This window comes from Bradyrhizobium sp. WSM3983 (genome assembly GCF_000473045.1).
Classification (GTDB): Bacteria; Pseudomonadota; Alphaproteobacteria; order Rhizobiales; family Xanthobacteraceae; genus Bradyrhizobium.
On sequence record NZ_AXAY01000015.1, the window covers coordinates 1 to 113,477 of the forward strand.

Genomic DNA, 113,477 nt, shown 5'->3' on the forward strand with positions numbered 1-113,477 from the left:
CATCCGACCAAGCTCGTGCAGTCCGCGGCGATGGCGTCCGTTGCGCCACCGAAGCCGTCCTACCGCCCACATTTGCCTTCGCATATCGCGGCAGATGGAGTTCTGTCGGACGCCCAGATCGAGAGCATCATCTATGCCGGCGAAGCGCATTCCGAGTTTCTCGCAGGCGCCTGGACGGTGGATGCGACCTTCGACCTCGTGGCCGCTGCGCGCGACGACGCTGAGAACGCCGTCCGTTTTCGTCGCGGCTGGTTCTTGGGCGATGGCACCGGTGCGGGCAAGGGGCGGCAGGTCGCCGGTATCCTGCTCGACAACTGGCTCAAGGGCCGCCGCCGCGCAGTCTGGGTCAGCAAATCCGACAAGCTGATCGAGGACGCGCAGCGCGACTGGTCGGCGCTCGGCATGGAGCGGCTGCTTGTCACGCCGCTATCACGGTTCCGGCAGGGCACACCAGTTCGGCTCGCGGAAGGCGTCCTATTTACCACCTATGCCACGCTGCGCACCGACGAGCGTGGCGAAAAGCTTTCGCGCGTCAGGCAGATCGTCGAATGGCTGGGCTCCGATTTCGACGGAGTGATCGTCTTCGACGAGAGCCACGCCATGCAGAACGCGGTCGGGGGAAAGAGCGAGCGCGGCGACCAGGCGGCCTCACAGCAGGGGCGTGCGGGTCTTCGGCTCCAGCATGCCTTGCCGAATGCTCGCGTGGTCTATGTGTCGGCGACCGGCGCCACCACGGTCCACAACCTCGCTTACGCGCAACGCCTCGGTCTTTGGGGCGGCTCCGACTTCCCGTTCGCCACGCGTGCCGAGTTCGTCGAAGCGATCGAGGAGGGTGGGGTCGCGGCCATGGAGGTGCTGGCGCGTGACCTCAAGACGCTCGGCCTCTACGCCGCTCGCTCGCTCTCGTACGAGGGCGTCGCGTATGAACTCGTCGAGCACCAGCTTACGCCGGAGCAGGTTCGCATCTACGACGCCTATGCAGATGCGTTCGGCATCATTCACAACAATCTCGACGCCGCGATGCGGGCGGCCAACATTACTGGTGAAACAGGAACGCTGAACGGTCAGGCAAAATCAGCGGCGAGATCCGCCTTCGAAAGCGCAAAACAGCGGTTCTTCGGTCATCTCCTGACTTCGATGAAGACGCCCTCGCTGATCCGCTCGATCGAGCGCGATATCGAGGCCGGCCATGCCGCCGTGATCCAGATCGTATCGACGGGCGAAGCGCTGATGGAGCGCCGGCTCGCCGAGATCCCGACCGAGGAGTGGGGCGACGTCCAGGTCGACATCACCCCGCGCGAATATGTGCTCGATTATCTCGCCCACTCCTTTCCGGTCCAGCTCTACGAGCCCTTTACTGACTCGGAGGGTAATCTCTGCTCTCGGCCCGTTTATCGCGATGGCCAGCCGGTCGAGAGCCGGGAAGCCGTCGCGCGCCGCGACCGCTTGATCGAAAAGCTTGCCTCGCTGCCGCCCGTGCCTGGGGCGTTGGACCAAGTCATCCAGCGTTTCGGCACTGACATCGTCGCCGAAGTAACTGGTCGCTCGCGCCGCATCGTTCGCAAGGACGACCGGTTGGTGGTCGAAAATCGCGCGGGCTCGGCCAACCTCGCGGAGACCTCGGCCTTCATGGATGACGTCAAGCGCATCCTCGTGTTCTCCGACGCGGGCGGCACCGGAAGGAGCTACCACGCCGAACTATCGGCTCGGAATCGAAGGTTGCGGGTTCATTACCTGCTCGAGCCCGGCTGGAAGGCCGATGCCGCGATTCAGGGCCTTGGCCGGACCAACCGGACCAACCAGGCGCAGCCACCGCTATTCCGGCCGATCGCGACCGATGTGAAGGCCGAAAAGCGCTTTCTCAGCACCATTGCACGCCGGCTCGATACGCTGGGAGCCATCACGCGTGGCCAGCGCCAGACCGGAGGGCAGGGCCTGTTCCGGCCCGAGGACAATCTTGAAAGCCAGTATGGGCGTGATGCCTTGCGTCAGCTCTACACGTTGCTCGTGCGCGGCAAGGTCGAAGGCTGCTCGCTTGGGAGGTTCGAGGATGCGACGGGCCTGAAGCTGACCGATGCCAATGGGCTCAGGGATGACCTGCCGCCGATCACGACCTTCCTGAACAGGTTGTTAGCACTCACCATCGACCTGCAGAATATCCTGTTCACCGCTTTCGAGCAGCTCTTGACCGCTCGGATCGAGGGAGCGGTCGCGTCGGGCACGTACGACGTCGGGCTGGAAACGCTCCGCGCGGAGAGCTTTGTCGTCACTGACCGGCGAACGATTCATGTCCATCCGGGTACTGGCGCCGAGACCAAGCTGCTCACCATCGTCCAACGCCAGCGTAACCACCCTGTTGGTTTGGATGACGCTCTTGCTCGTCTTTCCGATCATGCTGTCCTGCTGATCAATGAGCGCTCGGGACGAGCTGCCGTGCAGCTCGCAGCACCGAGCATCATGCTCGACGACGGCGAGATCGAGCGCCGCGTCCGACTGATCCGGCCTATGGAGCAGCACCAGGTCCCCTTGAACATGATGGCGGAGAGCCATTGGGTTGAAGCGGATCGCGAACGTTTTGCCGCGGCCTGGCTGGTGGAGCTTGGCGAGGTCCCCGAGTTCACGGAAAGCGAGATCCACGTCGTGGCCGGCTTGCTGTTACCCATCTGGAAACGCCTGCCGAACGAATCGACCCGCGTCTATCGGCTCCAGACCGATGCGGGCGAACGCATCATCGGCCGTAAGGTTTCTGCCGCTTGGGTCGCAAACGCCATTTCGGCGGACGCGCCCACGCTGTCACCGGACGCTGCCTTTGCCGCGGTGATGGAGGGACGGACCGTCCTCGACCTCGCGGAGGGGCTCCAGCTTCGCCGCGTCCGGGTGATGGGCGCATGTCGCATCGAGCTGTCGGGATTCAACGACACGATGCGCGATCGCCTGCGCGCTTACGGCCTCTTCGGGGAGATCATCTCCTGGAAGCTGCGGATGTTCGTGCCCACGGACGCAAGCGGCGTCGGCATCCTGACAAAGGTACTCGACACCTATCCGGTAGCGCGCGTCAATGAGCGGGAGGCTGCGTGATGTCCCGTGACGCCTCCGAACTGGCACGTCGCCTCGCGCGCGAGGCCGAGGCAGTGTGCCGATACTATCTCTCCAATGGCAAGCGGGCGGGGCGGTACTGGGTGGTCGGCGACGTCCACAACACGCCCGGCCGCTCGATGTTCGTGCGGCTCCAGGAATCGCCGAAGGGCCTCGCCGGCAAGTGGACTGATGCTGCGACCGGCGAGCATGGTGACCTCCTCGACATCATCCGCGGATGCCGGGGTTTGCGCGACTTCAGCGAGGCCGCCGAGGAAGCGAGGCGGTTTCTGAAGCTGCCTCGTCCTGAGCCGCAGTTGCCCTCGAAACCCATTCGTTCGGTGGCGCCGGCTGGATCGCAGGAAGCCGCCCGTCGGCTCTTTGCGATCTCCGGCCCGATCGAAAGAACGGTAGTCGAAAAATATTTGCAGCGACGCGGAATAGCCCTTGTCAACCATGGTGGCAGCCTGCGCTTCCACCCTCGTTGCTATTATCGTTCGGATGAGCATTCTGCGACCGAAACCTGGCCGGCGATGATTGCCTGCGTCACGGACCTGGAGGGGCGGATCACCGGAGCGCACCGAACCTGGCTCGATCCAGACGGCTTTGATCGCATTCGTCTCGGGAAGGCTCCGGTCGACACGCCACGACGGGCCATGGGCGACCTGCTCGGCAACGCCGTTCGCTTCGGCGTGGTGGACGACGTGCTCGCTGCCGGCGAGGGAATCGAGACCATGCTTTCGTTGCGTTGCGTGCTGCCGACGTTGCCCATGGCCGCTGCACTTTCGGCCAATCACCTGTCAGCCATGTTGCTGCCATCTGGCCTGCGGCGGCTCTATATCGCCCGCGACGCAGATGCCGCCGGAGATGCCGTGCAGGCTACTCTCACCCAGCGAGCGGAAGACGCCGGCGTTGAAGCGATTGCGTTGTCGCCCCGGCTGGGCGATTTCAACGAAGACCTGCGCATCTTCGGCCTTGAGACCCTCCGAGCAGCGTTGCGGCTTCAACTCGTACCAAAGGACGTCGTCCGCTTCCTGCATTCGGCAACGCTAGCCGCAGAATAGGCCAGTGCTTCGATCGACGTTGGTAGGTCGGTCATAACGAGGCCATTGCCGGAGGAGGACGCGACCTCGGCCTTCTAGAGGGCGATCGGACGGCAATCGGACCGGGCCGGCAATGGCTACGGCCGGCTATTTTCCGCCGCGCGCCGGCGATGAGAAGACACATCGGCTATCAAACCAGCGCGCTTTGCATCGCGAAACAAAATAGCCGGCCTCCGCCATCCTCCGCTGCCGCTTCGGCCCTTCCGGGTTCTGGCCCGTTCCGCCCGCCGTCTGAGTGATCGCCACGAAGGCCGCGATGGGCGCGGCCGATCCGGCAAAGGATCCTCCAATGACCGACCACGACGACATCGAACCGCGGCACGCCTCTTCTCCAACGGATCACGTCCTCACCGAATTGCAACTCTACGGTTATCGCCCGTTTAACGACGAGCCCGATCCACGACCGCTTCCCGAGGGCAGGATCGTCACCGGCGCCGTCGCCGATATCTTCGACGCCCTGGTCGCGACATTGAGCGATACGCGGCTCGAACCCGACCTTGACGATCTGCTCTGGTCGACCGTCAACCTGTTCCATCGTGCCGTTGACCGCATTGAGCGCCAACTCGACGACAACGAACAAGCCCAGCACAAGAGCCAGCGCGAGCAGAACGGCTCCGAGGTGCGATCAGTCGAGCTCGAGCGCTTGACGGTCGAGGGCATCACTTTGATCGAGCGCCGCAACTGCCTGGAGCTCTTCCGCGACCAAGCCATTGAACGCTTTGAAACGCACGCCGGATCGTCCTGGCGCCCCCGATCGGGATCGCTCGTGAACCATCGCACGCTGACCGCAGCAATGATCGACTCCCGGGACTTCATCGCAGCCAAGCGTCGTGCTGAAATCGAGGTCTTGTTGCCGCCAGGACCGAAGATCGCACTCACCGGTGGGCTCGACTTCAATGACCACCACCTCATCTGGGACCGCCTCGACAAGGCTCACGCCAAGCATCCCGACATGGTTCTGCTCCACGGCGGATCCCCGAAAGGAGCCGAATTGATCGCCTCCAAATGGGCGACGACCCGCAAGGTGCCTCAGATCGCTTTCAAGCCCGACTGGACGAAACATGCCAAGGCTGCGCCCTTCAAGCGCAACGACGCCATGCTCGAACTCCTGCCGATCGGGGTCATGCACTTCCCAGGCACCGGAATTCAGGACAACCTCGCTGACAAGGCGAAGCGCCTCGGCATCCCCGTCTGGAAATTCGGCAACGGCGGCGCGTAGGCGCCGCCTCGCTACGTCGTACATGTGATGTACGCATAAACCCGTTTGCGCAGCTAGCGGCAATTTCTCCGATCCTAAAGGACTGGCCGCCCTTGTCGTCTTGCGAAGGGACGCGGAAATCGGGTGGCAGACCGAACGTCTCTGCTCCAAAGTCCATCGCAGCGATCCATCCGATCGTTGGTTGAGACGACGCAGCAAAGAGGAAATCACATGTCGAGAGAAGATGAAAACAAGGCCATTGTCGGCCGCTGGTTCACCAAATTCTGGGGCGAGACCTGCGATCTCGGAATCGTCGACGAACTCGCCGCGCCGGATATGCTCCTTCAGTATTCGCTGCACGAGCCACGTCGGGGACGGAAAGACATCAAGGCTTTCATGACAGATTTCCGTAAGGCCTTTCCCGATCTCAATTTCTGGGGCGCGGCCGATCTAATCGCGGAGGGCGACTACGTGGTCGGCCGCTGGGAAGGTGGTGGGACGCACACTGGCCCCGCGTTCCGCGATTTCCTGGCCGGCTCCTTGCCCGCGAACACCGGTCGAAAAATGCGATTTACCGGTACAACTGTTCTAAAGCTGAAGGACGGCAAGATCACCGAGGAAATCGGGCTCGACGACGGCGTGACGGCGCTGCAACAACTCGGGCTGATCAAGCTCGCCGCTTAGTTGATTACAATCGAAAAGCCGGCCTTCCTGATTGCCGTCTCGAAGGCCGGCAACGGCAACGGCGACGCGGTCAGCCCACCGTTCAATGTCGGCTTCCATCGCAACTGCGACCGGGCTGCTCTCCTGCATTGATTGTTCATGCCTGAAACTTGACCGTAACGGATTCCAAACAAGGGCGGGATCGGTTATTCCTTGGACGCGCCGTGGTGGTGGTGGAAGGCGCGACCCTTGCAACCCTTGCCACGGGAACCATCACCATGCTCATCACAGGCGTTCTTCTCAATATCGTCGGGCTTGGCATCTTCTGCTGGGCAGTATTCGCGCTCGCAACCCACGCATTGCCGTTCTTCGTCGGCATGACCGTGGGGATCTATTCATTTCAAGCGGGAGCAGGGCCGATCGGTGCTGCCGTTGTAGGCCTTGTTACGGCCAGTTTCACGTTCATGGTTGGGCGCTACGCCTTCTCCGCCGCGCGCTCTCCGATCGTGCGCCTGGTCATTGGACTATTATTCGCGGTTCCGGCAGCGCGTGCCGGTTATAGTGTGACCCTTTCCCTTGCACACTTCGGCATTCCCTCGGAATGGTGGCGGGAGTCGTTCGCCGCGATAGGCGCCATCGCTGTCGGGGGCATCGCTTGGGCGAATGTGTCGATGCAGACCGACCCCGCTCTTAGGCCGGGCGCTGCACTCGGTCCTGTTCGGCCACCGAATGGGGCGGCGACCACGGGCCGGTGACCGTGCGCGTCTGTTATTTCTTGGTTGGCATGGCGCTGACACCAGGGCTTTGTTGCTGATCGCGACATCGCGCTCCTGTCTCGTGCTTCGATTGAGCCAGGTGATGTCGTCGGCAGACTGCTCCCGCGGTTGCTGGCGGGTACGCTGGCTTCTGTCGGTTCGGAAACAACGGGCCGCCCTTCTGTACGCCAGGTTTCCTTTTTCTTCGCCGGGAATGCGGGGCTTCTTGTTTGAGCCGATCGTTCGCTGGCACGTCTCCTGAATGCTGTTCAGCGCACGCGAGCACCTGGCCTCTCATTGGCTTGATCTGGCCGAAGGCCGGCTGCGCCTCGATCGCCTGAACCGCAATGGCGGCGGTGAGACTTTCTTCCCCTGGGCTTCGCCCATTCCTCGCGAGGCAAGAAAGTCTCACCACCGCCATCCTCCGCTGCGCTGCGGCCCAATCGGGTGCGGCGTCGATCGCCTTCGGCCTTCAGATCGCCATCGAGGCCGCGGTGGTCGCGGGCTCGGAAACAGCAAGGAGAAGTGACATGGCTAACATCGGCTCATTCAAGAAGTCCGGCGAGGAATTCCACGGCGAGATCGTCACCCTGAGCCTCCAGACCAAGGGCGTCCGGATCGTCCCCGAGACTGACCGGACCAACGACAACGCCCCGAGCCACCGGGTCTACGTCGGTCGCGCCGAAATCGGGGCCGCCTGGCCGAAGCGCTCCAATGAGGGCCGCGACTATCTCTCGGTCAAGCTCGACGATCCGAGCTTCAACGCTCCGATCTACGCCAACCTCTTCGACGACGAAGACGCCGAGACTTACACCCTGATCTGGTCCCGCAGCCGCAAGCCCAACGGCGACTGAACCGAGTCAAGTGCAGCGCCCCGCCCATCGGCGGGGCGCTTCCTATCGCCATTGTCATCTGAACCCACGCGGACCAAGACCCGTCGGGGTGCCTAGCTCGAATTTGAAGCAAGGCAAACCGCCTGATGGAGCGTGCCAGTTGAACAGCCGGCCGCGCGATTTGGCTGCGCGGCCATTCGCCCAAAATGAGCCGGCAGCTTCGGCACGCCAGATCGGCGGTGACGCATGGCGGCGTTCGGCGCTCGCGGGGCGTTCGGCATCAGGGTCGACTCTTAGACACCTTTTCCTCAAGCAGATCTGCAGGCCGCACCTCCAACGCTTGGGCGGTCTGCCAGAGCGTGAGTAGGGTCGCGTTTTGCAACCCTCTTTCCATGCTGCTGATGAAGGCTCTGTCGACGCCCATGCGTTCCGCAACTGCCTCCTGGCTCAAGCCAAGGGCCAGCCGGAATCGGCGCGCATTTCCTCCAAAGACCTTGCGGATATCCATCCGCAGGATAGGAGGCAATCGCGTATTTTGACGCTACGTGTTATAATACGCGGACGCGCCGCCCCGGTTGTGAGCGCGAGCGGAGATTCGATTGCCGAAATTTCGAGAAATGAGTTCCAGGCCGGTTCTTGGTGGCATGCCATATGCTACACTCGCAAGCCATACGAGGTCGCAAGATGCGACCGGTTATTTCTTAATTCGATTGCATGTGCAGCGTAGGACCAATGTCAAAACCACCTCTTGATCCTGACGTAGCGGATGTCGCGCCAAACGATTCGGCGCTGACGGTCTATGACGAACAACACGTCGTGACGTACACGCGGCTTTTGCAGGCAGAAAGCGAGGGGGCCGACTGGCAAGAGGTCGCGCGGATAGTGTTGCATATCGATCCAGAGCGAGAACCCGATCGCGCACGCAATGCATACCTGACTCATCTTGAGCGTGCTAAGTGGGTTACGGAACAGGGACGACTCTTGCGCGGTGCTGGCTCGAAATAGAAGAAATTCACCAACGCTATCCTAGTCGAGAGCACAATATTCCTCGACCGATCGGTGGTCATCCAGGAGCACCACGTGGTGCCAAAGTAGGGACTTCCTACAACCAAATCGATCAGAATTATTGCGCCGCAATCCTCGTTAGCTGCGTGAAATGGGGCGGAAGCAATGCCTGAATTCGACTGGCGGTCGCCGGAGTCGTACAAGAGCCTACAAGAAGCTGACATCACCGACATCGCCTGGGAATGCCTGCGCCGCAATGTCGACTATCAACGCGACTACGAGGCGATCACCGCAAACGGTCGCGACGCAGAAGTCACGCCGGAATTCAGGAGGAGATGGGGCATCTGCTTTCGCGCATGACCCGCAAGGGTCTTTTGGCGAGCAGGCCATCTTTTGGGCGCCCGAGGTTCTGCCGACTGTCGTTCCAGTCGCAGCGACCACGTCGCCCTTCAACGGTGACACGCCCCAGCCATTGCTGGACCTCGCAGCCGGCCAGGTGCGGCGCGCCTCGGATGGATGGCATGCCATCCTTCGTGTCGGCGCAGTGGAGCACCGTGTCTGGTTGAAAGAGCCGCCAGCGATCGGCGCCAACTATGCGGCGGAATTGCCGTTTGATGGCAATTTCGATGCACGTGCCTATGCTGCCCGGCGGCTGTGGCGCGCGATGCATGGGCGCAGGCAGGGACCAGCTTTTCATGAGCTGTCCAGACAGAGACGCGAGCGGTTAAGCGCGGCCATCCGTGCGCTCGACGCGCACGCGGCCGGCAGCACTTACCGTGCGATCGCCGAAGCATTGTTCGGCAAGGCACGCATCCCAGATCGCGCCTGGAAAACGCACGACCTGCGCAATCGCACAATTCGTCTCGTGCAAAGCGGTCTCGCATTGATGCGCGGCGGTTATCGCCAATTGCTGCGTCCCAAGCACAAGGACAAATAGCGCTTCCAGCCCGAGGTATCGAAACCATACCCCACGATCTTCGGCATCCCCCTTCGCGGGCCTTCTCCGCGATCGTGGCCGTCGATGCGCCGCCGTTCGCGCCGGCGCTCCAGATGGTCACGGAGCCGCTCAAATGCCCGATCCGAACGCCGGCTTGCCGCCGCGATACTTGCGTACGCCCGAAGCCGCGCGATTCCTCGGTCTCTCCGGCCGAACGCTGGAAAAGCACCGCACATACGGCACAGGACCAACCTACCGGAAGATCGGTGGTCGCGTCGTCTACGCGCTCGACGATCTGAAGGCCTGGGCCGATCTTGGCGCCAAGACTTCGACATCCGATCCCGGCAAGGGCACCGTGCTGCCCGCCAAGAAGCAGCCCGTCCTGCGCCCGTATGCGGGCCAGGAACGTCGCTGATCGCCGCGCGAGTGCAGTGATCATGCGGCGCAAACAGCGTTCCGAGCGCGACCAGCTTGAGCTCTTTCGGGCGCTGCCCGGCGATCTCGCGCCGCGCGACGCGCAGGATCTGATGGCCTACCCATTCTTTTCGCTTGCGAAGACCAAGCGGGTTGTGCCGATCGATTTCCGTGCGGGTGCGATTGCAATTCGTGTCGAAGCCGTGCCGGAACACGGCATGGCGACCATCTGGGATGCAGATGTCCTGATCTGGGCCGCCTCGCAGATCGTCGAAGCCCGTGACGCCGGCTTGAAGACGTCGCGTCTGATGGCCGCAACACCCTATGAGATTCTGACGTTTGTCGGCCGCGGCACCAGCGCGCGCGACTATGATCGGCTGAAGGCGGGTCTCGACAGACTTCAGTCAACGACCGTGCTGACATCGATCCGCCAGCCGGCAGAGCGACGACGGCATCGCTTCTCCTGGATCAACGAATGGAAGGAGACGGCCGATGCAAACGGACGTCCATTCGGGCTCGAACTGATCTTGCCGGATTGGTTCTATGCCGGCGTGATCGATGACGCGCTCGTGCTCACGATCGACCGCGCCTATTTCGATCTGACGGGCGGCCTTGAGCGGTGGCTCTACCGGCTCGTGCGCAAGCACGGTGGACGCCAGGATGGCGGCTGGAGTTTTGATCTTGTGCACCTCCATGCCAAGTCCGGCATCCTCTCGCCGCTCAAGCACTTCGCTTACGACGTACGCCGGATCGTCCAGCGCCAGACATTGCCTGGGTATCAGCTCGTGCTCACGCGCGATCCGAACGGCACCGAGCGACTGAACTTCGCGCCTACTCCCGTTGATCCCTTAACGGCACGCCTGCGCCGGCGCGGCTTCATTCCAAGTTCGGAGGACAACCTGTGAATCAGCTCGTGCTATCGGGGACCGCAACCCTCGTGCTATCGAGGACCCGATCCTCGTGCTATCGGGGACCGGAATCGAGCTTAAGAGCTTGTTTCTTCGCGCTTTCCGGCCGCTCTAACTTTACTAACCAGAAATCCTTCGGATTTCTTCTAACGGACCAAGCTGGAAACCGCATCGCAGGCGACAGGCAACCGCGGGCCGTCAACCCTTCTTGTCGGCACAAGCCGCACAGGTGCTTCACCGCCGCCAATGCTTACGGCTCTCCATTCCCGTCTGCGGGAGCGGCGGCATGAGCGATCTCACCGAAGTGGAAGTGCTGTGGCTCGAGAAGCGTATCGAAAACCGCATTCGGTTCGGCCGCATCGTCGAGGAACGGAAGGTTGATCGTCACCGGCGCGTCCTGTCATTTGCACCGGGCAGCATCTTTGCCTTCGTCCGATGGACCTCCAACGACTTTGGCACGGTCATTTCGCGGATCGATATTCTGCGGGCGGTCGCGCCGGGACAGCGCTGCTCGACCGTCCCTTATGTGACACCCGGCGGAGAGATTCTGCTGCGCCTGTCCGGCTGGCCGAAGGTGGAGCGAGTGCTGCAGATGACCGATGCCGTTGAGGCAATCGGCATCGATCCCGCTGATGTCGCGCCTGATCATTGGCATCATGTTCATAACCGTCTGTCCGTGAACGAAAACCCACGTGCCTATACGAAAGCGCGCCACCAGGCCTGGCTTCACCGTCAGAGGGTAATGCGATGACGGGATGCTTGAAGACGCTGGCCCTGACGTTTGGTGCCGCTGCTACGCTCGTCGCGACACTCGTCCTGGAGCCGCTACCGCTCTACATCTGGAATGCATCGGCAAGCGTGCCTATTGGTCTCTATCGCCTGCGACCGGCTGAGCGCTTCCACGTTACCGAACTGGTCGCCGTACAGCCGCCGGAGCCGCTCGCGACGTTCCTTGACCTTAACGGCTATCTGCCCATCGGCGTCCCCATGCTCAAGCGGGTCCTTGCGCTGCCCGGGCAGACGGTCTGCAGAAGTGGGCTCACGATTTCGGTGGACGACATTGCAATGAGCGAGGCGCGGGATCGCGACGGGCGCGGCCGGCCGCTGCCGAAATGGCAGGGCTGCCGCGTTGTCGGCGACGGCGAGCTTTTTCTCATGAATTGGCAGTCGGACGACTCTCTTGATGGCCGGTATTTTGGATTTCTTCCAGCGTCGGCCGTGATCGGCCGTGCGATCCCGGTGTGGACGTGGGAGGAGTGATCGTGCGCATTCGACGTGTTCACCCCGCCATTCCTCTGTTCGATCGATTGCGGGATCATTCCTCCGTCTCGATCGATGTCTGCAAGGCTGGCGCGAGCCCTACCGTGTGGTTGAGACGGCCGGGCACGCGCGTTTGTGCTGTCGTTTCCTTGATGCTTCTTCTCACCGCGTTCGACAGCGCTGCTTTGGCCCAGAGCGGATCAGCCGCCCAGCCAGCGATCGGTCAGACCGCTCACGCATTTGCCGGCTTCATCAATGAAGCCTCACACCGCTTTACAATGCCGCCGAACTGGATCCGGTCAGTCCAAAACGTCGAGAGTGCTGGTGACCTGCACGCCAGATCGCCGAAAGGCGCAATGGGCCTGATGCAAATCATGCCGGCGACTTGGGCGGAACTTCGCGAGCGCTACAATCTCGGGAACGACCCCTATGACCCGCACGACAACATTCTGGCCGGCACGGCCTATCTGCGCGAACTGCTCGATCGGTATGGCTCGCCTGGCGTGTTTGCCGCCTACAACGCGGGACCATCTCGTTATGAAGAGCATCTCGCAGGCGGCTCTCTGCCAGACGAGACGCGAGCATACGTCGCAAAGCTTGCAAATCTGCTTGCCATCGAACTGCCGCCGACGTGGACGTCCAGCGGACAGTCATCAGTGGCTGCGACGCTATTCGTCACGCGATCCGATCTCATGAAAACGCACGATGGGTTGCGGGTGCTCATGCCGTCGAGCGGTGCCATGACCGCAATCTCGGCGCCTCATGTTTCGCCCATGGTCCCCCGGTCTATTGGCGTGTTCGTTCCTCGATCGGATTCGGGAGTATCGCAATGACCAAGTGTGTGGGTTCGCAAGCCATGGCGTGCTTCACCGAGCAAGTGGCACGTCCTGATGGCGTATGGGCGATGCCTTCGGCCCGCGCTCTACTCGTCGCTTCGCTCCTCACCGAGCCACCCTTCGGGTGTCTCGGCCCTTCGGGTAACGATCGCTATCGCAAGCGCTCGGAAGCAGTGGGGGCTTCGCGAGTTGGCTGCCAAGTCGCGGCGGCTCTTTCGGGAACCGGCGACCGGGAGACAACGACGGCAGGACGGCGAGATAAAAGGGGCTCGCCGGTCGAACCGCAAGCCATTGGCATGGCTTGGGTTCTGGCGTGCCGGTCGGTCGGGTCGCGTGCCGCGCCTTGCGTTTTGACCAATGCAATCAACGATATTTTCGGCGCTGTAGGCGCCTTTGCGCTCTTCGAGGCCTGGCCATGACCGTGGGCGACAGCGATCTGCGTATTCGGCCCGGGCGCATCCGCAGCACCCGCGCGCCGAAGCCAAAGAGTTTTATCAACCAGGTGCTACGCGCCGCGAAGAAGGCCGGGCACACCTCGGGCCAGGCTGCGGCTGGCAGGCGTTCGGCAGCCTATGGGGGCTCGACGTTTGGCCGCGGCCGCCTCGCCTTTGGCCGCGCCCGATTGTTCGGCCCGACACGGCGCGTCGTTGTGAAGGCGCGTGTTGTCCGCCACAAGGGACGAGCCTTCCGCTCGGCGCCGCTGACGGCCCATCTTTCATACCTGAAGCGCGATGGGGTGACCCGGAGCGGCGAAAGGGCCGAGATGTTCGATGCCGGCAGCGACCGTGCTGATGCCGCGGCGTTCGCGGAACGGTGCCAAGACGATCGCCATCATTTTCGATTCATCGTCTCACCCGAAGACGCTGGCGACATGACCGACCTCAGGGCTTTTACCCGCGATATTGCCAAACAGATGGAGACCGATCTCGGCACGCGGCTGGATTGGGTGGCTGTCGATCATTGGAATACGGACAACCCCCATGTCCATCTTCTGGTCCGCGGCGTCGACCAGCAGGGCGCTGACCTCGTGATCTCCCGCGACTACATCAGCCGGGGTCTGCGCTCACGCGCCGAGGAACTGGTCGGCATCGAACTAGGTCCAAAACCGGAGCATGAGATCCGCAATGCGCTGGAGAGGGAAGTCACGGCAGAGCGATGGACGCGGCTAGATCGGGAGATCCGGCTGGCCGGCGACGAAACCGGCTACATCGATCTCCGTCCCGAGAACCCTGGCAGCTCCGATCCCGAGATCCGGCGCCTGATGATTGGCCGCCTTCAGCACCTGGAGAAGATGGGCCTTGCTGCTTCCGCCGCGCCAGGGGAATGGATGGTCGGGCTCGAGGCCGAGCGTAGCTTGCGCGACCTCGGCATGCGCGGCGACATCATCAAGACAATGCACCGCGTCTTTACCGAGCGTGGAGAGGCGCGCGGCGTCTCTGACTACGTGATCGAAGGTGGACAGTCGGTTTCCCAGATCATCGGACGACTGGTCGATCGGGGTTTGCATGACGAACTGACTGGTGAGGCCTACGCCCTGATCGACGGAACAGACGGACGGGCGCACCACGTCCGCTTCCGTGGAATCGAGGCCTTCGAACATGCGCCGCCGGTCGGCGGCATCGTCGAAGTCCGGCGCATCGGTCAAGCTGGCGATCCGCGCCCCACATTGGTGCTCGCGACCCGTTCCGATCTCGATCTTGGTGAGCAGGCTACCGCAAACGGCGCGACCTGGCTCGACCACCGGCTGGTCGAACGCGATCCGATGCCGCTCGCCATGGGCGGATTTGGTCGTGAGGCGCGCGAGGCCATCGATGCTCGCGCCGAGCATTTGGTTCAGGAAGGTCTGGCACGGCGGCAGGGCCAATGCATCATCCTGCAGCGTGACCTTCTGGACACGCTGCGCCGACGCGAGCTGGACGAGGTGGGGGCAAAAGTCTCGGCCGACACCGGCCTGCCTCACGTGAAGGCCGCGTCCGGAGAGCATGTGGCGGGCACGTATCGCCAGCGGCTGACGCTTGCGTCGGGACGCTTCGCCATGATCGACAACGGGCTCGGCTTCCAGCTCGTGCCCTGGTCGCGCGAGCTCGAAAAGCGGCTCGGCCAGCACGTCACCGGCGTCGTGAAGGACGGCGGTGGTATCGAATGGGGTTTTGGTCGGAAGCGCGACCTGGGCCTCTAGTCATCTCGCCACATTAGTTGTGGAGGCGTTCGGCATGTCCGGAACCAAAATCCTCTGGGGACAGGTGATCGTTGTCGGCCTGATCGTTTTGCTCGCCATCTGGGGAGCAACCGAATGGACGGCGTGGCGGCTCGCCTATCAACCCGAGCTTGGGCGCCCTTGGTTCGAGTTGTCGGGTTTCAAGATTTATTACCCGCCGGTCTTCTTCTGGTGGTGGTTCGTCTACGACGCCTATGCACCTCAGGTCTTTGTCGAGGGAGCCTTCATCGCGGCGTCGGGGACCTTCGTTTCGATTGCGGTGGCGATCGCCATGTCTGTCTGGCGAGCGCGCGAAGCCAAGAATGTCGAGACCTATGGCTCAGCGCGCTGGGCCGATCCGCGGGAGGTTCGAGCGGCCGGACTTCTCGGTCCCGATGGCGTGGTGCTCGGCAAGCTCGACCGCGACTACCTTCGCCATGATGGACCGGAGCACGTGTTGTGTTTCGCTCCTACTCGGTCTGGCAAGGGCGTTGGTCTTGTCGTGCCCTCGCTGCTGGCCTGGCCGGGTTCGGCCATCGTTCATGACATCAAGGGCGAGAACTGGCAACTGACCGCCGGCTTCCGCTCGCGGCATGGCCGCGTCCTGTTGTTCGACCCGACCAACCCAAAGTCCTCATCCTACAATCCGCTCCTAGAGGTGCGGCGAGGGGAGTGGGAGGTCCGCGATGTCCAGAACGTCGCCGACGTCCTCGTCGATCCGGAAGGCTCGCTCGACAAGCGGAACCATTGGGAGAAGACCAGTCATTCGCTCCTGGTCGGGGCCATCCTCCACGTCCTCTATGCCGAGGCGGACAAGACCCTGGCGGGTGTGGCCGCGTTCCTGTCCGACCCGAAGCGGCCGATCGAGGCGACGCTAAAGGCTATGATGACCACGCCGCACCTTGGCGCGCTGGGCGCCCATCCCGTCGTTGCCTCGACCGCGCGCGAGCTCCTCAACAAATCGGAGAATGAGCGCTCCGGTGTCTTGTCCACTGCCATGTCGTTCCTCGGGCTCTACCGAGATCCGGTGGTGGCCCAAGTGACCTGTCGTTGCGACTGGCGGATCGCTGACCTGATCGCCGATCTCCGTCCGACGACGCTTTACCTCGTGGTGCCGCCCTCCGATATATCGAGGACCAAACCGTTGATCCGCCTGGTGCTGAACCAGATCGGCCGGCGCCTGACGGAGGATTTGCATGCCAAGGATCGCCGGCATCGAGTCCTGATGCTGCTCGACGAATTCCCGGCACTCGGGCGGCTCGATTTCTTCGAGTCCGCGCTCGCCTTCATGGCGGGATACGGCATCAAGAGCTTTCTGATCGCGCAGTCGCTTAACCAGATCGAGAAAGCCTATGGGCCTAACAATGCCATCCTCGATAACTGCCACGTCCGCGTCAGCTTCGCGACCAATGACGAGCGGACTGCCAAGCGAGTATCGGACGCGCTGGGTACAGCGACCGAGATGAGGGCGATGAAGAACTATGCCGGGCACAGGTTGAACCCGTGGCTCGGGCACCTCATGGTCTCACGCCAGGAGACGGCAAGGCCTCTGCTGACCCCCGGGGAGGTCATGCAGCTTCCGCCGATGGACGAGATCGTCATGGTGGCGGGCACGGCGCCGATCAGAGCTAAGAAAGCCCGGTACTACGAGGATCGGCGGTTTACCGAGCGGGTCTTGCCACCGCCTGATCCGGCGTCGTCGGGTCAATCATCGCGAACGGACGGATGGTCAACGCTGGGAACGCTGACACCGGCGACGGGGCCGACCGACAAAGCCGCGCAAGCAGGGGAGGACGCGGCAAACAGTGGTCTTCGTCGAGAGCCGGAACTGCCCGATCACGTTGCGATCGTCAAGGAGACGACCGAGCCGACGCCGGCAGAGGAATTTGCCGCCGTTCTTGACGATGACGAGGACGCGGTCCGTCAGTCCCGGCTCATACGACAACAGATGCGAGGTATCGCCCGCCAAGTCGCGCTCGACCCGAATGACGGAATGGAGCTCTGAGGCATCATGCGCGACCGGATGAATGTGTATTTCCCGCCAGAGCTTCTGAAGCAGATCTCGGATCTCGCCGACCGTAAGAAGCTCTCACGATCCGCGGTTGTGGAAGCTGCCGTCGCTTCATTTCTATCGCCGGACGGCGCGGACAAGCGGGAGGCGGCGTTTACTCGGCGCCTGGACCGTTTATCGCGGCAGATGCAAAGGCTGGAGCGTGACGTCAATCTGACGGCCGAGACTTTGGCCCTGTTCATCCGCTTCTGGCTCACGATCACGCCGCCATTGCCGAACGACGCGCAGGCTGCTGCCCAGGCAAAAGGCCGGGAACGCTTTGAGGGATTTGTCGAGGCGCTCGGGCGCCGTTTACAAAAGGGGCAGAGCTTCCTGCGTGAAATCCCAGAAGATACCGTTCATCACGAAACGACAGCCAAACTTGATTGATGGACAAGCTATTTCGCCGGTGCTTCCTTTTTTCACGCCAGTCTACGACCGCAGCAATGTAGCTGGGTCGACAAAATGCTGGACGCGCTATCGGCTCGAATGAGCTGAGTGAGCAAGAAGGGCCAGCATGCAAATCTCAATAGCATGGCGTCTCATCGCGCGCGTCTTTCTCCCATTTGCTGCCGGATACTATCTTTCATATTTGTTCCGAACGATCAACGCGCTGATCTCGGATCATCTTATCTCCGATATCGGACTTGGTGCTGCCGACCTGGGGTTACTCACGTCCGTCTATTTCCTGGTCTTTGCAGCGGCGCAGATTCCGGTCGGAATATTGTTGGACCGCTTCGGTCCCCGTCGCGTCCAGAGCGCTCTGCTTCTGATCGCCGCCGCAGGCGCTGGACTATTCGCGATGTCGAACGGATTTCTGTCACTCCTGATCGCGCGCGCAATGATCGGGCTTGGTGTAGCGGCAGCGCTGACGGCTGGATTGAAGTCGATCGTCCTATGGTTTCCGAGAGAACGAGTGGCCTTGCTTAATGGCTACATGGTCATGTTGGGATCGCTCGGGGCGGTTACCGCTACGGCGCCCGCCGAGCACCTGCTCGCATGGATGGGATGGCGACAGCTGTTCGATATCCTGGCAGCCGCGACCGGCGTCACGGCCGTGCTTATCTATGTCGCGGTTCCTGATCGGATCGTCCCATCAACGGCATCAATTCCCGCCACCCTCAGCTCTGTTTTTGGCGACCGGCGTTTCTGGCGAATTGCCCCCTTGTCGGCGACGTGCGTAGGCTCGGCCTGGTCGCTGCAGGGATTGTGGGCGTCGACGTGGCTAACTGACGTGGAGGGCTTTGATCGAGGAAGTCTCGTCAGACAGCTGTTCACGATGTCGATCGTGTTGAGCGGCGGTGCCTGGTTGTTCGGTACGACGGTCCACTACATCAGACGAAGAGAAATCGGAGCGGAATCAATATTGACGACCGTTGCGGTGCTGTTCATCGCTGCCCAATTTGCTTTGATATTTCGCGTGCCTTTGCCGTCCTTCTTGCCCTGGTCCGTTGTCGCGTTTGTCGGAGCCGCGTCCGTCGTCAGTTTCGGGGTGATAGCCGATTACTTTCCGCCCGAGCTTGCAGGTCGTGCCAACGGCGCCTTGAATGTGCTGCACTTCGGATGGGCATTTTTGGCCCAATCCGCGACGGGCCTGATCCTGGAACAATGGTCGCCCGGGGCTAGCCATAAGCCCATCTTGGCCTATCAGGTCGCGTTTGGTCTCAACGTAATACTGCAGATCGCGGCATTGGCTTGGTTCGCACTGCCATGGCTCAACTACTTCGGCCGGTGGATTGGCTCATTTGACGCTTCCGATGAAATCGAACCGGTCTGCTTGTACGAACAAGCGATCCTACAAGTGTTCGCGGACGACGATGCGGAGTGGTGAGTGGCGACCCACGTGTTAAATTGCCCTTTCTCATCTTTCTTTTCCTACGCTGTTCCACGATTGCCGGAAGTGCTTGTTGCGCCAGATCGAATGGTGGCTTTTCTAATCATCCCATCTGAGGGCGCTCTTTAGAAGTCCTCATTCGGTGGGGGCGGCGGTGGCAATCCAATCCAATCTGTCGGAGTCGACATCACGCGGCGCGCGAATGCTGCGTAGCGCACTTGGGATTGCGATCGCAGGCTACCTCGAAGATGAGTCAATCGTTGAGGTCATGCTCAATCCAGATGGGCGGTTGTGGATCGATCGGCTGTCGAGCGGACTGATCGACACCGGCGAAACTCTATCGGCGGCGGACGGTGAGCGCATTGTTCGCCTGGTGGCGCACCACGTCGGTGCGGAGGTGCATGCCGGATCGCCGCGCGTCTCTGCGGAATTGCCTCTGACCGGCGAGCGTTTCGAAGGCCTCCTGCCTCCGGTCGTTGCGGCGCCGGCGTTTGCGATCCGCAAGCCAGCGGTCGCTGTGTTCACGCTCGACGACTATGTCGTCAAGGGGATCATGACCTCGGGGCAGGCCACGGCCCTAAGAGGCGCCGTCTCCACTCGCAAAAACATCCTTGTCGCCGGGGGCACATCGAGCGGCAAGACAACACTGACCAATGCGCTGTTGGCCGAAGTCGCGAAAACCTCCGATCGCGTCGTTCTGATCGAGGATACGCGCGAATTGCAGTGCAAAGCGCCCAACCTTGTCGCGCTGCGTACCAAGGACGGCGTTGCGACGCTGTCGGACCTCGTCCGCTCCTCGCTCCGACTGCGCCCGGATCGAATTCCGATCGGCGAGGTGCGGGGCGCCGAAGCGCTCGACCTGCTTAAGGCCTGGGGCACCGGCCATCCCGGCGGCATCGGCACTATCCATGCCGGTACCGCGCTTGGCGCGTTGCGCCGGCTCGAGCAGCTCATCCAGGAGGCCGTCATCACGGTTCCGCGCGCTCTGATCGCCGAGACCATCAACCTCGTCGCCGTGCTTACAGGTCGTGGCGGCGATCGTCGCCTCGCTGAGCTCGCCCTTGTCACCGGGCTTGGAGCAGCGGGCGACTACACCCTTTCACCAACAGGAGACTGACATGCGTTTGCAATTTGGCTTTCGTCGGGGAGCCGCGCCGCTGGCTGCGACCGGCGCGTTTCTTCTGACAACTGCGTCGGCTTGGGCGGCCGGCTCGAATATGCCGTGGGAGCAGCCACTCAATCAGATCCTGCAATCGGTCGAAGGTCCGGTCGCCAAGATCATCGCCGTCATCATCATCGTTGTCACGGGTTTGACGCTCGCGTTCGGCGATTCGTCCGGCGGGTTCCGCAGGCTGATCCAGATCGTGTTCGGTCTGTCGATCGCGTTTGCGGCTTCGAGTTTCTTCCTGTCGTTCTTCTCGTTCGGCGGCGGCGTGGTGATCTGATGGATGACCCGGTCGCAGGTTTTGTTGTGCCCGTTCACCGTGCACTCACCGAGCCGATCCTGATGGGCGGCGCGCCGCGGTCGGTCGCAATCGTCAACGGCACGCTTGCGGCGGCTCTTGGGCTCGGATTGCGGCTGTGGATCGCCGGGCTCGTGCTCTGGTTCATCGGCCACATGGCCGCCGTCTGGGCCGCCAAGCGCGATCCCGCCTTCGTCGATGTCGTGCGCCGGCATCTGCGCATTCCCGGTCATCTCAACGTCTGAGCTCTCGGTCATGATGAATCTTGCCGAATATCGCCATTCGAACGCGCGCCTTGCCGACTTCCTGCCTTGGGCAGCGCTCGTCGACGAGGGAATTATCCTGAACAAGGACGGCTCGTTTCAGCGGACGGCGAAATTCCGGGGACCCGACCTCGATAGCGCAGTGCCGGCTGAGCTTGTCGGCGTCGCCAGTCGTCTGAACAACGCCCTGCGTCGCCTCGGATCTGGCTGGGCCGTCTTCGTCGAGGCGCAGCGTCATTTCGCAGGGTCTTACCCGCCGAACAGCTTTCCAGACGTCGTGTCGGCGTTGGTGGATGCGGAGCGCAAAGCTCAATTTGAAGAGGCGGGCGCCCATTACGAATCCAGTTATTTCCTAACGTTCCTCTACCTACCGCCGGAGGAGGGGGCCGCCAGGGCAGAGCGGCTGCTCTATGAGGGCCGTGACCGTACGGTTGGTGCAGATGCGCGCGAGGTGCTCCGCGGATTTATCGATCAAACCAACCGCGTGCTGCAACTCGTTGAAGGCTTCATGCCGGAATGCGCCTGGCTGGACGATCCGGACACGCTGACCTACCTGCACTCAACGGTTTCGACCAGGCGTCATCGCGTGCGCGTGCCCGAAATTCCCATGTACATCGATGCGCTCCTGGCGGATCAGCCGCTGACTGGCGGGCTCGAGCCGATGCTGGGATCAGCCAATGTGCGAGTTCTGACGATTGTCGGCTTTCCCGGTGCGACGACGCCAGGAATCCTGGACGACCTGAACCGCCTGGCCTTTTCGTATCGCTGGTCGACCCGGGCGATCATGCTCGACAAGACCGATGCGACCAAGCTGCTGACCAAAATCCGCCGTCAGTGGTTCGCCAAGAGAAAGTCCATCGGCGCCATCCTGAAGGAGGTCATGACCAACGAGGCGTCGGCGCTTCTCGATACTGACGCCCACAACAAGGCGATGGACGCCGACGCGGCGCTACAGGAGCTGGGTTCGGACCAGATCGGACAAGCCTTTGTCACGGCGACCATCACCGTCTGGGACGGCGATCCCGGTGCCGCCGATGAAAAGCTGCGGCTGGTCGAGAAGGTGATTCAGGGCCGCGATTTCACCTGCATGATCGAGACGGTGAACGCCGTCGAAGGCTGGCTCGGCAGCTTGCCGGGACATGTGTATGCCAACGTGCGGCAGCCGCCGGTCTCGACCCTCAACCTTGCTCATATGATTCCGATGTCGGCCGTGTGGGCGGGCGAGGCGCGAGATCTACACTTCAAGGGTCCGCCTCTGCTGTTCGGCAAGACCGAGGGATCAACCCCCTTCCGGTTCTCGCTCCACGTCGGTGACGTCGGCCATACTCTCGTGGTGGGACCGACCGGTGCCGGCAAGTCTGTCCTGCTGGCGCTGATGGCGTTGCAGTTCCGCCGCTATCCGAATTCCCAGGTCTTTGCGTTCGATTTCGGCGGTTCGATCCGGGCGGCCGCGCTTGCCATGGACGGCGACTGGCATGATCTCGGCGGCGCATCGTCTGGTGGGGACGAAAGTCCCGTCGCATTGCAGCCGCTGGCCTGGATCGACGATTCCATGGAGCGGGGGTGGGCCACGGAGTGGCTCGGCGCGATCCTGGCCCGAGAAAAGATCGAGATCACCCCGGAGGTCAAGGACCATCTTTGGTCGGCGCTGACATCTCTTGCTTCCGCGCCAATGCAGGAACGCACCCTGACCGGCCTGTCCGTGCTTCTGCAATCGAACTCCCTGAAACGTGCCCTTCAACCTTATTGCCTGGGCGGTCCGTCTGGGCGGCTGCTTGACGCCGAGTTCGAGCGGCTCGGTGAAGCCTCGGTCCAGGCATTTGAGACCGAAGGTCTGATCGGAACGAGCGCAGCCCCGGCCGTGCTGGCCTACCTCTTTCATCGGATCGGACATCGCCTCGACGGCCGGCCCACACTCCTAATTGTCGATGAGGGTTGGTTGGCTCTCGACGACGAAGATTTCGCCGGCCAGCTTCGCGAATGGCTCAAGACGCTTCGGAAGAAGAATGCGTCTGTCATCTTCGCCACCCAGTCGCTCTCGGACATCGACGGCTCCGCAATTGCGCCGGCGATCATCGAAAGCTGCCCAACGCGTCTGTTGTTGCCGAACGAACGCGCGATCGAGCCGCAGATATCAGCGATCTACCGGCGCTTTGGCCTCAACGATCGCCAGATCGAGCTTCTGAGCCGGGCTACGCCGAAGCGGGACTATTACTGCCAGTCTCGGCGCGGCAACCGAATGTTCGAGCTCGGCCTAGGTGAGGTCGCGCTCGCCTTCACCGCAGCTTCTTCCAAGACCGACCAGGCCGCCATCGAGCGACTCCTCGCCGAACACGGACGTGACGGCTTCTTGCCTGCCTGGCTCCAGCACCGCGGCGTCGCCTGGGCCGCAGACCTGATCCCCAATCTCCGCAATCTGGAGAGATCACCATGAGCCGTCTTAGCTCTTTGTTGGCCGCTGGTGCCATCGCCCTGTCGCTCAGCACCACGGCGCCCGCCCAGGCGCAATGGATCGTCTTCGATCCCAACAATTACGTCCAGAACGTCCTGACTGCTGCGCGGGAGCTGCAGCAGATCAGCAACCAGATCACCTCGTTGCAGAACGAAGCGCAGATGCTGATCAATCAGGCGAAGAATTTGGCAAACCTGCCGTATTCGTCGCTGCAGCAACTGCAATCGTCGATCCAGCGGACCCAGCAATTGCTGGCCCAGGCCCAGCGGATCGCTTACGACGTCCAGCAGATCGATCGGGCGTTTTCAACCAGCTACGCGCCGGTCACCGGCAGCCAGTCCAACCAGGTGCTGATCACCAACGCTCAGGCGCGCTGGCAGAATGCTGTCGCAGCATTGCAGGATGCGCTCCGGGTCCAGGCAGGCGTCGTCGGCAACCTCGATACCAACCGCATCCAGACGTCGGCGCTCGTAACATCGAGCCAGAGTGCCAGTGGTGCCCTCCAGGCAACCCAGGCCGGCAATCAGATCCTCGCTCTTCAGGCGCAACAACTCGCCGATCTCACCGCCACGGTAGCAGCACAGGGCAGAGCGCAGAGCCTTGAAGCGGCCCAGCGCACAGCAGCTCAAGACCAGGGCCGGGAGCAACTCAGGCGGTTTCTGACGCCGGGACAGGGGTATCAATCTCAAGACGTGCGGATGTTCCACTAATGACGGATGTAAGAGCGTTCAAAGCGCTGTCGCTGGCTGTGTCCGCCGGTGTGCTAGTCGTCGCAGCCTGCACGATCCAGCTTCGTGGTGGAGACAATGCTTCGTCGCCGCCAAAGGCGGAGCAGAGCACAGGTGTCGATCATTCTGACCTCGCCCGCTGCCGCACCGTCGCTCCGGAAGAAACGGAAAGCTATCAGCGCTGCCAGCACGTCTGGTCTGAAAACCGACGTCGCTTCTTTGACAGTAAGGACGGTGCTGCTGCGTCGCGCCGCCTGGATCCCGTCGCCGGTCTGACATCCGCGCCAAAGGACCAGAGTCGGCTGCCACAGGGGTATCCATCCGAGACGTCACCCGAAGCGAGCAAGCCATGACCGGCACCGGGATCATCGATCAGTTCCTGGAGACGTTCACGCGTTACATCGATAACGGCTTCGGGCTTTTGGGAGGCGATGTCGGATATCTCGCAACGACCCTGGCAACGATTGACATCACGCTCGCTGCGCTGTTTTGGAGCTGGGGACCGGACGAGGACATCATCGCGCGTCTCGTGAAGAAGACGCTGTTCGTTGGCGTCTTCGCTTACCTCATAAGCAACTGGAACAGTCTGGCGCGCATCGTCTTCGAGAGCTTTGCTGGTCTTGGGCTCAAGGCATCCGGCGCGAGCCTGTCTGCGTCAGACTTCCTGCGACCGGGAAAGATTGCTCAAGTCGGCCTCGACGCTGGCCGGCCGCTGCTCGACTCGATCTCGAATCTGATGGGCTACATCAGTTTCTTCGAGAATTTCGTTCAGATCGTCGTTCTCCTGTTTGCCTGGGTCGTGGTGCTGCTTGCCTTCTTCATTCTGGCGATCCAGCTCTTCGTTACTCTGATCGAGTTCAAGCTGACGACGCTGGCCGGCTTTGTGCTCATTCCCTTTGGCTTGTTTGGCAAAACCGCCTTCGCAGCCGAACGGGTGTTGGGCAACGTCATATCATCCGGAATCAAGGTTCTGGTCCTGGCCGTCATCGTCGGCATCGGCTCGACTCTGTTCTCGCAGTTCACCTCTGGATTCGCTGGCGGCCAGCCGACCATCGAAGACGCGATGACGCTGGTGCTCGCCGCGCTCTCGTTGTTGGGCCTCGGCATCTTCGGACCGGGAATCGCAAATGGCCTCGTCTCTGGCGGACCGCAACTCGGCGCCGGCGCGGCAATCGGGACTGGACTTGCCGCGGGCGGTGTTGTTGCGGCCGGCGCGGGCCTTGCCGCGGGCGGTGCTGGTCTGGCCGGTGGAGCGATTGCGGGCGCCGCGCGCGGTGGTGGCGCCGTCTTAAGCGGCGCATCCGCGGCCTATCGAAGTGGCGGCCTTGCTGGCGTCGCAGAAGCTGGGGGAACGGCAGTCGTGAGCCCGTTCCGTCGCTCAGCGGCCGCATCGGGCGGAGGCGGGGAGGCCGCGAGCACTTCGGCCGAAGGGCAGCCCGATTGGGCGCGGCGCATGAAGCGTTCCCAGACTATCCGGCACGGTGCCTCGGCTGCTGGCCACGCGGTCCGCTCCGGCGACCACGGAGGGAGCGGCTCCTCCGTCGACTTGTCGGAAGGAGAGCGCTGACACAGCTGAGCTTCCGCTTTCACCACCATTGCCGGCTACGTCAAACCGGCCATCTCACGACTGCAAATCGACCGTGATCCAAGGGGCAATCATCGATGTTTAAACGACCTTCGGTCCACTACGGGCGCATGCCCGAGCCGATTACGCCTTACCAAAAGGCAGCGCAGATTTGGGACGAACGCATTGGATCAGCACGCGTCCAAGCCAAGAATTGGCGCTTGATGGCGTTCGGCTGCCTCATGCTGTCGGGCGGCCTCGCCGGCGGCCTTATCTGGCAATCGAGCCAGGGATCGATCACACCCTGGGTGGTCGAAGTCGATCACCTCGGCCAAGCCCAAAGGGTTGCGCCTGCCAACATCGACTATCAACCCACCGACGCCCAGATCGCCTACCACCTGGCGCGCTTTATCGAGGATGTCAGGGGACTGCCGGCCGACGGCATTGTACTGCGCCAAAACTGGCTCAGGGCCTACGACTTTACGACCGATCGCGGAGCTGCCGCGCTCAACGATTTCGCGCGTAACAATGACCCCTTTGCCAAACTCGGGAAGGCACAAATCTCCGTGGACGTCTCGAGCGTCATCCGCGCGTCCCCGGACAGCTTTCGGATCGCATGGATCCAACGCACGTACGACAACGGCTCGTTGAGTTCGACAGAACGTTGGACGGCAATTCTCACGATCGCGATCGAGACGCCGCGCGATGCCGAACACCTGCGCAAGAACCCGCTTGGCGTCTATGTCCGCGCCATTAACTGGTCAAAGGAGTTGAGTCAGTGACCAAGACGACGCTTGACGCTCATGCAAGGCGTCCCATTCCGCTTAGCACGCTCCCTACGACTTGGTCAGAATTCGTGACTTCAAAGCGAGCGTTCCTGTCCGCTCTTCTGCTTTGTTCGTCGGCGCTTGGCGGGTGCGCAACCTACATTCCGCCGGAGATCAGCTATGACGCCGAAGTCCCGCCATTGCCGGCGCCTCCGGTGGCTCTCGACGACAGAGCACGGCCGCTTCATGTTCCACCGCTCTGGAAACCAAGTCTCGGTGGCAAGTCGGGAGGAAAGGAAGAGCCCGAGCCAGTGAGCCGGGTAGAGACGGCAAACAGCGCGGCGCGAGTCGAGCCGCGCAAGCGGGGGTATTTCAACGCGGCGCAGATCTACGCATACAGCCCCGGGGCGCTCTATCAAGTTTACGCCGCGCCTAGTCAGATCACCGATATTGCACTCGAGGAAGGCGAGCAATTGACGGGATCGGGACCCGTCGCGGCCGGTGATACCGTGCGCTGGGTCGTGGGAGATACCGAGAGCGGCAACGGCGATACGCGGCGCGTCCACATCTTGGTGAAGCCGACCCGCGCATCAATCGAGACAAACCTTGTCGTCAATACCGACCGGCGTACTTACCTGATCGAGCTCCGTTCCCGCGAGCGGCCCTATATGCCTTCCGTCGCCTGGTACTATCCCGAGACGGTGCGCGAAAAATCGCGTTCTGTTTCCCTGAGACCAGTTATTCCGGACCCATCGCAGCGCGTCTTCCGCTACGCGATTGAGGGTGACAGCCCGCCTTGGCGGCCGCTTAACGCATATGACGACGGCCGAAAGGTCTATGTCGAATTCCCGCAAGGGATTGTTCAAGGCGAAATGCCGCCGCTCTTCGTTATCGGTCCCGACGGCGAGCCCGAACTCGTGAACTATCGCGCTTACGGCAATGTGTTGATTGTGGATCGGCTATTTGCTGCCGCAGAACTCAGGCTCGGCGGTGAACACCAGCAGAAGGTCAGGATCATCAGGACCGACGGGAGGCCGTCGTCATGAATGCCGAGAATGGAAGCGATCGCGAGCAGGCGATTCCGCCGCAAAGTCAGGATGAACAGTCCAGGAGTTTCCGGCTGAGGGCGGAGCAACCGCGTGTGACACGGTTGTCACGGAAGGTGTTGGCCGGAGGGAGCGCGGTTGCGTTGCTGGTGATAGGCGGAGCCGTATTGTGGTCGCTGCAAACCAACCCTTCCCGAACCCAGGCGGCCGATGAGCTTTACAGCACTGACCATCACAATATTGCTGACGGCATCACGGCACTTCCGAAAGATTACACAGACGTTCCACGCCAAGGCATTCCGCAGCTCGGTCCGCCACTGCCTGGAGACCTCGGTCGGCCGATCCTTGCCGCTCAGGGCCAGTCGCCTACGTTTGGTGCCAAGGCTCCTGATCCGGAACAGCAGCGTCGAGATCAGGAAACCGAGGCAGCCCGCGTCAGCCATTTATTCGCTTCAGCCAGCGGAGGAGAAATGCGGCCGCCGAATGCGGCGTCGCAGGTCAGCGAGCGCAGTGCTCCAGCTTCGATGACGAATAACGACGAAGGATACGTGCAGAACGCTCAGGATCGGAAGCTTGCCTTCGTCAATGCGTCTGTGGATCGCCGCACTGTAAGCTCTGACCGCGTCACCAGGCCGGCTTCCCCTTATATCGTGCAGGCTGGGACTGTTATTCCGGGAGCCCTGATTACCGGTATCCGATCGGACCTTCCGGGTCAGATCACCGCGCAGGTAACGGAGAACGTGTTTGATACGCCGACCGGTCGTCTGCTCTTAATTCCGCAGGGGGCACGCTTGATCGGCGTCTACGACAGCCAGATCGCGTTTGGTCAGTCCCGCGTGCTTCTGGTCTGGACCCGCCTGCTTATGCCGAACGGCCGGTCGATCGTGCTAGAACGGCAGCAGGGTGCCGACACGGCGGGCTATTCAGGACTGGAGGACGGGGTCGACAGTCATTGGGGCGAACTGTTCAAGGCTGCTGCCCTGTCGACATTTCTGGCCGTTGGTACTGAACTTGGAGCGGGTTCCGACACGAACAGCAACGATAGTGCAATCATCCAGGCACTGCGACACGGCGCAAGTGATTCTCTAAATCAAGTCGGGCAACAGGTCGTTCGTCGCAGTTTGAATATTCAGCCGACTCTCACCGTAAGACCCGGCTTCCCTGTCCGCGTCATTGTTAACCGAGATCTCGTTCTTGCGTCGTACAGGGGGTGACATGCCAAAACTCAGAATTGGAACGCTTCCAGACGACAAGCCGGTCAAAGTAACCGCGGAACTGCCAGCGCAAGTGCACCGGGATCTCGTCGCCTATGCGGAAGCCTTAGCGCGTGAAGCGGGCCAGCGGATTGACCCGACCAAGTTGATTGCACCTATGTTGGCGCGCTTCATGGCAACGGATCGTGGATTCGCAAAGCTCCGGCGAACTATTCAATCACCAAGCGCTGGAGGAGGCGAGGGATAGCGCTCCGCAAGGATGCTCAGGAAGCGCTTCAGCGTCGGATTGTCGTTGTCGCCGCGCCAATGCGCATAGAAACCTATTCGGCTTGGTCCTGCTCCGTCCTGCAACTCCCGGTACACTAGTCCAGCGAAGCTTACTCCAATATCTGATTCCATCACGAGGCTGACTCCCAGGCCCATGCTGATCAGGCTCTTGATTATGCCTCGGCTGACGTCATGGCGTTCGATCTTGGGGCGGTCCTCAGGCAGTATGAGCTTCGATATCAAGAGATCCTCAAGCTCCCGTCCAGGATCGTACTGACTTAGGAGAACAGTTTGGTCGCGGAGATCCGTCCAGTAGACGATTTCGCGTGCTGCCAAGCCATGATCCTGAGGCAGCGAAATCAAGATACGCTCGCTCCAGAGTGGTAGTGCTTTCGTATCCTTCGAGAGCAAACGTCCCGGGGTGACGACCACATCGACTGTCCCACTACGAAGGGCGGTCATTAGCCGTAGGCGAGAGCGTTCTACTGTTGCCAATTCGACGAGGGGAAACCGCTTCTTGAACTCTCCTAACGTCGCTCGCAAACTCCCGGTGGAAATGGATGTGCAAAAACCGATTGCAAGATGACCAGCCTCGCCGCGACCGCTGGACTTGCCGGTGTCCACGAGCGCGTCGACCTGTTCCAAAATCAATCGTGCAATTCGTAGGACGGCGCGGCCAGCGAGAGTCGGCTTGATCCCACCGCTTGAGCGCTCAAATAGTGAAGTCCCGACCAGATGCTCGAGCTGACCAATAGAACGGCTAAGCACGGTGTGCTTGATCGAAAGCACTTCAGCGGCTCGTCGAAAGCTTCCGTAGTCACAGGCGACCACGGCTAATCGAAGTTGTTGCAATTCAATGGCACTTGTTGAATTCCGTCGTTCGTTTCTATTGTCGACTTCGGTCATGTTCGTAGCTCGGTGGCAACCGCAAAACACGGCGACCTCGCTCAGGCGAGGACATGTGTGTCGTTTCAGGCGTGCGTCGTTTTAGGCAGCCGCGAGCATTACTGGCGTCCAAAGAACCGGCGTCGAAAGACCGCCAGCCTTCCGAAGACAGGCGAGTATCTCAGTCGAGATTGCAAGGTAACCCGCGACGGCCAAGGTGTTGCCAATTTTGGAAGGACCGCCGATGCGGCGCAGGGGCCAGCCGGCTCGTCGTAGTATCCTTTCCATTCGGACGTCTGTGACGGTAACGATATCAGTGAGCTGTCGCGAAAGCCCGAACTCGACCATTCCGGCAAACAGCTCGTAAGTGGCACGAGCTATCCCGTGGTCTCCTTTGGGCGCGTCGACAGCCACGTCGATCGCAAACCTGCTGCTTTCCCAAACCAACGGAGTTGAGGGCGCAGGTTGGCCCTCAAGCAGTGCTGGGAAGGTGTCGCGAAGCATAGTCGGGCCAACAGTGGGGAGGAGGCGAACAGCACTTTGCACTTGGCCGGTATCAGACACCCGCGCCAGGTAGGCGGGATGCAGTGCGTCGAAATCATCTATTTCCATGTCGCCGCTGGTTTGAACGTCCCACTCCATGCGGAGCTTGAAAACACGATGCCGCAACCGATGTATTTCAACTAGAGTGTTGGAAAATTGCCCATACGAAGTTGGTGTGATCAACTGAATCATAGTCCCTCCAAGAGTTGTCATCACCTCCTTTGAAGCGGGATTGTTATCCTGATTCACTTCCTGTAGCTGTAGGGGGTATTTGTCCTAATTTTGCTTTTGTTTCTTAGCAGCGGCCAGGCGCGTCGCCGCCTGCACGACCGTCCGAACACCCAGCTTTTTCTTCGCGCTCTCAAGGTACGACGCGACGGTGTTGCGCGAAATATCGAGTATTTGTCCAATTTCCCAAGCGCTCTTGCCCTGGGATGCCCATTCCAGGCATTCGAACTCCCGGGGCGACAAAAGTATCCCCGCGATCTTATGCTCGCTTGCGAGTTTGCGGCGAACGTGTGCATGGAAATACATTGCCATGAGTTGAAGCACTCGTGCCTGTGACTCGACGCGATGTTCGAAGATCGAGCTACGCTGGTAGTTTGCGAAGGTCAGGGCGGCGATCGGGCCGTGACCATCATGAATGGGTACTGTGAAGCCAAACCGAATCCCGAACTGTGCTGCTTCATCAAGCAACTGGTGTTGGACGGGCGTCGGTCGGCTCGACCGCGTATCAATTCCCCACTGAAATGGTTCTGCGGTCTGAATAGCTTGAGCAATCACCGGGTCAATGAGCTCATAGCGGCTCTGCAGGTAGTGGGAGATCCACTCCTTTGGATATGTTGAAATCAGGCGCGGTTTGCCTTTCGGCCTGCCAGGAAGTGCAAGGTAGGCGAAGCATGATAGTTCAAGGCCTCTAGCAGCTGCAGCCATTGCCTCTGAAAAATCGGCTGCATCGTCCGCACAGGCTAAGCGGTCGATAAAATTTTGAAAGATGCGATGCATTGGATATCCGGTTTGCGCTGTTGGCAACAGTACAACTCTTGGACCGCCAAAATCCTGAGTACGTGCAGAAATCGTGACCTCGCGCTTGCACGCCGCCTTACAAGCGCAATTTCACATCGAACAGGACTGATAGCCACTCTGAAAACTTGGTTCGAAGCGGTCGAAGAGCGCCGGGGCGATGGCAGCAGTACAACCTTCATTCGCCAACCGATGGCAGATCGGACGTATGTGGTGATTGACGCCAAAGATCTCCCTAATAACGACGATCGCTCCCGTGGGCACACCCGGAGTGTCCGCACGGTAGCGGTCTGAGGCGAGGGCTTGTGGATGGGGCTTGGCAACCTAGCGCTGTTCGTAGCGCGGCAGAAGCAGTGTCGAAAGCGCTAGCAGCCCGGTAAGGGCACTCAGGACAAGAAAGGCCGGTTGATAGCTGCCGAACACGGATGTTAGCCAAGCAACAAGGGAGGCGCCAAATCCCGCGCCCAGCGTATGAATGGCGAACAAGACCGCGAACAGCGTAGCGAATGCCGCTTTGGGGTAGTAGCGGCTAACGAGAAAGCCAAGGAAGTCGATTTCCGCACCGACAGCAAGACCGACGCCCGCAGCCGAGAGCGCGTAAGCTGCCGGAGAGTTTGCGTAATACAAGGAAACGAAACCGACGATCGTAATGCAAAGGACTGCCATCATCACGCGAGGAGCGAAAAATCGGTCGATCAACCCTCCGATGATGAAGCGCCCCGCAATCAATGCAATTCCAAGAATTGACTGGTATCCGGCAGCCTGAGTTCGCGTCATACCTTGTGCTTGAAGCATAGGAACGAAGCTGATGACCGTCCCGATCAGGACGACACCCATCAAGAACGCAAAAAACACTAGGACCCATGTCGTGGGGACTTGTGTGGCTGACCTCACCACTTCCAAACGCGGCAGCTCTTTCGATGGTCCTCGTTCTAGCGCGACCGAGGGATTAGGCTTCAAGAAAACCATCAAGATCGGTACGCAGACCAATGCAATCACGAGGCCGTAAAAGACGTAAGTGCTGCGCCAGCCGAAATGGGCAAGGAGAAACGCGGACAATGGCGGCACAACGGCCGCGCCTGCGCCGATTCCCATCATGGTGACACCTAATGCCAGCCCACGTCGCTTGTCGAACCAGCCGACGACAACGGTCGCGTACGACGCCGGCAAAGTGCCGCTTGAAAGAAGTCCGATGGCGACGAAAGCCGCATAAACGGATGCGGCATTGCTGGGCAAAATGGTCAACGTGCAGAATAGGATGGCCATCAACATTGACGAGATCATCGTGATCGGTCGTGCGCCGAAGCGATCGGTCAACGCGCCCCAAACAGGGCCGCCCACGACGCACGAAAGGCTGAAAACCAAGAAGATCGAGGGAATTTGTGCGGGGCTAAAGCCAAGGTCCTCGGCCATCGCCGGCGCGAGGACTCCAAATGAATAGGCGACCAACACACCCATGCTGAGGAACATGCCGAGGAATGCGGCAGCGACGACGCCCCATCCCCGTTGAGAATCCATGAGGTCGCCTACCGACGCTTTCGAAGAGTCGAGTGTGGGCTGAACCTCCCTCGCGGGTATGTATAGTTCTGTATTCGCCATTGGCTTTCCCCGTCACTAGCTGATGGTACGGGCCGGTTGCACTCTCGCCGGCCTCTCGAAGCTGATTAGTTGAAGATCCGTATCAAACGCGGAGCGCCTCGCACGGTCCAATTGCCATAGGCGCGAGCGTATTTCGCTTTATGAGCGCAAGAAGGAAGCAATGCGTCGTCTTAACGCGCACCCAAAATAGAAGAACCTTCTCGGAGTTAGGCGCGTCAACGCACCGATGCATGCACAAATCCCTCCCTGCTAAGACCCTAGAAAATGGAGCATTCTTCGCGCTCAGCGGGTCGTCCTTTGCGCGCAATTGAGTTGAAAGCGGAGAGGGCAGTCAAGCCTCGAACGCGAACTTTTCTGGTACCAGCCGACGCCATTGATTCAATGGAGCATTTGCGTCCACTCGGTGCGGGTGATATCAAAATGATATCGTCACGGAGGTCTTCATGAAACTCGATCAGCTTCGGGAGGTGGTCGCGATCGCCGAGTTTGGGGGGCTACGGCCGGCGGCGCGTCAACTCGGAATCGCTCAACCGGTGCTCACGCGCAACCTCGCAAATCTGGAGCGTGAACTCAGGAGCAAGATATTCGAGCGGCATACCCAAGGCATGTTGCCCACGTTGTTTGGAGGAGTCGTCATCGACGGTGCGCGACGAATTCTGAGCGAGGTGGATCAGCTTTCGGAGGCCATTCTCGAGCATCGAGGGGAGGGTCGACGTAGGCGCGCGACGACCAAGGCGAAACGCGGATCGGTCGTCCCGATCCAGCGCGAGGAAGACCGCGCTGACCATGTCTTCATCGACGTTATGTTCGAAATTTTCCGCGTATACGGGCGCATTATGCGGGCAGGCGACCGAATGGGAAAGCCGGTAGGTATAACCGGTTCGCGCTGGCAAATACTCGGTCCATTACAACACAAAAAGGCGACCGTTTCAGAGATCGCTCGTCACATGGGTCTCCAGCGACAGAGCGTCCAGCGGACGATCGATGTGCTGCGACGCGAAGGCTTGGTCGAGATGATCGATAATCCGAGCCACCGGCGTGCGAGGCACGCCGTGCTCACGGCGAGCGGCTGGAGCGCTATCCGGGAGGCGAACAAGGTGCGAGACGGGTGGATCCGGCGAACCACGCTGGGCATTGCGGACGCCGAATTCGAGGCGGCTTACCTGTTCTTGCGGCGTCTGCGAAAGCGGCTCGGAGATCGTTTGATGCCTTAAATCCAACTTGACAGCATGCTGACAACTCGCTTAAATGACATCAACGCGGCGGGATAAGGCGCGGTCGATTGCGCGCATCCGGCGACAATCTGTCTAGGGAGATGGGAGAGATGACTTATGCGGATCTATACGTTGACGAGCCTCTCGAGAAGATCGCTGAAGATTGGGACTATCTGAACGACCGGGTGGTAAAGCGTTTCTTCGGCTTCAAACCAGTTGGTGACAACGTTGTTGGTATTCGTCCAATCGTCGTCCAGTCCGTCGGCGACTTAAGCGAGCGCGAAGCGCCGCCGGTGGGGGTCGTCGAGAAGCGCACGAACTTCGAGATTGGTCCCCAGGGCGTTGTCGTTGTGCCTCGGATACCATTTTCGGCGCACATTACCCGTGCTGGGACTCCGCATCGTGTGCAGCATTTGTTCGGCTATTGGCACGTCAACGACAAGGATGAGATCTGCGTCGTGTTGCCTCCGGATGGCAATGAGCCAGGCCGGCTGATCATCGTGATGGGCAAGCCGACTGGCGATGAAACCGACCGCTTCGCCTGGTATTGCGAGAAGTGCACGACGCTGCTGTTCATGCGCGAACTGAACAGCGGAAGGGACTTCAGCAAGTTCTGGGCCGGTGAGCTGGCAGCGGTCCGAGAATACAACGCAAATCCGAGACATCAGATTTGCCCGAGTTGCGGCCACAAGAACCCGCTGGCGTATTCTGGCATGCGCCCTTCCGACAACGAGCAGGAGCATGCAGCGAGGCTGGTGTGGTGACGCTCGGCTACGTTCCGCCTCAGGGGCGCATTCCTAGCCCCGATATGTCGCACGCGCGGATCTTCGCCGAGCATCGCAGCAAGTGGGAGGTTCGCGGTCAGTACGCAATCTGGACAGGATCGCGAGCGCCTGGTGAGGCGCGATACCGACTGCTGGAGCGTGTCGGCCGGAAGGTGGCTCCTATCGAATGGCCAAATGGCGGGGCCGTGATGCACAGAATTGCTGCCGATAGGGAGTTCATGGTCGAGAACCTTGCCGGATATTGGCTGCGTCTCGACGTGGACTCGATCTGGATCGAGGCGCCTTCGTCTGGCGGGCAGTATTGCATGCTGATCATCGGCGGCTCCACGGGCAAGCCGGATGCGGCGAACGTCGGCTGGGTGTGTCCGAAATGCGGCTCCTCGCTTGCTTTCAAGGCATTCGGCAGGCCGTTGCGCGACTTCCCGACTTTTTTAACCTCTGCCGACAAATGGGTAGATGAGTTCAATAGCAAGCCGGAGGCAAGAACGTGCCAGGAGTGCGGCACCGTTCACCCTGAGAGCCAAAAACTCGCGCACGATAATGCCCTCGAGTCGACGTGATCGTTCGGCGGAGTTAGTCAGTGTCACAAGCTGAAGAGACTAGATTGGACCTCACGTTGATCTGTGCGGAAAAAGACATCCCGGAGGAAGGGGCGCTCCTGACTCGGACCGTGAAGGGCAAGCGTGTCGTTTTGTGCCGCAGCAAGCGATCTGAGACGGGCATTGTCGCATTTAACAGCCGTTGCCCGCATATGAACGGGCCGTTGGCCTACGGGCGTGTCGTCGATGGCCAGGTTATTTGCCCATGGCACTTCTTTAGGTTCGACATCGTAACCGGTGAGACGATCGCGTGCGAAAGCATGATGAGGCTCGAAGTTTACGGCGTGAAGGTCGACGGCGGGAATGTCTATGTAGAGCTCTGAACAAGAGCTGGCTCAAGGAGAAAGGAATGTCCGTCACTCCGGTGGGGCCGCGCGTCAACTTCAAGATTCGCTGCCGACTGGGACGGGCTCGCGGTGGACTGGCAGGTCGATTGAGATTTCTCTAGCGCAGAGTGGGAACATAGACGTGAGCGCGTTCTACCGAGAGAAGGTCCTTTCCGTTCGGCACTGGACCGATACGTTGTTCAGCTTCCGCGCTACTCGCGATTCTGGCTTTCGCTTCCAGAACGGCCAGTTCGCGATGATTGGCCTCGAGGTCGACGGTCGGCCGCTACTGCGTGCCTACAGCATGGCGAGCGCCAATCACGAGGAAGAGCTCGAGTTCTTCTCGATCAAGGTCCAGGAGGGCCCGCTGACCTCGCGCCTGCAGAAGATCAAGGAAGGCGACATCATCCTGGTCGGCCGCAAAGCGACTGGCACGCTGATCACCGACAATCTGATTCCGGGCGAGCGGCTCCTGCTGCTGTCGACAGGCACAGGCCTTGCGCCCTTCGCGAGCTTGATTAAGGACCCGGATGTCTATGATAGGTTCGAGAGCATCGTGCTGGTGCACGGCTGCCGCCAGGTCTCGGAGCTCGCCTATGGCGAACAACTCGTCGCCACCTTGCGCGATGATGAACTATTCGGCCCGGTCCTGTCGGAGAAACTCATCTATTACCCGACCGTCACGCGCGAGCCGTTTCGCAACCGCGGTCGCATTACCGACCTAATCAGCTCCAATCAGCTCTTCAGCGACATCGGCCAAGCTGCGCTCGATATCGAAACTGATCGCATCATGATGTGCGGGAGTCCCGGGATGCTCGAAGAGCTCAAGCAGATGTTCGAGGCGCATGCCTTCCTGGAAGGCTCGCACAGCGAACCGGGCCACTTCGTCATCGAGAAGGCGTTCGTGGAGCGTTGACGCGGGACTTCTTTCGTTTGTGCTGTTCTGGAGGTTTCAAGCCATCGGAGCCGGGTGTTCGCTTTGACTTGATCAGCTTTTCGATCTCGCCACTGTCGACTTCGGCTTCGATCCGATCGAGGTTCTCATAAAGTGAACTCAGCGCCGTCTTCAGAGCCGCGGCCTCCTTTTGCGAGAGCGCACCGGTGGCGATGTCTTCGTAGTAGGCCGCGAGCGGGACATAGCGGTCGTACAATTCTCGACCGGCGGGTGTCAGCTGCACCTGAAGGCTACGCTGATCGTTTTCGGGGCGTTCGCGCGATACGAGCCCGGCCTTATGCATTTCCGAGACCAGACGGGAGAGCGTCGACAGATCGCCAGACGTCAGCGAGCTCAGTTCGTTCAGGCGGAGGGGGCGCTGTTGTTCGGCCAGGGCCGCAACCACCCGGTACATCGGGAGGGTCAGTCCCTCCTTTCTTGCCACACGCACAAAGAGGTCGCCCATTCGGATGCCCACCCGAGCGAGCAGGTAAGGCAGGGAGTTCGACAGCCGATACATGGATTCGTTCCCGCAACGTTGCTGGCATGACGGATACCGGGGAGTCCACGCATCTGCAACACTGGGGAATGAAATAGTTGCAAATGGAATAATTCCGTTGACAATAATTTGAAAGCGAGGTGATCTGTCTCGCGACCAGTTGAGGCGGGAAATTTATGCAAGGGAAGATCGCTCTAGAGGAGCACTTCGCGATCGAGCAGACGGTCCAGGAGAGCGCTGGCTTTTGTCCGCCGGAGGATTGGATTGAACTCAAGGCGCGGCTGCTTGACATCCAGGACCGTCGATTGAGGGAAATGGATGCGAACGGCATCGAATTGATGCTCCTGTCGCTGAACGCCCCCGCGGTCCAGGCCGTCCCCGACAGGAGCGCGGCGTCGACCCTATCCCGACGTGCAAACGATTTTCTCGCCGAGCAGGTTGCGAAGCGGCCGTCGCGATTTCGGGGGCTCGCGGCGCTACCGATGCAGGACCCCGACGGAGCAGCGCGCGAATTAGACTATTGCGTCAACTCGCTGGGCTTCCGAGGTGCCCTCGTCAACGGTTTCAGCCAAGTGGCGGAGAGCGATAACGCGATCTACTACGACTGCAAGGAATTCTGGCCTTTCTGGTCTGAAGTTCAGCGCCTGAACGTCCCGTTCTATCTACATCCCCGCAACCCGCTGCCGAAGGACGCTGCCATCTACGAGGGCCATCGCTGGTTGATGGGGCCCACTTGGGCGTTCGGACAGGAGACGGCCGTCCATGCCTTGCGGCTGATGGGCTCGGGTTTGTTTGATGTGTACCCGCGCCTGCAGATCATTCTCGGTCACATGGGCGAAGGATTGCCCTACTCGATGTGGCGCGTCGACAATCACAACAAGTGGATGCGTGCCCAGAATGTTTATCCGGCTCGGCGGAAGATCGCCGACTATTTCCGGGAGAACTTCTACATCACCACGTCGGGCAATTTCCGGACGCAGGCGCTGATCGATGCGATGCTCGAGATCGGTGCCGACCGCATCCTCTTTTCGGCCGACTGGCCGTTCGAAAACATCGATCACGCTGCAAACTGGTTTGATGCGGCGACCATCTCAGAGGGCGATCGTTTCAAAATCGGCCGCGAAAATGCGCACTCCCTGTTTCGTTTGGGAGACGTAACCAATCAATCTGCCGCAGAGCAGAAGTCGTCACGAACAACTTTAGAGGAAACCCATGAGCGCATCCGGAGGCGACCTGCATGAGGAATTGTCCGGAGCGCACAATAGTTCGCTGCGCAAGCTGCTCAGCTTTGTAACCGAGTTCGCCAAACTGTTTGACGGCTGTGAGGCTCTAATCCAGCCCATGCCGCGCGTTGTCGTGCCTGATGGCGGCGACGCCGAACAGCGCGAGCTCGTGCGTGCCCACAACAATGTAGTGCCGCTCGCCGGCGTTCCGAGAAGCAAGCGGAGCGCCCGGAGCGAAGTTGGAAGCATGCCTTGAGTTCGCTTTCTCTCGATCACCAATCCGAGGAATCGAAATTTCCTAAGTCACAAAAGGGGGACTGTATGTTCAAATTGGGGAAAGTATGGTGTGTAGGAGCTCTATCGGGGTTGGCGTCGTTGGCCAGCATCGACCAAAGCTTGGCGACCGAACCGGGGAATTTTGGGAACTATTTGTCCGGAACCAGTATGGGAGCCATTTTGGGTGCCGCACCTCCCCCCGGTCTGTATTTTAACAACACCATGTTCTATCTCCCGATGGGGTCTGGCAATGGCAACACGACTTGTGGGCCGGGCTGTAAGACGCGGTTCAACGGTGTTGGAGACTCGGTCACGTTCACGTGGGGATCCGGGTTGAAGTTTTTAGGCGGTACGTACTACCCAGTCGCCAACATCGTTGGATATCAGGCCTCAGCCACTACAGTGCCATATCCGCCGGGAGGAGGCCCGCTCCAGTCGCCGATCTACGGCAACACCATGAACATCATGATCTCGAATCTTACCCTCACTCCCTTGAACTTTTCCTGGGACCTGGGAAGTGCGTGGTTTGTCTCTGCTGGCCTCGGATTTGCAGCCCCTATTGGGACGAACTATGCGGGAGCGACGCTTCCCGACTATTGGGCGGTTGTTCCTCGTGCAGCCATAAGTTATCTCGGCAACGGCTGGAATTTTACGGTCGGCGCGCGCTATGACATCAACATGTCCTCGGAAGGCAGGACTGGCGCTTACCAGGCCATCGCGCGCAATCCGGCAACACCATTGGCGCTTGCTAGTTTTCTGACCGGCACTGCTAATCCGGGGGACGGCTACACGAGCGGTAACACCCTCTATGTCGACTGGACAGCGACCAAGAAGTTCGACAAGTGGGAGATCGGACCGGTCGGCGCATTTCGGTGGCAGACGAACTATGACACGCCAGGTGGCACCAATCCCGCTACGGGTGCCGCATGGACTTGCACGCAGTTGACTGCCCGCGGACTACCGTCGTGCGGCAAGGACATCGACGTTACTGTTGGCCTTCTGATCGGCTACAACTTCGGGCCAGTCGATATGAAGTTCATCTATTCAAACGTTGTATATTCAAAAGATAGTCCGGGCGCGAACACCGGCTCGGAGTTCTTCCTGAAGACTTCCTTCAGGCTTTGGGCGCCAGATGAGCCGGTCAAGAAGCCATTGATCACGAAGTAACGGCCTTGCAACATGGTCTGGCAGCTCTGCATGGTTTTGTGCGGAACTGCCAGATCACACGCCGGAAGACCCGAAGTGACCTCATAACTGGAAGGTCACCAGACGTTTTGCGTATCGCATCGCCCGCATGATGCCATCTTTCGTTAGCGGAGGAACAGTCTTGCAACGATTCACTGTGCATACGAACCCCGCCAGCCCGTATGGGCGCGCGGTCATGGCGACTCTGGAAGAGAAAGGCGCGTCCTTCCACTTGGCCCGACTTGCATTCAGGTCGCCTGAACGCCTCGCGCTGCATCCTTTCGGTCGCATTCCCATCTTTGAGGATGACGGCTTTCGCCTTTACGAAACGCAAGCCATCTTGCGCTACATCGACCGCATTCTGCCGACGCCGCCGCTGACTCCGGAGGATCCAAGGCGTGCTGCGCGCATGGACCAAGTGATGAACATCAATGACTGGTACCTGTACCAGGGCGTCGCCAATGTCATTCTTTTTCAGCGCATCGTCGCCCCACGTGAGCTGCAAATTGCCCCGAACGAAGAAAGCATCAGGACGGCAATGCCGAAGGCGCAACTGGTATTCAATGAACTCGCGCGATTACTGGGGCAGCAACCCTACTTCGTGGGTGACACCCTCTCCCTAGCGGACCTTCTGGTCGCGCCTACGATGGCGATCTTTAGCCGAACGCCGGAGTGGGCAACACTCGCTATCCCGCACGCAAATCTTCTGGCTTGGCTTGATCGCATGAATCAGCGTCCAAGCATGACTGCAACATCGCTGGAACGCCTATCGGTGATCGGAGACGTGGCTTAGCGGACAGGAAAACTCCAGAAACCTCCAACTGTGGCCGGCGATTTTTCTTCAACTGGACAATTAAAGATCACCTGGGCAGAAACGAGTGCGAGATGCCGCAGTCGTCGTGCTTGCCGCGCCGCGGAGGCACCGCAGTCGGAATCGACCCCTCACAGCCTCTAAGGAATCTGCGTTCTGAAGTAGATCAGACTGCAGGAGGCAACACGATAAGAACGTCCGCGAGGGCGAGGTAGGATTACATGGTTCGCTGGACGTCGAAGGCGGATCGAGCATCAATGATCCCATCATGCGGCGATCCTTTCGGCGCTAGATTCGCACTTCCCGATTTTCAGTGGAAGAACGAAGTATTGCAAGGCATACCTCGAGCGTTGCCATTCCCCATCGTCCCGAGTGGAGCGGAGGCTTACCTTCCAATACCGCGGCAACCAATTCGTCGATGACCTCGTGACGTGGCACGATGGGGCTCGGCAGATTCATGACGCACTTCGCCTCGTCGCCGTAAATTTCGATACCTGTTGGCGTTGGCCGCAGCGTTCCATGTTCGCACGAAACGAGGACCATTCCGAAATGGTTGTAACCGACCGGCAGTGTGGCCTCGCGCGCAGACGATGCTGTCACAGTGTTGCCGTAGGCTCGGGCCTCCTTCAACGCGATTTCGTCCGCCACTGTTCGGATCGTGCGAAGCAATTTTCGCGCGCTTCCATAGCTCCCTGGATCGCGGGTCTGGCCCATTTCACCAATCCATCCGTTGAGCTCGTCGCTATCGAAGTGACCATAGCCGTTGTATGTCAGGCAGGCGGCGACCCCGTTGGCGAAGGTCAGGAAGGCGGTATAGGCGCCCTCCGTAGGACGATGGGGATCCCAAATTCCGGTAACCGCCCGGACCGTTGACACCTCGCCGCCGGCAAGAAGACGAACGATCTCCACTTGATGCGGCGCTTGACTGAAAACAGCACCGCCTCCCTCGGCCGTGACGAGTTCTTCCGGCCGTCGCGGTCGATATAGATAGTCCGTATAGTTGATGGCCTGGACCATCTTTACTTCGCCGAACTCGCCGCTATCGATCAAGGCACGAGTCGCGAGATACGGTTGGTCGAAGCTATGGCTATGCCCGACGATCAGGTAAATGCCGGCCGCGTCAGCCGCCGCGATCATCGATCGGCAATCCTCCAGCCGCAACGCCATCGGTTTTTCGACGAGGACATGCTTGCGGGATCGCGCCGCGATCTGGACCTGCTCGACGTGGAATTGATGGGGCGAGGCAAGGTAGAGCGCGTCGATTTCGGGATCGGCAGCGATGTGCTCCATTGATTCGTAGGCCCGACCACCGAAATCGCGCACGAAGCACTCGCGAGCCTCGATGCGTGGATCGACGCAGGCGACGAGCTTGATCGCAGGATGTCGCACGAAGGTGGGTAGCATCAAAGTAAAGGCGCGTCCGAGGCCGACAACGCCTATCCGAACCGGGCGCTTCAAAATCATGCACTCCCTACCGGTCGATCTCGATCGTGCCGCGTCCACGTGAGATACAGATCATGAGATTACTCGCCCGTTCGTCCTCACTGAGGAAGAGATCGCGATGGTCGACCTCGCCTTTGAGGAGTTTTGTGATGCAAGTGCCGCAGGTCCCGCTTTCACAGGAGCTGGGCGCGTCGACGCCGTGGCTACGCATGACCTCGAGGATCGTCAGGCCGACCGGCACCTCGAATGACGTATCCGATTTGGCGAGGCGAACCGTGAATGGAGTGTCGTCAGCGCTTGGACGCACCAAGTCCGACCCGAAGTCCTCAAAGTGTACGGCGTGAAGGGGCCAGTGACCTGTCATGTCTCGGACTGCGTCCATGAGCGGCCGCGGGCCACAGCAGTAGATGTGGGCCTTTGATGGCTCCTCAAGGACAGGCCATAGGTTGAAAGCATTCGCCGGATCGCCGTTATCGTGGTGAATTGTGATCGCACTATTCGGACCGTCCATTTCGCGTATCTCGTCCAGAAAGGCCGTCATCTCCGCACAGCGGGTCAGATAGTAGAGTTCGAAGGGCTTTCCGGATGAGCCTTTCAAAAACCTGATCATTGCCAGAATGGGAGTAATGCCGATGCCGCCTGCTATGAAGATGTAACGTGGTGCCGACAAGTCCAATTGGAAGAGGTTGTCTGGCGCGCCGACGTCGATCACGTCGCCCGTGTGTACACCGTCAATAAAACTGATCGACCCGCCACGCCCCCCGACCTCGCGCTTGACCGCGATGACATATCGATCGCGCTCTCTTGCATCGTTGCAAATTGAGTAGTTCCTAAAGTTGCCGCTGGGTACACGGACATTGATATGCGCACCCGGGGTGAATTCCGGCAGCTGGCCGCCATCATGGGCGCGCAGCTCGAACAATTGGATCCCATCAGCAATTGGCTCAGTCCGTGTGACCCGTAAACTGTGCCGCTCACGATTGTTTACCGCGTCTTCCAACGGCGATCCTCCCTCGATGGCCCGTCCATATGCATTGTCTAAACCCCGAGATACTTAGAAAGCTAACGAAAACTTACGCCACAGGCACCGGCGAGTTCGCGCGCAACACAGTAGAGTCCGAAGCCAATAAAGGCGCAAAAAGGCGCCGTCAAGAATTTGAGGTCACACATTTTGCGCTTGCTAATGATACTTAGTTACCTTAGCTAAAGCTGGCAAGGATTTCGACGAGTGCGATCCGCCTTCGTGCTTGGTGACTGCGGAGGAGGGGCGACATTAAGTGCTTTGATGCGGCGGCCCTGCAGTTCGGCAATTCAGTGCGGATACGCTGCTCGGAAGAGACGGGTCGCTCTCCAGGACCGGTTTCGACCTGACGGTTAGAACCGTGCGGATTGGCGAGATCAATGTTCCGGGGCGCTGACTTCTGGCCGGCGGTCGGGCACAAGATTTTCTATGCGTAAACCTCCCAAACTGTGGTCGGCGCCTTCACAGGTGCCGACCTTTTTTTGGCTGTTTGGCTCCGCGGCTGCCTTAGGGATTGCAGCACGCAGAGCCATAAGCGACTTCAGGTCGGGCGGGCGCAACCTGGGAGGGGCGGCAAGGCGCGTGGGCGGCCGTGTCCTAACCACGGGTGTTTGTCCCCTGAAGATCCGTTGACAGCTGTTGCTTCCCAACTCATGTTCTGCAAATGCCTAGGGACGGGCAACCTCTTATTGGCCAATCTCGCGCGGTGAAGTTCTGGGTGTCCTACGCAGGGGAGCGGAATTTGAAAGCTTCGGACCAAGAGGTCGAAGATCTCCTGTCCATCTACGGCAGACGCGGGCGATGGAAATCTGAAGACTTCCCTCTGGACGTCAGCGTGGGGTACCAGGTTCGAACGACGCACCGAGCCCTGCAGCGCTACTTGCATACGGTTATCGAACCGCATGGCGTGACGCTGGGCATGTGGTATTTCCTTCGGGTCCTCTGGCACGAGGATGGTGTTACGCAGAGTGATCTGTCGCGCCGGATCGGTACTATGGAGCCGACCACTCTGAATGCGATTTCGTCGATGGAGAGGGAGGGGCTTGTCAGGCGCGTAAGGGACAAGGTGGATCGCCGTCGGCAACTGATTTATCTCACACCCAAGGGGCGCGCTCTGAAAGCGAAGCTGGTGCCATTGGCTGTAGAGGTGGTCCAGGCTGCGACCTCGGGGGTGCCGCCGTGGGAGATCGCAATGCTTCTTCACGTGCTCAAAAAGATCCAGGGAAATGTTGATGCGAAGCTAGAGCAGCTTCAAGCTTCCGACGTCGACGAACACTGACGCCAAATATCGTCGAAGCATTGCCTGCAGAAAGTAGTTTCTGGCGACGTAAAAAGGGTAGTTTCTGAGCAAAAATGGCAGGCCTCCGGCCGAGCAGGCAAGCGAGCTCGAGCAGCGCATGTTGGACGTTGCAGATCGTCTTTCTCGAGCAAGGTTTTGAACGCGCGAGCATCGGCGAAATTGCTCTGAGGGAACGAGTCGGAGAGCCGATTATCTGCCAACTATCAAGCGAAGCCGTGCTGTTTTCCTCTGTTATCGCCGCGAGGTAGCGCGGAGCACGCAGTTCTAGGGCTTTACTTCCCAAGATCGCAGCTTCTCGGCCAAATTGACAAGCCTTGGAATTGAGCTGATCGAGCTGGCGTTGAAGGGAGAAAGAATCGCTCATGCGGTCCGCGATTGCGGAGGTGCAGCGCTTTCCCGTTGTGTCTCGGGACGTGAACGAAATGGCACGCAAGCGTGCCACCGCAAACGTTGCGGAGTTGCTCAGTCAGCTGGCGCGCACCGAGAAAATTGACCAGTCGGGCCCCGGCCGATCGTACGTTTTCGTGGCAATCAGGCAGGCACCTGCGTGAGATGGTCCCACATCCGGTCCAAGATTCGACCATCCCAGGTTGCTCGAGCCGCGGATTCTTCCACCGTCATCACTGCACCCTCGGCCGCGAGTCCGGTTGCTAGGCACGCTAGCTCGATACGGCAGGCATCTTCGAGGTAGTAAGTTAACACCACAGCTTCCTGCAGCGTCGCGCCCGCGGTTACGGTGCCGTTGCCGCGCATCAGAATCGCGCGAGCCTGACCAAGCTCTTCGGAAAGTGCGGCAGCTTGTGCGTCAGAGCGCAGAAGCTGCGGATCATCCCACAGGGGTAGCCGCGGCGCAAAATACGCCCCCATGCCGTGCCGCGGCAGTGGAGTACGGCGCAGGGTTCCGAGCGTCATGGCTTCGCGAGGCATAGCGCGCACAATCCCCCCGACGTCGGGCCGTCGTCGATAAATTTCGCGGTGGACTCGCACCTCTCCAAGCACTCCATCGGGCAACGAGCCGTCGAGCGGTACAACCGCGCAGGGATCGTCCTCGCCAACCAAGCCAAGCGGCTTCGCAGGCGTGACAAGGATATATTTCTCGTCGAGCCGCAGGCTGCAATGGCCGTAAGCATGTACGAATCCGTGGCGAGAAAGCGCCCTTCCTGCAGTACGGACCAGAGCGCACTGCTCCTCAGTAGGAATCGGAGCTGCGCTCATTTATTGAATTCTGCAATGGCGGGCTTAGCGCCCCATTTGCAAAAACCCTTCGGCTCGAATGGAAACTGGCGCTCCCGATAGATTAACTCGTCGGCGATCTCGCGCACGCCGCTCGAATATTCGAACACCATGCCCTCAGGCCCTTCGAAATACAGGAATTTGGCGGACGACGTAGGATGGCGGCCGGGTCCAAAGACCATCTTCACCTGGCGATCTCGCAGAAAATGATACGAGCGCATAATATCGTCGCTACTCTCAACCTGATGATTGATGTGCTGGATGCCAGGTCCGTTGGACGGAAACATCGCGATCGTATGATGCACTTCGTCGATACGGAGGAGCGGTGCGTCACCAATTCGATCGCTCACCCTTGCGTTAGTCACGCTCGTCCAGAATGCTTCGTCGCGCACCAAATCGGAAGAGCATAGTCCGATGTGGCTGAAGCCGGTGATGCCAGCGTCTCGTTGCCCGTGGTAGCGCTTTCCGCTGTGCGCCGGCCGCCAGGCCAATTCGATCCAGTTGCCGGTCGGGTCCTTGAAACTTATAAATTCGTGGACCTTACGGAGGTCCGCTTCTTCATGGGTGCCATGCTGCACGGGGTGCCCCAGCCGCTCGAGCTGAGCGGCGGCGGCATCAAGATCGGCATGCTGCTCGACTTCGAAGCAGACGGCTTGATCGCCAGGATCGCCCTCGAAATAGCACAAGGTATGCTCACGTGCGTCGGATTTGAAGTAGATGGCTCCCTTTGCGCGCTCAGCCACGTCCAGGCCGAGATATTCGGTAGCGAAACGAGCGGCGCCTTCGAGGTCGCGGGTCCCGAGGCGGACATAAGAGACATCAGCGAGTGTGATCACGTTTAGACCTCCATCCGATCGGAAACCGCATCAACGATACTCAGCAACTTCGGTTTCGCTTCCCCATGCGCAGAACGAGCCGCGGGTACGAGGAAACTGCCGAGGTCGCCACTCGCCGCCAATGGCGGTGCCTTCGCATACATAGCTGAACAGAATGCCGTCGGGACCAGCAAAGGTTACGAACAGCTGGTTTGAGAATGGCCGGCGGCCAGGCCCGTCGACGATCCGGACCTGAGCACTACGGAGGAAATACGTGTTCTGCATGAGCAAATCGAGATCTTCGACCTCGAACTCGACTGCAAGAATGCCTCGCCCGCTTGACGGATGCATCGCGATGCGATGGTGAGCCCCTTCGGCAAAGCGAACGTAGGCGGCCTCACCGACCCAATCGCTCACGCGGCCGCCGAGCACGCTCGTCCATACTGATTGATCGGACGCATCCGCAGCGCCCCGCAGCGCAACGCCGCCGAGCCCAGTGATCCCAGCATCGCGCGGGCCATGGTAACGCCAGCCCGAATGCAGTGGGCGGACAACGAGTTCCAGATCATATCCTCCGGGCATCGCGACTCTCAGCAAGTCCCGAGCCTTCCGGCGGCGCGCGCTATCGGCGTCCTGGCGAATTGTCCTTAAGCCGCGACGTTCGAGCAGATCTGCTGCACGGTCGAGGGCAGCCGGATCAAACACCTCGAGGCCGACCGCCTGCTGGCAGCTCGGCTCACCGCCCACATAGACCAATGTGTGATCGCGATAATCCGAGCGGAAATACGCTTCGTGCTCGGTCTTCTCGACCAATTGCAGCCCCAGTACACGCTGGGCGAAATCGATCGAGCCTTCTAGATCGTTGGTCCCGAGCCGTACGTAGCGCAACTGCTCGATCGGGACCGGAGCTGCCTCAGTCATTGGCCAAGATGCTCTCTTTGGAGGGGGCGTTTTGGGCAGGCTCGCGATCAAAACCATCAGCGTAGGACTGCATTGATAAACGACGCCCCGCTATAGCAATGCTGTGCTGGGCAAAGATCACGGCAATTCCTTCATGCGCAAGGCCAACCGACCAAGTCGATCGGGCCTCAAGTTTTTGACTCTGCGTTGCGGGCCAATTCGAGCAGACGAAAGCGGCGCTGTCAAATAATATCGAAAATATTTGGTGAGGCATTCATGGTTGGAAAATTACAAGGCGATTTATACACATTAAACCAAGGAGATGGCGAGGAAAGCTTGGTCAGGCGATCCGTGACAATCGAAAACTGACTTGGAATTTCTAAATTTTAGGATATGGATCGAGCCAGACGGTTTACCGGGACGCGTGATGAAGCAAAGCAACAGGGAAGTGGCCGAGGCAACTGGCGACGTGGGCCGGACCATGGCCGACACAACCTATCGCAGACTGCGCAACGACATTGTCACCGGGCGGCTGGGTGCAGGCAGTAAGCTGAAGCTTGAAGGCTTGGCTGGCATCTACGAGGTCGGTATGTCGCCTTTACGCGAGGCGCTCACCCGGCTTGTCGGTGATCTCCTCGTCGTGTCCGAAGGCCAGCGCGGCTTTTGGGTTGCGCCGCTCTCGCTCGATGAACTCGACGATATTTCGCGGGTTCGGGCGCTGATCGAGACCGAGGCGTTGAATCTCGCGATCCGCAACGGTAACTCCAGCTGGGAGGCTGCAGTCCGGCAGGCATTTGAGGCTCTGACGGAAATCGAGAGCCGATTGCCGCAGACCACTGAACCGCTAGATCCCGAAATGGTCGAGGACTGGGAGCGAGCCAATCGAGCCTTTCATGCGGCGCTGGTTTCGGCGTCGGGGTCGCCGATGCTGACCAGGCTTCGTGAGCAGCTGTACCAGCAATCGGAACGCTACCGGCGCGTTTCGCTGAACGCTTCGCGGCGCTGGCGCAATGTGCATGACGAGCATGCCGCGATCTTCGATGCGACGATGCAGCGAAATGCGCTGAAGGCTGCCCGCATGACCGAGTTGCATATGTCACGTACGGCCGAAGAGGTAAGGCGTGCCATGCAGCAGCTTGCGGCAGATGTCGCGTCTCTCACCGAACGAGAGAACGCTGGTGACGCTTGATCTGAGCGGGTTTCGACTTCTCGCTAGAGAGAGCATCAACCCGGCGCCGGCGCAGGTGTCGTCAACGCCTGTCGCGCAATCGCTCCTCGCAGACAACTCTTCGCGCGCTGGCGCGAAGATGAATCCGCCACGTCCTTGATCGGAGTTCCCATGCCTACCTCCGCCGCGATGCGCAATTCAGGTACTGATGCTACCCTTGCCCATTTCATCGATGGGCGCTTCGTGAGGACGGCGCGGAGAGTTTTCGAGAATGTGTCTCCGATCGACGGCGCCGTGGTCGGTCTAGTGCCAGAGGCGGACTCCGCCGTAGTCGACGACGCCGTGAAAGCCGCGCGGGCCGCGCTGAGGGGTCCTTGGGGCAAGATGAGCGAACAGCAGCGCGCTGCGATCCTCCACAAGGTAGCCAACGGCATAACGCGCCGTTTCGACGATTTCCTGAAGGCCGAGATTCTCGACACCGGCAAGCCCGCAAGTCTCGCTTCCCACATCGATATCCCGCGCGGTGCCGCGAACTTTGACGTATTCGCCAATCAAGTGTTGACGCTCTCGTCCGAGACCTTTCGCATGGCGACACCGGACGGCGCCGGCGCGCTGAACTACGCAATTCGTGTGCCTCGCGGCGTTATTGCCGTGATTTCTCCGTGGAATTTGCCACTGTTGCTAATGACCTGGAAGGTCGCGCCGGCGCTCGCGTGCGGCAACACGGTAGTTGTCAAGCCGTCGGAGGAGACGCCAACGACAGCCATGTTACTAGGCGAGGTCATGAACGAGGCTGGCGTTCCGCCGGGGGTCTACAACGTTGTGCACGGGTTCGGCCCGGACAGCGCAGGCGAATACCTGACCCGCCACCCTGGAATCGATGGCATCACCTTCACGGGCGAGACGACGACGGGTACCGCAATCATGAGTGCCGCCGCGAAGGGCTTGCGGCCAGTTTCGTTTGAGCTCGGTGGCAAGAATGCGGCGGTCGTGTTTGCAGATTGCGATCTCGATAAAGCCGTCGAGGGCACCACGCGCTCCGTCTTCGCAAACTGCGGTCAGGTTTGCCTGGGTACAGAGCGGATTTATGTCGAGCGGCCGCTGTTCGATGCCTTTGTGGGCCGACTTAAGACTGCCGCGGAGAGCTTGCGAATGGGCGATCCGTTTGACAAAGCCACCACGCTAGGGCCGCTGATCAGTCGTGATCATCGCGAAAAGGTGCTGTCCTACTATCGAAAAGCGCAAGAGGAGGGGGCCGAAGTCGTGACAGGCGGCGACATCGCACAGCTTGCCACGCCTTATGACCGCGGCGCATTCATCCGGCCGACAATCTGGACCGGCCTTCCAGAAACCTCCGCCGTCATCCGCGAAGAGATCTTCGGACCATGCTGCCACATCGCCCCGTTCGACGCGGAGGAGGAAGCTGTCTCGCTCGCGAACGACAGCCCATACGGTTTGGCCACATCGATCTGGACCGAAAATCTTACCCGCGCCCATCGTGTGGCAGCACAGATCGACGTCGGCATTACGTGGGTCAATAGCTGGTTTCTGCGCGACCTGCGGACACCGTTCGGCGGATCCAAACAGTCCGGCATTGGCCGCGAAGGCGGTGTTCATTCGATGGAGTTCTATACGGAGCTCCGAAACGTCTGCATCAAGCTTTGACCTGCTCGGCGGCTGAACGCCGTGTCTCATTCCATCATCGGGGAAGAATCGAGGATTTCCATGCTGACTAACCAGGAACGTTCCCGCGCCGCGGATATTCTGCTCGAGGCTGAGCGGACTAAGGTGCAGGCCGTGCAACTGTCGATCCAATTTCCACATATCGAGGTCGCAGACTCTTACGCCATTCAAAGTGAAGTCACTCGTCGCAAGGTGAGCGCCGGCCGCCGTGTGATTGGACACAAGGTTGGGCTGACTTCGAAGGCGATGCAGCAGTCGTCGCAAATCGACGAGCCGGACTATGGCCATCTCGTGGACACGATGCTTGTGCCCGACGGCGCCAAGGTTAATCACGGCGATTATTGCGTGCCGCGTGTCGAGCCAGAGCTCGCGTTCGTGCTCGGCCAGCCATTGAAGGGGCCTGGCATTACGCTACCGGATGTGCTGCGTGCGACCGAATATGTCGTGCCTGCGATCGAGATCATCGACGCTCGAGTGAAGAATCCACGCAAGATCACCGATACAGTGGCCGACAACGGTGCTGCCGCCGGCCTGATCCTCGGAGGTAGGCCGTTCAAGCCGATGGACGTCGACTTGCGGTGGGTTGGCGCCATCTTCTACCGAAACTCCGAGATCGAGGAAACTGGAATCGCTGCGGGCGTACTCGGTCATCCCGCGATGGGCATCGCCTGGCTAGCTAACAAGGTCGGCGAATTCGATACGACGCTCGAACCCGGGCACATTGTACTCTCGGGTTCGTTCACTCGGCCCGTCTGGGCGGCAAAGGGAGATACTTTGCACGCCGACTTCGGCCCTCTCGGCGCAGTCGTCGTTCAGTTCGTGTGAGGTGCAGGATGAACCTGTCGAAGAACGCCTTCAAGGCCGCACTCAGAGCCAAGCAAGTGCAGATTGGTCTGTGGTGCAGCCTGTGCAGCAACATTGGGGCGGAAATTCTCGCCGACAGCGGGTTCGACTGGATATTGATCGATACCGAGCACGCGCCAAACGAGCTGCCATCCGTTCTTTCGCAATTGCAGGTATTCGCGCGCGGCGCCGCAACTTCAATCGTTCGCCCGGCCTGGAACGATTCAGTGCTGGTTAAACGGTTGCTCGACATTGGTGCGCAGACGTTGCTCATTCCCTTCGTGCAGGATGAAGCCGAAGCAGAACGCGCGGTCGCATCGTGTCGGTATCCACCAGAGGGGATACGCGGCATTACTACGGGCAGTCGCGCCGCGCGATTTGGTCGTGTGAACAACTATCTCATGGAGGCCGATCGCGAGATTTGCGTGCTGGTGCAGGTGGAAACGCTAAACGCGATCGATAAGCTGGAAGCGATCGCGGGGACCGACGGCGTCGACGGTGTGTTCATCGGGCCATCCGACCTGAGTGCTTCGATGGGGCATATCGGGAACCCGCAACATCCTAACGTGCAGCAGGTTATTGAAGATGCGGTCAAGCGCGTCACCGCAGCTGGCAAAGCCGCCGGCATTCTCGCGCCGCTGGAGTCCCACGCGCGTCGTTACATCGAACAGGGCTATCAGTTTGTCGCCGTCGGCTCGGATATCGGTCTTCTGGCGAAAGCCGCGGATAGTCTGGCCGACAAAGCCAGAACGTGGTCGTCAGTTTGAGCGATACCTTCAGTTGGAAAAGCCGGACGCCAAGGCGTGTTTCCGGCCGCGCAATCGTCTTGCCAACTGCAGAGCGAGACAATGCCAGTCGCTCGGCTGCGCGGGCAAATCCGCCCGCCTCAGCCGCTTCGACAAATACCGCAACCCCGTCGAGCCTGTCGCGCATTTCCTCAATCTATATTGTATCGAGCTCGACCTCACGGTTGCTTCGCGGCGGCGGCCAATGGCAAGCCAACCGATTGCGCGAACAGAACCTTCTGATCGGAGCGTAGCGCCAGACTCTTGGCCAACATTAGCTTGTCGCAGTTGTGAAACCAGCATGCCAGGCCGTGCGCTGCGGCAAACAGATAGACGTTTCCGGCAATGATGCCTGTGTCGATGAAGTAGTATGATTTCTGAACCTCGGGATCGTGTAGTCCAGGCTCCTGGAAGCCCTTCGTGTGCGTAAGCCGATCCAGATCAGCCACGTAGATCAGTTGAACCGGCGCCTTGTTGTCGATTTTCTGGTGGGGGTTGATCGCAGCCGAGCGCAGGTCGCCGGGAGCCACGGGGTTAAGTCGGTGAGTGACGGCGTCGTAGAAAAAGACGCCGTCTTCGAGCGCGACGTAGAGATCGATTTCCTGCGAATTGCTCGCTGACGCCGCCGTTCGGCCCGGAGCCCCGTCCGGACCGACGGGGCGGTTAACGCCGCAAGCCGCCCACAAAAGGTTCGAAAGTTGGGTTGGCGCGAGTGCGGTCGCAGCGATCTCGCGGACCGTACGGCGCTGCCCGAGCGCCTCGTGCAAGGAGAGGGCGTGAGTTTTGGCGGGCGAGGGTAGTTCTTTCGGAAGAAAGGCGGTGGCCATTGGGTCTTGTCCTTTGCTCAGGTAGAGCGGCGATGGTCACTGGGAGCGGTTCATGCGCTCTAACAATGCCTCTCCCCGCTTGCGCGTGTTGATTGACATGCCGACGAGGACCTCGTCTTGATCCTTCTCAAGTTGAGCAAGTGCTTCCGTTGCGAAGTCTTCTGGGGACATCATCTGCTGACTGCTCGTACCTTCGCTGCGAACCCCGTCGCCTAGGCCCGTGTCTACGATCGGCGGAACCATCTCAACAACGCGTACACGCGTTGCTTTCAATTGGTGGCGCAAACTCAGGGTAAACGAGTGAATGGCCGCCTTGGTGGGCGGTAGACAGGGACGTCTACCATCGGCGCGAATGCCAATCCCGAACTGACACATCGTCGAACTGCGGCAGGCCGTCTTCATCGCGAATTTTCTCGCGCGGCTTTGGGGCGGCGTTTTCCGGAGGGGCGCTCCTTGGCTTGCTGTTTTGACTTCGGCTTGATCAGCTTATGGATTTCGCCGCTTTCGATCTCCGCCTCGATCCGATCGAGATTATCGTAGAGCGAGCAAAGCGTTGCCTTTAGCGCGGTGGCGTCCGTGCGTGAGAGATCTCGGGTCGCTACCTCCTCGCAATGGGCCGCAATTGGGATGAGGCGCTCGTACAGTTCGCGGCCGGATGTCGTCAGTTCGACCTGAAGGCTGCGCTGATCGTTTGCAGGCCGACGCCGAGACACGAGGCCTTCCTTCTCCATATCGGTCAGCAGTCGTGACAGCGTCGAGCGGTCGGCCGAGGTTCGTGCGCTTAGTTCGACGAGTCGCAGCGGTCTCGTTTCCTCGGCAAGGGCTGCCAAAACGCGGTACATCGGCGGGGTCAGTCCTTCCTTCCGGCCGATGCGGACGAACAGGTCACCCATGCGAATCCCTATTCGGGCGAGGAGATGGGGTAGGGAATTCGGCATCTGGCACCTCGAATGTCCAAGAATAGCTTCGAAGGCTAACTAAATTGCCGGACCGAGAGAACCCGTGCAAGCGAAAATTCAGGACAAACGAGGAAGGGAATTAGAATCGCGGCCAGGTCAATAGCACAGGTGGCTAATAAATTTTATGAATTGCACGCACTCTGCTTCTGGCGGCCCTACGAGCAAAGCGTTGCCGGAAGCGCCTCGGACGGCGTCGGCTCGTCTTAATTATTTGCAAATGATATAGTTCTATAAGCAAGTATTGCTTGTTGAAGTGTTTTGCTCTGGCAGAGCCGGAGCGGAGGGTTTGGGGCCTATGGACTCGTTTGTCTATTCGGCTTCGTCAGCGAGAGTGATCTTCGGATCGGGCACCAAAGTGCTCCTAGCTGACGAAGTTCGACGACTGTCTTGCCATCGCGCTTTGGTTCTTTCGACGCCACAGCAGCGGAGAGAGGCAAATGCTGGCTGCCGACCTTGGCGCGCTACCGGTCGGTATCTTCAGAGGCGCCGTGATGCACATGCCGGTTGAGGTTACCGAAACAACTGTCGCCCTTTGCCAAGGAACTCGGCTCGGATTGCGTGCTGGGCGTCGATGGCGGTTCGGTTACGGGTTGCAGCAATCGCATTCATCACAGCTCTGCCTCAGATCGCGCTGCCGACCACGACATATTCCGGCTGGCAAGCAGCTTCGATCCTCGGCGAGACCGCCGCCGGCAAGAAGATGGTCCGCGAATTGGCAGCAAACACGAGGCATCGGCACCATGACGAGCACAACCATTTAGCCGCAATGTCGCCAATTCCAATCCCTGGTGAATCCGTCCAGATAAACTGCCCTGTTTAGAGGAAGCAATCTATGTTTCGCAATTTGCGGATCTCTTTCAAGCTTGGAATTATGGTCAGCCTTGCGATGTTCGGCATCATTGCTGTGGCCTCTATCAGTCTCTCGGCGCTGAAGAACAACCTCCTTGAAGATCGCAAGGTCATGCTCCATGAGCTTGTCCTGCTGGCCAAGCAATCGTTGGAGCAAAACTATCAGGCGGGGCGTAAGGAAGGGCGACCTGAAGCTGAAATCCTCGAACAGAGCAAGGCCCTAGTTCGTTCGTTCCGCTTCGGCGGCGGCAACTACTTCTATGCTTTGGATACGCAAGGTACGGTACGAGCCAGTCCGAATCCCAAGATGGAGGGCGCCAACCTCTTCGATGTGGCCGACTCCGATGGTGTTTATTTCGCCCGCCAGCAGGTCGAAGTCGCGGCCAAAGGTGGCGGGTTCGTGCAGGCCCGCGTTCCGCGTCCCGGCGACACCAAGCCCCTGTTGAAGATTACTTATGCTACGGATTTCCAACCGTTCGCCTGGAGTATCGGGGGTGGAATCTTTCTAGACGACATCGATGCAATCTTCTGGTCGGAAGTCCGTCAAGTCACCACAATTCTCGCGCTCACGCTCGCTGTCGTTGGACTTACGTGCGTCCTCTTGGGGCGCAGCATTGTCGGTCCTATCACCAGTATGACTGCCGCGATGCACAAGATCGCCAGCGGTGATACTGCGGTACCCGTTCCGGCGCGCGACCGTCAAGATGAAGTCGGCGCCATGGCTCAATCCGTACAAGTATTCAAGGATAGCATTGTCGAAGCAGCACGCTTACGTAGCGAGCAGGACGACCTGAAGAGGCAGTCCGAAGCTGAGCGCTCTTCATTGCTTGATGGGATGGCAGATGAATTCGAAAACAGTGTCCGTAGGTCGCTGGATACATTGGCTGAGGCCGCTATCGAGCTACGCTCGACGTCCGATGGTCTGTCGAGCGTCGCCTCAGAAGCAAGCGATCAGGCAGCAACCGTATCTGCAGCGGCTGAACAAGCGTCTTCCAATGTGCATACGGTCGCGGCGGCCACCGAGGAACTATCATTGTCCGTTTCAGAGATCGGCCGCCAAGTCACTCAGTCGGCCCAGGTCGCACAACGGGCGGTAGAGGAGGCCAACCGCACCAACACGACCGTGCAAGGATTGTCAGAGGCGGCCCAAAAGATCGGCGACGTAATCAAACTGATCAGTGATATCGCAAGCCAGACCAATCTGCTCGCCCTGAACGCAACGATCGAGGCTGCTCGAGCTGGAGAGGCAGGGCGCGGCTTCGCCGTGGTCGCAAGCGAAGTCAAATCACTCGCGAACCAGACCGCAAAAGCCACGGAAGATATCTCGTCCCAGGTCGCCGCAATGCAGGGTGCGACGCGGGATGCTGTCCTTGCGATTGAAGGCATTCGCGGTACGATCAGCTGTATCGACGAGATCACCACTGCTATCGCCGCTGCAGTAGAAGAGCAGGATTCCGCAACTAAGGAAATCGCTCGAAACGTCCAGCAAGCGGCGCAAGGGACCAGCGCGGTGTCGAGCAATGTCGGTATCGTCACCCGCACGGCAAGCGAAACCGGCGTGGCTGCGGGGCGCATGTTGGGGTCAGCGGAAGGATTGAACGTCCAGGCGGCGGCGCTGCGACAAAAGGTCGACGGCTTCCTCGCGAGCATTCGTTCGTCGCAGTAACAGCGGACGGTGGGAGCTCGAGCACTTTGTCCATCGGGACGAGACACCGCGAATCGACTTTGTCCGGTTCATGGAACCGGCTGCGACAACGGTCGGTGGCCAGCTCATAGGCAGGCGTGCTGCCGGGATGGCGGCGAATGGCTCGAGACTATCGAGCCAACAAACGTCCGCAACCCGGGTTCTCTTTCGAGTTTCGTATGGGCGGGCGAAACCTTAGTATACTAAGGGTATAATCCTCTTAATGAGGTGGTCGCGCATTTCCAAGCGCGCAACAATAAGGGCAAAGGAGCCTAATTGGCAATTGGTGGGCCCGCGATACCAGCCGCTGCCTGCGACAATTGCCGCATCGGTGCTTGCAATTATAGCTTAGCAAGCTTAGTAATTTGGCTCAGAGACGTGTTTTTGAGGGAGCCGAAACCATGCTGACTGCTGAGGAAAATGAGCTTCTGACGCGTGTGGAGGGGGCTGCTCCGATGGGGGCGCTGATGCGGCGCCACTGGATTCCAGCGTTGCTTTCGGACCAGGTGGCCCGGCCGGACGGCGATCCCGTGCGTCTGCGTCTATTTGGCGAAGATCTGATCGCCTTCCGAGACACTCAGGGCCGTCTAGGGATTATCGGCGAATACTGTGCCCACCGAAAGGTGTCCTTGGCCTTCGGGCGGAACGAGGATTGTGGCCTGCGTTGTCTTTATCACGGGTGGAAATTCGACGTCGAAGGCAACGTGGTGGAGATGCCTTCCGAACCGCGAGAGAGCAATTTAGCCAGCAGGGTCAAGCACAAGGCCTATCCGGCGCGCGAGGCTGGTGGATTTGTGTGGACCTACATGGGACCGAGCAACGACATGCCGGCTCTCGAGGCGCCGCCTTGGGCGCCTACCGATGCTGCAAAGGTCTCGATTGCGCGGTGGGACTTGCCGTGCAATTGGGCTCAGATTACGGAAGGTCAGATCGATTCGGCACACAGCTCGACGCTGCACTCGTCCGACATGCGGCCGGCCAGGGTCGTTACGGCCGAGGCAAAGGACACTCATTGGCTGCGCCCCTCGACCGACAAGCAGCCAAGGATCCAGGTCCAGGTGACGAACTACGGCATGCGTTATGCAGCGCTGCGTCGTCCAATCACGAATGCGCAGACGCTCGACTACGTGCGTATCACCACATTCGTTGCGCCATTCACCTCGCTGATTCCGCCGAACAGCTCCTACAATGTGGCCAGCGTTATTGTTCCAAAAGACGATCTGAATTCGTATTTTCATTTCATCGCCTGGACCGAAGACGATAGTGTGATCGGGCAGGACGCTTGGCGTAAATTCTGTGTTGGTCAGATCGGTATCGACGTGGATGCCGACTTCAAGCCGATCTTGCGTCATGCATCCAACAACTATCTGCAGGATCGCACGGCGATGCGCGGGGAGGGAAATTTCACCGGTTTCCCGGGGATCCCGAACCAGGACATTCCGATGTGGGAATCGATGGGGCGCATTTCGGATCGAACAAGCGAGCGTCTGGGCGCGAGCGATGTCGCCATCATCCAGTTCCGGCGTATCATGCTCGACGCGGTCGCTCGCTTTCAGGCCGGCGCAACGCCGATCGGCCTCGGTGAACCGCACCTGCCTCAAGCCAAGCTCCGATCCTACCAAGGTGTCGTTTCGAAGCAGGAGAACTGGCGGCTGCTCGGCGCGTCGGACGAAGAGCGCGACTACCTGCTCGGCATGGAAGAGAGCGACGAGGATCGCGAGATGGCGGCGGCGGCGATTTGACGCCCCGAACGATCGGCGTTCGCCGGCTGCATAGCCGGCCATGGCACCTCAACCGGATCTCTTCGGGCAAACACCAAACGGGTTTGGAGGAAATTGGATGGCTTGTAAGCCTCGCGCATTCGACGTTCTGATCATTCGCCGTGTGTGCTGGAGGTTGGCATTGGCTGCAACTTCGGCAGCCGCATTGCTCTTGGCCGATTCCACCTTCTTGCCCGTGCGAGCGGCCGAGCCCTTCGACATTCCGGTCGTATTGCCATTAACCGGCTCGGCCGCTTTTTTGGGCTTGGCGGAGCAGAAGGCCCTGGTTCGTGCAGCGGCCGCATTTTCGGAAGATGGTGGGATCGGTGGGCGACCGGTGCGGTTCGTCTTTTTCGATGACCAGTCGAGTGCTCAGACGGCGGTTCAACTCGCGACGCAAATTCTTGCGATAAAGCCCCCCGTTATTCTAGGTTCGGCCGTTGTCGGGATGTGCAATGCGATGGCGCCTCTGATGGCGCGCGGACCTGTCATGTATTGCCTTTCGCCAGGACTGTATCCAAAGCCGGGAAGCTTTGTCTTCAGCTCCAGCAATGCAACAGCCGATTTGCTGGCGGCGCAAATCCGCTTCTTTCGGATAAATGGGCTGAAGCAACTTGCGGTCCTCACCAGCACCGATGCATCGGGCGTGGACGCCGCGCGTCAGGTCAAGACGGTATTAGCGCTGCCGGAAAACGGTGAAATTAGAATCGTCTCTGAAGCAACCTTCCATCCGAGCGAAGTGAGCGTCGGGGCGCAACTTCAGCGTCTAAAGGGCGCCAATCCACAGGCCATCATTGCATGGTCGACCGGAGCCGCAATCGGGACGGTCTTCAAGGGGCTGATCGATACGGGCATTGACATCCCTATCGCGACGACCGACGGCAACATGACATACGCTCAGATGTCACAGTTCAAGGACATCCTGCCGAACACGCTGTACATTCCGTCCCCTGCGTGGCTCGCGAGCGGTCGCGTCGTTCCGCCGGAAGTGACTTCCGCCCAGGCGGCGTTCTTCAAAGCATTCAAGGGCGCCGAGGAGCGGCCCGATGCGGCTTACACCTTCGCTTGGGACCCCGCATTGATCGTCGTTTCGGCCCTGAAGAAGCTGGGTCCCACTGCCACACCCGAAGCGGTTCGCGACTACATCGGCAGTCTCAACGAGTTCGCCGGAGTCAACGGGATCTACGATTTTCAGCGAACCCCGCAGCGAGGGCTGGACGATACGAACGTAGTCGTCACCCGATGGCGCAGCGACGAGGGCGAATGGCAGGTCGTCAGCCAACCCAAAGGCGTTCCATTCAAGCGGTAACAACCTGGATATTCTCGCATTCTTAGTCGCCAGTGGAGCTACCTATTTGAGCGATTTCTTCCAGATTCTGGTCGGCGGTGTGGTGGTTGGGGCGACCTATTCCCTCGTCGCTGTTGGCTTCTCGCTCGTGTATCAAGTCACCGGTGTGATCAATCTGGCGCAGGGTGCAACGTGCGTGCTGGCCGCGCTGCTTGCCTGGTCTCTTCAGACGCATCTGGGTGTCTCGGCCTTAGCCTCTGCGGGATGGTCGATCGTGGCAACGACACTCCTGAGCACGCTGTTGGGAGCATTGACATTCGTCCCTGGCCTCACACGACTATCGAATGCGAACATGTTCATGCTTACGGCGGGTCTGCTGACGCTCGCCGAGGGCCTGTTCCTCTTGATCTGGGGCAGCCAGCCCTACGTCGTTAGCCCCCTCTTCGGAAACAGTCCGATCTCGTTTTGGGCTCTGCTTATCCCGTCCCAGGGCATTCTGATCCTCGGTGCGACCATTCTCGTGATTGTGATGCTCTGGTATCTGTTGACGCGCACATTGACCGGCCAGGCGTTACGCGCCTGTGCGGAAAATGCGATGGCGGCTCGGCTGATGGGCATCAACGTCCGGGAGATGGCTATCGTCAGCTTCGGCCTGGCAAGCGCCATTGGGGCGATCGCAGGTGTTGCTGTAGCGCCTACGACATCCTTGGAGTTTGATACCGGCCGGCTCTTGACCTTCTATGGCTTCATCGCGGTGGCGATCGGCGGCGTCGGGTCGTTTCCCGGGGCCGTCGCAGGTGGATTGCTGTTGGGCATCTTGCAACAACTGACTACCGCTTACGTTTCGTCGCTCTTCAGCAGTGCCATTGCCCTAGCCTGCCTGATTGTTGTGTTGGTTCTGAAGCCAAGCGGTTTGGTTCAGCCGCGCGTTGGACGGCGCTTGGATGTCCGCGATGCTGCCCGCGTCGCCTCAGAATTCAGGAGTCTGGATCCTCATTACGCCCGGATCGGCGGGGCCGCCGCCGTCGTGCTGGTGCTGAGCCTGCCGTTATTCATCACCTCGCCATCAATCCTTTCTGGGCTGGTCATCGCGGGGATTCTGTTCCTCGCGCTCATTGGCCTCGATATCGTGATGGGCTATGCGGGCCAGGTCAATTTGGGACAGGCGGGGTTTATGGCCGTTGGCGGCTACGTCACAGGCTATCTGGTCACACAGTATGATGGGATCGAGCCGCTCGTTGCGATTTTTGCAAGCATTGTCGCCGCCATAGCAATCTCGATCGTCCTCTCACTCGTCACCATGCGACTGCGGGGAATTTATCTAGCCCTCGCGACGTTGTCGTTCGGGCTTTTGGTGGATGCTTTCACGGTGGGGCTTGTCGATTTCACCGGCGGTCCGTCCGGATTGGTCGGCATTCCATCGTTTTCAGTCGGCAGCTACAGCTTCGACACGCCCGATCAGATGTACTACCTCGTCGCAGCGATTGACATCGGCGTAGTCGTACTTCTGTGTGGTGCGATAAACACTGACCTCGGTCGCGCGCTGAAGGCGATCCGCGGCGACCAGATGGCGTCCGAAGCGTTGGGCATCGACATCAAGGCGATGAAACTCCTTGCGCTTGCAATCAGCGCCGCGCTCGCGGCGCTCTCTGGCGGGCTCTACGCGTTCTTCTTCCACTTCTTGTCGCCCGAGATGGTCGGGACTCAGCAATCGCTCACCCTGGTTACCATGCTGGTGCTCGGGGGCGAGGGCACAATCGTGGGGCCGCTATTGGGCAGCATGATCATCACGATGTTGCCGGTCGTTTTCCAGCCACTCGCAATCTACAAAACGTTCGCAAGCGGCCTTCTGCTGGTGTTGTGCTTCCTGTTTCTTCCCCAAGGGCTGTTTGGCCTTCTGGTTCGCACCTTGCCGGTCAAGACCCGCCAACAGCTTGCGGCGAGTTCGCGACAGCTTACAGAGGAGGCGCCGTGATGAGCACGTTATCGCATCGTGGCGAAATCGCGCTCACCGCTCTAGAGATCTCCCGCTCTTTCGGCGGCGTCCAGGCCATTCGAGATGTTTCCTTTGAAGTGGAAGCGGGAACGATCACGGCATTGATCGGTCCTAACGGGGCCGGGAAGACGACCCTGTTCAATCTCATCACCAATATTTTTCCTCCGCATAGCGGCGTGGTTTCCCTATTCGGTGCAAGCCTGGAGGGGTGGTCACCGAACCGCGTCGCGACGGCGGGGCTCATACGTACCTTTCAGTCGGCGCGCGTCTTCCCGGGGATGAGTGCGCTTGAAAATATACTTGTTGGACGGCATCGGCTGGCAAATGCAACGATACCAGGGCAGATGTTTCGCACGCCTTTCGCTCGACGCGAAGAAAAGGCTCTTATTGGAAGTGCGGAGGATTTGCTTGAGGTCATCGGCCTTGCCGATGACCGTGATACCCACGCACCCGACCTTCCGATGGGGTCGCAGAAGCTACTTGACATAGCGCGCGCCCTTATGGCGAGACCGCGTGTGCTTCTGTTGGACGAGCCTGCGGCGGGACTGAACGACAGCGAGACCGCTCAATTGTCCGAGTTGCTGATGGCCATTCGGGAAAGCGAGATCACAGTCGTGATCGTTGAGCACAACATGTCCCTCGTCATGGATGTTGCGGACCAAGTGATTGTTCTCGAGGCAGGAAGGTTGATCGCTCGCGGCACCCCCGCAGACGTTCAGGCTGACGGCCGCGTCATTGCCGCCTATCTCGGCAGCAGCGAGGAGGAATGTCCTGAGAGGGGCTCAGCATGACCATGCTGGAATTGAAAGGCCTGAGTGCCGGCTATGGCACAGATGCGGTCCTCCATGATGTAGACGTTGAGCTCGACAAAGGCGAGATCGTAACCTTGATAGGGGCCAACGGCGCCGGCAAGTCGACGCTGGTCAGCGCAATATCCGGCTTGCTTCGGCCTATTTCCGGCGAGATCTGCTTCGAGGGCCAGAGCATCAGAGAATTGTCGACTCAGCAGAGGTTACGTCTCGGTATATGCCATGTGCCGGAAGGCCGACAGGTTTTCGCGGGCATGAGCGTCGCCGAAAACCTGCGACTGGGAGCATTTCTCAATGGCGGGACCGATTGGCTGATGCAGGCACGGAAGCTGTTTCCGTCCTTTCCGGTGCTTGAACAACAGCTATCCACTATCGCGGGTAACTTCTCGGGCGGGCAGCAACAAATGCTGGCGATCGCACGAGGCCTGATGTCGCAGCCCAAACTTTTGATGCTTGACGAGCCGTCGCTCGGTCTCTCACCGCTGCTTGTCCGCGAGATATTCAGGCTCATTCGCAGTCTTCGGGAGCAGGGACTTACGGTTCTCCTCGTCGAACAGAATGCGCGCCAGGCGCTGCAAGTCGCCGACCGAGGCTACGTGATCGAGAACGGGCGCGTGGTGCTTTCGGGACCTGCCAGCGACTTGATCCGTTCACCCGCCGTCTCGGAGCGCTATCTCGGCGTCGGCCGCCGAAATGCCGATAGAAGTCAAGCAACAGCTCAATTGGCGGGCCGGCTTTCGCGGTGTCTTGCCCAATGATCGCCACCGTCGCTGCGAACACAGATCGGAGAGAAGACATGCCGGCGCTGCCGCTTGAGCGGAGTGTCGGATATCAAATCCGCCGGACGCATCGTTTGGTTCAGCGCGCACTCCAGGTCCGGATCGAACCTCACAGGGTGTCGCTCGGCATGTGGTATTTCTTGCGGGCCCTCTGGGATGAAGATGGTCTTACCCAGCGTGAGCTCTCCACGCGCGTTGGTACGATGGAGCCAACGACGATGGCGGCAATCATGCTCACGCAAGATGAATGTCTATCTGACAGTGCGAGGCCGCGCGCTGGAGCGGGAGTTATTGCCGGCAGGCATCACGGTCGTGGAAGTCGCAACGCGATCACTAACGTCACGCGAGCTGGAGATGCTCCTCGGGCTTCCGGGGACTTCCAGAGAAATTGAGCGACGATTTGGAAATGCTCAGCCAACTCGACGATCACCAGGATTTGGGAGACGCACTATGATGATTCGTATCGAGCCGGTGCTTGACGAGCAGAACAAACGCTACTTTCTCGAGATCTACTATCCGGCAGATGCGTCTCGCGCCTTCATTACGACGTTTCCCCGTTATGGCAGCGCGGCAGCAGCGGAGCAGGACGTGCTCGCGATATTAGCCGCAAGTGCCAGCACGGCCGGAACGCAAGCGCGGTGAACGTGGCCTCCAGAGCAGGCCGCAGGATTCCGATAACAGGAGTAAGAAGTGACGACAAAGCTTAGACTTTCGATCGCGACAGGAAATTACGATCGCACGCGGCCCATGGTTGACGGCGACGTGGGAATTGACGGCGTGGATCCCGTTTTCATGCTGCTTTCGCCGGAGGAGATGTTCTTCCGCTCGTTCCGCGACAAGGCGTTCGACGTCAGCGAGCTGTCGCTCAGCAGTTTTGCCGTCAGGACGGCGGCCGGCAACAATCCCTATATCGGAGTGCCGGTATTCCCGTCGCGAGCGTTTCGCCACACCGCGATTTGCATCCGAACTGATCGGGGAATCGAGCATCCTCAGGACTTGCGGGGTCGGCGAATCGGTACGCCCGAGTATCAACTCACGGCTTGCGTGTGGGCCCGAGCGATCCTCCAGGAAGACTATGGCGTCGCTCCTTCCGACGTGACTTGGGTGCGCGGCGGTCTAGAGCAGCTTGGGCGACCTGAGAAAATCGCGGTACAGCTTCCGTCGACCATCAAGATCGAGCAGGCTCCCGCGGACAAGACGCTTGCCCAAATGCTGAGGGATGGCGACATTGACGCAATTATCGCCCCCCGCGCCCCATCCCCGTTCGAGCAGCAAAATCCGAACGTAGGATGGTTGTGGTCCGATCCTCAGAAGGTCGCGAGCGACTATTATAAGCGGACGAAGATTTTCCCGATCATGCATCTGATTGGTGTCCGCAAGGAGCTGGTCGAGGATCACCCGTGGTTGCCCGTCGCGATCTTCAAGGCGTTCTCAATGGCTAAAGATCGCGCGCTGGAACTCCTCGTCGACACATCCGCGACAAAGGTCACATTGCCCTTCGTCGACGAATTGCTTCGTTCCGCGCGCCAGTTGATGGGAGAGGATTTCTGGGCCTACGGCGTCGAAGCCAACCGGCATGTCCTCGATCGGTTTCTGGCGTTCCACCATGAGCAGGGTCTCTCGTCGCGTCGGCTGGCGGTGGACGAACTTTTTCATTCATCGACGCAGGCGACGTTCAAAATCTGACTTGCAGATAAAGCTTGAGGACGTCTGGTTTTGCTTGTCGTTTGGACAGCAAGTCTTTTGACGGAGGAACTCAGGAAAGCTGCGGCATCGGCTGTGCATCCCGGCGTGGTCTATGAAGGTCGTCTTCGGCGAACCTGTACGGGTCAACGCCAGCGGGATCCAGTGATGTTGGTCGGTACCTTGACCGGCATGTGAGGAAACGCCGAACTTTCAGCCGCACATGATTTTTTTGCCTGCAACAAACACATTCCGAGACAGGGTGAGGACTTTGCCAACGGCAAGATCGCGAGCAGCACTGGCGAAGGAACTCGAGGAGGCGTTGCGTCGGTCGTCGGCGTACAGCACGCTATTCAGCCAAGCTGTTGCGACTGCAGCCGGTATTTCCGGCTCGGATCTCGAATGCCTGAACTTGCTTCATTTTGAGGGGAGGGTGCCGGCTGGCCGGCTTGCCGAGGTCACGGGGCTGACCACGGGAGGGATTACCGGAGTGCTAAATCGCCTCGAGAAGGCCGGCTATGTGCGCAGGGAACGAGACAAGGCGGACCGGCGGAAGGTGCATATCGCCATTATTCCCGAGACTACCTCCAAAATTGGACGCTTCTGCGAGCCAATGCGCCAGGCGATGCACAAACTCTGGGGCGGCTATTCGGAAGCCGAACTCCGCTTCCTGCTGCGCTTTGCTAATGAAGGGTACAAGGCCGTCATCGAAGCGACTCAGACACTGAAGGGAACGATCAGCACGGCGCCAGAAGAGTTCACTAGCCTGAGGTCCGCACGGCGGTTCAGGGTTGACTAAATTGCAGGCCAGCACTTGCCGCTCGCGTCGCTTCACCGACCCCGCGGCACCAATACCTGCGGCGAACGCACGTGGGGCGGACATTTCGGCGCACTGTTGCGGGCCTAGATCCACAACTGATGCGGCGCAGGGGCTAATGAGCACACAAGCTCGTGCTCCCGAAGCCTCCAATCGAAGCCTTGCCTCGACTGAGGTGGCGGTGTGCCCCTTCGATTAGACAGTCTCGTCATTTATCCGATGTTGGAAGCACATTTGGCGCAACGCACGCACAACCAAATCCAGGGCGGTCTTGCTATTAGCGCCATCCTTGTCTCGGGCCGAGGAGATGGCCAGCCCGCGACACAAACCCCAGAGCGCCCGGATCACCGACAGAGCTTCCTTCTCGGCCAATCCTCGCTCAGTGAGATGCCGCAACCAGAGACGCTCCGTCGCAATGCGCTGAGATAGAAGAAGCGCAACGGCTTTATCGCCAACAAGTGTATGCCTGCGAACCGAAAGAAAGATGTCCAGGTAGATCAGGAACTCGGGCGCCGAATAGAAGCGCGTTGCGCTCTCCGCGATGAGTAGAAGAGGATCACTTCCCTTGCGATCGGCCAAAGCGTCGCGCTGCGCAAGTGTCAACACGCGATCTGACAGCCTTTCCAAGACCGCAATGACCAGTGAATCTTTGGTTGGAAAATGATGAAGCTGTCCGCCGAGCGAGACGCCGGCTTCTTGGGCGACGGCGGCGACACGAAAGGCGGCATATCCATGCTTAGCAAGTAGCTCGGTAGCTGCCTCGAGAATCTGTTCTCGAGTCGCTTCCTTTTGCTCGGATCGAACATTGCTTGTTGCGCGCGCCAATCGACACTCCCTGACTTACATCTCGCCCAGAAAACGCAAATTGGCAATCTGCGTCCAAGCGCTTCCCCCACCCAATGGTCGCAAAAAGCGCTGGCATCCGGTGCACCGTAAGGATATACGGTGGGTTGACCGTAAGGATATACGGCGAAATGCAAGAGGAAGAAAATCTCTCGTGCATGGACAACCTCAGCAATAAGGAGGAAATCGCTTGGTCAATCAAAAGGGTAGCGCTGGCTCAATCGGACCGCGCGTAGATTTCAAGATCATGGCCGACTGGGGCAATGCGAACTTCCACGCGATCGCGGGGTGGATCGCCGCTCATCTGCGCTGGCAGTCGCAGCCTGGATCCACGTTCTGGATCAAGACCGGAACGGGATACGGCGACAATATCGAAGGTCTCACGAGCAAAGAGGTCGATCTCACCATCACGACCCCTTACAACGTATCGCCGGAATGGGCGATCGCCGGTAGCAACTTCTTCAAGGACAAGGGGCCTGCGCCGGCCATAAGGAGCCTGGGTTGGCTTCCTCAGAACGACCGGCTCGTATTCGCTGTTCGCGAGGACACCGGCATCACCTCATTCAAGGATTTGCGCGAGCGCAAGTATCCCTTGAAGATCGCGAGCGGCTTTCGCACCAAAGATAACTTGATGATGTGGGCCATCGACCGCGTGTTCGAAGAACACGGTGTCGAGGTCGAGGCTTGGGGCGGCGAGTGGCTCGAACACGATTTCCCGCGCATTTCCGTCCCATTCGTCACAAATGGCCAAGCGAATGCGTTGATCAACGAGGCAATTGTCGTGCCCCAGTGGCGCGAGCTCGTCGAAAAAGTGCCTATGCGTTTCTTGCCGTTCGAGCCGCAGGCGCTGAAGGCACTCGAAAGCAAGTATGGTCTTCGTCCAGCAGTCCTGCGCAAGGGCTATCTTCGCGTGCCGGAGGATATTCCGTGCCTGGACTGGTCGAATTGGGCGATCCTGGTTCGTGACGACATGGACGACGAGTTGGCGTACCGGGTCACGTCAATCATGGTGGAGCAGCGTGCTGAACTGGAGGGACGCTATCGTCATCTTCCCTCAGAGATCGCTCCTTTGACCTACCCGATTGATCCCAACGTTATGTGGAAAGGCGTCGGTGCGCCGCTGCACCCTGGCGCAGAACGGTACTACCGGGAAAAAGGCTACATGAAATGACGCAAGTCCGGCCGTCCCCTTGGGCGGCCGGACACCATCCTGTCGGGAGAGGAGGTCGCGGATGGCGATAGTGAGTGGGAAGGCTGTGACGTTGGTCTCCACTTCGGCGGCGAGCACAGACGCCCGACGTGGCAGCGATGCATTTCCGCTATTTCTGAACGCAAGGCTTTGCGATGAAGGCTGTGACAAGAGCGTTGCCTTCATTCTTTGCCATCCCGCAGGCAATTTCACCACTCACTACCTCTTGCCGCATCTCCATCGCAACGGCGCGGCCGCCCTTGGCATGGCGACGCGCTACATCAACAACGAACTCGAGCTCACGATGGAGCGCTGCATCCAGGATCTCGGGCGAGGCGTTGAGTTTCTTCGTGATCAGGGCTATGAAAAAGTAATCTTGGTCGGCAATTCAGGGGGCGGATCGTTATCTTGCCTCTATCAGTCAGAAGCTGAAAACCCGACAATAGCAACTCTCCCCGACGGCGAAGCGATTGAGATTGACGGGCTTAGCAAAGCAGATGCGATTGCGCTGGTCGCTCCTCATCCGAGCAGGGCTCATGCACTTACCGAATGGCTTGACCCGGCTTTCATCGACGAATCTAACCCGCTGATACGCGATCAAGAGTTTGACCTCTTTATTCAGCGCCCCGTTCCTTTTGATCGCGACTGGATCCGCACCTTTAGAAATGCGCAGGTGGCGCGCAATCGCCGTATCTCCCAGAATGCGCTTGCCACGCTTGCTGAACTTCGCACCCGCTCCGACGGACCCCGCGAGCAGATCCTTCTCGTGCACGGCACGGGCGCCGACCCACGCTTCGTTGACCTCACCCTCGATCCAAATGGACGCAAGGCTCGCTCACTGGAGCTGACCAAACGGTTGAACGAGGCGCATCTTAGCATGGGGCGATTGAGCACTATGAGAACTTGGCTCAGCCAATGGAGCATCGACCATTCACGCGCGAACGGTCCGGCGTGCCATGCTCGCACGAGCGTGCCGGTTCTTTGCATCGAATTTGAGAATGACGAGATCGTCTATCCGTCTTACCTGCGAAGCTATGCAGAGGCCCGAGCAGACGGGTTCACCAGCGAAGTTTTGGGGGGCGCTACGCACTTCATGATCGGATTGAACGAACTACAGGACCAGTTGGCTCGTCGATTGGTGACATGGGCTCGGGAATTGCCCTGAGGATCAGCCGGTAGGGGTCATGGCCGAAACATGCTGACGGCCGACGTGAAGGGGGGCGCTGCCCTCGTCGAAAGAATAGTGTCGCCAAAGAGCGACCGAAAAAATGAAGAGGAAATGTTTTGGATGCTCGGTATCGACTGAATAGTGACGAGTCCACGCCGCAGGTAGCCGCGCAGTCATCTGTGCAAGCCTGGCTGATGGTCATGTTTATCACGCTGCTGACCATCCTGTCATTGCTTGACCGGAACGTCATCGCGCTCTTCCTCGACGACATCAGAGCCGATCTGCAGATCAGTGAACTACAGGCAAGCTTCATCTACGGCGGGGCATTTGCCATTACCTTCTCGCTCATGGGTCTTCCGATAGGCTGGGCTGTCGATCGTTTTTCGCGTCGCAAGATTATTTTCGGCGGCGTGGGTTTCTGGAGCCTGTCAACGATTGCTTGCGGGCTGGCCACGGGCTTTCCGTCGATGCTGCTTGCCAGAGCCGGTGTCGGCGCCGGCGAAGCGGCCCTGGTTCCTAGTGCGCATTCAATCATATCGGATTCCTTCCAACCCAAGTCCCGCACCTTGCCCTTCGCATTCTATGCGATGGGCCAGAAGGGTGGCGCCGGCGTGGCCCTGCTTGTTGGGGGCGCGCTCGCCGCACTCTTCAATCCGCACGTTAGTTATGAGATCGCGCCTCTTATTGTCCTTCGTGGCTGGCAAATAATCCTCTTTGCCATCGGATTGCCCGGCCTCGCGGTCGCAATCTTTATCTTTGCCTTCCGCGAGACCGCGCGGAGTGACATGCATACCGCCGCTTCCGAGCGACCGGGCTATTTTGGGTATTTTGGCTTTATGCGGGGTCGCTGGCGCTACTTCACGGGGCTGCATCTCGGCTTTGTGATGTTCCAGAGCGTCTATATTGCAATCATGGGCGCGACTCCGAGCTTCTTCGCTCGCGTGCATGGCTGGACTCCAGCCGAGACCGGATTTTGGTTCGGTGCCGTCATTCTAGTGGGCCCTCTTGCTAGCCTGCCGATTCATGGATGGATGTGCGACCATCTCCTCCGCCGCGGAGTGCGCGACGTCCACCTGCGATATCAATTGATCATGCTGCCGCTCGCGCTACTTCCACTGTGCGGCGCCTACCTCGTTCCTGGTCCGATCTTGAGTTTGTCACTTCTTGGTGTGGGAATGACGCTGATCGCGGGAAGCCAGGCAGCAACTACGGCCTCCCTTCAGATGTCGGTAACTGGTGATCTGCGTGGTAAGGCGGCATCGGTCTGGATCTTGATCGGTGGACTTTCGTCACTGATCGGTCCGAGTGGCGTTGCCCTTATCAATCAGAAAGTCTTCGCGAACAGCTCCATGATCGGCCAAAGCCTGGCGTTGTTTGTGGGCTGCTCACTGCTAGTGGCCGCGTTGCTCTTTGAGGTCGCACGACGCGGTTTCCTGCGAAGTCCAAACGTATCTGATGAATTGGTCTAAACGCCGTCTCGCTCAGGTCCAGTCCGATCAGCCGATTGCGGAGCGCCGGGAGGAGATCGATCCACGCTCGGGACAATCGTGCAGATTGTGAAGCTCCACAACTAAATACACCCTTGAAAGGAAATGAAGTTGATTAGGAGAGTTTTGCTGAGTTCGGGGGCCTGTCTCATCGCTGTCGGCACGGCGGAGGCTGCCGACCTCCCGATCAGGGCCAGGGGGTCGAATACGTGAAGGTCTGCTCCCTCTACGGTGCCGGATTTTACTTCATCCCGGGCACTGACACCTGCATCAAGCTTGGCGGTTAGCTGCGTGTCGATGGCGCGTTGAATACAAACACCAGCTTCAACAACAGAACGAATGGCACGGCGGGCGCAAGCGACCGTCTCAGCAATTACTACACCGCTCGTTCCCGTGAAGAACTGAATATCGATACGCGTACCGCGACTGAGTACGGCATAGTTCGTACCTACTTCAATGCGACCTTTACATGGACGACAGGCAACTACGTCGGCACGGGCAGCGCGTGATGCTGCGTGGCCTGACCGAGAGGGAAGCGGCCGAGCTGATCCGGCAGTTCCGAAAGACGATCGCCGCCGCCAACGAACTCAGCCGCGCCATTGCGGGAGGGGGCTACGGGATGATGATATGGAGCAAGCACGACAATTGATTTCGGTCCTAAAAATGGGAGCGGTCTATCGGAGATGTTCAAACAATCACTGTTGACCGTCACGTCGAAGTCGCGGAAGTTGAAGCAACGGTCGCCGTGATCGTCTCGAGCTGGTTCCTGATCCAGCGATGCGCCGGATCCTTCTGATAGCGCTGGTGCCAGACCATGAACATCGGCAGCTCGGCCAGCGTCCTTGTGCGCGACGCCAGCGGAATCCGCACCTGTGCGAAGCCGCGCATGACGCCGGATGCCAGCAGGCTCGGCATGCTCGCCAGCATGCGCGAGCCTCGCAGGAATGACGGCACGCCGGAGAAACTCGGCACGGAAATCGCGATCTCGCGGTGGAAGCCCTTGGCCGCAAGCCGGCGGTCGAAGTCGAGCCGCTCGTTGTCGGTGTAGACTACGGTGATGTGGTGCGCCGTGAGATAGGCGCCGCGGCCGGACGGAGCGGTACGCGCCTTGGAGTCGAAGTAGCAGACGTATTGATCGCTCAGCAGACGCCTCTGCATGATGTCGACGCCCGACGGCGGCAAAGGCGTGACCAGGAGATCGCAGCGGTTTTCGCGCAGCATCGCTGGCGACGGCGATCGCGAGGGGTTCACGCGCAGGTTCAGGCTCTTCACCTGCGCGGCGACGTGGTCGAAGAATTTGGGAAGCAGGAGATCGCGCTGGAAATCGTTGGCTGCGATCGTGAGCGAGAGCTGGGCGAGCTTCGGCTCGAACGTGACGCCGCCGGCAAAGCTGCGCATCTGGTCGATCAGCGCGCGCGCTTTTGCGGCCAGCGCCTGGGCGTGCGCCGTCGCGACGATGCCGCGGCCAGATTTGGCGAACAGCGGATCGCCAGCGATCCGCCGCAGCTTGTTCAGCCCGTGGCTGACCGCCGATTGCGTCAGCCCGAGCCGCGTTGCGGCCGCTGTCACCGAGCCTTCCTCCAGCACGGCGAGGAACAATTCGAGGGCATGGCCGTCGAGGGCCAAATGATCGATTTCTTTCATGGAATTCATTATAATCGATCTATTTATCTAGAGAATAGGCCGGCCCCATGATCTCCCGATAAGCCATGTGCCCGGACCCGGGCGCCAGAGGGAGAGACTCCGCCGATGAATGCCCGGGCTCCGATTCCAGCCGTGCAGGATACCCGTCTCAACCGTCCCGAACCCTTTACGCCTCGCGACGGCGGCTTCTTCCAGCGCGACCACTCCATCCATCCGCCAGCGCATGCGCCCGGTTACAAATCCTCGGTGCTGCGCTCGCCCCGTCAGGCGCTATTGTCGATCGAAAACTCGATCTCGGAGATCACTGGCCCGGTGTTCGGTCATAACGATCTCGGCCCGCTCGACAATGATTTGATCCGCAACTACGCCAAGGACGGCGACCCCGTCGGCGAACGCATCATCGTCCACGGCCGCGTGCTCGACGAGACCGGCCGCGGCGTGCCGAACACGCTGGTCGAGTTTTGGCAGGCGAATGCCGGCGGCCGCTATCGGCACAGGAAGGATACCTATCTCGCCCCGATTGATCCGAATTTCGGCGGCTGCGGCCGCGCACTGACGAACGACGCCGGCTACTATTATTTCCGTACCATAAAGCCGGGCCCCTATCCCTGGCGCAACTACGTCAACAGCTGGCGTCCCGCCCACATCCACTTCTCGGTGTTCGGCTCGGGCTTTGCGCAGCGGCTGATCACGCAGATGTACTTCGAGGGCGATCCCCTGATCCCGGTCTGCCCGATCCTTACGACGATCCCGGACAAGGACGCCCTCGAGCGCCTGGTGGCGCCGCTCGACCTCAATGCGAGCACGCCGTTCGACTCGCTCGCGTACCGCTTCGACATCGTGCTGCGCGGTCAGCGCTCCACCTATTTCGAGAACCGCCCCGAGGGGAACTGAGCCAAGGACACAAATCATGCCGCAGCCGCTCAACTATCTCAAGGAAACCGCCTCGCAGACCGCTGGCCCATACGTCCATATCGGGCTGATCCCGGCCATGGCCGGTTTCGATATTTTTGAGAAGAACTTCTCCAACGTGCTGGTGACCCCGAAGACTCCGGGCGAACGCATCACACTGGAAGGCAAGGTGATCGACGGCAGCGGTACGCCGCTGCGCGATGTGCTGCTCGAGATCTGGCAGGCCAATGCCGCCGGTCGCTACAACCATCCGGCCGATCGCTCGACCGGCGTGGTGGACGAAGACTTTCGCGGCTGGGGCCGCGCAGTCTCCGATTTCGAGAGCGGCCTCGTGACGTTCGAGACCATCAAGCCGGGCCCGATCGTCGACAAGACCGGCCGCAAATCCGCGCCGCACGTCAACGTCTGGATCGTCGCGCGCGGCATCAATATCGGGCTCAACACGCGACTCTATTTCTCCGACGGGGAGGCGGCGAATGCCGTCGATCCCGTGCTCAACCTGGTCGAGCCAGCGGGGCGCCGCAAGACGCTGATCGCCACACGCAGCGAGCGCGCCGGCAAGGTCGTGTATTCCTTCACGATCAATCTGCAGGGGCCGGCGGAGACCGTCTTTTTCGACATCTGAGTTTTGCGGCTCGCCGCCCTAGCACCTGGCGCGAACGGCTCGCGGTCCATGCAGCGATCAATGATGAGCGGAATTGGGCTGTCTGTTGCCTTTGAAGCAGTGTCATCGTCGTGGTCTCCGCGAGCACTGAATCGTCGACACCGGTAGGCGCGACTATGGGAAAATGAATCTGTTGGTGATCCGGCCGCCAATCGGCAATACTCTGCCAGGGTACTCGAGGCCGCTTAGCTGAGATCGGGGTTCGTTGCGCGCGCGAGACGTGGGGCCGCAAGAGGCGGCGCCAAGTCGCGATGCTACTTCTAGGCAGCCATGCGGGGCCTACATCCGCCGATACCGCAACGCTTCGACCAGCACTGAGAATGCCGGCGAAGGCTGCCGGCGGCTGGGATAGTAGAGGTGATAGCCCGAAAACGGTGGACACCAGTCCGAAAGCACGCGAATGAGCTGCCCGCTCGCAAGGTACCGCTGCACGTGTGCCTCGGTCAGATAGGCAAGCCCAAGTCCTTTCAGGGATGCCTTCAGTAGCGCGTCGGCACCATTGAAGACCAGTTGTCCTTCGACACGCACATGAAGGTCGCGCCCGCCCTTCTCGAACTCCCATGCATAGAGACTTCCTCCATGGGTGGGCAGACGCAGATTGATGCAGTTGTGATTGGTTAGATCCTGCGGCGTACGCGGCTTCTTGCGGAGTTCGAAGTAGGAGGGCGAGCCCACCACCGCCATCCGAAGATCCGGTCCTATTCGAACGGCGATCATGTCCTTGGCCACCATTTCGCCGGGCCGGATACCCGCGTCGTATTGCTGCGCCACGATATTGGTCAGCCCGTAATCGAAGATGACTTCGACCTTGATGTCGGGGTACTTCGGAAGGATCCTGGTCAACGCCGGCATTAAGATGGACTCGGCGGCATATTCCGTCGACGTGATACGGATGGTTCCTGATGGCGTGGCCCGCAGCTCGCTCAGGGCGGCCAGTTCGATGTCCATCTCGTCGAACCTCGGAGCTAAGCCTTTAAGCAGCCGTTCTCCAGCCTGGGTTGGAGCCACGCTCCGCGTTGTCCGGCTGAGCAGGCGGACGCCCAACCGTTCCTCCAAATTCCGGACGATCTGGCTGAGAGCGGGTTGGGACATTCCAAGCCTGGCTGCGGCCCTCGTGAAACTTCGTTCCCTTGCGACGGCCAGGAAAGCAACCAGGTCGCTCGCGTTCTCCCGGTCCATTGATAAGCAGCCCCTATAAATCCAATAGGAGTTTATCATCTAATCGGCCGCAGCCGAAAGCCTTAGGTTTGCAGCGGGCGATTGGCGGCCCCAGAGACCGGGCATGACGCAAGAGATTCAGGACAGTGCGGGAACTCTGAGTGCGGCCGGCATGTCAGGCATGGAAGAAGCGGTTCCGGTCCCTCGCATCACCACGACGTTGTTGCCGATTATGGGAGTGGTCTTCGTCGCTTTCCTCGTGATCGGCGTCGCAATGCCTGTGCTCCCGCTTCACGTGCACTATGGATTGGGTTTTGGCACATTCATGGTCGGGCTCGTCGCGGGCAGTCAGTTTGCTGCGTCGCTGATTTCGCGACCATGGGCCGGCCATTATTCGGACAGCCGCGGCGCCAAGCGCGCCGTGGTCCTTGGTCTGCTAGCCGCCACTTTTTCCGGATTGCTATATCTGCTCTCGCTACATTTTGCCGGCACTCCGCTCATCGCGATATCCATTCTCTTGCTAGGACGAGCTCTGCTCGGTGGCGCGGAGAGCTTCATCATCACGGCTGCCGTGAGCTGGGGACTGGCAATCGTCGACCCCCGGAGCACCGGCAAGGTCATTGCGTGGGTCGGATCGGCGATGTTTGCGGCCTTTGCGATCGGCGCACCGACCGGCTCTGCGCTCTACGCCGTTTACGGCTTTGCGGCGATCGCGTTGGCCACGGCGTTGGCTCCGCTGGGGACCCTGCTGCTCGTTGCACTCCTTTCCGGAGTTGCCCCGGTACCTCGGACCCGTCTTTCATTTGCTAAGGTGCTTGGTGCCGTGTGGATACCCGGCTTCGGCTCGGCACTGGGCAGCGTCGGTTTCGGCGCGGTGACCACGTTCTTGGCGTTGCTGTTCGCCAATCGAGGGTGGTCCGACGGATGGCTCGCCTATACAGCCTATGCGGTCGCGTTCATCCTGGCGCGGGTCTTTTTTAGCGACGTGGCTGATACGTTCGGCGGAGCAAAAGTCGCGCTGATCTGTGCAGTAGTTGAAGCCGCTGGCCAGGCGCTGATCTGGCTGGCTAATCAACCCGAATTGGCTTTGCTGGGCGCCGCTCTTACCGGCTTCGGCTTCTCGCTGGTTTACCCTGGGTTCGGCGTCGAAGCGGTCCGCCGCGTGCCGCCACAGAGCCGCGGGTTGGCCATGGGCGCCTACACCGCCTTTCTCGACGGCGCCCAGGGACTTGCCAGTCCGGCGCTTGGCTTGATCGCGCGAGGAGCCGGTCTGAGCGTCGTATTTCTCGCCAGCGCCCTCGCCGTGCTCAGCGCGATCGTCGTCGCGTCGTGGCTGCTGGTGCACCCGGCAACGACGGAGGAGAGACCACAATGAGACTGCTCGCAGCATCCCTGTTTTCAGTCTGTCTGATCGTCAACTGCGCAGCCACTTGGGGGCAGACCACCACTGAAGGAGAGAACTCCATGTCCAGATCTGAAGATGTCCGCAATGTCGCCCCCGCACTTGAGAAATATGCGCATGACGTTGTTCAGGGAGACCTCTGGAAGCGAGCCGGCCTTTCGCCCCGGGATCGCAGCATCGTGACGCTCGCCGCGCTTGTCGCCCGCGATCAGACGATCGAGCTGCCACACTATCTCAACCTCGCGCTGGACAATGGCGTGAAGCCGGCCGAGATCTCGGAGATCATCACGCACCTGGCGTTCTACACCGGCTGGGCCAACGCGATGGATGCGATTCCGGCCGCGAGCAGCGTGTTCGAGAGCCGCAACATCGGGGCCGATCAGCTCCCGCCGGTATCCGGACCGCAATTATCCCTCGATGAGGCAGCGGAAGAGCAGCGGGCGACGCGTGTCGGGGAGCAATTCGGGCAGATCACGCCGAGCCTGGTCCAGTACACGACTGACGTGCTGTTTCGCGATCTCTGGCTGCGGCCGGAGCTCGCTCCCCGGGATCGCAGCCTCATCACCGTCAGCGCTCTGGTGGCGACCGGACAGGTCGCTCAGATCACCTATCACCTCAACCGGGCAATGGATAATGGCCTGACGCGGGAGGAAGCGGGAGAGCTGCTCGGCCATCTCGCCTTCTATGCCGGGTGGCCCAATGCCTTCTCCGCGGCCCCCTTCGTGAAGGACGTGATCGAGAAGCGGTCGCGGTGACAGATGGCCGGGAGCACGCATTCGCGACGCGCAGCAATAGCCGCAGCGGCCGCCATCGCTGCATTGACGACGCTGCGCAGTCTCGCCGCGCAAACGGGTTCCACCGAATACAGGAGCAGAGACATGGAAATCAACATCAAGCGAAACGGCTCGCGCCCCGCCGCCAAAGGTTCGCCAGACTGGTTCACCGGCTCGGTCCGTGTGGACCCTTTGTTTCAGGCGCCCGATCCCGCGCGGGTGGGCGCCGGTCAGGTCACGTTCGAACCCGGCGCCCGGACTGCCTGGCACACGCATCCGCTCGGCCAGACCTTGATCATCGTTTCGGGTCTCGGCTGGGTCCAGCGCGAGGGCGGCCCGATCGAAGAGGTCCGGCCAGGGGATGTGGTGTGGTTTCCGCCGGCGCTGAAGCACTGGCACGGAGCGACGCCGACAACGGGTATGACTCACATTGCGATTCAGGAATCGCGCGATGGCAGGAACGTCGACTGGATGGAAAAGGTCAGTGACGAGCAGTACCGCAAGTAGTGCGCCGCGTATGCCTGTACATCATTCGTTATGGACTGCAGCGTGGATGGTCGCACGCTCGACAGACGCTGGCGCCTGAGGAGTTTGCGCATGACTTGGTCCAATGATGAACTTCGCAAGATCGCGGCAACGGACGATCTGCATATCGCGCCGTTCCGTCCGGACGGAAAGACCTATGGCACTCCGACCTGGATCTGGTCCGTTGTGGTCGAGGATTCTCTTTATGTACGGGCCTATAACGGCCGACAGTCCAGCTGGTACCGGGCTGCCTTGTCCCAAAAGGCGGGCCGCATCACTGCCGCGGGCATGACGAAGGACGTTGTGTTCGATCCGGTCGAGGGAGCGATCATCGATCGCGTCGACGAGGCCTATCGGGCCAAGTACCGCAGCAGCAGATATCTCGATCCGATGGTCGGCGCCGGCGCGCGCTCGGCGACCGTCAGGGTCACGCCGCGCGATCCGAGGCGCGAGCTCTAGGGAGAGAATCGGCGATGCAACGCACAACCTTTGCAGTGCTGAAGCCGCAATCACGACTGACGCCGGGATTTTCAAGGAGATCATCGATGAAGACGAGCAGGATGTGGCTATCGGCTGTGAGCGCGGTGCTTTGCATTCTTGCGCCTTCGGCTGCGGGGGCCCAGGACAAGCCGGCCGGGGCAGGGCCCGCCTACTATATCGCTGATTTCGAAGTGACCGACCGAGAGGCGATCAAGCCTTATAGCGCCAATGTCGAGGCGACCTTCAAGCCATTCGGCGGTCGATTCATCGTCCGTGGCGGCGATCCGGTGCCGCTCGAAGGCTATTCGCCGAAGGGGCGCCTCGTCATCATCGAGTTCGACAGCATGGAGAAGGCAAAGGCTTGGTACAACTCGCCGGTCTATGCGCAGCTCCGGCCCATCCGGCAGAAGGCAGGCCACTCCAATGTCTATTTCGTGCAGGGCATGGCGAAGTAGGGTAGCGGTCGGTCTCGGCATGTCGCGGCTTGATGGTGAACTACGCGCTCGGAGGGTCGAGGAGCACGCTGCGCTCGGGCTCTAACTTGCAGGAGAGTGGTATGGATACCAAACAGCTTCTAATCCTCAGCGCCTCGGTGCTCGCCTCTTCTTTCGGCGGTTCGGCGATGGCACAGGGCTCGAAAGATCCCTATGTTCGCGTGGCCGAGATCGAGATCGATCCGGCGCAAATCGAGCCCTGTAAGGCGGCAGTGAAGGAGCAAATCGAAGCAGCTGTCCGGCTAGAGCCGGGTGTGTTGGCGCTGTATTCCGTCGCCGATAAGGAGAATCCGGCTCACGTTTTCGTCTTCGAGATTTACGCGGACGCGGAGGCTTATAAGGCGCATCTCGAAACAGCACACTTCAAGAAGTACAAGTCCGCTACCAACGACATGGTGAAGTCGCTCAAGCTTCGGGACACAGTGCCCATCCGGCTCGGCGCCAAGCCGAAGTGAGGAGTGGCGGAGCCAACTCTCCCTAATCGCAGTTCGATCGCAACGGCCTTTCAGCGATGAGGACCTTCAATCGGCGACACAATGCCTCTGAGATCCTCGAACACGCTCCGGCTTGCGTTCCGCCGCTTACGTGGTGCTTGCGCGAGAAGGGGGATGGACGGGGAGAATTTTTACCCATGGTGCTTACTTGCTCGGAGAGACAGAACTGGATTTTCGGTTCGGGCGCACACATCGCGTTGTAACATCACAAATATCTGGCGCACCCGACTTTCGCGCCGTCGATCACGAGTGCGCCGATTTGGCATACTCAACAATGAAGGCATGGTCGTCCTCCGCCGCGAGGGGGTGCGCAGGTGTGTAGCGCACCCCCATAGTCAGCGCGGCGCCCATGGCTGCCCAGCTCAATTCCTAGAGTCGCCGACACTGGCTGCACCGGCCGCTTTCTCCTCGGAAGATCATTGTCTCTTGAAAATCGACTTCTCGGCCCGCACCTGATCGAGGATGTAGTCAATTGCAGCCCTAACCCGGGCGAGGCCATTGAGATCGGCGTGAGTAACGATCCAGTAGGTGCGATCGAATACGACCGATGGCAAGACAACCTTCAACTCTTGATCCCGATCGGCCGCATAGTCGTGCAGGACTCCGATGCCCGCGCCTCCTTTGACTGCTTGCATCTGACCTACGACGGTCGAACACTCGATCCTCTTGAAAGATGGGCCGTACACTTCAGGAATAAAGACAAGTTGATCGGCAAAGATAAGGTCAGGCACATAAGTAACCAAACAATGGTTCGACAGGTCGTCCATCGATGTCGGGAGACCGTGCAAATCCGAATACCTCGCTGATGCATATAGATGAAGCGAGTAGTCGGTTAGCTTACGAGCGACGAGCCTGCCTTCCGATGGTCGCTCGATTGTGACCGCCAGGTCAGCTTCGCGCTTGGACAGTGAGAATGCTCGCGAGATCGGGACCAACTGGATTGTCAAGGAAGGAAATTTGGCTTTGAGATCTCCGATCCGTGGACAGAGAAACAGCGACCCGAACCCATCTGGCGCCGCAATTCGTACCGTTCCGTTCATATCTACATCAGAGCCGGTCAGGTCCCCTTGGGCGCGAAGGATCTGCGATTCCAGCTCTTCGGCTGTGGCGAGGAACCGCTCGCCGGCCTGAGTTAACAGGCATCCGGTCCGAAGTCTGTCGAATAGGCGCGCATTCAATGACTTCTCCAAAGAGCTGATACGTCTGGCTATAGTCGCGGTGTCGACTCCCATTCGGGTCGCGGCGCCGGAAAACTGCTTAGCCCGCGCGACGCTCAGAAAGTAACGGATATCATCCCAGTCCATGCTCCGGATGGTACGTGATCTCCTGGTGAAGGGCAAAAGTCGTCGAAGGACAATTGGAGTTGACGATCAACGACGAGAAGCACCTGCTTCGTGCAGGCGATTCCTTCTACTTTCCTTCGGATCTTCCCCATGCGTATCGCAATCCGGGGAAGAAGTCTTTGTTTGGTGATCGCGCAACCAATAGGAGTCTTTATGCGTCTGTTGACCATTTTCGAGACGTCGATTTCTTTTTTCCTCCCCCGGTTGACAGTTTTCTTGCACGCTCACTAGGAAGCACTGGGTGCCCCAAGCTCAACGGTAGTTCGAATGAGAAAAGTACTCGCTGCCAAGCTGCATGGCATCCACGTTACGGAAGCCAATCTTCACTATCATGGTTCAATCACCCTAGATCCGGATCATTGTCACGAGGCGGGCGTTCTGCCGATGGAGTTCGTGGAGATTTGGAACAAGAACTCCGGGGCACGCATTTCGACCTATGTCATTTTCGGAGCGCGCGGTTCGCGTTGCTGTGTCCTCAACGGCGCAGCCGCGCGTACCTGTCAGGTAGGCGACCAGCTCATTATTTGCAGTTCGTCCTACTTGGAGGAACAGCGAATTGTCGAGTTGAGGCCGAAGATTCTCACTTTCGATCGCAGCAACGAGATTGCCGATCGGTTGACATATTCGGTCACTTCGGACGCCGCGGGCCGCTATGACTTCGAAATAATCGGCGAGACCGGCGACGTCAAAACCTTGCCACTTCGCACCGCAGTATCGAATTGAGGACGTCGACGGATCAGGATCAAAAAATGAGCCACGTTTCGGAGCTGGCGGTTGAGCGTGTAACGATTCCTATACTGCGGCGGTGGAGGGAGGAGAAGCGGCGTCTCGTCATGACAACCGCGTACGACGCGGTTGCAGCCCGAATTGCGGACCTCGCCGTCGATGTCATCCTCGTCGGTGACAGTGTCGGTAATGTTTGCCTCGGGTTTGAAAACACGCTGCCGGTCAGCGTGGCGATGATGAACCATCACCTGGAGGCTGTTGCGCGCACCAAGCCCCGTGCTTTGCTCGTCGCCGATATGCCGTTTCTCAGCTTTCACCTGAGTGTCGAGGAAACCATACGCAATGCCGGCGGATTCCTGCAGCGAGGCGCAGCCGCGGTGAAGCTCGAGGGCGGCGGCAAACGTATCGAGATGGTACGTGCGCTGGTCGATTGCGAGATTCCTGTAATGGGCCACCTGGGTCTTACCCCCCAGAGCGTCAATGTCATGGGCGGTTTCAAGGTGCAGGGCCGGAAAGCGGATGAGGCGCTGCGTTTGCTCGATGACGCTCACCGTCTGCAGGAAGCCGGCTGTTTCGCTTTGGTGTTGGAAGGCATTCCGGCCGAGCTTGCTGCTCGAGCAACCGACTCGTTGGCTATACCGACGATTGGAATCGGCGCCGGTCCGGGCTGTTCAGGGCAGGTCCTCGTTTTTCACGATGTGCTGGGCCTGACCGAGATCCATCGCCCAAAATTCGTTCGCGCCTATGCGGAAGGTTTCCGGTTGTTGCATGATGCGCTTTCGCAATGGGCGGCGGATGTCCGCAGTGGTGCATTCCCGGGACCCCAAGAGTCCTATCACCTTCCCGAAGGCGTCGGCGACGCAATCGCAAACTGGGCGCCTTCCAACCCAACCTGAAGTAAAGCTCGACATGCAAACCATCACGACGGTCGCTGAGCTTCGCCGCGCTCTCGCAAAAGTGCGTCACGTCGATAAACGGGTCGGATTCGTGCCGACAATGGGCTATCTCCACGACGGCCACCTGGCGCTGGTCGCGGCGAGCCGGGCGCAATGCGACGTCACCGTTGTGAGCATCTTCGTCAACCCCACTCAGTTCGGACCAAACGAGGATCTCAGCTCCTACCCGCGCGCCTTCCTGCGCGATGAGAAACTGTGCCGCGATGCTGGTGTTGCGATCCTCTTTGCGCCGGATGCACAAGAAGTCTATCCGTCTCGATTTGAGACCTTCGTTGAACCGGGCGAACTCGCGAAGTCACTATGCGGAGCTTTCAGGCCCGGGCATTTTCGTGGTGTCGCGACTGTTGTGTGCAAGCTGTTCAACATGGTGCAGCCGGACGTCGTATTTTTTGGACAGAAGGACTTTCAGCAATGCGCGGTCGTGCGTCGCATGGCGATTGATCTTAATTTTCCGATTGAGATCGTCACCGTGCCAACCGTTCGGGAACCCGATGGGCTCGCGATGAGCAGTCGCAACCGGTATCTCAGCGAGGAAGAACGGCGGCGGGCGCTTGCCATTAATCGTGGACTGTTGGCCGCGGCCCATGAGTTTCGCTCAGGAGAGCGCAACGTGGAAAGGTTGGTTGCGATCGCCAAGGGGCATTTAGAGACAGTTGACCGACTGCAGTATCTTGAACTGGTCGACGGTGATACGCTCAAGGCCGCCGACAGTCCGTTGCGGCGCCCCGCGGCGCTCTGTGCCGCAGCCTACGTCGGCTCGACCCGGCTGATCGACAACGTAATACTCGCGTTGCCAACTCCGTAGCGCAATCCGATAACAAACGATAAACTGCGCAGCATATTGAGATCTCAGTGATTGGTGTTTCCGTCGACGAACAGTTTTTGAGAGATAGGGCCAAGATCGTTCGTGATCTTGCGGACAAAGCGGACCCCTTCATCAGGAGAAGGCTGCTGGACTTGGCAGAGCAGTATGATCGACGTGTTGGCCGACCTTCTCAGGCGACGAAGACGCTCCTGTCCAATCCCGCAGAATAGATTTGACGACTTGGACTAAACGCCGTTCGTTGCTTCGAGCGAACTCTGTGGCTTGACACCTGCCAGCAATGTTCGCATTATGTTCTCTCTGCTGGAACGTCCTCGAAACGTCACGGGCGAACGATCGGGATGCGGACCTGGACGCCTTCTATGCCTCGGTAGAGCAGCTGCTTGACCCTTCGTTGCGCGGCAAACCAATTGCCGTCGGCGGTGGCGTTGTGCTTGCCGCTTCTTACGAAGCGAGGGCCTTCGGCGTGCGCGGGGGCATGCCGGGACAACAAGCGCGCCAGCTCTGTCCGCAACTCACTTTTGTCAGCGGACATTTCAGGGAATACCAACGGCTGGGCGACGCCGCCGTCAAGGTGATCGGCGATTTCACGCCGCTTGTGGAACGGATCTCCATCGACGAGGCCTTTGCCGACGTTGCCGGCTGCACCCATCTGTTCGGTCCGCCTGGCGAGATTGCGAGAACGATCCGCCAGCGCGTACGGGCAGAGCTTGGCCTTCCAATCTCAGTCGGTGTGGCGCGCACCAAGCATCTGGCAAAAATTGCCTCGCAGGTGGCCAAGCCCGACGGGCTGGTGGTCGTCGATCCCGACACCGAGCTCGACTTCCTTCACCGCTTGCCCGTCGCGCTGATGTGGGGAGTGGGCCCGGTCACGAAGGCGCGGCTCGCCGAGATGGGCGTGCTGACGATCGGCGAGCTGGCAAAGACACCAGGATGGTCGCTCGAGCGGTTGCTCGGTCCCGCGGCCGGAGGGAAGCTTGCTGCACTGGCGTGGAATCGCGATCCACGGGCAATCAAGACTCACCGCCGCGCTCGATCGGCAGGAGCGCAATCGGCCATTGGCAGGAAGCCTGCCGAAGACCAAATTATTCGACCAACCCTGCTTCACTGGCGTGGGCGGAAGCTGCGGCGGACACTCTCGATGCTGCCCGAGAAGGGGCTGAAAGCCTGTTCTCAATGATTGCCAGTGTAGAAGTTGAGAGGGGGGAGTTGAGATGAAGCATCGGCTTCGGAAAATTAGGTTAGTCCAGCAGATTGCCTCGCCGGATAACCTCCGCCGCTCTCCCCTTAAGCTCGCTCTCGGAGCAATTGTGGCCGAATGGTTGTGTAATTTATGCGAGTAGGTTAAGTCTGCTCCCTGGCGCAGCTGGCAGTAGAACCAGACGGAATTGTCTTTGGATATACCGCTTGTAAGCAACGGACTTACAAGTCTTTAAGCGCGCGACAGTAGGCCATGGTGACGGAGCTTTTGGGAATCGCTTCGCGATCGCAATATTCTTACCTCATCGTAGGCTTGCGCCGGGGGCGATGCCGCCTCAATCGCTTGCGCTACCTGTGTCGCCTTTGTTACCATAGGTTGCGAAGCGCCATGACGAAGATCTGAACGTGGAGGGAGCGATGAGCGGTCGTCGTCTACTGAGCGGGTTTTTCGGCCTCCTCGTTGTGGGCGCCATGATTGGCGGAAGCGTTTGGTTGCAGCATCGCTTAAATGCCGGAGCCGAACTCGCTGCCCGGAGTGAGCTAGAAGCTCTCGCTCGTCTCGAGGCGACACTCAGAGCCGGACCAGCTCCAAAAGACTGGTCGATGCGAACTTTCATTCCCGCCTCACTGCTCAAATCCGCCGTTTCAGCTTTTGACGGAAGCGATATCAGGCTCCCGATGGGAAAAGAGGCTGGCGACCGGGTTGACGGTTTTGTCCGCATCCATGTCCTGTCTTCTGAATTGATTCCAGAAGACGCCCGTCTGGGCGTGCGGCTGAGGGCCTCGGTCAGCTATGAGCCTGATCGTGAGCAACCCTGGTGGGCCGGTGCGACCGCCGACGTGTCTATCGAGGCCGTGATGCTGCCGGACGTTGTTGTTGGAGCTGACGGAACGCAGAAGACCCGATTCAAGATCCTTCCGCAGTCAATAGGCGTCGAGGGAGGTTGGTGGTTTTTTCAGGTGCGTGTTCTCGGCTTGCTTGCTTCAGTGGCAGCCAATGAGGTGATGATCCGTCTTGGCTCGCAGTTGGAATTTTCGGTGCCTGACCTGCCACCCCCAATCGAGCCCGACCTGAACGTCAACACTTCTGATTTCCAGGGCTTTGGTGGAGGGGGAGGAACGAACCTGGTCGTCTCAATGACGCGTGGAAAGGAGGCTCTCAAGAATCTGACAATGCCACATTGGGCTATCACAGGCTCTGGTGTGTGGCTTCTGGGAGGACGGTCAGTTGGGGCCGCGACCACTGAATCATCCGATCCGGTGAAAGACGTCGTCGCGCGTCGCTCGCAACTTGCGAAACTTATTGCGCCCTTTGAGAAGGAGGATGATCTATTCGAACTGGCCCTTTCAGGCGAAGCACTGCGTTTGTCGATTGACCAACTGCTCGGTTCTTCTCCACTCCGGATAGACCTTAAGACGGAAAAGACGTCCGGCGTCATTGTCGATGCGACTGTTCTGCACAATGACAAGGTGCTTGGGAACGTGGGTCTTCTCGTTAAGCCACTCGGGGACGATTTCGGAACCGGCACGGTGCAGGTGATGCCGAAGCCTGCGAAATGGTCCACCAAAGGTCTCAGCATTGAGACGGCCGTCCAGGCTGCGGCGAAGGTTAATCTTGACCTGCACCTGGCTACAGGCGTTGGCGGAGGCATGGGTAACAACGTGACTCTGCAGGCGGACGGCAAGACCGCCCTAAGCCTTGAGGCTACATTCGTGAAGAAGGAGTTGCCGCAAGGTACAGCCATTATTCTGCAGCCGGAGGTGCCATGCGCCCCGATTGTCGTTCAGGCCCATCCGGGGGCAGCGCCGCCTTTCACTGGCGCGTGGTTTGTCATGTCGCCCGCGGGACTCGAACTCGACCGGGAGATAGGCGGGATGAAGATCAGCCCGGCCGTGCTTGCCGATGGGCTTCCGATCGTTATTGAAGCCCCTGTCGCCAAAGATAAGGCAGGAAAACCCATCGTCAGGGACCCACATAACACCGTCGTCAAATTTCCTCGACCGTACTGGTCCGTTACGCTTTCGCCCAAAGACGTGGTGGTCGACGAGCAGGGTTTCGTCTTGCGCAGTTCGGCAGCTTTTGCGCTGCGGGATGAGAAAGAATCCGACGCCGAGAAACAGAAGAGGGCCTCTCTACGGCAGGCCCTTGCGGAGAAGGCACCTCATAAGGACTGCAAGTCCCTATCCGGTCTGAAACTGCTCGGTGGCGACGTCCAGGTATCCGACCTATACAAGGAAATTCAGTATGTTGCAGAGAGCCTGAAAGCGCATGCGGAAGTTGCAAAAACCGTTCTAAAGGCACTCACTGATCTCGATCCCCGCAACGCTCCAGAAAATCTTGTCAAGGCGGCCGATGCCATGGTGTCGGCCGCAGGAAAGGATTTCAAACATGCACTGGACGAGGTGACGTCGGTCGCGCAGACCGGAGGCAATATTGTCCAAAACCAGATCAACCAGCAGAAGCAGAATCCCGGTCGTCCTCCGGATCCTGTCGGAGGAGCGGTTTACGATGGGCTCAAAAGGCTTTCGGATGAACGGCTGAAATCAGACATCACGAGGGTTGGCGATCTTGGTGATGGATTGGGAATCTATAGTTTCAAGTATGCCGGCGGCGCCAAACATTATGTTGGGCTGCTAGCACAGGAAGTCATCGCAACGATGCCCGCGGCGGTCATCAAGCGGCAAGATGGCTACCTCTGCGTCGACTATGGGGTGGTCAACGCCGAACTGGCGAAGCGCCGGCCCGGCGAAGCCGTGACATCCTGGCTGAGAGATTTCTCGACGGTTCACCACGGACTGCCCTGCGATGTGGATCGATAGCTCCTGGAGTTGGCATCCAAGAGACCAAGCGAACTGCGGCAGTCTGGCGCTGCGACTGCGCAACGTCGCTGCGTGATCGGTTAGAAGTGCTCATAGTAGATCCATTAGGATAGGCTTGGAGCAGAGGAGGGCACAAGGTTAGGCTGTGGGGTATCCAAACTTGTAGCAGCGTCTGCAAACGCAGACACCAGTCCCTCAAGCACCATATTGCACGCAACTTGAAACAGATCAGGCTCAAGCTCTCTGCGCTTGAACGGATTAACAAAGAACCTTCGGGGCGACGCGCCAGCGGCCGATCCAAGTTCGTCTTCCGCATCGCAGAGGGGGGCATGCGAAGGTCCCCGCCGCCTTCGGCAAGAATGCAAGAACATCGAAGGTACGTCGTGCCGATCTTGAATGAGTGAAGCGCGTCGAAGTCTGAGATGTCATCGACGCCAAACAACCGTTTTGCCGTCGAGCACGCGGTGCTTCTGGCGGACCTTACGCGCGGCCCCAATGATCCAGGAATAGTGGATGGTCCAAATTGTAGCTACCGGGTGTGATCAGCCCGTCTGGGGCGGGGCCGGCCCATCGGATCGGGGGACGTAGATAGCGGACCTCCACTACCTAACCAACTTGCAAGCAATCCTCTCCTGGGCGTTCATACGTCGACATACTCGTTTTGGTTGACACTACGTTCGGTAGAGCGCAAGCTATTTCTTTACATACTTTCTGTGAATTTCAGCGCGTTCATTCACAAGAGGGGCCTGCCATGGGTAGACTTTCCCCGGCGTTTGCCTTTGTCGTCTTGGTGCTTTCCGTTGTTCCGGCTTGGTCATGTGATCCCAACGAAGAATGCAATCGTTGTCTTGCGTCGGCCTTTGGTCATTGCATTCAAAGGGGCAACGATCCTGTCTGCGAAGCGAGAAAGAGGGCCTGCCAGGTTGCTCCGCCAATCGTTAATACGCCGGGCTCTCCGATGGGACCAGGAGGACCGCTGGGGCAGGGCGGACCGGTCCCTATCAATGTACAGCAATGCATTGCAAACCTATCGGCGTGCCCAGCGCAGATAATTGCAACTATAGGGTATCAGACGGTCAAACCGATAGTTGATCACTATATCGGTTTCCTTCAAAATCAAGCCGGCAACAATGTGTATGGGCTCGATCAGTCAGTAATAAATCGGATTCAATCATTCTACTCTGTAGACCTGCACAACGTGCGGTTCGCCATCAATATCAACACCATTCACGGATCAAATATTACTATCGGGAACACAATCTATTTTGTGAAGGCGATGGATTTCAATGACGTGAATGACGCTTGGACTTTGTATCACGAACTTGAGCACGTTGGTCAGTACGCTCAGCGGGGCGGAGTGGAGCCATTCCTTTCAGAGTATGTGCTAAAGGCGGGTGGTAGTGTTTTGAGGGGCGGCAATTCAATCGACATCCATGACAATATTGATTTGGAGGGCGCGGCGAACGCGAAGGCAAATCAAATTGCGAGCTCAGGGCCTTCCCCGGTGACATACCCGGGAGGACCTCCACCGCAGCCCCCGGGACCCTCGGGCATCCCTCCGGTCCCCCCAATGGGCAGCGTTTGCAGGACACCCGTCATGGTTTGCATGCTTCCCATGGCTGGGCCACAGGGCATTAGCTGCTTCTGCGGAACTCCCTACGGACCTTCGAATGGAGTTGTGACTCGGTATTGAGACGTTTTGTGACCGGGATGGATCGGGCCTTGCTCAAGCGCTCCTCAAGGCGGGTGCTCGTTGTCTTCTGATATCCAAGCTCTTTGCTTCGGGGTTCGCGGCGGAGATGACAGCAAGCAACTCGCTCGCAGCTGCCCTGCGAGCGGCGGAAGACCAACTCCGCGGACAACTGTGCTATTCCCAGCTGGCATTCTGGTCCGGGTCTCGATTATCGGGGATGGTTCGAAGATGATCTCTGTTCGTAATCGAGGCCTGGCAGAGAAGGTGCGCCTGTGGCGCAAGCTCGGCTGTTGGTGGATCACTCAGACTGACCGGTGACGGTATCTCAGGGAAGGCCGGCGATACTCTAAGAGGAGGTCGTTTCGGCTTATCATACGTCCGCTGCGCCGATTGATCTCGATACTCACCGAAGATGGCTTGCGTCCAAACCGAGCAAAATTTCCTGTGAATTCAGTATCGAAAAGTTCTGACGGATAAGCCGTCTGGGCGGCGGCGATCAAGGTGAGAACTCAGCGACAATCAGGGTGAGACTACGCCGATGGGGCCGGACCGAAGGGAGGGCGTAGCCCGACCGGAGGACCGGCCCCATCGGCGTCGCGCGTTTTTGGATCCGTCTGGCGGCCGGGTGCGGCTGGTGCAAGCTGTTGATTCGTCTCGACAAGAGGGAATCGATGCCTTGCCTGGCCTTCACATCACCGACCACCAGATGAGGCTGTACATGAACTACCGATTGACATTGTCCCCCGAGGCCGCCGCGGCCAAGGCGGGGTTCTCGAAAGCGAGTGCGTATCGGATTGAGGGGGATTCGCGCCCGCCATCGCAAAAGAAGGCGCCGAGGGGTCGGCGACGGTCCGATCCGCTCGCGTCCTATTGGGACGCCGAGATCGTTCCGATCCTGAAGGCTGCGCCCGGCATCCGCGTGATCGGCGTGCTGGACGAACTGCGCCGACGGCATCCCGACCTCAACCCGAACATCCGACGCACGCTGGAGCGGCGCATCAATGCCTGGCGAGCGCTCAACGGCCCCGAACAGGACGTGATCTTCCGTCAGGAGCACGAGCCCGGCCGTCTGGGTCTGTCCGACTTCACGGACGTGAGCGCGCTCGGCATTACCATCGCGGGTGCGGCGCTCGATCACCGACTCTATCACTTCCGACTGGCGTTCTCTGGCTTCGGGCATGCCCATGTCGTGCTCGGCGGCGAAAGCTTCGTCGCCCTGGCCGAGGGTTTGCAGAACGCCCTATGGGCGCTCGGCGGCGTGCCGCGGGAGCATCGCAGCGACAGCCTGTCGGCGGCGTTCCGCAATCTGGCGGCCGACGCACGGGAGGATCTGACACAGCGCTACGCCGCGCTGATGGGCCATTACGGCATGACACCAACGCGCAACAATGCGGGCATCGCACACGAGAACGGCTCGATCGAGAGTGCACACGGTCATCTCAAGCGAGCGCTGGAGGATGCGCTGTTGCTGCGGGGCACACGCGACTTCGCCAGTCTCGATGCCTACCGGGCTTTTGTCGACGAGATTGTCGGCCGGCGTAATGCCAACCTCATCAAGCGGATCGCGCTCGAGAAGGAGGCACTGGCGCCGCTGCCGAAGGGTCGCACGACCGACTTCGAGGAGAAGGTGATCCCGGTGACGTCGTCAGGCGGCTTCATTTTGAGACGCGTGTTCTACACCGTGCCTTCAAGATTGATTGGCCATCGCCTGCGTGTGCGCATCTTCGACGACCGGCTCGAATGCTTCCTCGGCGTCACGCCGGTCGGCACGCTGCGGCGGGGTCGGCCTGTGTCGGAGAGCCAGGGCGGGCATGTCGTCGATTATCGGCACGTCATCCATGCCTTGCGGCGCAAGCCGATGGCGCTCGTCAACCTCGTCTATCGCGACCAGCTCTTCCCGCGCGCGGCTTACAAACGTCTGTTCGAGACCTTGCGGGAGCACGGTGACGACCGACGCGCCTGCAAGGTGACGGTCGAGCTTCTGGCGCTGGCCCACGAGCGGGCCTGCGAAGCCGAGCTCGCCAAGGCGATCGCGATCGACCTCGATGCCGGACGGTTACCCGATCTTGCCGCATTGCGCGATCGCTTCCGACCCGAGACGGCCTCGATCCCGAGTGTCGCCGTCAAGCTGGCGCCGCTCGACGTCTACGATGAGCTGGCTTCCGTCAGCATCGTGTCGGCCCACTCGAACCTGGGAGACGCAGCATGACCAGCATAGCGTCCTCCATCGATGCCGCCCGCGTCGAGCTGCTACTCAATGAGCTGCGTCTGCCCGGCGTCAAGGCGATCTGGCCGAAACTCGCCGCACAGTCGGACAAGGAAGGCTGGCCCGCCGCCCGCTTCCTCGCAGCCCTTGCCGAGCACGAGGCAGCCGATCGTACCCGCCGTCGCATCGAGCGACACATGGTGGAAGCGCGTTTGCCCGCCGGCAAGACGCTCGCCACGTTCGACTTCGAAAGCGTGCCGATGCTGTCAAAGGCACAGGCGATGGCACTCGCCGCCGGCGACGTCTGGTTGAAGACCGGCGCCAATCTGCTGCTGTTCGGTCCCCCCGGCGGAGGCAAGACTCATCTCGGCGCAGCGATCGGCCTGGCTCTCGTCGAGGACGGTTGGCGCGTTCTCTTCGCACGCACCACCGATCTGGTGCAGCGGCTGCAGGTAGCGCGGCGCGAGCTGGCGCTGGAGTCCGCGATCGCCAAACTTGACCGCTACGACCTCCTGATCCTCGACGACATCACATATGTGAGCAAGGATCAGGCGGAAACCAGCGTTCTGTTCGAGCTGATCGCCTCCCGCTACGAGCGACGCTCGCTGCTGATCACAGCCAATCAGCCCTTCGGCGATTGGGGGCGTATCTTCCCAGATCAAGCAATGACGCTGGCAGCCATCGATCGTTTGGTCCACCACGCCACGATCCTCGAGATGAACGTCGAGAGCTACCGTCGAAAAGTTGCTCTCGATCGCAAGCGCGGTCCAGGCCGGCCGCCCGTTCACGCTACGCCAAACGAGCTCGACAAAGCGGTGATTGACGCTGACATCGCCGTTTGATTGTCGCGCAGCGTCAATCAAAGCTTGCCAAACCCGCGGCCAGCGTCAATCATTGTCTGACTCGGCCGCCTCGTCTCATCTTGATTGACGCGCCGCTCTCATCCTGTTTGTCGCTCCATAGCCGTCGGAAGTTGGCTGCCGGTTCGGGTAATTTGTGCTTAGAAATCAATGTGCAAGCGCCGTCCTGTATGATTGAGTGGGAGTAGCGCGGCCGGCCGCAATCGCGCAGTCCAGCGTAGTTTTGTGAAGTATGCTCGGTTCGTCGCGCCAATAGTCCGAACGAAGAGGGGTGCTAGGGATTTATCCCGGCAGAATCCAGAAATCCATTGCGTCTTCACTTTGGCGTATCGTAGCGCGCTCGATCGTACAAAAAGGACTCTAGGGAAAGGGGACGCACGAACTGTTGGCGACACCAGGTCTCCTTGGAGAATCTGCTCTTGAAGGAGGTTCGCACAAAAAAAGCGGTCGGCTATAAAGCCGACCAGTTTGGGAGGTTCGGTGCAGGTAGCTCCCCGGGAGCGAGCCTGGTATTGCCGGGCAGCTCCAAAATATGTGCGAGGACCTGTTTGATCTGGCTCTTCCGTCGATACGGGCGCCTTTACGCTGGCTTCACAAGTTCGCGGGCGAGGTCGAGCGGCATGTCCACCATGACGTCGTGTCCACAAGGCATTTTGGTAACTCGCCAGCCCGGCAACCCGGCCACCTTCGCTGCGTAATAACGGAACGGGCTTGGATCCCAGCCCTCGGCCAAAATGAAGACGCGCTCCTTTATGGCGGAGCCGGCTCCGGTTAGCAGCACTGGCATTTCAAAGGTCGCCAGTGCCTGAGGCACGCACCGCCGATCAACCCACGCGCGCTTCTGCTCGATGACCTTGAAACCTTCGGCTGGAGCAGGTGCCATCAGACCGCTATTGTTCTTGATGGCACTTCCCCGAAATCCCTCAATGAAGGCCTTGGAGTTCTCGCGTGATAAAGCAACCTCGAGGCACTTGTTCAGTGACTGCTCATGCTCGGGAATGAAGGCGTCCAGGTACACCAATGTCCGGATTCGCGAAGCCATCCGGTCGGCGACCCCCGTTATCACCATCCCTCCGTATGAGTGGCCACAAAGGATCACGTCGGAGAGTTCCTCTGCCTCGACGACCCCACAGACATCACGAATGTGGGTCTCGAGCGTGACGTCTTGACCGTTGAGGTGCGCGCGTTCTCCCAAGCCCGTAAGGGTAGGGGTAAATACCGTGTGTCCCTTAGAGCGAAGTTCACTGGCAACGTCGCGATAACACCAGCCCCCGTGCCACGCTCCGTGCGCAAGTACGAACGTAAGCGGCGATCTGACCTCAGCGCTTTTCGCGCTGTTTGAGCTCGTGAGCAGGGAGCTCGTGACAATGGCTCCCGCTACAGCGTTGCCGATCAACTGTCGACGATTCATGCGCGTTCTCCTTCAAATTGAGTAGTGGTTCGTAAGGGAGAACATGTTCTTATACATGTACACCCCGCGTCGCAATCTTATTTGCCAGCACGCGTCGACGCTCGCTGGGCGCCGCGTTTGAAAAACACACCATTCTAGATCACAGCTTGAGCGTGCTTCTTCGCTCGGCGGCGAGGTCAATCGTCCCGGACCACGAGCCATTGGAGTCGCGATGCGGCGCACTCGCGCCCTTCCGGGAGCTGACCCCCGAGCCGCGCTCTCACGTTACAAATATATAGACCAAATGGTCGTTAAATGCAATGTTGTCACGTTGGCAGTTTGTGTCGCGTTGACTTCCTGCTTATCTGTGCATATAGCAGAACATGTTCGCATCTAGGAACATACTAGCGCGACCGTCCAAGAGCTCAAGAGAGCCGAAAGCTGGAACCAGTGAGGGAGGTAGTCATGTCGTCCAATTCGTTGCGCCATTTGACCAAGATTAATCGCCGAACCTTGATCGGAGGCGCGGGCAGCTTCGCGCTGGCTCACGCTGCGGCTTCGAAGCTTGGGATGCCCTACATTGCGAACGCCGCCGCCGCGGATCCAATCAGGATTGGAATGATCTACGCCAAGACCGGTGCCGTGGCTGATCAGGCGGAGTACATGGCGCAAGGAAGCTTGCTGGCTCTCGAGACCCGCAACAACACCCTTTTGGGTCGTCAGGCGGAGGTCATTTGGCTCGATGAGCCGACGTCGCAAGCGGCGCAGCAAAATGCCGAGCGCCTGGTCGGCGAGCATAATGTGGTCGGCATTGTTGGCGGCTCCCTGAGTTCGAGCGCGCTCGCAATATCGGCGGTCGCAAAAAAGTCGAAGATTCCGTTCGTTGCCGCCAACGCGGGGGCGATCGATCTAACTGGACGGCTTTGCAGCAAATACACTTTCCGCCTGCAGCCCCCGGCAGACGTTCATACCCGCGTGCTCGCGCCATACTGCGCGGGCCTTGGCAAGAAGTGGTATCTCCTCACTGCGGCTTTTGCTTTCGGGCAAGATATCAAGCGTTCTTTCACCGAATTCGGTGCGGCGAATGGAATCACCCTTGTGGGTGCCGATGAGGTCCCGGTCAACACGGCTGACTACAGCTCATTCATTCTCAAGATCCGCGCCGCCAAGCCCGACGTCGTTGTCGGAGGGGTGCCGGGCAGCGATATCTCCACGTTTCTGAAGCAGTGGAACGAGTTGGGCATGAAGGGCAAAATTCCGTTCGCGGAAATTGCCGTCGGCGCCACGGATCTCTGGGGCGTGGGTCCGGAAGCCGCGGACGGTCTGTTCACGATCAACTGGTACCACAAGAACCCCAACAATCCGCCCGAAGAGCAAGCGATGGCGGCAACATATGAGAAAAAATACAAGCGTCCCGCGGCCGACAAGACCTGGATGGGATGGATGGCAATGAACGCGTTGCTCGATTCGGTAGAGACCGCGAAAACCACCCAGCCTGGAGCAGTCGTAAACGCGCTCGAAAATTGGGGAGTTCAGCGCGGCGGCGTGAAGGCGGGTTACCGCGCGTTTGACCATCAGATGGTAAATCGTTTGCTCGTCGTCGGTATCAAACCCAAAATCACCGACAAATGGGACTACTTCGACATTCTCGCCGAGACGCCCTCGAACGACGCTGAGATCGACAAGGTCTTCGGCGCGCAAACCGAAACCGCGTGCAAGATGGATGCGCTCTAGGTCTCGGGTGAGGCGGACGCCGCGGTTCCGACTAGAGGGACGCGGCTCCTTCAATGGGAGCACTTTATGTTCGATTTGATCCTGTCTCAGGTCGTAAATGGGATGGTTCTGGGCTTCCTCTACGTTCTCATCGCCGTAGGACTCTCGGTCATCTTTGGAATGCTCGGCATCGTGAACTTTGCGCACGGCGCTTTCTTCGCCATCGGTGCCTATCTTGCGTTGATGCTGAACCGGGATTTCGGATGGGCAGCGGCGTTGCTGGCGCCGCTGTTTACCGGTCTCATCGGCATGCTCGTCGAGTTCGTGCTGATACGACGGCTCTATGGAAAGGAGCCGCTACTGGGTCTGATTCTTACGTTTGCGCTGGCGTTGTTCTTTGAGGCGAGCCTTCGTCTTGTATTCGGCGCCGCTCCGTTGCCTTTCAACCCACCAAAATTCCTTGCGGGGTTCGTCGAATATGGTCCGGTGCTAATCACCAAATATCGCATCGTCGTCCTGGCTGTGACGGTCTTTGCGCTCGTCGCGTTCTGGAGTTTTCTTGAATACACGCCGTTCGGGCGGATCATTCGCGCCGGCTCGCGCGACGCGGAAATGGTAGGGCTTCTCGGCATCAATCTTCCGATCGTCTTGAGCAGCGTTTTTGGCATCGGCTGCCTGCTTGCCGGCCTCGCGGGCATGCTTTCCGGTCCGCTCTGGACCGTCAATCCTTCGATGGCCGCAGGCGCGATCATGCCTGCCTTCGTCATTGTCACTATCGGCGGTCTGGGCTCGTACGCCGGAGCGATCATCGCCGGCGTCCTTGTCGGCGTGGTGACGGCGATGACGATTCAATTTTATCCCGATTGGTCCAGTGCAGCGATGTACGTCCTAATGGCAGTCATCCTGCTGGTTCGTCCGCGCGGCCTCTTCGGTGAAAAGTGGGAGAGGTTCGAATGAAAGTCCGCTCGCTCTTGCGGCATCCCGTTCTGTGGGTCGCCGTCGTTCTCAGTGCGTTGACTGTCCTCTGGCTCGGGCTCGGTGCCCCGGTCTCTCTCGTCACGCAAATTGCGATATACGCGCTCTATGGAGCTGGAGTAAATCTGCTCGTCGGCTATACGGGCCTTGTTCCATTCGGCGCATCCGTCTTCTTTGGCGGCGCCAGCTACGCGGCGGCGTTTCTTCTGCTCTCCAGGGTAGGTAACGAGTTTGCTGCGCTGGCGTTATCAATCCTGTTCTCGATCCTCCTCGGGCTGGCCGTCGGTGCGATTATCTTGCGCCGCAAGGGTCTTTATTTCTCCTTGCTGACCCTAGCTTTCTCGCAGATCGCGTTTGAAATCGCGTTCAAATGGACCTCGGTAACCGGCGGCGAAAATGGCATTCAGGGCATCCCTCGCGCCAATGTTGCCAAGGATACCTCTTTCCATTTCTTTGTGGTTGTGACCGTGGTTATCGCCATGTGGCTCATATGGCGACTGGCACACGCACCGTTTGGACGCGTACTTCAGGCCGTGCGAGATAATGAGCAGCGCGCGAGCAGTCTAGGCTACAACGTCTACCTTGTCCGTCTCGGCTCCTTCACACTCATGGCGGCGGTCGTCGGCTACGCTGGTGCTCTTCTGACCGTTATGCTCCAGGGTGTCTATGCAGACAATCTGAGCTGGCAGCATGCGGGCGACAGCTTGCTGATGACGGTCCTCGGCGGCGTGCATCATTTTCTCGGTCCGCTCTGGGGCGCAATCGCCTTCATCATTTTGGAGAACAGGCTGTCGGCACTTACCGAAAACTGGTGGCTAATGTTTGCGCCAGTGCTGATCCTGTTCGCATTGCTATCGCCCGAAGGCATCCACGGTTTGGCGCAACGGGCGACGCGTCGCCAGCGTTGGACGCTCACTGACAATGCAATTCCGCCCCGACCTCTTGCAATCGAGCCTTACGAAAGCGCGGCGTTGGCAATCGACGCGACCAGGCCGCTTCTTGAAACGCGGAAGCTTTCGAAGAATTTCGGTAGCCTCGTCACAGCCAGGGAGATCGATCTCCAGATCCGGCCCTTTGTGCTTCACAGCATTATTGGCCCAAATGGAGCTGGTAAGACGACCTTTTACAACATGCTCACCGGGGTTTTGCCGGTAAGTGGCGGCCAAATATTGTTCGAAGACAAGGATATCACGAACCTGCCGATCCACGCGCGCGCGCGTCTGGGGATCAGTCGTTCGTTCCAAATTCTGTCGATCTTCCCGAACCTAAGTGTCTTTGAAAACGTGCGAGTTGCCGTTCAGGCTCAGCGCCACGGCTTGGGCGGGCTATTCTTCGACGCGCACGGTCTCACGGCGCTGAACGACAGAACCTGGTCCATTCTTGATGCCGTGGGCTTGGTCGACCGGGCCGCGGATCTTGGCACCGAACTCCCCCACGGCGCGAAGCGGCTGTTGGAGATTGCGGTGACCCTGGCGATCGACTCGAAGCTGCTCCTGCTTGACGAGCCGCTCGCTGGTCTGGCGGAAGCCGATCGGGTCGTTGTCGCCGACTTGATCAAGAAGCTCTCGCGAAAGCACGCGGTGCTGCTCATCGAACATGACATCGACAGAGTATTGGCTATCTCAGACCGTATCTCGGTTCTGCATCAAGGACGCATTATCGCGGATGGCGAGCCAGCAGACGTGGCCAAGAATCCGGAGGTGATCGCTGCCTATCTGGGTGCGAGCAGGGGAGGCGAGGCGCAAGTGCGTCCAACGCTCGAGCGGCTTACCCGCGTCGCGCATTCCAAGCTTCTGGATGCCCAGGGCGTGGCTGCGGGCTATTCTGGAAGCACGGTGCTGTCCGGCTTGAACTTCGCGATCCATGAAGGTGAAGCGGTCGCCCTTCTCGGCCGTAACGGTGTCGGCAAGACGACCTTGCTTCGAGCGCTCATGGGTAGCTTACCGTTGAGCGCGGGTACGGTCACTTTCAACGGCGCAACACTCAACGGGCTGAAGTCGTATCAAATCAACAGACTTGGCATTTCGCTCGTTCCGGAAGGGCGCCGTCTGTTTCCGAACCTTACCGTTTTAGAGAACCTTCAACTCGCGACGCGGCCGGGTGGCATAGGCATCGCGGAGGTGTTCGAGCTCTTTCCGCGCCTTCGGACCCGTCAAAAGGCGAGGGCGGAAAACCTGTCCGGCGGTGAACGCCAGATGGTCGCCATTGCGCGCGCGCTCGTTGTTCCCAGCAAGTTGATCTTGCTCGACGAGCCGTTCGAGGGTCTCGCGCCGGCGGTCGTCGATGAAGTGATGGAGGCGCTCGTCAAGCTACGCGGGAAGATTGCCATGATCGTCGTTGAACATCATGCCGAGACCGTACTTACCATCGTCGACAGGGCGTACGTGCTCGTCAATGGCGCGGTCGCATTCGAGGGAGCGGCCCGGACATTGGCGGAAGACCATGCACTTCAAGCGAAGCTGCTCGGTGTCGTCCAAGATGACGCGTCAGTCGCGGTCGCCAAGCAAGCAATCGCGTAATTAAGTAAGGAGAAGTTAAATGGCTTCAATGCGTATCGGCATCGTCGGCCTTGGCACGATCGGAAAAGCACATTGGAAGGTAATCCGGGAGTCATCGGAAACGACACTGGTTGCCATTTCCGACCCTACGCCCTCGGCCCTGGAGTTTGCTCGCGCCGACGTGCCTGCCTATGCGGATTACCGCGATATGCTGGAAAAAGAGAAGCTGGACGGCGTGGTCGTGGCCGTTCCGAACGCGCAGCATGTGCCGGTCTCGCTCGCCTGTCTCGAGCGAGGCATTCCAGTCTTAGTCGAGAAGCCCGTGGCCGATGAAGTAGAGGCCGCTCGCGGAATGTGCAGAGTAGCGGAGGCGCGGAACGTGCCAGTTCTGGTCGGCCACCATCGCCGTCACAATACCGCCGTGCAGCGGGTGCGTCAGGCGATTCGTGACGGGCTCATTGGACGGCCGGTCACAGCGACGGTGATGTACAATCAACTGAAGACGGCGAGCTATTTTGATCTGGATTGGCGGCGGCAGGCCGGTGGCGGCCCCATCCTGATCAACCTCATTCACGAGATTGACCTAATCCGCTTTATGTTCGGAGAGATCCGCTCGCTTCAGGCGCTGAGTTCGAACGCGGTGCGCGGGTTCCCCGTTGAGGATACTGCTGCGGTGCTTTTGCAGTTCCACAGCGGCGCCATAGCCACCATCAGCGTTTCAGATACCGCCGTCACCCCATTCTCATGGGATCTTGCCTCGGGTGAGTTCGACCTGATGCTAGGAACGTCGGACCGGATGAAGCGGCAAAAGGTCAGTTCGCACGTGTTTGCCGGGACGGAAGGCTCGGTGACGCTTCCGACGCTCCAATACTACAATTATCAGGGCAGGGCCGAGCCGGGCTGGCGGAGCGACCTCAACGCAGAGACGCTGATGGCTGAAAGCGGCGACACCTATCTTCGCCAGATTGAACATTTCGCCCGAGTAATACGCCGGGAAGAAGTGCCGCTAGTGTCCGGTCTCGATGGGGTTCGTACACTCCAGGTGACACTGGCGGTGAAGGACGCGGCGGCGTCAGGCCGCACGATTGTTCTGAGCGATAGCGAGTGACACCGTAGTCTGCCGGCTCCCATCCACAAGGATCAAGTATGCCACCTTTTTCTCTAGCTCACTTCACGGTCATTGACGCAGACCCGATCGCGCTGATCGAGGCCGCGCAGATCGGGGGGTTTGACGCGGTAGGGCTCCGCATCGTGGCGCCGTTTCCAACCGATCGTATCATCCCGGTCGTGGGCGATCCAACAATGATCCGGCGCATCAAGAGCAGGCTCGCGGACACGGGTCTCAGGATATTTGACGTGGAGGCGATCTGGCTTTCGGCTGAAAGCGATGTCACCGCGCTGGAGCCCGCTCTCGATGTCGCAGTTGAACTGAAAGCAAACTACGTCGTTGTGGCGGGGCGCGATCCTGATCGCGGTCGTCTTGCGGAGAACCTTTCCCTGTTGTGCGCCGCGGCCAACATCAGGGGAATTCGGGTAATGTTGGAATTCCTCCCGTACTCTGAAATTCGCTCGCTGGCGGAAGCAATAGCATTGCTGAAAGACGTTGGGCCCGCAAATGCCGGAGTGTTGGTGGATGCCTTGCATCTGAGCCGGTCGGGCGGCAGCCCGGCGGATCTGGCGCAATATGATCCGGCGCTGTTCTCGTACATGCATCTGTGCGATGCGCCAGCCGTCCCACCGGTGTCTGAAGAAGTGCGTTCCGAGGCCCGGGGGGGGGCGCCTTTATCCGGGCGAAGGCGGCCTTTGGCTCGCTGATTTTATAAGAGCCTTCCCTCCGGACACCCCGATCGCCATCGAGGCTCCTAACGAGCAGCGGAGTGGTTTGGCGCCGGCGGCACGCGCAAGCCTGGCAATGTCAAGGACAAGGCGGTTACTGGAGGAGGCGGGGTTCAAATGACGGCCATCGTCACCCCATCGGCCGTCGAGAAAATCACCGATCTGCGTGCCCGGCTTCTAGCTACACGCTGGCCGTCCTATGATGCGGGTGACGATCGCTCGCTCGGCGTGAGCTCAGATGATGCCGGGCGCCTGGTCCGATATTGGGCCAATGAGTTTGACTTCGCCGCCTGGCGGCAGCGCCTTGATGCGATGCCTCATGAGTTCCTCACCATAGACGATGTGAGCGTTCATCTCGTCCATGTCCGAAGTCCGCATCCCGACGCGGTGCCCGTCATCATAACCCACGGCTGGCCCAGTACTTTCCTGGAGATCGTCCCGTTAATTGAGCGCCTGACCCAACCAGAGCGGTTTGGAGGGCAAGCGGAAGATGCCTGCCATCTGGTTATTCCCTCGCTGCCAGGGTTCGGCTTCTCGTCCCCACCAAACGCTCTTGGCGGATATACCGGCGCCGCGATTGCCGACCTGTGGGCGCGCGTGATGACCTCGCTTGGATATGAGCGGTTCTTCGCCAGTGGTGGCGATATCGGGGCCCGGGTGACGTCCTGGCTGGGCGTGCGGCATGCGCAACGCGTGCGGGCCATTCATGTCAGTTCAAACGCGCTCCGGGTGGCGCTGCCGGGCGAAGTCGCCGCGACGCTCGACGAACAGGCCTACCTCGACGCTCGCAACCAGTGGGCCGCCATGGAAGGCGGCTACATGCATGTTCAGCAAACCAAGCCGCTCAGTCTTGCCTATGGCCTGAGCGATTCGCCTGCAGGGCTCGTCGCATGGTTGGGTGAGAAATGGACTTCCTGGAGTGATGAACTGAATCTCGCCAGGCCTGATGTCATGGACGTTATCCTCGACCATGCCACGCTCTACTGGATCACCAACACCATCGCCACATCGTTCCTGCCATATTTCGTCTATGACTGGCCGCCCGGCGCAAGGGTGGATGGACGCCAGGTCAAGGTGCCCGTCGGCCTCTACCTGTCAGCCGCGGAGATCGGTGGCATTCCGCCTGAATCTTTTGCCCGCCGGCAATTCGAGATCTCCCGCTGGAGCGTCCTGCCACGTGGCGGCCACTTCTTGGCGACCGAAGCACCAGAGCTGCTGGCGGATGACCTTCTGGCCTTCATTCGTGCATTCCGATGACTTTCTTGGCCGAGGCAAGCCAAAAGCAAAACCCCTGTTCCAAGCGAGACTGATCAAGATGAGCCGAACCCCGCATCTTTTCGAAGGTTTTTCACCGCTCGATCGCCAAACCTCGCGCGTGCGCTTTGCGGGTGTAACAGGCGGAGAGGGACCACCACTCCTTCTTCTCCATGGTTACCCTGAGAGCCACGTCGCTTGGCACGATGTCGCGCCAGCATTGGCGAAGCGTTTTACCGTCGTGGTACCCGATCTCCCAGGCTACGGGGCGAGCCGAATTCTGGATGCGGGGCCATGGGACAAGCGAGCGGTGGGTGCGGAGCTCGTCGCGATGATGCGGTTGTTCGGGCATGATTGCTTTGCCGTTATTGGACACGATCGGGGTGCGCGTGTCGGTTATCGGCTCGCGCTCGACCATCCGGACCGTGTGAGCGCCTATTGTTCGCTTGCCGTCGTGCCGACGCTCGACGTTTGGCCTGCGGTCGATCGGCAATTCGCCAAAGGTGCGTTTCACTGGTTTCTGTTTCTTCAACCGGGCGATTTGCCTGAGCGGATGTTGGCGGCAGATCCCGATGCATTTCTCGAGGCCACGTTGAACCAGATGGCAGGTGGAATCGAGAAGCTGCATCCCGCTGCCGTGGTTGCTTATCGCGAAGCATTTCGCCAGGCCTCCGTGCGTCAAGCGATGATTGAGGACTATCGTTCCGCCTATGACAACGATCTTGATCATGATGCGACTGATCGCGCGGCGGGACGCAAGATCGCCTGTCCTGTCATGGTGCTCTGGGCCGACGAACGCCTCGTTGCCAGCGGAATGGAAACCGGGGTGTTGACGGCAACCGATGTCTGGCACCGCTGGGCAGATGACGTGACGGGGTTCGATATCTCCTGCGGGCATCTTTTGCCGGAGCAAGCGCCTGAAGCGGTCATTGAAAAGATCGTGCCGTTTCTTGAGGCTTCATTGAAGCGCGACACCGCGTAAATGGCCCTTGTCGACAAATGATGGACTTCTTCGTTCCGTGGGCGTCATGCGCCCCGACACCTTGAAAGGTCAGCTTACGTGGAAACTTTACCTCTTGGCGCTAGCACATGGACTTACCTGCAGGCATGCGGCCTGGAAGCAGCTCTTCGGCGGCTGCACGGCCTGGGCTACAGTCGCTTTGACGTCCTCACGATCCCACCACATCTTTGGCCGTATGACATCGATCCTGCTCAACGTCGCGGGCTTCGTACCTTCCTCGCCAGCGAAGGCCTTAGCTTTGATTCACTGAATTTGCCAAGCACCGATCAAAATCTGTGCAGTGCTACACCACAGATGCGCGAATATTCGGTTCAGCAGTTTCTCGACATCATTGATCTCTGCGAAGAAATCGGCGTGCCCATGATCGTTGTGGTCCCGGGCAGACGCGCCAACTTCGTGCCGCCGCCACTCGAAGCGGCGCATGGCTGGTTGAAGGCCGGTCTCGAGACTTTGCTTCCGCATGCGGAGCGGGCGGGCGTGCGCCTGATCCTTGAAAATCATCACATGAGTTCGATGCCAACCGTAAAGCAGATGGTGACATTTCTGAATGCCTTTGGCAGCGATCATCTTGGAATCGCCTATGACGTTGCCAATGCAGAGTTTGTCGGTGAAGACCAGCCCCAGGCCATCCGGACTGCCGGCCGTTGGTTGCGCCAGGTCCATCTTTCCGACGCAACCCGCAGCAAATGGGACCACGCTCCGATCGGACGATCTGCCGTCGATTTCGCCGCGGTTGCGCAGGCCCTCCGAGAGATAAACTTCTCGGGGACGAGCATTGTGGAATTGATTTCGGAAACACCAGATGCCGATATGGCCGCCGCTCTGCGAGAGTTGCACCGCTATGGCTGGCATTGAACCGTTAGCCGTGGCATCCGGGGGTACAGGCACGGGCAACGAGTTTCCCAACGGGGAGATGCGCATATTGGGCCTGATCGGCGATCCGGTGTCGCAGGTACGGGCTCCTGCTCCAATGACGCATCGCCTGCGCCACGCGGGTCTCAATGCAGCCCTGATACCTCTGCATGTGCCGGCCGTCGTCCTGCCGCTGGCGTTTGGCTGCCTGAAGCTGATCAGAAACCTCGACGGTTTGGTCATCACGGTGCCACACAAGATCCCGATGGCTGAGCTGGTTGACCATTGCTCTGAGCGCGCGCGCCTGGTCGGTGCTATCAACGTCGCGCGTCGCGAAGCAGATAGCTCATGGAGTGGCGACATTCTCGATGGCGTGGGCTTCGTGCGGGGACTGACACAAAGTGGTTTCAATCCTGAAGGCCAAAGCGCCTTCGTGACCGGCGCCGGAGGCGCCGGCTGTGCGGTCGCTGCGGAACTGGCTACGGCTGGCGCATCGGTACGCGTCTTCGATGTCTCCTCCGACCGCGCCAGCGCGCTTGCCACGCGGTTGAGCCGGGCCGGTTACCCAGTAACCGCGGCCGATGCGCCTGATCCGCGCGGGTTTAGCCTGGTGGTGAATGCCACGCCTCTCGGGATGCGAGCCGACGACCCTCTGCCGTTGGATCCGGCGCTCCTTTCACCGGAGATGTTGGTAGCCGATGTCGTCATGAAGCCGCGGGTGACGTCATTTCTGGAGCAGGCGAGGGCGCAGGGATGTGAGATCCAGCTCGGCGAAGCCGTAATGCTCTATCAACTCGACGCCCAAATGGAGTTCTTTAAAACGAGCTTGGTTGCTGGAGCGACGGCGGTTCGGTAGGTCAGGCCGTCCTGTGGAGAGCATCCCGATGACTCGGTCCACCGCCGCCATGACCGTTGTAACGGGAAAAGCCGCGCATCCTGAGCCGTGCGCTCCTGCTGAACAGTCGTGGTGCCGGCAACATCGCGTTGACATGCAAGGCAGAATGACGGATTAGTTCATATATGTGAACTGGAGATGTCCTTAATGTCTGATACTGGACTGGCGGCAGTCAAGTCAGCTGATCGCGTGCTGGATCTTTTCGAACTGTTGTCCCACGCGGGACGCGAGATGTCGCACAGCGAAATTGCGGACATGCTGCGGATTCCGAAAAGCAGCCTCTCTCAGCTGCTGAAAAATCTGATTGCCCGCGGTTATGTCGAAGTTACGTCGAACGGGCGTGGATATCGCCTGGGTGAAGCATTGCTGCGTCTGGCGCAGGGCGCGGGGCGGATGCGCGATCTGGCGACCCAGTCCGAAGCGTACCTGGCGGAGCTAACGAACAAGACCGGCGAAAGTAGTGCGCTAAACCTTCTCAGGGGCGATGAAGCCGAAGTCGCGGCGACCGTTCTCGGTCCGCACAGGTTGGTCACCCATATGCGACTGGGCGATCTGGCGCCGCTTTACGCGACTTCCGGGGGTAAAGCGATCTTGGCCCACATGCCGAGCAGCTTTCAGAAGGAGTATCTCGGCCGCGTGCAGTTCGAACGGGCGACCCCAAAAACAATTCACTCGGTCAAGGTCCTGCGTCAGGAGATCGATAAAATCCGTGCCAAAGGCATCGCATATTCGCTCGAGGAGTGGACCCCGGGAATTGTCGGCGTAGGAGTTCCGGTGCTCGACCCGGCTGGAGAACCACTGGGCGCAATCAACGTCGCAATTCCGGCCTCCCGATTTAATCCCGAAATGCAGCGTAAAGCGGAACAGGCACTGATCCAAACCCGGGATGATTTGTTGCGACAGCTCCTCGTGAGCCCGCGGACAGCGCGATCAGAAGCCGACGTCCGCTAAGATTGACATCCGTCATTTTATGCATGTATAAGAACATGTTCACATTTAAGAACTTGGTGGCTTGGCATGGATGCGGCAGTGAAATCAGACGAACAGTTGGCAGATCGCCGACAGATCCGTGATTTGCTCGAGAACTGGGTCGTTTGGCGCGACGCTGGCGATTGGGAGCGATTTCGTCAGGTGTGGCATCCTGACGGACGCATGATGGCGACCTGGTTTCAAGGGAGCGGCGACGAGTTCATCCGCGTCAGCCAGGAGGGCTGGGCGCGTGGCGTCAGCATCCTGCATTTCCTCGGTGGAATATCGATTGAGGTCATCGGAAGCCGTGCGATCTCGCAGTCCAAAATGACGATCTCTCAGCGCGGCGATGTTGAAGGTATCACCTGCGATGTCGTCTGCACCGGCCGCTTTTATGATTTCCTGGAAAGGCGGAACGATCGCTGGGGCATCGTGCTGAGGCAGCCGATCTATGAGAAGGATAGAATCGACCCGGTCTCGCCAGCGGCGAAGTTGGAACTCGACGCCGCCTTGCTCGCTCGCTATCCCGAAGGCTACCGTCATCTAGCCTATATGCAGACCCGCATTGGTTACGTCGTTAAACCGGATATGCCCGGCCTCAAGGGCGAAGAGGTAGAGCAGCTCTATGGTCGCGGTGCCGCATGGCTTCGCGGGGCAAAGCTCTAGCGGTGGCGGGTATCTCTCCTTTCGCCTACGTTTCGAATCCCGCACGTGTGCTCTTCGGTTCCGGGAGGGTACGCGAGCTCGCTGCGGAGTTGGAGCGGTTGGGCTGCCGCCGGGCCTTCGTCGTCTGCACCGCGGACCAAGAGGCTCTCGCGCTGCGTGTTGCATCGGATTGCGCAGCCCAGGCAGTGTTCGCGGAAGCGACGATGCACACTCCGCTCGGTGTTACCGAAACGGCGCTCTCCCAATTGCGTGCGGCAGGGTGTGACGGTCTGGTCGCTATCGGCGGTGGATCGACCATCGGCCTCGGCAAGGCCCTGGCGCTGCGGACCGATCTTCCGCAGATTGCGGTGCCCACCACCTATGCGGGCTCCGAGATGACACCGATCCTGGGGGAGACCAACGAAGGTCGCAAGACGACCCTTCGCTCGCCGAAAGTGCTGCCTGAGGTCGTCATTTACGACGTCGACCTCACCATTTCTCTGCCGCCAAGGCTGTCCGCCGTCAGCGGGGTCAACGCTATCGCGCATGCGGTTGAAGCACTCTATGCGCCTGATACCAATCCGATCGTCTCACTCATGGCGGAAGAGGGAATTAGCGCGCTTACGCGCGCACTGCCACGTATTGTGGCCGTACCGAGTGAAGTCGCCGCGCGCGAGGCCGCTCAATACGGCGCTTGGTTGTCCGGGGTTTGTCTGGGCTCTGTTGCAATGGGGCTTCACCACAAGATCTGCCACGTGCTTGGAGGCAGTTTCGATCTACGTCACGCCGAAACGCATGCAGTCATGCTCCCTCACGTTGTCGCCTATAACAACGCTGCCGCGCTGGCAGCGATGCAACGTGTCGGAAATGCTCTGAGGCAGCCGGATGCGGCGGCCGGCCTGTTCGCTCTTAATCGGACGCTGGGCAATCCGCTTTCGCTCGCCGAGCTCGGCATGCATCACGAGGGGATCGCGCGAGTCGTCGAACAAGTAATGAAAGATCAGTATTCGAACCCTCGACCGCTGGAGGCGGCCGCATTGCAGTCGATGCTTGCAAGAGCATGGTCAGGTGAAGCCCCGCGTGCCGAATGAACTATTCCGGCTTCATATCGAGTGAAAAGAATAAGAGACCGTGATGAGAAACTTCGATGAGACGTCCATAACCGAAGCAGTGCTGGAAAGAGTACGCCATGCGCCAAATTCCCGTCACCGTATCATCAGCGAGGCGCTGGTTCGTCACCTTCATGATTTCGTGCGGGAGGTAGAGCCTAGCCATGACGAATGGGCCCAGGCGATCTCGTTTCTGACGCGCGTCGGTCAAAAGTGCACGGAAACAAGACAGGAATTCATTCTGCTTTCGGACACTCTGGGCGTGTCGATGCTGGTGGACGCTATCAACCACCGTTTTCCGGGTCATGCGACGCAAACGACCGTGCTGGGGCCCTTCCATGTTGCTTCCGCACCGGAGTTCGCACTCGGCGACGACATCTCTGGAGGCATGACGGGTGCGCCGCTTCTGGTCGAGGGCAAAGTCGGGGGTATCGACGGAAAGCCGATCGCGGGCGCGGTAGTCGAATTCTGGCACGCCGACGCCGATGGCTTCTATGACGTCCAAAGCGAGACGGGGCTGGCGAAACTTGCGGGGAGGGGTGTTGTACGCACCGACGCCGATGGCGCGTTCTGGTTTCGAACCGTTATCCCGGCCGCATATCCAATTCCCGATGATGGGCCAGTGGGCGACATGCTGAAGGCGCAAGCGCGTCACCCGTATCGGCCGGCTCACGTCCACTTTATGATTTCAGCCCCGGGATGCGAGACCCTAGTCACTCATCTGTTTCTGGCTGACAGCGAGTATCTCGATTCCGACGTTGTATTCGGCGTCAAGGATGCACTGATCTGCGGACTTCAAACGCAGCATGCTGGGTTGACGGCACGCGGCAACAGAATCGCCATGGATATGGCAGCGTTGCGCTACGACTTTGTGCTCGCCAATGCCAACAAATGATCCGGCGGTGTTCTGTACTTCACCCCTTCGATTGAAGTCGTGGTACTCCCGCCGATAGTCTCAGCTTCGACGGGAGCCGATCGCCCAAGGCTTCATTTCGCGAAGAATTTGAGAAGCGCATCGGCCGTCTCAGTAGGCCGCTCTTCGGCCATCCAGTGACCGCACTCCGGGATGCTGCCTCCCGAGACGTTGCCGGCGAATTCTTCCAGCATGCCGACTATTTTGGGTCCCCATCTGTGATCGCCTCCCAATGCGAGAACAGGTATCGTTAAGGGAGATCGCTTCCAGTCGAGTGCGTTAGCGTGGTCAATCGGGAATGCGCGATACCATTCGAGGCCACCACGCGTGTTGCCAGGCTGAGCCATGGCGCGCGCATAGATTTCCACTTCCTCGACGGGCAGTGCACCGTGGTTGAAAGTACGATCGGCAAAAAAAGTCGAGACGTAGTCGAATTCACGGCCGTAGATCAGGCGCTCGGGCAAATCACGCTTCATATGGAATGCGAAATGCCAGACCATCGGATCGGCGAAATTGGCTTCCCACCGACTCCATCCGGGCATCGGCGCATCGAGGATGGCAACGCGAGTCACGGATTCGCGGTGGGTGAAGGCCAATGCCAGAGCAACCATTGCCCCGATGTCATGGCCGCAGACGGCGTAGCGGCTAAAACCAAGCGCGACCATCGTCCCGTGCACGTCTTCGGCGAGACTTGCCTTGTCATAACCGCTCTGGGGGCAGTCGGAATGGCCCGCTCCGCGCAGATCGAGGGCAACCACGGTATGATGCTCGGCAAGTGCCGGCATGATCCTGCGCCACTCCCACCAGGTTTGTGGCCAGCCATGGAGCAGTACGAGCGGTGGTCCTTTACCCCCTACGACAGCATGGATCTTTACGTCGCCCACCCGCACTAATTTGTGATGGAAGCCGTCCAGTTCAGAATTCATCGTTGACCCCTTCATTGAAGTTGGCGCTGCGGCGCTGGATGCGTGGCGGATGACGTGGTCGCCAGAAAATCGGCGATCAAGCGAGCCAGTTCGTCCGGACGTTCCTCGGCGGGATAGTGTCCGCAGCGTTCGATGATGGCTCCTTGAACATCCGTAGCGACCCGGCGTACCGTCTGCTCGGATGCGGCTCCGTAACCCCAATCAGTCCCGATCGCGAGAACCGGCATTGGAAGCGGCGTTTGTCCCCAGACTGAATTGTCGCTTCGGTCGATCGGCAACGTGCGGTAATAGCTGAACGACGATCTCAGTGCTCCAGGCCGCTGAAGCGCGCGCGCGTAAAATCCAATGTCCGCGTCGCTCACTGAATTGGAATCGAACAGACCGACTTTCTCGCGTCTCATGAAGTGATCGACGAACAATTTCTCTCGTCCGCGGACCAGCTCCTCAGAGATGTCACCGGCCATGTTGAAGCCGAAGTGCCAGCTTCCGCCTTTCGAGACGTCCATCGCCTCTTCCTGGCCGAAACTCGGAAGACTGCTCTCGATAAAGATCAGGTGGTTGACCTCTTCGGGCCATTGTGCCGCGTAAGCGTACGCGACGTGTCCGCCTAGGTCGTGCCCGGCAAGAGCGACCTGAGACAAACCGAGCCCATGCGCGAATTCTCTAAGACGACGGGCAATTGTCTTTTTATCGAAACCCGCGTCGGGCTTTGACGTGTAGCCAAAGCCCGGCAGATCCGGAACCACAACGTCATATTCAGAGCTGAGGAGCCCCGCCACGCGGTGCCAGGCATGCGATGTCTGTGGCCAGCCATGAAGTAGAATGATCGGTGGACCACCTGAGCCCATCCGATAGTAAGCAAAGCGAATGTCGCCGGCCCGTAGTGATCGATAAGGGTGCAACTCAATGTCCATAGTGCTTCCCCGCGATGGCTGGACGGCAAAAGGCTGAAAAAGGAGCGGAGGCATATTGATGACCATTTGGTCCAAAAATATGCGAGCGCGTTGGCGACAAAACCATGGAAAGTCTCACCTTACGAAACGGTCCAGCAGGGTTTGGACGACGGCTTGCGATGAGCTGCGGTCGGCGTTTGTCTTGCTGACGACGCGCATGCCTTCAAGCAGGCACATAATGAGACGCGCGGCAGTCGAGGGCTCAACCTCATCAGCCAATCGTCGCTCGGACTTCGCGCGTTCCAAAGCCGTTGTCAGGCGCGCTTCCATCGCCTTGAAGAAGCGTCGAATGCGCTGTTCCACTTCGACATCGTGACTGCCCAATTCCATGGCGGTGGCCACAATCAGGCATCCGCGCTTGGCGCCAGCCCCGCTGGTTCGCTCAACGTATCTTGCAAGGCACGCCCGGATGCCGTCCAACACGTCCTTGTGCGGATCAAGGTCGGCATCCAGGCGTGTCAGGGAGTCTGCGATGTATCGGTCGAGTGCACGCAAGAACAGGCCGTGCTTGTCGCCGAAAGCGGCGTAGAGACTTCCACGAGAGAGATTCGTCGCCTCAAGCAACTCCGGAAGCGACGTCGCATGATAGCCTGATGTCCAGAAAACGCCCATCGCGCTTTCGATAGCATCATCGGGATCGAACTCTCTCGGACGGCCGCGCATCCGCTGCGAAGTCTCTCGTATCATCGCTCATATCTAGACTAAGCGGTCGTGAATATCAAGCCCGTTTTCCGCGGTATTTCGAAAGTGTGCGCGCCGTATGAGCGGGTTTGCCAAGGCGACACGTAATTCCGGACCTTGCAGCTCAAAGGAGCTTGCAAATAAAGACTGAATGGTCCAGAAATAAGAATTCCTTCAACGGGAGTGCACGGATGGCGACGAATACAAACAGGCCAGTGAATGTCGCCGTAGTGACTTACCTGTCCGGGCGTGCCGCGGCGCCGTTTGGCTTTCCAGCGCGCAACGCTGCAGAGCTCATGGTCGAAACCATCAATTCCGGAGGCGAGCTTCCGGAACCCTACTCTGCTTCGGGCTTCGCTGGTCGCAAGCTGTCACTGAAGGTCTACGACGAGAGTGGCTCGGAAGACGAACAGATCGCGCTGTTGCGGCGCATACATGCTGACGGTGCGGATATCGTGGTCGGATACGCGGGCAGCGCCGTCGCAATGGCCATTGCTCCCGTTGCCGAAGAACTTGGCCTGCTAACGGTTGTGTCCGGCGGCGGCGCAAGTCAGTTGTTTGCACGCCCGTGGGGTTGGGTCTTTCGTACCCAGACGACGACAACGGCTGATTCTGTCGGCGCCGCGCGCTATGTGGCGACCCAACTCGGAGTCTGTGGCCTGGGTTTTGGCGGCATCAACCAGAAATACCTTTGGGGGACGGATAGCTGGAGAGAATTTCGTGCTGCCTTGCAGGTTCTCCAGCCGGATGCGCAGGAGGTCGGAGGTCACTTTGCGCCGCTCTATTCAGGCTCTGTCGAAACCCCTATCAACTTTCTGAAAGAGCAGGGTGCCCAACTCATTCATTCCGGCAACTGGGGCGTTGATCTGTTCCGGTTGGTCGAAGTCGCACGAACAACGATACCGGAGGCACGCTTGCTATTAGTATCCGAAGAGAGCGGTCTTCATCGGTTGGCGGGGATAATTCCCGATGGCACTATCATTGGGGGCCGTGGTTCGCACGGACCGCTGGCGCATGACACTGAGTTGAACCGCTGGTTCTGCTCCAACTATCGTGATCGATACGAAATTGCGCCGATCTATCCCTCCTATGGGATTGCCAATGCGCTGCTAGGTTTGAAAGCCGCTTGGGACCGCGCCGGCGCAGGGGCGAAGACGATTGATGTTGCGTCGATCTTGGCTGGGTCGACCTTCGAGGGTGTCGGATCGACAATTTCGATGACACGCGCGAATGGTCGACAGGCTGTTGCCGAAGCGGTCTATGGAACGGCCCGACGACGAGAAGGAAGCAAAAAAATAGAGTTAACCAATGTCGTGCGGTTCGCACCCAACAAGGTAACTCCTCCGGACGGGATGTCTGGACTTGAATGGATCGAGCGGCGATTTAGTAGCCGATGACTCGAGCGCTATCGTTCTAGTGGAGAGCCCCCAAGACGAGAACTTCGTCGACCTTATGGAAGCGCTGCGGCGAGACGTCGGAGGCGCGGCGGCGGAAAGAAGGTATCGAGCCGACGTTTCGACGGAATCGGTCACGAACCGAACGACGGAGAGGGCAGCTTTTGAGTGCAGGCAACCCTATGGTTGCCTCACAGCAGCCGGATTAGAGGCGCCGAAAGCGCCTTCCTGATCTCTAACGGTATTTGAAGCTCTGTGCCGGTGCGAGCCGAATCAGAGATTAGGCGGAGAGGGCAGGCTCGCGCAAAGCGAGCGTTCCCGCCCGGCGTGCTGGAAAGGCCTCGCGGATCGGCATCTCGTCGATGGCGTTCCCGAGCCGCGAGAGCTCGTTGCATGAAATGAAATTTGACGGCTAGTGGACGAAGGTGGCGGTGGGCGGCGAGACTCGCGCTTACACTAGATCAGTGAGTGGCTGGCGCCGATCCCGATTGCGTCATTGATAGATCAGAATTGACGTTCCGACGAGGATGCTGGTTGGGTCGATGAGGGACGCTATTAGCCCGCAGCGGCGCTTTTTCGAAAACCCAGCTGACGGAGCGACCTTTGTGAATACGATGCTTGCAGTGTCCGATTGTTAGAGCCGGCTCCGCAAATCTGAACAGGTCGATAAGTGGAGTTTCTGCCTGACGGCGGGCAAGATTGTCCCGCGAATCAGGAGAGACGATGACGAGACGCGCACGCCGGAACCACACACCGGCCTTCAAGGCGAAAGTGGCGCTTGCCGCGATCAAGGGTGACCGGACACTGGCTCAACTCGCGGAGCAGTTCGACGTGCATCCCAATCAGATCACATCGTGGAAAGCTCAGCTTGAGGGCGGGGCCGCCGATGTGTTCGGTCCGGGCGGCAGCAGTGCAGCGGCGGCGTTACCCGCCATCGATGTGAAGTCGCTGCACGCCAAGATCGGAGAGCTGACGCTGGAGAACGACTTTTTAGAGGGCGCGCTCACCAAGGCGGGATTGCTGAGCGCAAAGCGATGATCGACCGTGAGCATGATCTGTCGATCACCAGGCAGGCGGAAATTTTGAAGATCAGCCGCGGCAGCGTCTACTACCTGCCGCGTCCGGTATCGTCCGCCGACCTCGCGACGATGCGACGGCTTGACCAGCTGCATCTGGAGTTCCCTTTCGCCGGTTCGCGTATGTTGCGAGGTCTGCTGGCTGCCGAGGGGTGCAAGATCGGCCGCCGGCATGTCAAGACGCTGATGCGGCGGATGGGGATAGAGGCGCTGTACCGCCGTCCGCGCACCACCAGACCTGAGCCCGGGCACAAGATCTATCCCTATCTGCTGCGCGACATGGAGATCACACGCCCGAACCAGGTCTGGGCGATGGACATCACCTACATCCCGATGGCGCGTGGCTTCGTCTATCTCGCTGTCGTGCTGGACTGGGCGACCCGCCGGGTTCTGTCGTGGCGGCTGTCGATCACGATGGAGGCGGCCTTCTGCGTCGCGACACTGGAGGATGCCTTGGCGCGTCACGGCAAGCCCGAAATCTTCAACACCGACCAGGGCTCGCAGTTCACCGGCTCGGCGTTCACCGACGTGCTCGCCAACAACGGCATCGCCATCAGCATGGACGGCAAGGGCGCCTGGCGGGACAACGTGTTCGTCGAGCGGCTGTGGCGCAGCGTCAAATATGAGGAGGTCTACCTGCGCGCCTACGACACCGTCTCTGACGCCCGCGCCTCGATCGGCCGATACCTCGACTTTTACAATGGCCGACGTCCACACTCGAGCCTTGACGGCAGCACACCGGATCAAGCCTACTTCAACCAGCCGCCAGTCCGCATGGCGGCCTAACCCCGGCAGACGCTCCACTTATCGACGCGGAGATTCTGTTTAGACAACCGGGACTAGCTCAGTTTTCAACCCGCATGGCCTTCAATTCGGATCTTTTGCAGCTGGCGCAAAGGTAGTAATTTTTGAAATCCTTCCGTTGCGATCGACGGTGATTTGGTCACCTCCGCGAGCAAACTCCTTGCCATCGGCCTGAATGATGACCCAAATTAATAAAGCCACATTATGGTGCGAAGAGACTCCGCCTATTTCAAAATGGCCCCCTGGGAACCTTTCATGAAACGTGGCCATATCTTCAATGACTTGCGCTCGACCGGTGCACAAATCATGCCTAGCAGTCTGATACTCTATGTTCTCA

Annotated in this window: 110 protein-coding genes and 5 pseudogenes (1 of these 115 running past the window's edge); 90 read left to right on the forward strand and 25 right to left on the reverse strand. The window is 59.6% G+C overall.

Annotation, left to right across the window (positions count from 1 at the left end):
* From YUA_RS0121585 to YUA_RS0121615, 7 genes are all read left to right on the forward strand, one after another.
* Positions 1-3,078, forward strand: a 3,078-nt coding sequence (locus tag YUA_RS0121585) for a strawberry notch family protein (RefSeq protein WP_027532587.1), incomplete at its 5' end; no start/stop codon positions are given.
* A complete protein-coding gene (locus YUA_RS0121590) occupies positions 3,078-4,139 on the forward strand; it encodes a toprim domain-containing protein (protein WP_027532588.1) in 1,062 nt (353 codons plus the stop codon). The genes YUA_RS0121585 and YUA_RS0121590, both read left to right, overlap by 1 nt.
* A gap of 328 nt (positions 4,140-4,467) precedes the next feature.
* Positions 4,468-5,397: a DUF2493 domain-containing protein gene (locus tag YUA_RS0121595; protein ID WP_027532589.1), complete on the forward strand. Its 930-nt coding sequence runs from the start codon at positions 4,468-4,470 to the stop codon at positions 5,395-5,397.
* Positions 5,398-5,607: 210 nt separating this feature from the next.
* Positions 5,608-6,060, forward strand: a complete 453-nt coding sequence (locus YUA_RS0121600; RefSeq protein WP_027532590.1) for an ester cyclase — start codon at positions 5,608-5,610, stop codon at positions 6,058-6,060.
* Positions 6,061-6,192 carry a hypothetical protein gene (locus YUA_RS52345; protein ID WP_256375379.1) on the forward strand — a complete coding sequence of 44 codons (132 nt, stop codon included), beginning with the start codon at positions 6,061-6,063 and terminating at the stop codon, positions 6,190-6,192. It begins immediately after the preceding gene.
* Between the two features lie 71 nt (positions 6,193-6,263).
* Positions 6,264-6,794 (forward strand): hypothetical protein, encoded by a 531-nt coding sequence (locus YUA_RS44560; protein ID WP_245285217.1) that lies wholly within the window; start codon positions 6,264-6,266, stop codon positions 6,792-6,794.
* A 530-nt stretch (positions 6,795-7,324) separates the two neighbouring features.
* A complete protein-coding gene (locus YUA_RS0121615) occupies positions 7,325-7,648 on the forward strand; it encodes a DUF736 domain-containing protein (protein ID WP_027532591.1) in 324 nt (107 codons plus the stop codon).
* 259 nt (positions 7,649-7,907) lie between these two features.
* Here YUA_RS0121615 and YUA_RS0121620 read toward each other — a convergent pair whose 3' ends face one another.
* Positions 7,908-8,135: a helix-turn-helix domain-containing protein gene (locus YUA_RS0121620; protein WP_027532592.1), complete on the reverse strand. Its 228-nt coding sequence runs from the start codon at positions 8,133-8,135 to the stop codon at positions 7,908-7,910.
* Between the two features lie 224 nt (positions 8,136-8,359).
* Here YUA_RS0121620 and YUA_RS51805 point away from each other — a divergent pair, with 224 nt between their 5' ends.
* From YUA_RS51805 to YUA_RS48490, 23 genes are all read left to right on the forward strand, one after another.
* On the forward strand, positions 8,360-8,632 hold the full coding sequence (locus YUA_RS51805) for a DUF2285 domain-containing protein (RefSeq protein WP_084292756.1): 273 nt from the start codon (positions 8,360-8,362) through the stop codon (positions 8,630-8,632).
* A gap of 165 nt (positions 8,633-8,797) precedes the next feature.
* Complete coding sequence (locus tag YUA_RS51810) at positions 8,798-8,992, forward strand: transcriptional regulator domain-containing protein (protein WP_027532594.1); 195 nt, start codon at positions 8,798-8,800, stop codon at positions 8,990-8,992.
* 112 nt (positions 8,993-9,104) lie between these two features.
* Positions 9,105-9,569 (forward strand): DUF2285 domain-containing protein, encoded by a 465-nt coding sequence (locus tag YUA_RS44565; RefSeq protein ID WP_245285218.1) that lies wholly within the window; start codon positions 9,105-9,107, stop codon positions 9,567-9,569.
* Positions 9,570-9,702: 133 nt separating this feature from the next.
* On the forward strand, positions 9,703-9,984 hold the full coding sequence (locus YUA_RS0121640; protein ID WP_027532596.1) for an AlpA family transcriptional regulator: 282 nt from the start codon (positions 9,703-9,705) through the stop codon (positions 9,982-9,984).
* 22 nt (positions 9,985-10,006) lie between these two features.
* On the forward strand, positions 10,007-10,888 hold the full coding sequence (locus YUA_RS0121645) for a replication initiator protein A (RefSeq protein ID WP_027532597.1): 882 nt from the start codon (positions 10,007-10,009) through the stop codon (positions 10,886-10,888).
* Positions 10,889-11,177: 289 nt separating this feature from the next.
* Positions 11,178-11,642, forward strand: coding sequence for a DUF2840 domain-containing protein (locus tag YUA_RS0121650; RefSeq protein WP_027532598.1), 465 nt, complete (start codon positions 11,178-11,180; stop codon positions 11,640-11,642).
* Positions 11,639-12,151: a S26 family signal peptidase gene (locus YUA_RS0121655; RefSeq protein WP_027532599.1), complete on the forward strand. Its 513-nt coding sequence runs from the start codon at positions 11,639-11,641 to the stop codon at positions 12,149-12,151. Before YUA_RS0121650 ends, YUA_RS0121655 begins: the two co-directional genes overlap by 4 nt.
* Before the next feature lie 2 nt (positions 12,152-12,153).
* Positions 12,154-12,984, forward strand: coding sequence for a lytic transglycosylase domain-containing protein (locus YUA_RS0121660; RefSeq protein ID WP_027532600.1), 831 nt, complete (start codon positions 12,154-12,156; stop codon positions 12,982-12,984).
* 418 nt (positions 12,985-13,402) lie between these two features.
* Positions 13,403-15,166, forward strand: a complete 1,764-nt coding sequence (locus tag YUA_RS0121665) for a DUF3363 domain-containing protein (protein ID WP_027532601.1) — start codon at positions 13,403-13,405, stop codon at positions 15,164-15,166.
* Positions 15,167-15,200: 34 nt separating this feature from the next.
* Entirely contained in the window at positions 15,201-17,189 is a 1,989-nt protein-coding gene (locus YUA_RS0121670; protein WP_027532602.1) for a conjugal transfer protein TraG, read from the forward strand.
* Positions 17,190-17,195: 6 nt separating this feature from the next.
* Positions 17,196-17,624, forward strand: a complete 429-nt coding sequence (locus tag YUA_RS0121675; protein WP_027532603.1) for a CopG family transcriptional regulator — start codon at positions 17,196-17,198, stop codon at positions 17,622-17,624.
* A 127-nt stretch (positions 17,625-17,751) separates the two neighbouring features.
* Positions 17,752-19,065, forward strand: coding sequence for an MFS transporter (locus YUA_RS0121680; protein ID WP_027532604.1), 1,314 nt, complete (start codon positions 17,752-17,754; stop codon positions 19,063-19,065).
* A gap of 205 nt (positions 19,066-19,270) precedes the next feature.
* Positions 19,271-20,185, forward strand: a complete 915-nt coding sequence (trbB, locus tag YUA_RS0121685; RefSeq protein ID WP_027532605.1) for a P-type conjugative transfer ATPase TrbB — start codon at positions 19,271-19,273, stop codon at positions 20,183-20,185.
* A gap of 1 nt (position 20,186) precedes the next feature.
* Positions 20,187-20,513, forward strand: coding sequence for a TrbC/VirB2 family protein (locus YUA_RS0121690; RefSeq protein WP_027532606.1), 327 nt, complete (start codon positions 20,187-20,189; stop codon positions 20,511-20,513).
* Positions 20,513-20,776, forward strand: coding sequence for a VirB3 family type IV secretion system protein (locus YUA_RS0121695; RefSeq protein ID WP_027532607.1), 264 nt, complete (start codon positions 20,513-20,515; stop codon positions 20,774-20,776). Before YUA_RS0121690 ends, YUA_RS0121695 begins: the two co-directional genes overlap by 1 nt.
* A gap of 10 nt (positions 20,777-20,786) precedes the next feature.
* The gene (gene trbE / locus YUA_RS0121700; RefSeq protein ID WP_027532608.1) at positions 20,787-23,228 is read left to right on the forward strand and encodes a conjugal transfer protein TrbE; all 2,442 of its coding nucleotides are present in this window, start codon (positions 20,787-20,789) and stop codon (positions 23,226-23,228) included.
* Positions 23,225-23,956: a P-type conjugative transfer protein TrbJ gene (trbJ, locus tag YUA_RS0121705; RefSeq protein ID WP_027532609.1), complete on the forward strand. Its 732-nt coding sequence runs from the start codon at positions 23,225-23,227 to the stop codon at positions 23,954-23,956. The genes trbE and trbJ overlap by 4 nt, the downstream gene beginning before the upstream one ends.
* Positions 23,956-24,327, forward strand: coding sequence for a putative entry exclusion protein TrbK-alt (trbK-alt, locus tag YUA_RS48485; protein ID WP_084292758.1), 372 nt, complete (start codon positions 23,956-23,958; stop codon positions 24,325-24,327). The genes trbJ and trbK-alt overlap by 1 nt, the downstream gene beginning before the upstream one ends.
* Positions 24,324-25,541, forward strand: a complete 1,218-nt coding sequence (gene trbL / locus YUA_RS0121710; RefSeq protein ID WP_027532610.1) for a P-type conjugative transfer protein TrbL — start codon at positions 24,324-24,326, stop codon at positions 25,539-25,541. The genes trbK-alt and trbL overlap by 4 nt, the downstream gene beginning before the upstream one ends.
* A 95-nt stretch (positions 25,542-25,636) precedes the next feature.
* Positions 25,637-26,320 carry a conjugal transfer protein TrbF gene (trbF, locus tag YUA_RS0121715; RefSeq protein WP_027532611.1) on the forward strand — a complete coding sequence of 228 codons (684 nt, stop codon included), beginning with the start codon at positions 25,637-25,639 and terminating at the stop codon, positions 26,318-26,320.
* Positions 26,317-27,351, forward strand: coding sequence for a P-type conjugative transfer protein TrbG (gene trbG / locus YUA_RS0121720; RefSeq protein ID WP_027532612.1), 1,035 nt, complete (start codon positions 26,317-26,319; stop codon positions 27,349-27,351). The genes trbF and trbG overlap by 4 nt, the downstream gene beginning before the upstream one ends.
* Positions 27,348-28,565 (forward strand): TrbI/VirB10 family protein, encoded by a 1,218-nt coding sequence (locus YUA_RS0121725; RefSeq protein ID WP_027532613.1) that lies wholly within the window; start codon positions 27,348-27,350, stop codon positions 28,563-28,565. The genes trbG and YUA_RS0121725 overlap by 4 nt, the downstream gene beginning before the upstream one ends.
* Position 28,566: 1 nt before the next feature.
* Positions 28,567-28,812: a DUF2274 domain-containing protein gene (locus tag YUA_RS48490; protein WP_084292760.1), complete on the forward strand. Its 246-nt coding sequence runs from the start codon at positions 28,567-28,569 to the stop codon at positions 28,810-28,812.
* Here YUA_RS48490 and YUA_RS0121730 read toward each other — a convergent pair.
* The 5 genes and pseudogenes from YUA_RS0121730 to YUA_RS0121745 form a co-directional block, all read right to left on the reverse strand.
* Complete coding sequence (locus tag YUA_RS0121730) at positions 28,779-29,738, reverse strand: LysR family transcriptional regulator (RefSeq protein ID WP_027532614.1); 960 nt, start codon at positions 29,736-29,738, stop codon at positions 28,779-28,781. The two genes, YUA_RS48490 and YUA_RS0121730, sit on opposite strands and share 34 nt — an antisense overlap.
* An 81-nt stretch (positions 29,739-29,819) precedes the next feature.
* Complete coding sequence (locus tag YUA_RS0121735) at positions 29,820-30,452, reverse strand: acyl-homoserine-lactone synthase (protein ID WP_027532615.1); 633 nt, start codon at positions 30,450-30,452, stop codon at positions 29,820-29,822.
* An 84-nt stretch (positions 30,453-30,536) separates the two neighbouring features.
* Positions 30,537-31,265, reverse strand: a complete 729-nt coding sequence (locus YUA_RS0121740) for a LuxR family transcriptional regulator (protein WP_027532616.1) — start codon at positions 31,263-31,265, stop codon at positions 30,537-30,539.
* 129 nt (positions 31,266-31,394) lie between these two features.
* Positions 31,395-31,568: pseudogene (locus YUA_RS48495) on the reverse strand (dienelactone hydrolase family protein); the annotation flags it as partial.
* A 39-nt stretch (positions 31,569-31,607) separates the two neighbouring features.
* Positions 31,608-32,801, reverse strand: coding sequence for an MFS transporter (locus YUA_RS0121745; RefSeq protein ID WP_198029473.1), 1,194 nt, complete (start codon positions 32,799-32,801; stop codon positions 31,608-31,610).
* Between the two features lie 524 nt (positions 32,802-33,325).
* On the opposite strand from YUA_RS0121745, the gene YUA_RS48500 reads away from it, so the two are divergent.
* The 5 genes from YUA_RS48500 (at position 33,326) to YUA_RS0121770 (ending at position 36,722) form a co-directional block, all read left to right on the forward strand.
* Positions 33,326-34,096 carry a LysR family transcriptional regulator gene (locus YUA_RS48500; protein WP_051383296.1) on the forward strand — a complete coding sequence of 257 codons (771 nt, stop codon included), beginning with the start codon at positions 33,326-33,328 and terminating at the stop codon, positions 34,094-34,096.
* A 110-nt stretch (positions 34,097-34,206) separates the two neighbouring features.
* Positions 34,207-34,860 (forward strand): hypothetical protein, encoded by a 654-nt coding sequence (locus tag YUA_RS0121755; protein ID WP_156947186.1) that lies wholly within the window; start codon positions 34,207-34,209, stop codon positions 34,858-34,860.
* A complete protein-coding gene (locus tag YUA_RS0121760) occupies positions 34,854-35,441 on the forward strand; it encodes a hypothetical protein (protein WP_156947187.1) in 588 nt (195 codons plus the stop codon). Before YUA_RS0121755 ends, YUA_RS0121760 begins: the two co-directional genes overlap by 7 nt.
* Before the next feature lie 44 nt (positions 35,442-35,485).
* Entirely contained in the window at positions 35,486-35,803 is a 318-nt protein-coding gene (locus tag YUA_RS44570) for a Rieske (2Fe-2S) protein (protein WP_198029474.1), read from the forward strand.
* A 145-nt stretch (positions 35,804-35,948) separates the two neighbouring features.
* A complete protein-coding gene (locus YUA_RS0121770; RefSeq protein WP_027532621.1) occupies positions 35,949-36,722 on the forward strand; it encodes a ferredoxin--NADP reductase in 774 nt (257 codons plus the stop codon).
* Here YUA_RS0121770 and YUA_RS44575 read toward each other — a convergent pair.
* Positions 36,694-37,260: a MarR family winged helix-turn-helix transcriptional regulator gene (locus YUA_RS44575; protein ID WP_051383298.1), complete on the reverse strand. Its 567-nt coding sequence runs from the start codon at positions 37,258-37,260 to the stop codon at positions 36,694-36,696. The two genes, YUA_RS0121770 and YUA_RS44575, sit on opposite strands and share 29 nt — an antisense overlap.
* A 155-nt stretch (positions 37,261-37,415) precedes the next feature.
* On the opposite strand from YUA_RS44575, the gene YUA_RS0121780 reads away from it, so the two are divergent.
* From YUA_RS0121780 to YUA_RS0121795, 4 genes are all read left to right on the forward strand, one after another.
* Positions 37,416-38,480 carry an amidohydrolase family protein gene (locus YUA_RS0121780; protein WP_027532622.1) on the forward strand — a complete coding sequence of 355 codons (1,065 nt, stop codon included), beginning with the start codon at positions 37,416-37,418 and terminating at the stop codon, positions 38,478-38,480.
* Positions 38,452-38,718 (forward strand): hypothetical protein, encoded by a 267-nt coding sequence (locus YUA_RS0121785; RefSeq protein ID WP_027532623.1) that lies wholly within the window; start codon positions 38,452-38,454, stop codon positions 38,716-38,718. The genes YUA_RS0121780 and YUA_RS0121785 overlap by 29 nt, the downstream gene beginning before the upstream one ends.
* A 119-nt stretch (positions 38,719-38,837) precedes the next feature.
* Positions 38,838-39,905: a transporter gene (locus tag YUA_RS0121790; RefSeq protein WP_156947188.1), complete on the forward strand. Its 1,068-nt coding sequence runs from the start codon at positions 38,838-38,840 to the stop codon at positions 39,903-39,905.
* A gap of 130 nt (positions 39,906-40,035) precedes the next feature.
* On the forward strand, positions 40,036-40,716 hold the full coding sequence (locus YUA_RS0121795) for a glutathione S-transferase family protein (RefSeq protein WP_051383330.1): 681 nt from the start codon (positions 40,036-40,038) through the stop codon (positions 40,714-40,716).
* A 306-nt stretch (positions 40,717-41,022) separates the two neighbouring features.
* On the opposite strand, the gene YUA_RS0121800 is transcribed toward YUA_RS0121795, so the two are convergent.
* Positions 41,023-42,198, reverse strand: coding sequence for a Gfo/Idh/MocA family protein (locus tag YUA_RS0121800; protein ID WP_198029475.1), 1,176 nt, complete (start codon positions 42,196-42,198; stop codon positions 41,023-41,025).
* A 7-nt stretch (positions 42,199-42,205) separates the two neighbouring features.
* Positions 42,206-43,177, reverse strand: coding sequence for a PDR/VanB family oxidoreductase (locus YUA_RS0121805; protein WP_027532627.1), 972 nt, complete (start codon positions 43,175-43,177; stop codon positions 42,206-42,208).
* Positions 43,178-43,940: 763 nt separating this feature from the next.
* Between YUA_RS0121805 and YUA_RS0121810 the strand changes: the two genes are divergently transcribed.
* The gene (locus tag YUA_RS0121810) at positions 43,941-44,477 is read left to right on the forward strand and encodes a MarR family winged helix-turn-helix transcriptional regulator (RefSeq protein WP_198029476.1); all 537 of its coding nucleotides are present in this window, start codon (positions 43,941-43,943) and stop codon (positions 44,475-44,477) included.
* A gap of 552 nt (positions 44,478-45,029) precedes the next feature.
* On the opposite strand, the gene YUA_RS0121820 is transcribed toward YUA_RS0121810, so the two are convergent.
* Genes YUA_RS0121820 through YUA_RS0121830 form a run of 3 tightly spaced genes read right to left on the reverse strand, consistent with a single transcriptional unit; the run spans position 45,030 to position 47,467 of the window.
* Positions 45,030-45,713 (reverse strand): class II aldolase/adducin family protein, encoded by a 684-nt coding sequence (locus YUA_RS0121820; protein WP_051383300.1) that lies wholly within the window; start codon positions 45,711-45,713, stop codon positions 45,030-45,032.
* Complete coding sequence (locus YUA_RS0121825; RefSeq protein WP_027532631.1) at positions 45,710-46,567, reverse strand: VOC family protein; 858 nt, start codon at positions 46,565-46,567, stop codon at positions 45,710-45,712. The genes YUA_RS0121820 and YUA_RS0121825 overlap by 4 nt, the downstream gene beginning before the upstream one ends.
* A gap of 30 nt (positions 46,568-46,597) precedes the next feature.
* Entirely contained in the window at positions 46,598-47,467 is an 870-nt protein-coding gene (locus YUA_RS0121830; protein WP_027532632.1) for a VOC family protein, read from the reverse strand.
* Between the two features lie 406 nt (positions 47,468-47,873).
* Here YUA_RS0121830 and YUA_RS44585 point away from each other — a divergent pair, with 406 nt between their 5' ends.
* From YUA_RS44585 to YUA_RS0121850, 4 genes are all read left to right on the forward strand, one after another.
* Complete coding sequence (locus YUA_RS44585; RefSeq protein WP_051383301.1) at positions 47,874-48,635, forward strand: GntR family transcriptional regulator; 762 nt, start codon at positions 47,874-47,876, stop codon at positions 48,633-48,635.
* Positions 48,636-48,785: 150 nt separating this feature from the next.
* Entirely contained in the window at positions 48,786-50,279 is a 1,494-nt protein-coding gene (locus YUA_RS0121840; RefSeq protein WP_245285219.1) for a 2-hydroxymuconic semialdehyde dehydrogenase, read from the forward strand.
* A 60-nt stretch (positions 50,280-50,339) separates the two neighbouring features.
* Positions 50,340-51,122 carry a 2-oxo-hept-4-ene-1,7-dioate hydratase gene (gene hpaH / locus YUA_RS0121845; RefSeq protein ID WP_027532634.1) on the forward strand — a complete coding sequence of 261 codons (783 nt, stop codon included), beginning with the start codon at positions 50,340-50,342 and terminating at the stop codon, positions 51,120-51,122.
* Positions 51,123-51,130: 8 nt separating this feature from the next.
* Positions 51,131-51,907 (forward strand): aldolase/citrate lyase family protein, encoded by a 777-nt coding sequence (locus YUA_RS0121850; protein ID WP_027532635.1) that lies wholly within the window; start codon positions 51,131-51,133, stop codon positions 51,905-51,907.
* A gap of 16 nt (positions 51,908-51,923) precedes the next feature.
* Here YUA_RS0121850 and YUA_RS48505 read toward each other — a convergent pair.
* The 4 genes and pseudogenes from YUA_RS48505 to YUA_RS44600 form a co-directional block, all read right to left on the reverse strand.
* A pseudogene (locus tag YUA_RS48505) lies at positions 51,924-52,073 on the reverse strand (LysR family transcriptional regulator); the annotation flags it as partial.
* A gap of 31 nt (positions 52,074-52,104) precedes the next feature.
* Positions 52,105-52,752 carry a SagB/ThcOx family dehydrogenase gene (locus YUA_RS44590; RefSeq protein WP_035971366.1) on the reverse strand — a complete coding sequence of 216 codons (648 nt, stop codon included), beginning with the start codon at positions 52,750-52,752 and terminating at the stop codon, positions 52,105-52,107.
* Between the two features lie 36 nt (positions 52,753-52,788).
* Positions 52,789-53,154 carry an SDR family NAD(P)-dependent oxidoreductase gene (locus tag YUA_RS44595; protein WP_245285220.1) on the reverse strand — a complete coding sequence of 122 codons (366 nt, stop codon included), beginning with the start codon at positions 53,152-53,154 and terminating at the stop codon, positions 52,789-52,791.
* Complete coding sequence (locus tag YUA_RS44600) at positions 53,151-53,645, reverse strand: MarR family winged helix-turn-helix transcriptional regulator (RefSeq protein ID WP_051383302.1); 495 nt, start codon at positions 53,643-53,645, stop codon at positions 53,151-53,153. The genes YUA_RS44595 and YUA_RS44600 overlap by 4 nt, the downstream gene beginning before the upstream one ends.
* Positions 53,646-54,543: 898 nt before the next feature.
* On the opposite strand from YUA_RS44600, the gene YUA_RS0121875 reads away from it, so the two are divergent.
* The 9 genes from YUA_RS0121875 (at position 54,544) to YUA_RS0121915 (ending at position 65,358) form a co-directional block, all read left to right on the forward strand.
* Entirely contained in the window at positions 54,544-56,226 is a 1,683-nt protein-coding gene (locus YUA_RS0121875; protein ID WP_027532637.1) for a methyl-accepting chemotaxis protein, read from the forward strand.
* Between the two features lie 419 nt (positions 56,227-56,645).
* Entirely contained in the window at positions 56,646-57,986 is a 1,341-nt protein-coding gene (locus YUA_RS0121880; protein WP_027532638.1) for a Rieske 2Fe-2S domain-containing protein, read from the forward strand.
* Positions 57,987-58,146: 160 nt separating this feature from the next.
* Positions 58,147-59,313, forward strand: coding sequence for an ABC transporter substrate-binding protein (locus YUA_RS0121885; protein WP_198029477.1), 1,167 nt, complete (start codon positions 58,147-58,149; stop codon positions 59,311-59,313).
* Positions 59,314-59,359: 46 nt separating this feature from the next.
* Positions 59,360-61,267, forward strand: coding sequence for an ABC transporter permease (locus YUA_RS0121890; protein ID WP_027532640.1), 1,908 nt, complete (start codon positions 59,360-59,362; stop codon positions 61,265-61,267).
* Positions 61,267-62,079: an ABC transporter ATP-binding protein gene (locus YUA_RS0121895; protein ID WP_027532641.1), complete on the forward strand. Its 813-nt coding sequence runs from the start codon at positions 61,267-61,269 to the stop codon at positions 62,077-62,079. The genes YUA_RS0121890 and YUA_RS0121895 overlap by 1 nt, the downstream gene beginning before the upstream one ends.
* Positions 62,076-62,855 (forward strand): ABC transporter ATP-binding protein, encoded by a 780-nt coding sequence (locus tag YUA_RS44605; RefSeq protein WP_063627805.1) that lies wholly within the window; start codon positions 62,076-62,078, stop codon positions 62,853-62,855. The genes YUA_RS0121895 and YUA_RS44605 overlap by 4 nt, the downstream gene beginning before the upstream one ends.
* Before the next feature lie 471 nt (positions 62,856-63,326).
* Positions 63,327-63,518, forward strand: coding sequence for a hypothetical protein (locus YUA_RS46980; RefSeq protein ID WP_051383305.1), 192 nt, complete (start codon positions 63,327-63,329; stop codon positions 63,516-63,518).
* A 48-nt stretch (positions 63,519-63,566) separates the two neighbouring features.
* The gene (locus YUA_RS0121910; RefSeq protein ID WP_027532642.1) at positions 63,567-64,562 is read left to right on the forward strand and encodes an ABC transporter substrate-binding protein; all 996 of its coding nucleotides are present in this window, start codon (positions 63,567-63,569) and stop codon (positions 64,560-64,562) included.
* A gap of 220 nt (positions 64,563-64,782) precedes the next feature.
* Positions 64,783-65,358, forward strand: coding sequence for a MarR family winged helix-turn-helix transcriptional regulator (locus YUA_RS0121915; RefSeq protein ID WP_084292764.1), 576 nt, complete (start codon positions 64,783-64,785; stop codon positions 65,356-65,358).
* A 213-nt stretch (positions 65,359-65,571) separates the two neighbouring features.
* Here the strand turns inward: YUA_RS0121915 and YUA_RS0121920 are convergent, their stop codons facing one another.
* Positions 65,572-66,201 carry a TetR/AcrR family transcriptional regulator gene (locus YUA_RS0121920; protein ID WP_084292765.1) on the reverse strand — a complete coding sequence of 210 codons (630 nt, stop codon included), beginning with the start codon at positions 66,199-66,201 and terminating at the stop codon, positions 65,572-65,574.
* Between the two features lie 208 nt (positions 66,202-66,409).
* Between YUA_RS0121920 and YUA_RS0121930 the strand changes: the two genes are divergently transcribed.
* The 5 genes and pseudogenes from YUA_RS0121930 (at position 66,410) to YUA_RS50090 (ending at position 70,712) form a co-directional block, all read left to right on the forward strand.
* On the forward strand, positions 66,410-67,390 hold the full coding sequence (locus YUA_RS0121930) for a TAXI family TRAP transporter solute-binding subunit (RefSeq protein WP_027532645.1): 981 nt from the start codon (positions 66,410-66,412) through the stop codon (positions 67,388-67,390).
* 61 nt (positions 67,391-67,451) lie between these two features.
* Complete coding sequence (locus YUA_RS44615) at positions 67,452-68,573, forward strand: alpha/beta hydrolase (RefSeq protein WP_051383309.1); 1,122 nt, start codon at positions 67,452-67,454, stop codon at positions 68,571-68,573.
* A 197-nt stretch (positions 68,574-68,770) separates the two neighbouring features.
* Entirely contained in the window at positions 68,771-70,045 is a 1,275-nt protein-coding gene (locus YUA_RS0121945) for an MFS transporter (protein WP_027532646.1), read from the forward strand.
* A 123-nt stretch (positions 70,046-70,168) separates the two neighbouring features.
* A pseudogene (locus YUA_RS48510) lies at positions 70,169-70,569 on the forward strand (porin); the annotation flags it as partial.
* Positions 70,533-70,712: a hypothetical protein gene (locus YUA_RS50090; RefSeq protein WP_027532647.1), complete on the forward strand. Its 180-nt coding sequence runs from the start codon at positions 70,533-70,535 to the stop codon at positions 70,710-70,712. The pseudogene YUA_RS48510 and the gene YUA_RS50090, both read left to right, overlap by 37 nt.
* A 59-nt stretch (positions 70,713-70,771) precedes the next feature.
* Here the strand turns inward: YUA_RS50090 and YUA_RS0121960 are convergent, their stop codons facing one another.
* Positions 70,772-71,716 carry a LysR family transcriptional regulator gene (locus tag YUA_RS0121960; RefSeq protein ID WP_035971368.1) on the reverse strand — a complete coding sequence of 315 codons (945 nt, stop codon included), beginning with the start codon at positions 71,714-71,716 and terminating at the stop codon, positions 70,772-70,774.
* A 96-nt stretch (positions 71,717-71,812) separates the two neighbouring features.
* On the opposite strand from YUA_RS0121960, the gene pcaH reads away from it, so the two are divergent.
* Together pcaH and pcaG are read left to right on the forward strand one after the other, a co-directional pair.
* The gene (gene pcaH, locus YUA_RS0121965; protein ID WP_027532649.1) at positions 71,813-72,601 is read left to right on the forward strand and encodes a protocatechuate 3,4-dioxygenase subunit beta; all 789 of its coding nucleotides are present in this window, start codon (positions 71,813-71,815) and stop codon (positions 72,599-72,601) included.
* A gap of 16 nt (positions 72,602-72,617) precedes the next feature.
* Positions 72,618-73,244 carry a protocatechuate 3,4-dioxygenase subunit alpha gene (pcaG, locus tag YUA_RS0121970; protein WP_027532650.1) on the forward strand — a complete coding sequence of 209 codons (627 nt, stop codon included), beginning with the start codon at positions 72,618-72,620 and terminating at the stop codon, positions 73,242-73,244.
* A gap of 318 nt (positions 73,245-73,562) precedes the next feature.
* On the opposite strand, the gene YUA_RS0121975 is transcribed toward pcaG, so the two are convergent.
* The gene (locus YUA_RS0121975) at positions 73,563-74,462 is read right to left on the reverse strand and encodes a LysR family transcriptional regulator (RefSeq protein ID WP_027532651.1); all 900 of its coding nucleotides are present in this window, start codon (positions 74,460-74,462) and stop codon (positions 73,563-73,565) included.
* A gap of 151 nt (positions 74,463-74,613) precedes the next feature.
* On the opposite strand from YUA_RS0121975, the gene YUA_RS0121980 reads away from it, so the two are divergent.
* The 6 genes from YUA_RS0121980 (at position 74,614) to YUA_RS0122005 (ending at position 78,570) form a co-directional block, all read left to right on the forward strand.
* Positions 74,614-75,816, forward strand: a complete 1,203-nt coding sequence (locus tag YUA_RS0121980; protein ID WP_027532652.1) for an arabinose transporter — start codon at positions 74,614-74,616, stop codon at positions 75,814-75,816.
* A complete protein-coding gene (locus YUA_RS0121985) occupies positions 75,813-76,598 on the forward strand; it encodes a carboxymuconolactone decarboxylase family protein (RefSeq protein WP_027532653.1) in 786 nt (261 codons plus the stop codon). The genes YUA_RS0121980 and YUA_RS0121985 overlap by 4 nt, the downstream gene beginning before the upstream one ends.
* A gap of 129 nt (positions 76,599-76,727) precedes the next feature.
* Positions 76,728-77,123 (forward strand): cupin domain-containing protein, encoded by a 396-nt coding sequence (locus YUA_RS0121990; protein ID WP_027532654.1) that lies wholly within the window; start codon positions 76,728-76,730, stop codon positions 77,121-77,123.
* Positions 77,124-77,213: 90 nt separating this feature from the next.
* Positions 77,214-77,600: a DUF2255 family protein gene (locus YUA_RS0121995; protein WP_027532655.1), complete on the forward strand. Its 387-nt coding sequence runs from the start codon at positions 77,214-77,216 to the stop codon at positions 77,598-77,600.
* 86 nt (positions 77,601-77,686) lie between these two features.
* Positions 77,687-78,076: a DUF1330 domain-containing protein gene (locus YUA_RS0122000; RefSeq protein ID WP_027532656.1), complete on the forward strand. Its 390-nt coding sequence runs from the start codon at positions 77,687-77,689 to the stop codon at positions 78,074-78,076.
* A gap of 101 nt (positions 78,077-78,177) precedes the next feature.
* Positions 78,178-78,570, forward strand: coding sequence for a putative quinol monooxygenase (locus YUA_RS0122005; protein WP_027532657.1), 393 nt, complete (start codon positions 78,178-78,180; stop codon positions 78,568-78,570).
* A 455-nt stretch (positions 78,571-79,025) separates the two neighbouring features.
* Here the strand turns inward: YUA_RS0122005 and YUA_RS0122015 are convergent, their stop codons facing one another.
* Positions 79,026-79,913 (reverse strand): LysR family transcriptional regulator, encoded by an 888-nt coding sequence (locus tag YUA_RS0122015; protein WP_027532658.1) that lies wholly within the window; start codon positions 79,911-79,913, stop codon positions 79,026-79,028.
* A 50-nt stretch (positions 79,914-79,963) separates the two neighbouring features.
* Between YUA_RS0122015 and YUA_RS52650 the strand changes: the two are divergent.
* From YUA_RS52650 to istB, 9 genes and pseudogenes are all read left to right on the forward strand, one after another.
* Positions 79,964-80,059 (forward strand): annotated as a pseudogene (locus tag YUA_RS52650) (cupin domain-containing protein); the annotation flags it as partial.
* Positions 80,060-80,219: 160 nt separating this feature from the next.
* A complete protein-coding gene (gene panD / locus YUA_RS0122020) occupies positions 80,220-80,675 on the forward strand; it encodes an aspartate 1-decarboxylase (protein ID WP_027532659.1) in 456 nt (151 codons plus the stop codon).
* A 26-nt stretch (positions 80,676-80,701) separates the two neighbouring features.
* Positions 80,702-81,574 carry a 3-methyl-2-oxobutanoate hydroxymethyltransferase gene (gene panB / locus YUA_RS0122025; protein WP_027532660.1) on the forward strand — a complete coding sequence of 291 codons (873 nt, stop codon included), beginning with the start codon at positions 80,702-80,704 and terminating at the stop codon, positions 81,572-81,574.
* Positions 81,575-81,587: 13 nt separating this feature from the next.
* Positions 81,588-82,439, forward strand: a complete 852-nt coding sequence (panC, locus tag YUA_RS0122030) for a pantoate--beta-alanine ligase (RefSeq protein WP_027532661.1) — start codon at positions 81,588-81,590, stop codon at positions 82,437-82,439.
* Positions 82,440-82,737: 298 nt separating this feature from the next.
* A pseudogene (locus YUA_RS44620) lies at positions 82,738-83,589 on the forward strand (DNA polymerase IV); the annotation flags it as partial.
* 485 nt (positions 83,590-84,074) lie between these two features.
* A complete protein-coding gene (locus YUA_RS46990) occupies positions 84,075-86,477 on the forward strand; it encodes a tail fiber domain-containing protein (RefSeq protein ID WP_051383310.1) in 2,403 nt (800 codons plus the stop codon).
* Between the two features lie 958 nt (positions 86,478-87,435).
* Complete coding sequence (locus YUA_RS52655) at positions 87,436-88,170, forward strand: DUF4157 domain-containing protein (protein ID WP_371259905.1); 735 nt, start codon at positions 87,436-87,438, stop codon at positions 88,168-88,170.
* 706 nt (positions 88,171-88,876) lie between these two features.
* Positions 88,877-90,379: an IS21 family transposase gene (gene istA / locus YUA_RS44630; RefSeq protein WP_198029487.1), complete on the forward strand. Its 1,503-nt coding sequence runs from the start codon at positions 88,877-88,879 to the stop codon at positions 90,377-90,379.
* Positions 90,376-91,218, forward strand: a complete 843-nt coding sequence (gene istB / locus YUA_RS0122050) for an IS21-like element helper ATPase IstB (protein WP_027532662.1) — start codon at positions 90,376-90,378, stop codon at positions 91,216-91,218. The genes istA and istB overlap by 4 nt, the downstream gene beginning before the upstream one ends.
* A gap of 598 nt (positions 91,219-91,816) precedes the next feature.
* On the opposite strand, the gene YUA_RS44635 is transcribed toward istB, so the two are convergent.
* The gene (locus tag YUA_RS44635; RefSeq protein ID WP_084292769.1) at positions 91,817-92,647 is read right to left on the reverse strand and encodes an alpha/beta fold hydrolase; all 831 of its coding nucleotides are present in this window, start codon (positions 92,645-92,647) and stop codon (positions 91,817-91,819) included.
* A gap of 444 nt (positions 92,648-93,091) precedes the next feature.
* On the opposite strand from YUA_RS44635, the gene YUA_RS0122060 reads away from it, so the two are divergent.
* From YUA_RS0122060 to YUA_RS0122120, 13 genes are all read left to right on the forward strand, one after another.
* Positions 93,092-94,360 (forward strand): ABC transporter substrate-binding protein, encoded by a 1,269-nt coding sequence (locus YUA_RS0122060; protein WP_027532663.1) that lies wholly within the window; start codon positions 93,092-93,094, stop codon positions 94,358-94,360.
* 66 nt (positions 94,361-94,426) lie between these two features.
* The gene (locus YUA_RS0122065; RefSeq protein ID WP_027532664.1) at positions 94,427-95,296 is read left to right on the forward strand and encodes a branched-chain amino acid ABC transporter permease; all 870 of its coding nucleotides are present in this window, start codon (positions 94,427-94,429) and stop codon (positions 95,294-95,296) included.
* Complete coding sequence (locus YUA_RS0122070; RefSeq protein ID WP_027532665.1) at positions 95,293-97,833, forward strand: branched-chain amino acid ABC transporter ATP-binding protein/permease; 2,541 nt, start codon at positions 95,293-95,295, stop codon at positions 97,831-97,833. Before YUA_RS0122065 ends, YUA_RS0122070 begins: the two co-directional genes overlap by 4 nt.
* Before the next feature lie 19 nt (positions 97,834-97,852).
* On the forward strand, positions 97,853-98,920 hold the full coding sequence (locus YUA_RS0122075) for a Gfo/Idh/MocA family protein (protein ID WP_027532666.1): 1,068 nt from the start codon (positions 97,853-97,855) through the stop codon (positions 98,918-98,920).
* 38 nt (positions 98,921-98,958) lie between these two features.
* Positions 98,959-99,627 carry a sugar phosphate isomerase/epimerase gene (locus YUA_RS44640; protein ID WP_051383311.1) on the forward strand — a complete coding sequence of 223 codons (669 nt, stop codon included), beginning with the start codon at positions 98,959-98,961 and terminating at the stop codon, positions 99,625-99,627.
* Between the two features lie 138 nt (positions 99,628-99,765).
* Complete coding sequence (locus YUA_RS47505; RefSeq protein WP_035971373.1) at positions 99,766-100,905, forward strand: epoxide hydrolase family protein; 1,140 nt, start codon at positions 99,766-99,768, stop codon at positions 100,903-100,905.
* A complete protein-coding gene (locus YUA_RS0122090) occupies positions 100,871-101,884 on the forward strand; it encodes an alpha/beta fold hydrolase (protein ID WP_245285222.1) in 1,014 nt (337 codons plus the stop codon). Before YUA_RS47505 ends, YUA_RS0122090 begins: the two co-directional genes overlap by 35 nt.
* Before the next feature lie 78 nt (positions 101,885-101,962).
* Positions 101,963-102,778, forward strand: a complete 816-nt coding sequence (locus YUA_RS0122095; protein WP_027532669.1) for a sugar phosphate isomerase/epimerase — start codon at positions 101,963-101,965, stop codon at positions 102,776-102,778.
* A gap of 67 nt (positions 102,779-102,845) precedes the next feature.
* The gene (locus tag YUA_RS44645) at positions 102,846-103,631 is read left to right on the forward strand and encodes a shikimate dehydrogenase (RefSeq protein ID WP_198029478.1); all 786 of its coding nucleotides are present in this window, start codon (positions 102,846-102,848) and stop codon (positions 103,629-103,631) included.
* A gap of 186 nt (positions 103,632-103,817) precedes the next feature.
* Positions 103,818-104,621: an IclR family transcriptional regulator gene (locus YUA_RS44650; RefSeq protein ID WP_063627810.1), complete on the forward strand. Its 804-nt coding sequence runs from the start codon at positions 103,818-103,820 to the stop codon at positions 104,619-104,621.
* 66 nt (positions 104,622-104,687) lie between these two features.
* On the forward strand, positions 104,688-105,305 hold the full coding sequence (locus tag YUA_RS0122110; RefSeq protein WP_035971377.1) for a nuclear transport factor 2 family protein: 618 nt from the start codon (positions 104,688-104,690) through the stop codon (positions 105,303-105,305).
* Complete coding sequence (locus YUA_RS0122115) at positions 105,281-106,375, forward strand: maleylacetate reductase (protein ID WP_084292771.1); 1,095 nt, start codon at positions 105,281-105,283, stop codon at positions 106,373-106,375. The genes YUA_RS0122110 and YUA_RS0122115 overlap by 25 nt, the downstream gene beginning before the upstream one ends.
* 43 nt (positions 106,376-106,418) lie before the next feature.
* A complete protein-coding gene (locus YUA_RS0122120; protein WP_027532672.1) occupies positions 106,419-107,288 on the forward strand; it encodes an intradiol ring-cleavage dioxygenase in 870 nt (289 codons plus the stop codon).
* A gap of 92 nt (positions 107,289-107,380) precedes the next feature.
* Here YUA_RS0122120 and YUA_RS0122125 read toward each other — a convergent pair whose 3' ends face one another.
* From YUA_RS0122125 to YUA_RS0122135, 3 genes are all read right to left on the reverse strand, one after another.
* On the reverse strand, positions 107,381-108,232 hold the full coding sequence (locus YUA_RS0122125; RefSeq protein WP_027532673.1) for an alpha/beta fold hydrolase: 852 nt from the start codon (positions 108,230-108,232) through the stop codon (positions 107,381-107,383).
* A gap of 11 nt (positions 108,233-108,243) precedes the next feature.
* The gene (locus tag YUA_RS44655) at positions 108,244-109,146 is read right to left on the reverse strand and encodes an alpha/beta fold hydrolase (protein WP_051383316.1); all 903 of its coding nucleotides are present in this window, start codon (positions 109,144-109,146) and stop codon (positions 108,244-108,246) included.
* Positions 109,147-109,260: 114 nt separating this feature from the next.
* Complete coding sequence (locus tag YUA_RS0122135) at positions 109,261-109,848, reverse strand: TetR/AcrR family transcriptional regulator (protein ID WP_035971571.1); 588 nt, start codon at positions 109,846-109,848, stop codon at positions 109,261-109,263.
* A 209-nt stretch (positions 109,849-110,057) separates the two neighbouring features.
* Between YUA_RS0122135 and YUA_RS44660 the strand changes: the two genes are divergently transcribed.
* Complete coding sequence (locus YUA_RS44660; RefSeq protein WP_051383317.1) at positions 110,058-111,263, forward strand: ABC transporter substrate-binding protein; 1,206 nt, start codon at positions 110,058-110,060, stop codon at positions 111,261-111,263.
* A gap of 720 nt (positions 111,264-111,983) precedes the next feature.
* Positions 111,984-113,122, forward strand: a protein-coding gene (locus YUA_RS0122150) for an IS3 family transposase (protein WP_156947189.1) whose coding sequence is annotated in 2 segments (ribosomal slippage) — positions 111,984-112,248 and positions 112,248-113,122 — 1,140 coding nt in all. Because the reading frame shifts where the segments join, the coding sequence is not laid out codon by codon here.
* A gap of 81 nt (positions 113,123-113,203) precedes the next feature.
* Here the strand turns inward: YUA_RS0122150 and YUA_RS48525 are convergent.
* Positions 113,204-113,477: the 3' portion of a nuclear transport factor 2 family protein gene (locus YUA_RS48525; protein ID WP_084292772.1), read on the reverse strand. The gene runs 101 nt beyond the window's last position; the window shows 274 of its 375 coding nt (coding positions 102-375); its start codon lies off the right edge, out of view; its stop codon occupies positions 113,204-113,206.

Excerpts from the sequence above, each read along its gene's own strand:
- YUA_RS0122070 (WP_027532665.1), top strand. The coding sequence starts at position 95,293 with ATGAAAGTCCGCTCGCTCTTGCGGCATCCCGTTCTGTGGGTCGCCGTC.
- trbF (WP_027532611.1), top strand. The coding sequence starts at position 25,637 with ATGTTTAAACGACCTTCGGTCCACTACGGGCGCATGCCCGAGCCGATT.
- YUA_RS0121985 (WP_027532653.1), top strand. The coding sequence starts at position 75,813 with ATGAGACTGCTCGCAGCATCCCTGTTTTCAGTCTGTCTGATCGTCAAC.
- YUA_RS0121915 (WP_084292764.1), top strand. The coding sequence starts at position 64,783 with ATGATTTTTTTGCCTGCAACAAACACATTCCGAGACAGGGTGAGGACT.
- YUA_RS0121735 (WP_027532615.1), bottom strand. The coding sequence starts at position 30,452 with ATGATTCAGTTGATCACACCAACTTCGTATGGGCAATTTTCCAACACT.
- YUA_RS0121740 (WP_027532616.1), bottom strand. The coding sequence starts at position 31,265 with ATGCATCGCATCTTTCAAAATTTTATCGACCGCTTAGCCTGTGCGGAC.
- trbK-alt (WP_084292758.1), top strand. The coding sequence starts at position 23,956 with ATGACGGATGTAAGAGCGTTCAAAGCGCTGTCGCTGGCTGTGTCCGCC.
- YUA_RS0121800 (WP_198029475.1), bottom strand. The coding sequence starts at position 42,198 with ATGATTTTGAAGCGCCCGGTTCGGATAGGCGTTGTCGGCCTCGGACGC.
- YUA_RS0121975 (WP_027532651.1), bottom strand. The coding sequence starts at position 74,462 with ATGGACCGGGAGAACGCGAGCGACCTGGTTGCTTTCCTGGCCGTCGCA.
- YUA_RS44585 (WP_051383301.1), top strand. The coding sequence starts at position 47,874 with ATGAAGCAAAGCAACAGGGAAGTGGCCGAGGCAACTGGCGACGTGGGC.
- YUA_RS0121850 (WP_027532635.1), top strand. The coding sequence starts at position 51,131 with ATGAACCTGTCGAAGAACGCCTTCAAGGCCGCACTCAGAGCCAAGCAA.
- YUA_RS0121595 (WP_027532589.1), top strand. The coding sequence starts at position 4,468 with ATGACCGACCACGACGACATCGAACCGCGGCACGCCTCTTCTCCAACG.
- YUA_RS0121650 (WP_027532598.1), top strand. The coding sequence starts at position 11,178 with ATGAGCGATCTCACCGAAGTGGAAGTGCTGTGGCTCGAGAAGCGTATC.
- YUA_RS0121730 (WP_027532614.1), bottom strand. The coding sequence starts at position 29,738 with ATGACCGAAGTCGACAATAGAAACGAACGACGGAATTCAACAAGTGCC.
- YUA_RS44640 (WP_051383311.1), top strand. The coding sequence starts at position 98,959 with ATGCCACCTTTTTCTCTAGCTCACTTCACGGTCATTGACGCAGACCCG.
- YUA_RS44595 (WP_245285220.1), bottom strand. The coding sequence starts at position 53,154 with ATGAAGACGGCCTGCCGCAGTTCGACGATGTGTCAGTTCGGGATTGGC.
- YUA_RS0122115 (WP_084292771.1), top strand. The coding sequence starts at position 105,281 with ATGGCTTCGCGGGGCAAAGCTCTAGCGGTGGCGGGTATCTCTCCTTTC.
- YUA_RS0121590 (WP_027532588.1), top strand. The coding sequence starts at position 3,078 with ATGTCCCGTGACGCCTCCGAACTGGCACGTCGCCTCGCGCGCGAGGCC.
- YUA_RS0121880 (WP_027532638.1), top strand. The coding sequence starts at position 56,646 with ATGCTGACTGCTGAGGAAAATGAGCTTCTGACGCGTGTGGAGGGGGCT.
- trbB (WP_027532605.1), top strand. The coding sequence starts at position 19,271 with ATGCTGCGTAGCGCACTTGGGATTGCGATCGCAGGCTACCTCGAAGAT.
- YUA_RS0121960 (WP_035971368.1), bottom strand. The coding sequence starts at position 71,716 with ATGAATTCCATGAAAGAAATCGATCATTTGGCCCTCGACGGCCATGCC.
- YUA_RS46980 (WP_051383305.1), top strand. The coding sequence starts at position 63,327 with ATGATGATTCGTATCGAGCCGGTGCTTGACGAGCAGAACAAACGCTAC.
- istA (WP_198029487.1), top strand. The coding sequence starts at position 88,877 with ATGAGGCTGTACATGAACTACCGATTGACATTGTCCCCCGAGGCCGCC.
- YUA_RS0121615 (WP_027532591.1), top strand. The coding sequence starts at position 7,325 with ATGGCTAACATCGGCTCATTCAAGAAGTCCGGCGAGGAATTCCACGGC.
- YUA_RS0121875 (WP_027532637.1), top strand. The coding sequence starts at position 54,544 with ATGTTTCGCAATTTGCGGATCTCTTTCAAGCTTGGAATTATGGTCAGC.
- YUA_RS0121785 (WP_027532623.1), top strand. The coding sequence starts at position 38,452 with ATGAGCGCATCCGGAGGCGACCTGCATGAGGAATTGTCCGGAGCGCAC.
- YUA_RS44660 (WP_051383317.1), top strand. The coding sequence starts at position 110,058 with ATGGCGACGAATACAAACAGGCCAGTGAATGTCGCCGTAGTGACTTAC.
- YUA_RS0121690 (WP_027532606.1), top strand. The coding sequence starts at position 20,187 with ATGCGTTTGCAATTTGGCTTTCGTCGGGGAGCCGCGCCGCTGGCTGCG.
- YUA_RS0121830 (WP_027532632.1), bottom strand. The coding sequence starts at position 47,467 with ATGACTGAGGCAGCTCCGGTCCCGATCGAGCAGTTGCGCTACGTACGG.
- panD (WP_027532659.1), top strand. The coding sequence starts at position 80,220 with ATGAGAAAAGTACTCGCTGCCAAGCTGCATGGCATCCACGTTACGGAA.
- panB (WP_027532660.1), top strand. The coding sequence starts at position 80,702 with ATGAGCCACGTTTCGGAGCTGGCGGTTGAGCGTGTAACGATTCCTATA.
- YUA_RS44605 (WP_063627805.1), top strand. The coding sequence starts at position 62,076 with ATGACCATGCTGGAATTGAAAGGCCTGAGTGCCGGCTATGGCACAGAT.
- YUA_RS0121675 (WP_027532603.1), top strand. The coding sequence starts at position 17,196 with ATGCGCGACCGGATGAATGTGTATTTCCCGCCAGAGCTTCTGAAGCAG.
- YUA_RS44655 (WP_051383316.1), bottom strand. The coding sequence starts at position 109,146 with ATGGACATTGAGTTGCACCCTTATCGATCACTACGGGCCGGCGACATT.
- pcaG (WP_027532650.1), top strand. The coding sequence starts at position 72,618 with ATGCCGCAGCCGCTCAACTATCTCAAGGAAACCGCCTCGCAGACCGCT.
- YUA_RS0121665 (WP_027532601.1), top strand. The coding sequence starts at position 13,403 with ATGACCGTGGGCGACAGCGATCTGCGTATTCGGCCCGGGCGCATCCGC.
- YUA_RS0121680 (WP_027532604.1), top strand. The coding sequence starts at position 17,752 with ATGCAAATCTCAATAGCATGGCGTCTCATCGCGCGCGTCTTTCTCCCA.
- YUA_RS50090 (WP_027532647.1), top strand. The coding sequence starts at position 70,533 with ATGGACGACAGGCAACTACGTCGGCACGGGCAGCGCGTGATGCTGCGT.
- YUA_RS0122125 (WP_027532673.1), bottom strand. The coding sequence starts at position 108,232 with ATGAATTCTGAACTGGACGGCTTCCATCACAAATTAGTGCGGGTGGGC.
- YUA_RS0121755 (WP_156947186.1), top strand. The coding sequence starts at position 34,207 with ATGACTTATGCGGATCTATACGTTGACGAGCCTCTCGAGAAGATCGCT.
- YUA_RS0121670 (WP_027532602.1), top strand. The coding sequence starts at position 15,201 with ATGTCCGGAACCAAAATCCTCTGGGGACAGGTGATCGTTGTCGGCCTG.
- YUA_RS0121725 (WP_027532613.1), top strand. The coding sequence starts at position 27,348 with ATGAATGCCGAGAATGGAAGCGATCGCGAGCAGGCGATTCCGCCGCAA.
- YUA_RS0122090 (WP_245285222.1), top strand. The coding sequence starts at position 100,871 with ATGACCTTCTGGCCTTCATTCGTGCATTCCGATGACTTTCTTGGCCGA.
- YUA_RS44650 (WP_063627810.1), top strand. The coding sequence starts at position 103,818 with ATGTCTGATACTGGACTGGCGGCAGTCAAGTCAGCTGATCGCGTGCTG.
- YUA_RS44600 (WP_051383302.1), bottom strand. The coding sequence starts at position 53,645 with ATGGGTGACCTGTTCGTCCGCATCGGCCGGAAGGAAGGACTGACCCCG.
- YUA_RS0121980 (WP_027532652.1), top strand. The coding sequence starts at position 74,614 with ATGTCAGGCATGGAAGAAGCGGTTCCGGTCCCTCGCATCACCACGACG.
- pcaH (WP_027532649.1), top strand. The coding sequence starts at position 71,813 with ATGAATGCCCGGGCTCCGATTCCAGCCGTGCAGGATACCCGTCTCAAC.
- YUA_RS0121745 (WP_198029473.1), bottom strand. The coding sequence starts at position 32,801 with ATGGATTCTCAACGGGGATGGGGCGTCGTCGCTGCCGCATTCCTCGGC.
- YUA_RS0122110 (WP_035971377.1), top strand. The coding sequence starts at position 104,688 with ATGGATGCGGCAGTGAAATCAGACGAACAGTTGGCAGATCGCCGACAG.
- YUA_RS0121995 (WP_027532655.1), top strand. The coding sequence starts at position 77,214 with ATGACTTGGTCCAATGATGAACTTCGCAAGATCGCGGCAACGGACGAT.
- YUA_RS0121695 (WP_027532607.1), top strand. The coding sequence starts at position 20,513 with ATGGATGACCCGGTCGCAGGTTTTGTTGTGCCCGTTCACCGTGCACTC.
- YUA_RS0122135 (WP_035971571.1), bottom strand. The coding sequence starts at position 109,848 with ATGCGCGGCCGTCCGAGAGAGTTCGATCCCGATGATGCTATCGAAAGC.
- YUA_RS0122005 (WP_027532657.1), top strand. The coding sequence starts at position 78,178 with ATGGATACCAAACAGCTTCTAATCCTCAGCGCCTCGGTGCTCGCCTCT.
- YUA_RS0122065 (WP_027532664.1), top strand. The coding sequence starts at position 94,427 with ATGTTCGATTTGATCCTGTCTCAGGTCGTAAATGGGATGGTTCTGGGC.
- YUA_RS0121895 (WP_027532641.1), top strand. The coding sequence starts at position 61,267 with ATGAGCACGTTATCGCATCGTGGCGAAATCGCGCTCACCGCTCTAGAG.
- panC (WP_027532661.1), top strand. The coding sequence starts at position 81,588 with ATGCAAACCATCACGACGGTCGCTGAGCTTCGCCGCGCTCTCGCAAAA.
- YUA_RS0122075 (WP_027532666.1), top strand. The coding sequence starts at position 97,853 with ATGGCTTCAATGCGTATCGGCATCGTCGGCCTTGGCACGATCGGAAAA.
- YUA_RS51810 (WP_027532594.1), top strand. The coding sequence starts at position 8,798 with ATGCCTGAATTCGACTGGCGGTCGCCGGAGTCGTACAAGAGCCTACAA.
- YUA_RS44575 (WP_051383298.1), bottom strand. The coding sequence starts at position 37,260 with ATGTATCGGCTGTCGAACTCCCTGCCTTACCTGCTCGCTCGGGTGGGC.
- YUA_RS0121945 (WP_027532646.1), top strand. The coding sequence starts at position 68,771 with ATGGTCATGTTTATCACGCTGCTGACCATCCTGTCATTGCTTGACCGG.
- YUA_RS44590 (WP_035971366.1), bottom strand. The coding sequence starts at position 52,752 with ATGGCCACCGCCTTTCTTCCGAAAGAACTACCCTCGCCCGCCAAAACT.
- YUA_RS0121840 (WP_245285219.1), top strand. The coding sequence starts at position 48,786 with ATGCCTACCTCCGCCGCGATGCGCAATTCAGGTACTGATGCTACCCTT.
- YUA_RS51805 (WP_084292756.1), top strand. The coding sequence starts at position 8,360 with ATGTCAAAACCACCTCTTGATCCTGACGTAGCGGATGTCGCGCCAAAC.
- istB (WP_027532662.1), top strand. The coding sequence starts at position 90,376 with ATGACCAGCATAGCGTCCTCCATCGATGCCGCCCGCGTCGAGCTGCTA.
- YUA_RS0122060 (WP_027532663.1), top strand. The coding sequence starts at position 93,092 with ATGTCGTCCAATTCGTTGCGCCATTTGACCAAGATTAATCGCCGAACC.
- YUA_RS0121795 (WP_051383330.1), top strand. The coding sequence starts at position 40,036 with ATGCCATCTTTCGTTAGCGGAGGAACAGTCTTGCAACGATTCACTGTG.
- YUA_RS0121780 (WP_027532622.1), top strand. The coding sequence starts at position 37,416 with ATGCAAGGGAAGATCGCTCTAGAGGAGCACTTCGCGATCGAGCAGACG.
- YUA_RS46990 (WP_051383310.1), top strand. The coding sequence starts at position 84,075 with ATGAGCGGTCGTCGTCTACTGAGCGGGTTTTTCGGCCTCCTCGTTGTG.
- hpaH (WP_027532634.1), top strand. The coding sequence starts at position 50,340 with ATGCTGACTAACCAGGAACGTTCCCGCGCCGCGGATATTCTGCTCGAG.
- YUA_RS0121600 (WP_027532590.1), top strand. The coding sequence starts at position 5,608 with ATGTCGAGAGAAGATGAAAACAAGGCCATTGTCGGCCGCTGGTTCACC.
- YUA_RS0122000 (WP_027532656.1), top strand. The coding sequence starts at position 77,687 with ATGAAGACGAGCAGGATGTGGCTATCGGCTGTGAGCGCGGTGCTTTGC.
- YUA_RS44615 (WP_051383309.1), top strand. The coding sequence starts at position 67,452 with ATGGCGATAGTGAGTGGGAAGGCTGTGACGTTGGTCTCCACTTCGGCG.
- YUA_RS0122120 (WP_027532672.1), top strand. The coding sequence starts at position 106,419 with ATGAGAAACTTCGATGAGACGTCCATAACCGAAGCAGTGCTGGAAAGA.
- YUA_RS48490 (WP_084292760.1), top strand. The coding sequence starts at position 28,567 with ATGCCAAAACTCAGAATTGGAACGCTTCCAGACGACAAGCCGGTCAAA.
- YUA_RS52655 (WP_371259905.1), top strand. The coding sequence starts at position 87,436 with ATGGGACCAGGAGGACCGCTGGGGCAGGGCGGACCGGTCCCTATCAAT.
- trbJ (WP_027532609.1), top strand. The coding sequence starts at position 23,225 with ATGAGCCGTCTTAGCTCTTTGTTGGCCGCTGGTGCCATCGCCCTGTCG.
- YUA_RS0122015 (WP_027532658.1), bottom strand. The coding sequence starts at position 79,913 with ATGGACTGGGATGATATCCGTTACTTTCTGAGCGTCGCGCGGGCTAAG.
- trbE (WP_027532608.1), top strand. The coding sequence starts at position 20,787 with ATGATGAATCTTGCCGAATATCGCCATTCGAACGCGCGCCTTGCCGAC.
- YUA_RS0121640 (WP_027532596.1), top strand. The coding sequence starts at position 9,703 with ATGCCCGATCCGAACGCCGGCTTGCCGCCGCGATACTTGCGTACGCCC.
- YUA_RS0121820 (WP_051383300.1), bottom strand. The coding sequence starts at position 45,713 with ATGAGCGCAGCTCCGATTCCTACTGAGGAGCAGTGCGCTCTGGTCCGT.
- YUA_RS0121620 (WP_027532592.1), bottom strand. The coding sequence starts at position 8,135 with ATGGATATCCGCAAGGTCTTTGGAGGAAATGCGCGCCGATTCCGGCTG.
- YUA_RS48500 (WP_051383296.1), top strand. The coding sequence starts at position 33,326 with ATGAAACTCGATCAGCTTCGGGAGGTGGTCGCGATCGCCGAGTTTGGG.
- YUA_RS47505 (WP_035971373.1), top strand. The coding sequence starts at position 99,766 with ATGACGGCCATCGTCACCCCATCGGCCGTCGAGAAAATCACCGATCTG.
- YUA_RS44635 (WP_084292769.1), bottom strand. The coding sequence starts at position 92,647 with ATGAATCGTCGACAGTTGATCGGCAACGCTGTAGCGGGAGCCATTGTC.
- YUA_RS0121645 (WP_027532597.1), top strand. The coding sequence starts at position 10,007 with ATGCGGCGCAAACAGCGTTCCGAGCGCGACCAGCTTGAGCTCTTTCGG.
- trbL (WP_027532610.1), top strand. The coding sequence starts at position 24,324 with ATGACCGGCACCGGGATCATCGATCAGTTCCTGGAGACGTTCACGCGT.
- YUA_RS0121655 (WP_027532599.1), top strand. The coding sequence starts at position 11,639 with ATGACGGGATGCTTGAAGACGCTGGCCCTGACGTTTGGTGCCGCTGCT.